The sequence below is a fragment of the Halobium salinum genome (assembly GCF_026586625.1).
GTDB lineage: Archaea > Halobacteriota > Halobacteria > Halobacteriales > Haloferacaceae > Halobium > Halobium salinum.
Genome location: NZ_JAODIW010000006.1, coordinates 671,648 through 784,238, shown reverse-complemented (window position 1 = coordinate 784,238; position 112,591 = coordinate 671,648). Strand labels below are relative to the sequence as shown.

The 112,591-nt window shown below is 67.0% G+C and carries 110 protein-coding genes, 2 tRNA genes and 2 pseudogenes (1 of these 114 only partly in view); 52 read left to right on the top strand and 62 right to left on the bottom strand.

Annotated features, from left to right (window positions below):
- Positions 1–4: 4 nt before the first annotated feature.
- Positions 5–937, bottom strand: coding sequence for a mechanosensitive ion channel family protein (locus N5095_RS07320; RefSeq protein WP_267622099.1), 933 nt, complete (start codon positions 935–937; stop codon positions 5–7).
- Between the two features lie 122 nt (positions 938–1,059).
- Entirely contained in the window at positions 1,060–2,178 is a 1,119-nt protein-coding gene (gene cofG / locus N5095_RS07315) for a 7,8-didemethyl-8-hydroxy-5-deazariboflavin synthase subunit CofG (protein WP_267622098.1), read from the bottom strand.
- A gap of 143 nt (positions 2,179–2,321) precedes the next feature.
- On the opposite strand from cofG, the gene N5095_RS07310 reads away from it, so the two are divergent.
- Complete coding sequence (locus tag N5095_RS07310) at positions 2,322–2,951, top strand: hypothetical protein (protein ID WP_267622097.1); 630 nt, start codon at positions 2,322–2,324, stop codon at positions 2,949–2,951.
- A gap of 6 nt (positions 2,952–2,957) precedes the next feature.
- Here the strand turns inward: N5095_RS07310 and cofC are convergent, their stop codons facing one another.
- The 3 genes from cofC to N5095_RS07295 form a co-directional block, all read right to left on the bottom strand.
- Complete coding sequence (gene cofC / locus N5095_RS07305; protein ID WP_267622096.1) at positions 2,958–3,566, bottom strand: 2-phospho-L-lactate guanylyltransferase; 609 nt, start codon at positions 3,564–3,566, stop codon at positions 2,958–2,960.
- Between the two features lie 207 nt (positions 3,567–3,773).
- Positions 3,774–4,952: a tubulin/FtsZ family protein gene (locus tag N5095_RS07300; protein WP_267623016.1), complete on the bottom strand. Its 1,179-nt coding sequence runs from the start codon at positions 4,950–4,952 to the stop codon at positions 3,774–3,776.
- A gap of 205 nt (positions 4,953–5,157) precedes the next feature.
- The gene (locus N5095_RS07295; RefSeq protein WP_267622095.1) at positions 5,158–6,042 is read right to left on the bottom strand and encodes a complex I NDUFA9 subunit family protein; all 885 of its coding nucleotides are present in this window, start codon (positions 6,040–6,042) and stop codon (positions 5,158–5,160) included.
- Positions 6,043–6,197: 155 nt separating this feature from the next.
- Between N5095_RS07295 and tmk the strand changes: the two genes are divergently transcribed.
- A complete protein-coding gene (gene tmk, locus N5095_RS07290; RefSeq protein ID WP_267622094.1) occupies positions 6,198–6,788 on the top strand; it encodes a dTMP kinase in 591 nt (196 codons plus the stop codon).
- 29 nt (positions 6,789–6,817) lie between these two features.
- Here tmk and N5095_RS07285 read toward each other — a convergent pair whose 3' ends face one another.
- Positions 6,818–7,138 carry a DUF7991 family protein gene (locus N5095_RS07285; protein WP_267622093.1) on the bottom strand — a complete coding sequence of 107 codons (321 nt, stop codon included), beginning with the start codon at positions 7,136–7,138 and terminating at the stop codon, positions 6,818–6,820.
- A gap of 113 nt (positions 7,139–7,251) precedes the next feature.
- Here N5095_RS07285 and N5095_RS07280 point away from each other — a divergent pair, with 113 nt between their 5' ends.
- Together N5095_RS07280 and N5095_RS07275 are read left to right on the top strand one after the other, a co-directional pair.
- Positions 7,252–7,482, top strand: a complete 231-nt coding sequence (locus N5095_RS07280) for a hypothetical protein (protein WP_267622092.1) — start codon at positions 7,252–7,254, stop codon at positions 7,480–7,482.
- Between the two features lie 69 nt (positions 7,483–7,551).
- Positions 7,552–8,613, top strand: coding sequence for a thiamine pyrophosphate-dependent dehydrogenase E1 component subunit alpha (locus tag N5095_RS07275; RefSeq protein ID WP_267622091.1), 1,062 nt, complete (start codon positions 7,552–7,554; stop codon positions 8,611–8,613).
- Between the two features lie 91 nt (positions 8,614–8,704).
- Here N5095_RS07275 and N5095_RS07270 read toward each other — a convergent pair whose 3' ends face one another.
- On the bottom strand, positions 8,705–8,935 hold the full coding sequence (locus N5095_RS07270; protein ID WP_267622090.1) for an Lrp/AsnC family transcriptional regulator: 231 nt from the start codon (positions 8,933–8,935) through the stop codon (positions 8,705–8,707).
- 95 nt (positions 8,936–9,030) lie between these two features.
- Here N5095_RS07270 and N5095_RS07265 point away from each other — a divergent pair, with 95 nt between their 5' ends.
- Together N5095_RS07265 and N5095_RS07260 are read left to right on the top strand one after the other, a co-directional pair.
- Positions 9,031–9,723: a potassium channel family protein gene (locus tag N5095_RS07265; RefSeq protein ID WP_267622089.1), complete on the top strand. Its 693-nt coding sequence runs from the start codon at positions 9,031–9,033 to the stop codon at positions 9,721–9,723.
- Position 9,724: 1 nt separating this feature from the next.
- Positions 9,725–9,955, top strand: coding sequence for an Lrp/AsnC family transcriptional regulator (locus N5095_RS07260; protein WP_267622088.1), 231 nt, complete (start codon positions 9,725–9,727; stop codon positions 9,953–9,955).
- 52 nt (positions 9,956–10,007) lie between these two features.
- Here N5095_RS07260 and N5095_RS07255 read toward each other — a convergent pair whose 3' ends face one another.
- The 5 genes from N5095_RS07255 to N5095_RS07235 all read right to left on the bottom strand — a co-directional run bounded on the left by N5095_RS07255 (position 10,008) and on the right by N5095_RS07235 (position 14,302).
- The gene (locus tag N5095_RS07255; RefSeq protein WP_267622087.1) at positions 10,008–10,505 is read right to left on the bottom strand and encodes a DUF5813 family protein; all 498 of its coding nucleotides are present in this window, start codon (positions 10,503–10,505) and stop codon (positions 10,008–10,010) included.
- Between the two features lie 689 nt (positions 10,506–11,194).
- Positions 11,195–11,389 (bottom strand): DUF8015 family protein, encoded by a 195-nt coding sequence (locus N5095_RS07250; protein ID WP_267622086.1) that lies wholly within the window; start codon positions 11,387–11,389, stop codon positions 11,195–11,197.
- A gap of 1,223 nt (positions 11,390–12,612) precedes the next feature.
- Positions 12,613–12,697: transfer RNA gene (locus N5095_RS07245), tRNA-Leu, on the bottom strand.
- Between the two features lie 77 nt (positions 12,698–12,774).
- Positions 12,775–13,113 (bottom strand): ferredoxin, encoded by a 339-nt coding sequence (locus N5095_RS07240; RefSeq protein WP_267622085.1) that lies wholly within the window; start codon positions 13,111–13,113, stop codon positions 12,775–12,777.
- A gap of 199 nt (positions 13,114–13,312) precedes the next feature.
- Entirely contained in the window at positions 13,313–14,302 is a 990-nt protein-coding gene (locus N5095_RS07235) for an LLM class flavin-dependent oxidoreductase (protein WP_267622084.1), read from the bottom strand.
- A 171-nt stretch (positions 14,303–14,473) separates the two neighbouring features.
- Here N5095_RS07235 and N5095_RS07230 point away from each other — a divergent pair, with 171 nt between their 5' ends.
- Positions 14,474–15,496 (top strand): phosphoribosylaminoimidazolesuccinocarboxamide synthase, encoded by a 1,023-nt coding sequence (locus N5095_RS07230; protein WP_267623015.1) that lies wholly within the window; start codon positions 14,474–14,476, stop codon positions 15,494–15,496.
- A 256-nt stretch (positions 15,497–15,752) separates the two neighbouring features.
- Here the strand turns inward: N5095_RS07230 and N5095_RS07225 are convergent, their stop codons facing one another.
- A complete protein-coding gene (locus N5095_RS07225; protein WP_267622083.1) occupies positions 15,753–17,042 on the bottom strand; it encodes a cation:proton antiporter domain-containing protein in 1,290 nt (429 codons plus the stop codon).
- A gap of 75 nt (positions 17,043–17,117) precedes the next feature.
- Between N5095_RS07225 and N5095_RS07220 the strand changes: the two genes are divergently transcribed.
- Entirely contained in the window at positions 17,118–17,699 is a 582-nt protein-coding gene (locus N5095_RS07220) for a DUF8159 domain-containing protein (RefSeq protein WP_267622082.1), read from the top strand.
- 49 nt (positions 17,700–17,748) lie between these two features.
- Here the strand turns inward: N5095_RS07220 and N5095_RS07215 are convergent, their stop codons facing one another.
- A complete protein-coding gene (locus tag N5095_RS07215; protein WP_267622081.1) occupies positions 17,749–18,744 on the bottom strand; it encodes a formyltetrahydrofolate deformylase in 996 nt (331 codons plus the stop codon).
- Positions 18,745–18,970: 226 nt separating this feature from the next.
- On the opposite strand from N5095_RS07215, the gene N5095_RS07210 reads away from it, so the two are divergent.
- The 4 genes from N5095_RS07210 (at position 18,971) to purQ (ending at position 21,166) form a co-directional block, all read left to right on the top strand.
- Entirely contained in the window at positions 18,971–19,198 is a 228-nt protein-coding gene (locus N5095_RS07210; protein WP_267622080.1) for a hypothetical protein, read from the top strand.
- A gap of 69 nt (positions 19,199–19,267) precedes the next feature.
- Positions 19,268–20,137 (top strand): winged helix-turn-helix domain-containing protein, encoded by an 870-nt coding sequence (locus tag N5095_RS07205; protein WP_267622079.1) that lies wholly within the window; start codon positions 19,268–19,270, stop codon positions 20,135–20,137.
- 91 nt (positions 20,138–20,228) lie between these two features.
- Complete coding sequence (gene purS, locus N5095_RS07200) at positions 20,229–20,480, top strand: phosphoribosylformylglycinamidine synthase subunit PurS (RefSeq protein WP_267622078.1); 252 nt, start codon at positions 20,229–20,231, stop codon at positions 20,478–20,480.
- Positions 20,477–21,166, top strand: coding sequence for a phosphoribosylformylglycinamidine synthase I (purQ, locus tag N5095_RS07195; protein ID WP_267622077.1), 690 nt, complete (start codon positions 20,477–20,479; stop codon positions 21,164–21,166). The genes purS and purQ overlap by 4 nt, the downstream gene beginning before the upstream one ends.
- A gap of 97 nt (positions 21,167–21,263) precedes the next feature.
- On the opposite strand, the gene N5095_RS07190 is transcribed toward purQ, so the two are convergent.
- The 4 genes from N5095_RS07190 to N5095_RS07175 form a co-directional block, all read right to left on the bottom strand.
- Entirely contained in the window at positions 21,264–21,389 is a 126-nt protein-coding gene (locus N5095_RS07190) for a hypothetical protein (protein WP_267622076.1), read from the bottom strand.
- A 272-nt stretch (positions 21,390–21,661) separates the two neighbouring features.
- A complete protein-coding gene (locus N5095_RS07185) occupies positions 21,662–22,744 on the bottom strand; it encodes an archaeosine biosynthesis radical SAM protein RaSEA (RefSeq protein WP_267622075.1) in 1,083 nt (360 codons plus the stop codon).
- Between the two features lie 153 nt (positions 22,745–22,897).
- Positions 22,898–23,368, bottom strand: a complete 471-nt coding sequence (locus N5095_RS07180; protein WP_267622074.1) for a DUF4188 domain-containing protein — start codon at positions 23,366–23,368, stop codon at positions 22,898–22,900.
- A gap of 274 nt (positions 23,369–23,642) precedes the next feature.
- Positions 23,643–24,515 (bottom strand): halocyanin domain-containing protein, encoded by an 873-nt coding sequence (locus N5095_RS07175; RefSeq protein WP_267622073.1) that lies wholly within the window; start codon positions 24,513–24,515, stop codon positions 23,643–23,645.
- A gap of 300 nt (positions 24,516–24,815) precedes the next feature.
- Here N5095_RS07175 and N5095_RS07170 point away from each other — a divergent pair, with 300 nt between their 5' ends.
- Complete coding sequence (locus N5095_RS07170; RefSeq protein ID WP_267622072.1) at positions 24,816–25,172, top strand: winged helix-turn-helix domain-containing protein; 357 nt, start codon at positions 24,816–24,818, stop codon at positions 25,170–25,172.
- Positions 25,169–25,459 (top strand): DUF7521 family protein, encoded by a 291-nt coding sequence (locus tag N5095_RS07165; RefSeq protein WP_267622071.1) that lies wholly within the window; start codon positions 25,169–25,171, stop codon positions 25,457–25,459. Before N5095_RS07170 ends, N5095_RS07165 begins: the two co-directional genes overlap by 4 nt.
- Positions 25,460–25,472: 13 nt before the next feature.
- On the opposite strand, the gene N5095_RS07160 is transcribed toward N5095_RS07165, so the two are convergent.
- The 3 genes from N5095_RS07160 to N5095_RS07150 are packed head-to-tail and all read right to left on the bottom strand — an operon-like array spanning position 25,473 to position 26,665.
- On the bottom strand, positions 25,473–25,862 hold the full coding sequence (locus tag N5095_RS07160) for a DUF7971 family protein (protein WP_267622070.1): 390 nt from the start codon (positions 25,860–25,862) through the stop codon (positions 25,473–25,475).
- A gap of 59 nt (positions 25,863–25,921) precedes the next feature.
- A complete protein-coding gene (locus N5095_RS07155) occupies positions 25,922–26,086 on the bottom strand; it encodes a hypothetical protein (RefSeq protein WP_267622069.1) in 165 nt (54 codons plus the stop codon).
- A 6-nt stretch (positions 26,087–26,092) separates the two neighbouring features.
- Entirely contained in the window at positions 26,093–26,665 is a 573-nt protein-coding gene (locus N5095_RS07150) for a redoxin domain-containing protein (RefSeq protein WP_267622068.1), read from the bottom strand.
- 122 nt (positions 26,666–26,787) lie between these two features.
- Here N5095_RS07150 and N5095_RS07145 point away from each other — a divergent pair, with 122 nt between their 5' ends.
- A complete protein-coding gene (locus N5095_RS07145) occupies positions 26,788–28,086 on the top strand; it encodes an outer membrane protein assembly factor BamB family protein (protein ID WP_267622066.1) in 1,299 nt (432 codons plus the stop codon).
- Between the two features lie 18 nt (positions 28,087–28,104).
- On the opposite strand, the gene N5095_RS07140 is transcribed toward N5095_RS07145, so the two are convergent.
- A complete protein-coding gene (locus N5095_RS07140) occupies positions 28,105–28,566 on the bottom strand; it encodes a hypothetical protein (protein ID WP_267622065.1) in 462 nt (153 codons plus the stop codon).
- Positions 28,567–28,641: 75 nt separating this feature from the next.
- Positions 28,642–30,435: an archaeosine synthase subunit alpha gene (arcS, locus tag N5095_RS07135; RefSeq protein WP_267622064.1), complete on the bottom strand. Its 1,794-nt coding sequence runs from the start codon at positions 30,433–30,435 to the stop codon at positions 28,642–28,644.
- Between the two features lie 129 nt (positions 30,436–30,564).
- Here arcS and N5095_RS07130 point away from each other — a divergent pair, with 129 nt between their 5' ends.
- Positions 30,565–31,008, top strand: coding sequence for a pyridoxamine 5'-phosphate oxidase family protein (locus N5095_RS07130; protein ID WP_267622063.1), 444 nt, complete (start codon positions 30,565–30,567; stop codon positions 31,006–31,008).
- Between the two features lie 24 nt (positions 31,009–31,032).
- On the opposite strand, the gene tgtA is transcribed toward N5095_RS07130, so the two are convergent.
- From tgtA to N5095_RS07110, 4 genes are all read right to left on the bottom strand, one after another.
- A complete protein-coding gene (tgtA, locus tag N5095_RS07125) occupies positions 31,033–32,529 on the bottom strand; it encodes a tRNA guanosine(15) transglycosylase TgtA (RefSeq protein ID WP_267622062.1) in 1,497 nt (498 codons plus the stop codon).
- A 259-nt stretch (positions 32,530–32,788) separates the two neighbouring features.
- Positions 32,789–33,559: a CPBP family intramembrane glutamic endopeptidase gene (locus tag N5095_RS07120; protein WP_267622061.1), complete on the bottom strand. Its 771-nt coding sequence runs from the start codon at positions 33,557–33,559 to the stop codon at positions 32,789–32,791.
- A gap of 191 nt (positions 33,560–33,750) precedes the next feature.
- Positions 33,751–34,395, bottom strand: coding sequence for an NUDIX hydrolase (locus tag N5095_RS07115; RefSeq protein WP_267622059.1), 645 nt, complete (start codon positions 34,393–34,395; stop codon positions 33,751–33,753).
- A gap of 85 nt (positions 34,396–34,480) precedes the next feature.
- Positions 34,481–35,764 carry a hypothetical protein gene (locus N5095_RS07110; RefSeq protein WP_267622058.1) on the bottom strand — a complete coding sequence of 428 codons (1,284 nt, stop codon included), beginning with the start codon at positions 35,762–35,764 and terminating at the stop codon, positions 34,481–34,483.
- A 137-nt stretch (positions 35,765–35,901) separates the two neighbouring features.
- Between N5095_RS07110 and N5095_RS07105 the strand changes: the two genes are divergently transcribed.
- The 6 genes and pseudogenes from N5095_RS07105 (at position 35,902) to N5095_RS07080 (ending at position 41,577) form a co-directional block, all read left to right on the top strand.
- Entirely contained in the window at positions 35,902–36,756 is an 855-nt protein-coding gene (locus N5095_RS07105) for a UbiA family prenyltransferase (RefSeq protein WP_308203527.1), read from the top strand.
- Positions 36,757–36,921: 165 nt separating this feature from the next.
- Positions 36,922–39,267 carry a COG1470 family protein gene (locus N5095_RS07100; RefSeq protein WP_267622057.1) on the top strand — a complete coding sequence of 782 codons (2,346 nt, stop codon included), beginning with the start codon at positions 36,922–36,924 and terminating at the stop codon, positions 39,265–39,267.
- Between the two features lie 118 nt (positions 39,268–39,385).
- Positions 39,386–40,234: an aldo/keto reductase gene (locus tag N5095_RS07095; RefSeq protein ID WP_267622056.1), complete on the top strand. Its 849-nt coding sequence runs from the start codon at positions 39,386–39,388 to the stop codon at positions 40,232–40,234.
- Positions 40,235–40,238: 4 nt separating this feature from the next.
- Entirely contained in the window at positions 40,239–40,694 is a 456-nt protein-coding gene (locus N5095_RS07090) for a hypothetical protein (RefSeq protein WP_267622054.1), read from the top strand.
- A gap of 67 nt (positions 40,695–40,761) precedes the next feature.
- Positions 40,762–41,055 (top strand): annotated as a pseudogene (locus tag N5095_RS07085) (lycopene cyclase domain-containing protein); the annotation flags it as partial.
- 120 nt (positions 41,056–41,175) lie between these two features.
- Positions 41,176–41,577 (top strand): DUF7979 domain-containing protein, encoded by a 402-nt coding sequence (locus tag N5095_RS07080; protein WP_267622053.1) that lies wholly within the window; start codon positions 41,176–41,178, stop codon positions 41,575–41,577.
- 50 nt (positions 41,578–41,627) lie between these two features.
- On the opposite strand, the gene N5095_RS07075 is transcribed toward N5095_RS07080, so the two are convergent.
- The 4 genes from N5095_RS07075 to N5095_RS07060 form a co-directional block, all read right to left on the bottom strand.
- Positions 41,628–42,443, bottom strand: coding sequence for an ABC transporter permease (locus N5095_RS07075; protein ID WP_267622052.1), 816 nt, complete (start codon positions 42,441–42,443; stop codon positions 41,628–41,630).
- On the bottom strand, positions 42,440–43,519 hold the full coding sequence (locus N5095_RS07070; RefSeq protein ID WP_267622051.1) for an ABC transporter ATP-binding protein: 1,080 nt from the start codon (positions 43,517–43,519) through the stop codon (positions 42,440–42,442). Before N5095_RS07070 ends, N5095_RS07075 begins: the two co-directional genes overlap by 4 nt.
- A gap of 93 nt (positions 43,520–43,612) precedes the next feature.
- The gene (locus N5095_RS07065; RefSeq protein ID WP_267622050.1) at positions 43,613–43,975 is read right to left on the bottom strand and encodes a CHY zinc finger protein; all 363 of its coding nucleotides are present in this window, start codon (positions 43,973–43,975) and stop codon (positions 43,613–43,615) included.
- On the bottom strand, positions 43,972–44,580 hold the full coding sequence (locus N5095_RS07060) for a P-loop nucleotide/nucleoside kinase family protein (protein ID WP_267622049.1): 609 nt from the start codon (positions 44,578–44,580) through the stop codon (positions 43,972–43,974). Before N5095_RS07060 ends, N5095_RS07065 begins: the two co-directional genes overlap by 4 nt.
- A gap of 227 nt (positions 44,581–44,807) precedes the next feature.
- On the opposite strand from N5095_RS07060, the gene N5095_RS07055 reads away from it, so the two are divergent.
- Positions 44,808–45,434 carry a DUF2238 domain-containing protein gene (locus N5095_RS07055; protein ID WP_267622048.1) on the top strand — a complete coding sequence of 209 codons (627 nt, stop codon included), beginning with the start codon at positions 44,808–44,810 and terminating at the stop codon, positions 45,432–45,434.
- 3 nt (positions 45,435–45,437) lie between these two features.
- Positions 45,438–46,421: a metal-dependent hydrolase gene (locus N5095_RS07050; protein ID WP_267622047.1), complete on the top strand. Its 984-nt coding sequence runs from the start codon at positions 45,438–45,440 to the stop codon at positions 46,419–46,421.
- A gap of 34 nt (positions 46,422–46,455) precedes the next feature.
- Here N5095_RS07050 and N5095_RS07045 read toward each other — a convergent pair whose 3' ends face one another.
- The 5 genes from N5095_RS07045 to N5095_RS07025 form a co-directional block, all read right to left on the bottom strand.
- Positions 46,456–47,220: a profilin-fold protein gene (locus N5095_RS07045; protein WP_267622046.1), complete on the bottom strand. Its 765-nt coding sequence runs from the start codon at positions 47,218–47,220 to the stop codon at positions 46,456–46,458.
- Between the two features lie 170 nt (positions 47,221–47,390).
- Positions 47,391–48,782 (bottom strand): carboxylate--amine ligase, encoded by a 1,392-nt coding sequence (locus N5095_RS07040; RefSeq protein WP_267622045.1) that lies wholly within the window; start codon positions 48,780–48,782, stop codon positions 47,391–47,393.
- Positions 48,783–49,369: 587 nt separating this feature from the next.
- Positions 49,370–49,442, bottom strand: a tRNA-Pro gene (locus N5095_RS07035).
- Positions 49,443–49,543: 101 nt separating this feature from the next.
- Positions 49,544–50,140, bottom strand: a complete 597-nt coding sequence (gene trmY, locus N5095_RS07030) for a tRNA (pseudouridine(54)-N(1))-methyltransferase TrmY (RefSeq protein ID WP_267622044.1) — start codon at positions 50,138–50,140, stop codon at positions 49,544–49,546.
- Between the two features lie 236 nt (positions 50,141–50,376).
- Positions 50,377–51,441: a DUF7972 family membrane protein gene (locus N5095_RS07025; protein WP_267622043.1), complete on the bottom strand. Its 1,065-nt coding sequence runs from the start codon at positions 51,439–51,441 to the stop codon at positions 50,377–50,379.
- 266 nt (positions 51,442–51,707) lie between these two features.
- Between N5095_RS07025 and N5095_RS07020 the strand changes: the two genes are divergently transcribed.
- Positions 51,708–53,549: an ABC transporter ATP-binding protein gene (locus N5095_RS07020; protein WP_267623014.1), complete on the top strand. Its 1,842-nt coding sequence runs from the start codon at positions 51,708–51,710 to the stop codon at positions 53,547–53,549.
- A 198-nt stretch (positions 53,550–53,747) separates the two neighbouring features.
- On the opposite strand, the gene N5095_RS07015 is transcribed toward N5095_RS07020, so the two are convergent.
- From N5095_RS07015 to N5095_RS06985, 7 genes are all read right to left on the bottom strand, one after another.
- Positions 53,748–54,638 carry a DUF7351 domain-containing protein gene (locus N5095_RS07015; RefSeq protein ID WP_267622042.1) on the bottom strand — a complete coding sequence of 297 codons (891 nt, stop codon included), beginning with the start codon at positions 54,636–54,638 and terminating at the stop codon, positions 53,748–53,750.
- A 109-nt stretch (positions 54,639–54,747) separates the two neighbouring features.
- Positions 54,748–56,289, bottom strand: coding sequence for a carotenoid oxygenase family protein (locus N5095_RS07010; protein ID WP_267622041.1), 1,542 nt, complete (start codon positions 56,287–56,289; stop codon positions 54,748–54,750).
- 92 nt (positions 56,290–56,381) lie between these two features.
- Positions 56,382–57,821: a hypothetical protein gene (locus tag N5095_RS07005; RefSeq protein ID WP_267622040.1), complete on the bottom strand. Its 1,440-nt coding sequence runs from the start codon at positions 57,819–57,821 to the stop codon at positions 56,382–56,384.
- A 168-nt stretch (positions 57,822–57,989) separates the two neighbouring features.
- On the bottom strand, positions 57,990–59,387 hold the full coding sequence (locus N5095_RS07000) for an ATP-grasp domain-containing protein (RefSeq protein ID WP_267622039.1): 1,398 nt from the start codon (positions 59,385–59,387) through the stop codon (positions 57,990–57,992).
- A gap of 91 nt (positions 59,388–59,478) precedes the next feature.
- A complete protein-coding gene (locus N5095_RS06995) occupies positions 59,479–60,246 on the bottom strand; it encodes a glucose 1-dehydrogenase (protein ID WP_267622038.1) in 768 nt (255 codons plus the stop codon).
- A gap of 61 nt (positions 60,247–60,307) precedes the next feature.
- Positions 60,308–60,988 (bottom strand): helix-turn-helix domain-containing protein, encoded by a 681-nt coding sequence (locus tag N5095_RS22345; protein WP_267622037.1) that lies wholly within the window; start codon positions 60,986–60,988, stop codon positions 60,308–60,310.
- A 93-nt stretch (positions 60,989–61,081) separates the two neighbouring features.
- Positions 61,082–61,414 (bottom strand): thioredoxin family protein, encoded by a 333-nt coding sequence (locus N5095_RS06985; RefSeq protein ID WP_267622036.1) that lies wholly within the window; start codon positions 61,412–61,414, stop codon positions 61,082–61,084.
- A gap of 157 nt (positions 61,415–61,571) precedes the next feature.
- Between N5095_RS06985 and N5095_RS06980 the strand changes: the two genes are divergently transcribed.
- Entirely contained in the window at positions 61,572–62,678 is a 1,107-nt protein-coding gene (locus tag N5095_RS06980; RefSeq protein WP_267622035.1) for an aminotransferase class V-fold PLP-dependent enzyme, read from the top strand.
- Positions 62,679–62,742: 64 nt separating this feature from the next.
- On the opposite strand, the gene N5095_RS06975 is transcribed toward N5095_RS06980, so the two are convergent.
- The 3 genes from N5095_RS06975 to N5095_RS06965 form a co-directional block, all read right to left on the bottom strand.
- Positions 62,743–62,949, bottom strand: a complete 207-nt coding sequence (locus N5095_RS06975; protein WP_267622034.1) for a DUF7511 domain-containing protein — start codon at positions 62,947–62,949, stop codon at positions 62,743–62,745.
- A 58-nt stretch (positions 62,950–63,007) separates the two neighbouring features.
- Positions 63,008–63,463, bottom strand: coding sequence for a universal stress protein (locus tag N5095_RS06970; protein ID WP_267622033.1), 456 nt, complete (start codon positions 63,461–63,463; stop codon positions 63,008–63,010).
- A 126-nt stretch (positions 63,464–63,589) separates the two neighbouring features.
- On the bottom strand, positions 63,590–64,027 hold the full coding sequence (locus N5095_RS06965; protein WP_267622032.1) for a pyridoxamine 5'-phosphate oxidase family protein: 438 nt from the start codon (positions 64,025–64,027) through the stop codon (positions 63,590–63,592).
- A 190-nt stretch (positions 64,028–64,217) separates the two neighbouring features.
- Here N5095_RS06965 and N5095_RS06960 point away from each other — a divergent pair, with 190 nt between their 5' ends.
- From N5095_RS06960 to N5095_RS06930, 7 genes are all read left to right on the top strand, one after another.
- Complete coding sequence (locus N5095_RS06960) at positions 64,218–64,853, top strand: DUF7344 domain-containing protein (protein ID WP_267622031.1); 636 nt, start codon at positions 64,218–64,220, stop codon at positions 64,851–64,853.
- Between the two features lie 319 nt (positions 64,854–65,172).
- Entirely contained in the window at positions 65,173–65,874 is a 702-nt protein-coding gene (locus tag N5095_RS06955; RefSeq protein ID WP_267622030.1) for a hypothetical protein, read from the top strand.
- Entirely contained in the window at positions 65,871–66,320 is a 450-nt protein-coding gene (locus tag N5095_RS06950) for a hypothetical protein (protein ID WP_267622028.1), read from the top strand. The genes N5095_RS06955 and N5095_RS06950 overlap by 4 nt, the downstream gene beginning before the upstream one ends.
- 96 nt (positions 66,321–66,416) lie before the next feature.
- On the top strand, positions 66,417–67,559 hold the full coding sequence (locus N5095_RS06945) for an ABC transporter ATP-binding protein (protein ID WP_267622027.1): 1,143 nt from the start codon (positions 66,417–66,419) through the stop codon (positions 67,557–67,559).
- Between the two features lie 37 nt (positions 67,560–67,596).
- The gene (locus N5095_RS06940) at positions 67,597–68,670 is read left to right on the top strand and encodes a TrmB family transcriptional regulator (RefSeq protein WP_267622026.1); all 1,074 of its coding nucleotides are present in this window, start codon (positions 67,597–67,599) and stop codon (positions 68,668–68,670) included.
- A gap of 141 nt (positions 68,671–68,811) precedes the next feature.
- Complete coding sequence (locus N5095_RS06935; protein ID WP_267622025.1) at positions 68,812–69,234, top strand: helix-turn-helix transcriptional regulator; 423 nt, start codon at positions 68,812–68,814, stop codon at positions 69,232–69,234.
- Between the two features lie 106 nt (positions 69,235–69,340).
- Positions 69,341–69,628 (top strand): GYD domain-containing protein, encoded by a 288-nt coding sequence (locus N5095_RS06930; RefSeq protein WP_267622024.1) that lies wholly within the window; start codon positions 69,341–69,343, stop codon positions 69,626–69,628.
- A gap of 156 nt (positions 69,629–69,784) precedes the next feature.
- Here N5095_RS06930 and N5095_RS06925 read toward each other — a convergent pair whose 3' ends face one another.
- The 3 genes from N5095_RS06925 to N5095_RS06915 form a co-directional block, all read right to left on the bottom strand.
- Positions 69,785–70,651: a carbohydrate ABC transporter permease gene (locus tag N5095_RS06925; protein WP_267622023.1), complete on the bottom strand. Its 867-nt coding sequence runs from the start codon at positions 70,649–70,651 to the stop codon at positions 69,785–69,787.
- Between the two features lie 109 nt (positions 70,652–70,760).
- Positions 70,761–71,771 carry a carbohydrate ABC transporter permease gene (locus N5095_RS06920; protein WP_267622022.1) on the bottom strand — a complete coding sequence of 337 codons (1,011 nt, stop codon included), beginning with the start codon at positions 71,769–71,771 and terminating at the stop codon, positions 70,761–70,763.
- A 3-nt stretch (positions 71,772–71,774) separates the two neighbouring features.
- Positions 71,775–73,133, bottom strand: coding sequence for an ABC transporter substrate-binding protein (locus tag N5095_RS06915; RefSeq protein ID WP_267622021.1), 1,359 nt, complete (start codon positions 73,131–73,133; stop codon positions 71,775–71,777).
- Between the two features lie 109 nt (positions 73,134–73,242).
- On the opposite strand from N5095_RS06915, the gene N5095_RS06910 reads away from it, so the two are divergent.
- Complete coding sequence (locus N5095_RS06910; protein WP_267622020.1) at positions 73,243–75,240, top strand: amylo-alpha-1,6-glucosidase; 1,998 nt, start codon at positions 73,243–73,245, stop codon at positions 75,238–75,240.
- Positions 75,241–75,466: 226 nt separating this feature from the next.
- Here N5095_RS06910 and N5095_RS06905 read toward each other — a convergent pair whose 3' ends face one another.
- The 3 genes from N5095_RS06905 to N5095_RS06895 all read right to left on the bottom strand — a co-directional run bounded on the left by N5095_RS06905 (position 75,467) and on the right by N5095_RS06895 (position 80,737).
- Positions 75,467–76,915, bottom strand: coding sequence for a sugar porter family MFS transporter (locus N5095_RS06905; protein WP_267622019.1), 1,449 nt, complete (start codon positions 76,913–76,915; stop codon positions 75,467–75,469).
- A gap of 308 nt (positions 76,916–77,223) precedes the next feature.
- Entirely contained in the window at positions 77,224–78,306 is a 1,083-nt protein-coding gene (locus tag N5095_RS06900) for a phytoene/squalene synthase family protein (protein WP_267622018.1), read from the bottom strand.
- A gap of 328 nt (positions 78,307–78,634) precedes the next feature.
- The gene (locus tag N5095_RS06895) at positions 78,635–80,737 is read right to left on the bottom strand and encodes a bacterio-opsin activator domain-containing protein (protein WP_267622017.1); all 2,103 of its coding nucleotides are present in this window, start codon (positions 80,735–80,737) and stop codon (positions 78,635–78,637) included.
- A gap of 85 nt (positions 80,738–80,822) precedes the next feature.
- On the opposite strand from N5095_RS06895, the gene N5095_RS06890 reads away from it, so the two are divergent.
- The 12 genes from N5095_RS06890 (at position 80,823) to N5095_RS06835 (ending at position 92,841) form a co-directional block, all read left to right on the top strand.
- A complete protein-coding gene (locus N5095_RS06890; RefSeq protein ID WP_303651553.1) occupies positions 80,823–81,485 on the top strand; it encodes a helix-turn-helix domain-containing protein in 663 nt (220 codons plus the stop codon).
- A gap of 360 nt (positions 81,486–81,845) precedes the next feature.
- Positions 81,846–82,208, top strand: a complete 363-nt coding sequence (locus tag N5095_RS06885) for a DUF7344 domain-containing protein (RefSeq protein WP_267622016.1) — start codon at positions 81,846–81,848, stop codon at positions 82,206–82,208.
- A gap of 208 nt (positions 82,209–82,416) precedes the next feature.
- A complete protein-coding gene (locus N5095_RS06880) occupies positions 82,417–83,925 on the top strand; it encodes an alpha,alpha-trehalose-phosphate synthase (UDP-forming) (protein WP_267622015.1) in 1,509 nt (502 codons plus the stop codon).
- Positions 83,925–84,851 (top strand): trehalose-phosphatase, encoded by a 927-nt coding sequence (gene otsB / locus N5095_RS06875; protein ID WP_267622014.1) that lies wholly within the window; start codon positions 83,925–83,927, stop codon positions 84,849–84,851. Before N5095_RS06880 ends, otsB begins: the two co-directional genes overlap by 1 nt.
- A gap of 214 nt (positions 84,852–85,065) precedes the next feature.
- Positions 85,066–86,205 carry a DegT/DnrJ/EryC1/StrS family aminotransferase gene (locus tag N5095_RS06870; protein WP_267622013.1) on the top strand — a complete coding sequence of 380 codons (1,140 nt, stop codon included), beginning with the start codon at positions 85,066–85,068 and terminating at the stop codon, positions 86,203–86,205.
- 138 nt (positions 86,206–86,343) lie between these two features.
- Positions 86,344–87,762 carry an NAD-dependent epimerase/dehydratase family protein gene (locus N5095_RS06865; RefSeq protein ID WP_267622012.1) on the top strand — a complete coding sequence of 473 codons (1,419 nt, stop codon included), beginning with the start codon at positions 86,344–86,346 and terminating at the stop codon, positions 87,760–87,762.
- Positions 87,763–87,811: 49 nt separating this feature from the next.
- Positions 87,812–88,765, top strand: a complete 954-nt coding sequence (locus N5095_RS06860) for a polysaccharide deacetylase family protein (protein WP_267622011.1) — start codon at positions 87,812–87,814, stop codon at positions 88,763–88,765.
- A 58-nt stretch (positions 88,766–88,823) separates the two neighbouring features.
- Positions 88,824–89,594, top strand: a complete 771-nt coding sequence (locus tag N5095_RS06855; protein ID WP_267622010.1) for an oxidoreductase — start codon at positions 88,824–88,826, stop codon at positions 89,592–89,594.
- Positions 89,591–90,364: an acylneuraminate cytidylyltransferase family protein gene (locus tag N5095_RS06850; protein WP_267622009.1), complete on the top strand. Its 774-nt coding sequence runs from the start codon at positions 89,591–89,593 to the stop codon at positions 90,362–90,364. The genes N5095_RS06855 and N5095_RS06850 overlap by 4 nt, the downstream gene beginning before the upstream one ends.
- A 3-nt stretch (positions 90,365–90,367) precedes the next feature.
- On the top strand, positions 90,368–91,123 hold the full coding sequence (locus N5095_RS06845) for an SDR family NAD(P)-dependent oxidoreductase (RefSeq protein ID WP_267622008.1): 756 nt from the start codon (positions 90,368–90,370) through the stop codon (positions 91,121–91,123).
- Positions 91,124–92,050, top strand: a complete 927-nt coding sequence (locus tag N5095_RS06840) for a Gfo/Idh/MocA family protein (RefSeq protein ID WP_267622007.1) — start codon at positions 91,124–91,126, stop codon at positions 92,048–92,050. It abuts the gene before it with no gap.
- On the top strand, positions 92,047–92,841 hold the full coding sequence (locus tag N5095_RS06835) for a methionyl-tRNA formyltransferase (RefSeq protein ID WP_308203525.1): 795 nt from the start codon (positions 92,047–92,049) through the stop codon (positions 92,839–92,841). Before N5095_RS06840 ends, N5095_RS06835 begins: the two co-directional genes overlap by 4 nt.
- A gap of 22 nt (positions 92,842–92,863) precedes the next feature.
- Here the strand turns inward: N5095_RS06835 and N5095_RS06830 are convergent, their stop codons facing one another.
- On the bottom strand, positions 92,864–93,838 hold the full coding sequence (locus N5095_RS06830; protein WP_267622006.1) for a Gfo/Idh/MocA family protein: 975 nt from the start codon (positions 93,836–93,838) through the stop codon (positions 92,864–92,866).
- Positions 93,839–93,850: 12 nt separating this feature from the next.
- Positions 93,851–94,900 (bottom strand): Gfo/Idh/MocA family protein, encoded by a 1,050-nt coding sequence (locus N5095_RS06825; protein ID WP_267622004.1) that lies wholly within the window; start codon positions 94,898–94,900, stop codon positions 93,851–93,853.
- A gap of 93 nt (positions 94,901–94,993) precedes the next feature.
- Between N5095_RS06825 and N5095_RS06820 the strand changes: the two are divergent.
- Positions 94,994–96,372 (top strand): annotated as a pseudogene (locus N5095_RS06820) (RNA-guided endonuclease InsQ/TnpB family protein).
- 124 nt (positions 96,373–96,496) lie between these two features.
- On the opposite strand, the gene N5095_RS06815 reads toward N5095_RS06820, so the two are convergent.
- The 5 genes from N5095_RS06815 to N5095_RS06795 form a co-directional block, all read right to left on the bottom strand.
- A complete protein-coding gene (locus N5095_RS06815) occupies positions 96,497–97,468 on the bottom strand; it encodes a methionyl-tRNA formyltransferase (RefSeq protein WP_267622003.1) in 972 nt (323 codons plus the stop codon).
- Positions 97,469–97,586: 118 nt separating this feature from the next.
- A complete protein-coding gene (neuC, locus tag N5095_RS06810) occupies positions 97,587–98,765 on the bottom strand; it encodes a UDP-N-acetylglucosamine 2-epimerase (protein ID WP_267622002.1) in 1,179 nt (392 codons plus the stop codon).
- Entirely contained in the window at positions 98,762–99,436 is a 675-nt protein-coding gene (locus N5095_RS06805) for a PIG-L deacetylase family protein (RefSeq protein WP_267622001.1), read from the bottom strand. Before N5095_RS06805 ends, neuC begins: the two co-directional genes overlap by 4 nt.
- On the bottom strand, positions 99,433–100,515 hold the full coding sequence (gene neuB, locus N5095_RS06800) for an N-acetylneuraminate synthase (RefSeq protein WP_267622000.1): 1,083 nt from the start codon (positions 100,513–100,515) through the stop codon (positions 99,433–99,435). Before neuB ends, N5095_RS06805 begins: the two co-directional genes overlap by 4 nt.
- Positions 100,516–100,617: 102 nt before the next feature.
- Entirely contained in the window at positions 100,618–101,784 is a 1,167-nt protein-coding gene (locus N5095_RS06795) for a glycosyltransferase family 2 protein (RefSeq protein ID WP_267621999.1), read from the bottom strand.
- Between the two features lie 433 nt (positions 101,785–102,217).
- Between N5095_RS06795 and N5095_RS06790 the strand changes: the two genes are divergently transcribed.
- From N5095_RS06790 to N5095_RS06775, 4 genes are all read left to right on the top strand, one after another.
- On the top strand, positions 102,218–103,357 hold the full coding sequence (locus tag N5095_RS06790; protein ID WP_267621998.1) for a glycosyltransferase family 4 protein: 1,140 nt from the start codon (positions 102,218–102,220) through the stop codon (positions 103,355–103,357).
- Positions 103,358–104,412: 1,055 nt separating this feature from the next.
- Positions 104,413–105,789, top strand: a complete 1,377-nt coding sequence (locus N5095_RS06785; protein WP_267621997.1) for a hypothetical protein — start codon at positions 104,413–104,415, stop codon at positions 105,787–105,789.
- A gap of 31 nt (positions 105,790–105,820) precedes the next feature.
- The gene (locus N5095_RS06780; RefSeq protein WP_267621996.1) at positions 105,821–107,293 is read left to right on the top strand and encodes an oligosaccharide flippase family protein; all 1,473 of its coding nucleotides are present in this window, start codon (positions 105,821–105,823) and stop codon (positions 107,291–107,293) included.
- A 143-nt stretch (positions 107,294–107,436) separates the two neighbouring features.
- Positions 107,437–108,492 (top strand): DUF1616 domain-containing protein, encoded by a 1,056-nt coding sequence (locus N5095_RS06775; protein WP_267621995.1) that lies wholly within the window; start codon positions 107,437–107,439, stop codon positions 108,490–108,492.
- A 38-nt stretch (positions 108,493–108,530) separates the two neighbouring features.
- Here the strand turns inward: N5095_RS06775 and N5095_RS06770 are convergent, their stop codons facing one another.
- Positions 108,531–109,880 carry a hypothetical protein gene (locus N5095_RS06770; protein WP_267621993.1) on the bottom strand — a complete coding sequence of 450 codons (1,350 nt, stop codon included), beginning with the start codon at positions 109,878–109,880 and terminating at the stop codon, positions 108,531–108,533.
- A 335-nt stretch (positions 109,881–110,215) separates the two neighbouring features.
- Between N5095_RS06770 and N5095_RS06765 the strand changes: the two genes are divergently transcribed.
- The gene (locus N5095_RS06765) at positions 110,216–111,370 is read left to right on the top strand and encodes a glycosyltransferase family 4 protein (protein WP_267621992.1); all 1,155 of its coding nucleotides are present in this window, start codon (positions 110,216–110,218) and stop codon (positions 111,368–111,370) included.
- On the opposite strand, the gene N5095_RS06760 is transcribed toward N5095_RS06765, so the two are convergent.
- Both N5095_RS06760 and N5095_RS06755 read right to left on the bottom strand, forming a co-directional pair.
- The gene (locus tag N5095_RS06760) at positions 111,367–112,533 is read right to left on the bottom strand and encodes a glycosyltransferase family 4 protein (RefSeq protein ID WP_267621991.1); all 1,167 of its coding nucleotides are present in this window, start codon (positions 112,531–112,533) and stop codon (positions 111,367–111,369) included. The two genes, N5095_RS06765 and N5095_RS06760, sit on opposite strands and share 4 nt — an antisense overlap.
- A protein-coding gene (locus N5095_RS06755; protein ID WP_267621990.1) for a glycosyltransferase family 39 protein crosses the window boundary here: on the bottom strand, positions 112,530–112,591 show its 3' portion. The gene runs 1,639 nt beyond the window's last position; only the last 62 of its 1,701 coding nucleotides appear in the window; its start codon lies beyond the right edge, outside the window — the gene reads right to left on this strand; its stop codon occupies positions 112,530–112,532. The genes N5095_RS06760 and N5095_RS06755 overlap by 4 nt, the downstream gene beginning before the upstream one ends.

The following is a 112,591-nucleotide window of genomic DNA, read 5'->3' as shown; positions in this document are numbered from 1 at the left end:
GCGCTCAGTCGTCCGCCGTCGCCTGCGTCTCCTTCGTCTGCACCTCGCCGCTGACCTCGAAGGGCGCTCCCTCCAGCGTGCGGTAGGGGTACGGCATCTCGATGTTCTCGGCGTCGAGGCGGTTCTTCACGTTTTCGACGAGGTCAGAGCGCACCTTCATGAAGTCGGCGCGGCTGGGCTGGTCTATCCAGAAGCGCGTCTGGAGGCCGACGTAGGAGTCGGCGAGCTCCGTGACGCGGATGGAGGTCTCGGGGTCGTCGAGGATGCCCTCGGTCTTCGCGGCCTCGTCGAGGATGGCCTCCTTCGCGGCCGCGATGTCGTCGTCGTAGCCGATGCCGAAGACGAACTTCTGGCGGAGCTTGTCGTACGCGACCGGGTTCTTCAGCGCGTTGTTGGCGAGTTCGCCGTTCGGGACGGTGATCATCTCGTTGTCGAACGTCCGGAGCCGCGAGACGCGCAGGTCGATGTCCTCGACGCGGCCGACGATGTCGTTCACCTCGATCCAGTCACCGACCTCGAAGGGTTTGTCCTTCAGGATGAAGATGCCGGCGACGAAGTTGCCGAGGAGGTCCTGTGCGGCGAACCCGACGGCGAGGGCGATGGCGCCGGCGAACACACCGAAGGCGGCGATGACGCTGCCGAAGCCGGCGACCGTGAACGCGATGGCGAACGCGAGCACCCAGACGACGGCGCCCATCACGCTGTCGGCGAGGGTCTTCACCGTCGGGTCGTGGCCCTGACTGTCGAGGACCCGTTTGACGACCGGGACGAGGAGCGCGCGCCCGAGCGCGACGACGACGACCAGCGTCAGGACGAACAGGACCGCCGGGACGAGGTAGTCGTTCAGGAGGACGCTCCACTCGATGATGCTCTGGAACGGCCACCAGTCGGGGCTCGTCGGGTTCTCCGTCTGCAGCAGCACGGTCGCTAACGTCATATGTGTCAGCCCGTTCGGTGGCGACCGTTATAGAAGTCCACCCGATTTTGTTGGGTCTGCGGGCAGTTTGCGGCCAGTGTTGCAGGAAATCCGCCGCCCCGGCCGCCGGTCGCTGTGTTCACCTACGTCCACCCGTCGACCAGCGACCGGTACCGCCGACCCGCGTCGTCGTCGGCCCGCATCGCCTCGCGAACCGGTTCTCCGGTCCACTCCCACTCGGCGGCGGGCGCGTCAGGGTCCTCGGGGAGGAACCGGTCGTAGACGGGAAGCCGCTCACCGAGCGGGACGCCGCCGTCGTCGGCAATCGACTCGAGTTCCCGCAGGGCGGGCCACGCGTAGTCCGGGTTGACGTAGTCGTCGGTGACGGGGGAGACCCCGCCGAGGTCGTCGATGCCACAGTCGAGCAGGTCGCGGGCCGGCGAGAGGTTCGGCGGCACCTGCACGGACACCGCCTCCGGGAGCGCGGCGCGGGCCATCGCGACGACCCGGCGCATCGTCTCCAGGTCGGGCGTCTCGAAGGCCGAGCGCTCGTTGGGGACGACGTTCTGGACGATGACCTCCTGGACGTGCCCGTGACGCTCGTGGAGTTCGCGGACGGCGAGCAGGCTCTCGGCGCGGTCGCGCCAGGACTCGCCGATGCCGACGAGGATGCCGGTGGTGAAGGGTACCTTCGCCCGACCGGCCGCGCGGAGGGTGTTGAGGCGCTGGCCGGGCGTCTTACGGCGCCCACCCGAGTGTGCCTGCACCTCGGCGGTCGTCTCCAGCATCGTCCCCATGCTGGCGTTCACCTCCCGCAGGCGCTCGAAGTCGGCCTCCGTGAGGTCGCCGGGGTTCGAGTGCGGGAGGAGCCCCTCCTCGAGCGCGATTTCACAGACCCGGTACAGGTACTCCAGAATGTCGTCGTACCCCCACTCGTCCAGCTGCGCGTGAATCTCGGTGTAGCGCTCGTCGGGTTCGTCGCCGAAGGTGAACAGCGCCTCGGTACAGCCCGCGTCGGCGCCCATCCGCAGGGTTTCGCGGACGTCCTCGGGAGACATCAGCGTCGCCTGTCCGGGCACGTCGTAGAACGTGCAGTAGGTGCAGGTGTAGCGGCAGGCGGTCGTCAGCGGGAGGAACACGTTCCGCGCGTAGGTGAGGCGAGGGGCGGCGTCCACGTCCGCGGGACCGACGGAGAGCAGGCGCTCGACCTCGGCGTCGTCGACCGCGATGTCGATGTCGTACTCTTCGGCCGCGGGGAACACACGCCGTCGTCGGTGGGGCGTCGGCAAAAGCGTGTCCACCGCGGCACGGCGTGGGGGTTCTGCCGGACCCACCACTCCGAAGGGTGCGGCGGGTCTTCGACCCTCGCGGAGGGTTTTTTCTCGGTTGCCCGTCCAGTGCCGGTGTGCGCCGTCGCCCTCTCCTGACTGCGGTCGCCGTCGGCACCGGCAGCGTCGCCGGCTGCTTCGGAAAGTCGAGTCCGCTCCCTCCCGCCGACGGCAACGATGCTGGAACCGCAGTGCCGACGCCCGACCCGAACGGTCCGCCGCCCGAGAGCCTCGCCTGCCCGCCGTTCGCGGTCGACGCCGGACGAGTCGCCTGCTCGTTCGGCCGAACGGACACCTCCGTCTACCCGACGGTGAACCGGCGGACCGTCCGCGTCTACGGCGACGAGTTGGCCGAGTCGCTCGTCGTGGCGATACACAACGGTTCGGACGGGACGCTCCGGAATTTCAACCCACACAACCCCGACCTGTACGCGTTCGTCGGCGGCGATAGCGGCGAAGCGGACGGCGCGTCCGAGGGTCCGTGGTGGCGGCTCCCGCGACGGGACTCCGGGAACGGGTTCGTGGAGTTGGGTCCCGGCGAGACGGTCGCGTTGAACCTGGGCGGGCCGGTCCAACTGGACGACCGATGGGGTGGCGGCGACCGACCGTGGCCCGGCACCTACGCTCTCGTGCTTGACGTGCCGGACCCGGACTCCGAGGACGGCTGGCTAGCCTGCCTCGCCGCGTTCCGATTGGTGGCGGCGTAGCCAGCCTCAGCGCCGTCGAATCCCGACCCGACCGCCGTCGTCGTCGAGTTCGAAGCCGGCGTCGACGAGCCAGTCGCGGGCCGCACCGTCGCCGTGGACGAGCAGCTCCACCAAGTCGGAGGGTTCGTCGACGTCGGTGGCGAGGCGGAACGAGTCCACCACGCGTATCGCGGCGCCCAGTTCGCGGGCGGCGTCGGCGTGGTCGAGAAAGGAGGCGCCGTGGTAATCGACGCGGAACTCCGGGTGGCGGACGACGATGGCGTTCGTCCCCGCACCTCTGCCGGGGGCGACGACAACGTCGCCCTCGGTGTCGACGAGGCGACGGACGCTCCGCTGGGTCGCGAGCGCGAGGTCCGCCATGACGACGGCGGCCGGGAGCCCGTCGCGCAGGGCGTCGTTGACGGCGAGCGAGAGCCGGCGGTCGTCGACTTCGACCGGCGCGTCCACCTCGACCGGTTCGGTCGCGAGCACCTCGGGGTCGGCGCCGGCATCGCGGACGGTCTCGACCACGTCGCCGAGCATCGCGCGGGCGAAGGCCCGGCGCTCGGTCGGGTCCAGGGTGTCGCTGAGTCGCGTCTTCGGGCGGTCGGCGGAGAACGGGACGACGACGCGCATTGGGGGGCGTTCGGCCACGACGACATAAGGCGTTGGCATCGACGGCGACGCCGACTTCCCCCCGGACCTCGTCCGGCCCGACAACCGTCAGGGTGGGACCTCCGAGAACCAGCGTTTCCGTATCAGATGCACCGAATCCTGCGACGTGAGCGACGCCGTCGCTCACGACAAAAAAGAACGGAGAAGTCCGACGCAGTCGAACCCGGTTCAGAACAGCGATTCGAGTTCGTCTTCGCCGTCGTTGACGAGGCCGTCGAGGTTCTCTTCGGACTCGTCGCGAATCTCGTCGAGGTTGTCCTGCGCCTCGATGGCGACCTGCTGAAGCTCCTTGATGCGCGGGACGTTCGTCACGCCCGAGAGGAGCACACAGGAGGCGACGAAGCCCCGCTGGAGCGGGTAGTCGCCGCCCCGGACCTCCATGCTGCCGGTCTGCTCCTCGAGCCACTTCCGCCCGCGCTCGATGCCTTTCCGGTTGAGATACTCCGTGGGACCGGCCATCACGAGGAGGGCGCGCTCGGTGCCCTGGACCTCACACGGGAGCGTGAGGCGCCCGAGGGCGGCCTTGCGCACGAGGCTCGTGATGCGGTTGGTCGTGTGGGCGCTGTCCAGTTCGTCGGCGCCGCCGCCGCCGGTGAACCGGGAGAGGAGGCCGCCAGAGGAGCCGCCGGTCGCCTCGACCTCCTCCTCGGCGTAGCCGACGGTGGAGACGCCGCCTCCCGAGAGCGTGTTGATGATTTCGGAGGAGTCGACGACGGACTCGGCTATCTCGCCGCCCTCCAACTCGCCGGCGCCGAACAGGATGCCGAAACGCTGGACGATCTCCTCGTTGATCTTGTCGTAGCCGCCCTGCACCGACTCGCCGGAGTTGCGCCAGGAGTCGTTGTCGAACACGAGCAGGTTGTCGACCTGCCGGACGAACGTCTGGAACGAGCGCGCGGCGTTGAGCGTGTAGATGCCACCCTCGTCGCTGCCGGGCAGCACGCCGAGGCCGTACACCGGTTCGGTGTAGATGCGCTTCAGGTGCTTCGCGAGCACCGGCGCGCCGCCGGAGCCCGTTCCGCCGCCGAGGCCGGCGACCACGAGGAACGCGTCGACCTCGTGGACCGGGATGCCGTCGATGGCGCCCTGAATCTCGTCCATGTCCTCCTCTGCGACCTCCGCGCCGAGTTCGTTGTCGGCGCCGACGCCGTGACCCTTCACCCGGGCCTGACCGATGAGCACGCGCTGTTCCTCGGGGATGTGTTCCAACCCCATGAGGTCGGCCTTCGCGGAGTTGACCGCGACGGCGGCGCGCACGATTCCGGAGTTGTGGCGCTCGTCGTACTCGAGGAACTTGTCGACAATCTTCCCCCCGGCCTGTCCGAACCCGATCATCGCCAGCTTCATCGTTTCTTTCCCCTCGTCATTGGTCAATTGCGATGAGAATTCAGCGTATAAGTCTTATGATGGTTGAGAATCATAACGGATGACATGATGGGTCGGAACCGGGGGACGGAGAGGCCCTGAGAGGGCGTGTCAGTGGGCTGTTCTACCGATACCCGGTCGAGGAGCGAGGGTGACAGCGTGGGTTGAGAAATTCGGCGGACGACGACTACCCGTTGAGGTACGAGGAGAGCGTCGTCAGGTCGGACTCGTCCCGGCCGAACGCGCCCACGTCGTTGTCGTCGGTGGTGTTGTCGAACTTCAGCGAGCGGTACTGGTCGGTCCCCATCGGGAAGCCGGGAATCTGTCCGCCGATGCTGAGCCCGACCTTGGTTAGCCCCATCGGGACGGGGACGACGTTCACCGAGCGCCCGGCCGCGCCGTGGGCGAGCTTCGCCACCTCGGCGAGCGAGAGCTTCTCCGGGCCTGCCACCTCATAGGTCTGGCCCACGTGGGCGTCGTCTTCGAGCGCGTCGGCGAGCATCGGCACGAGGTCGCCGACCCAGATGGGTTGGAACCGCGTCTTCCCGCCGCCCGGCAACGGCGTGACGTACGGCGGGGCGAGCTTCTTCGTGAAGGAGACGAACTCCCCGCCGTCGCCGAACACGACGGAGGGACGGAAGATGGTCCAATCGAGCTCGGAGCCCTGTACGGCCTCCTCGGCCTGCCCCTTCGCCTGGATGTACGCCGTCTCCCCGTTCGGGTCGGCGCCGAGGGCGCTCATCTGGACGAAGCGGGAGACGCCGTGTTCCTCGGCGGCGCGGACGGCGTTCTCCGTCCCCTGCAGGTGAATCTTGAAGTGCATCCGGTCGCCGCCGTCGGGCTTGAACAGCGGCGAGAGCGCCGGGAGGAAGTAGACGGCCTCCTGGCCCTCGAAGGCGCCCTCGATGGAGTCGTACTCGGTCACGTCCCCCTCGACCCGTTCGACGCCCGCCGGGAGGTCGGCGTCGTCGGGGTCGCGCGAGAGCACCGTCACCTCGTGGTCGCGCTCGTGCAGTTCCGTGGAGAGCTTCGAGCCGATGAACCCGGTGCCGCCGACGACGAGAACCTTCATGTCCGATATGTAGGCTGGATTCGACGTAAAGCTACTGTGCGATTGCGGCCGAGTGTGCCGGTTTCCGGGCGCGCAGTCGGTCGGGTCGAGATGCTCCCGACCCCGCGCGCCTCGATTCCCCACCGCTTAAGCGCCGTCGCGGCTCACCGTCGGCCATGCTCATCACGCTGGAGGGTCTCGACGGCAGCGGGAAGACCACGGTGTGGGAGGCGCTGCAGGACTCCCACCCGGACGCCGTCTACACCCGCGAGCCGACCGGGTCGTGGTACGGCGAAGCCGTCGACCGCGCCATCGCGGACGACGACGCCGACCCCCTCGCCTCGCTCTTCCTGTTCACGGCCGACCACGCCGACCACCTCTCGCGGGTCGTCCGCCCCGCCCTCGCCGACGGGGAGGTCGTCGTCTCCGACCGCTACTCCGACTCCCGGTTCGCCTACCAAGCCGTCGAGCTTGCGGACACCGACCTGAAACGCCCGATGGACTACGTTCGGGGCATCCACGAGGCGTTCTCCCGGGCGCCCGACGCGACCATCTACCTCGACGTGGACCCGCAGACGGCCGCCGCCCGGAGCGGCGCGACCAACAAGTTCGAACAGGCCGGCTACCTCGCCGAGGTCCGCGCGAACTACGAACAGCTACTTGAGTACGAGCCCGAGCGGTTCGTGCGCGTCGACGCGACGCAGCCGCCGGAGGACGTGCTCGCCGAGGTGGAGGACGCGATGGACCGGATTCTGGAGCCGCGCTGACGTTCCGAAGGCCGAAAGAGAGGGAAAACTCAGTTCGTCGTGTCCGGGACGTCGTACTCGTCGGGCGTCGGCATGTAGAGTACGTCGATGGTGAACCCCAGCGCGAGGGGGAGGCCGATCATCACGCCCACCGCCGTCGCCGAGTTGCCGAGGTTCACGCCGATGCCCAGCACGCCCGTGAACAGGAGCGTCGAGACGAGCAACAGGAGTGGCGTGACGAGGAGGGCGTACAGCACCGACCCCCACTGGGTCCCCATGCGAATGCGGAAGAAGCGGGTCGAGACGGCCGCGACGAGCGTGTGGAGGACCAGCACCCCCCCGAACAGGACGAGGTTGAGGACCGTGGCCATACCCGAGGTTGGGACCGCGTCGACTTCACCCCGTCGGATGGCGACGGGCACGTCGCCCCACATCTCCGCAGCGGCCGACCGACACACACACTCTCCGAGTCCCGAGCGTCCACATGGACCTCGACCTCACGCGGACCGAGTCGTGGCTCGGGCGGCTGTTCCTCCTCGGAAACGGGCTCGTCCACCTCCTCGCACCCGGCCTCCTGCTGTGGCTCGCGAGCGTCGGCTACGACCGCGCCCTCGACGTGCGCTTCGAGGCGGGAGACGACTCGAAGCGCCGGGTCCGACTCGTCGGCGCCGGCTTCCTCGCCGCCGCGGCGCTGGTGCGTCGGCGCCGGGACTGACCCGGAGCGTCGACGTCGTCGGCCGACGAACCCCGCCCAATTATGCCGGCTCCCGGTGTCGCCCCCGACATGCACCGAGTCATCGACGAGGGGTCGCTCGGCGACACGCTCATCCCCCCGGAGCAGGCCCGCGACATCTACCGGGATATGGTCCGGACACGTCGCTTCGACGAGCGCGCGCTGGCGCTCCAGCGCCGCGGCTGGATGAGTGGCTACCCGCCCTACCGCGGGCAGGAGGCCTCCCAGGTCGGCGCCGCACACGCCATGGATGAGGACGACTGGCTGTTCCCGACCTACCGCTCGAACGCCTTCCAGGTCGCCCGCGGCGTCCCGCCCGCGGACCTCCTCCGGTTCCGCCGCGGCGGCCCCGAGTTCGACTCCGAGCACGGCCACGAGGTGTTCCCGCAGGCCGTCCCCATCGCGACGCAGATTCCCCACGCGACGGGCGCGGGGATGGCACGCAACTACGCCGGCGGCGACGAGGCGATGGTGGTCTGTTTCGGCGACGGCGCCACGAGCGAGGGCGACTTCCACGAGGGGCTCAACTTCGCCGGCGTGTTCGACGCTCCAGTGGTCTTCTTCTGTGAGAACAACGAGTGGGCCATCTCCCTGCCCCGCGACCGCCAGACGATGAGCGAGACCATCGCCGAGAAGGCGAACGCCTACGGATTCGAGGGGGTACGCGTCGACGGCAACGACCCGCTCGCCGTCTACGAGACGGTCTCCGACGCACTCGCCTCGGCCCGCGCGGGCGACCCCGTGCTCGTCGAGTCGCTCACCTACCGACGGGGCGCTCACACCACCGCAGACGACCCGAGTCGCTACCGCGACGAGGAGCCCGACCTCCCGGAGTGGCGCACCCGCGACCCGCTCGACCGCTACGAGGCGTTCCTCCGCGAGGAGGGCGTCCTCGACGACGCGTTCGTCGAGAGCGTCCGCGAGGAGGCCGACGAGGAGCTCTCGGCCGCGGTAAGGGCTGTCGAGGACGAACCGCCGAGCGACCCCGACGACGTGTTCGAGTACGTGTTCGCCGACCTCCCCGACGAGCTTCGGGGACAGCGCGAGGAGCTCCGGGCGTTCCTCGAGACACACGACCCACAGGGAGTCGAGTGGGAGCGCCGCGAAGACTGAGGCGAGGCCGCGAGACCCGTGCGCGGCGCTCCGACGGCCGGAGCGAGAGCAGGGCGACTCAGTGAGAGAGACGTGAGACGTTCTGCGCCGGTCAGTCCATCGCGATGTACGTCTTGGTGTCGTTGACGCCCTGTAACCCCTGCACCTCGCTGGAGGCCACCTTCAGGACGTTGTACACCTCCTCCGCGTCCACCTCGACGATGATGTCCCAGGCGCCGGCGACGATGTGGGCCTCCGCGACCTCCCCCACCTCCCGGATGGCCTCGACCAGTCGCTCGGACTCGCCCGCCGCCGTCTTCACCATGATGAACGCGTGAACCATGTGACGTGATACTGTGGGGCACGGCAAAAGCCTTCCTCCAGGGACGGGTCGGCGCCGGGGCAAGGTTATTCACCTCCGCTGTCGTACGCGTCTCCATGCGATTCGTTATCATCGGTGCGGGACGGGTCGGCCTCCGGACCGCCCGGGTACTCCGCGAGGAGGGACACGAGGTGACGCTCGTCGAACGCGACCGCGACATCGCAGAGCGGGCGCGAACCGCCGATTTCGAGGTCGTTGAGGGCGACGGCTCCCGCGAGGACGTGCTCGAGGAGGCGGGCGTCGCCGACGCCGACGCGCTGGGGGCGCTCACCAGCGACCTCAACGTCAACTTCGCGGCCTGCATGATCGGGAAGCACAACGGCTGTCGGACCGTGATGCGTATCGACGAGGACTACCGCGAGGAGATATACCAGAAGTACGCCGACGAGGTCGACGAGATCGTCTACCCCGAGCGCCTCGGCGCCATCGGTGCGAAGAACGCCCTCCTCGGCGGCTCCATCCGCGCCATCGCCGACATCGCCCAGCACCTCCAAGTGATTCTGTTCACCATCACCGACGAGTCGCCGATGAAGGGGTACACCATCAGCGAGGTCGCCCTGCCCGCGCAGGCGCGCATCCTCGCCTTCGGCAAGAAGGAGGCGTCGATGGGCATTCCGCTCCCGGACGACTCGTTGGAGGCGGGCGACCGCATCGCCGTCCTCGCGGACTTCGACGTGCTCGGCGAGGTGCGCCAGCTGCTCGTCGGCGTGGAGACGCCGGCCGCCGCCGCGGAGATGGGGGGTGCCTGAGATGGTCACCGCCTACGTCATGGTGAAAGCGAACACCGGCGAGGCCGACCGCCTCAAGTCCGAGATGGTCGGCCTCGACGGGGTGGAGAGCGTCAACATCGTCGCCGGTGACGTCGACTTCATCGTGAAGGTGAGCGTCGACCAGCCGGCGCAGGTCAAGGAGATCGTCGCCGACCACATCCAGGCCATCGACGGCGTCGAGGATACCCAGACGTACATCTCGATGGACTGAGGCGGTCGCGTTCCGGACTTCACATTCACCTACCCTTCTTGCGTCGCTCCCGCTACGCCGACTTCCCCGTCCCCTGTGCCCGCTCCAACAGCGACGCCGCCGGGTCGACGTAGTCGTAGCCGGGAATCATCCCCTGCACGAACGTCCCCTCGACGTAGTCGACGACCGCGGCCGCGTCGTCGACCCCGCGGCGCTCGTTCAGGTCGGTGAACCCGACGGTGACGACCGCCTCGCTGTCTACGGTCTCGACCGCCGGGTCGAGGTTGTGTTCGGCGGCCGTGACGCCACCCAGGTCCTCCATCCGGCGTTCGAACGTCTCGTACCACCCCTCCTCGACGACCGGCGCGACTTCGTCGGCGGCGACCGCGTCGAGCATGGGGACGCGTACCTCGACGTCGAAACCGATCTCCCCGTCGCCGGCGTCGAACACGACGACCGTGCCGTCGAACGGCGTCGTCACTGCCTCGTAGCGTCCGTCGTCCAAGGCCTCGAACGAGCCGTGGTCGGCGAACGCCCGCTCCGCGCGGCTCGGAACCGCTTCGTCGCTCATACTCCGACGCAGGGAGCGACGGCAGAAAAGCCCGTCGTGGTGCGGGCGCGGAGAGTCGACCCGGTCGAACGGCCTCGTCAGCCCGATAGGACCGGGCGGCCGTCGACGACGGTCCGGTCCGGCCGTCTCGGTCCCGAAGATTCGCCGAGTACTCCGGTGAGCCGAAGACAGTGTTCCGTGGCGAGTACCGGAGGACGGCCCAGTGAGGTCGGGACGAGCCTGCTCGGGGCGGCCGTCTGGTTCGGACCCGTGTTCGCCTGCCGGCTACGCCAGTTTTAAGTACTCGGGAGGGCTTGTCGCAAGTGACGCTTCGCTTTGGAGGGCCGAAGCGTCAGCGGGGACCAATTCAGGGCGGCAAGCGTCGTGCGCCGGGATTTTCCCGCGCACGAGCGCTTACCCTTTTGCGATACTCGACCGACGAGCGACCGCGCTCGGTGTGCGCTCAGGAATACACGAGTCATACGCCCGGCTTCGCATCGCACGACGAGGCGGTCAGCGTCGCGTATCGTTCGACGAAGCCGCGTCCGGAGCGGTCGGGTCGTCGACGGCGAAGAACGCGAACGGTGGGAGGGGAGCGACGGGAGTCAGAAACGAGGAACGACGAGAGCGGTGGAGCCCGAAGCCGGCGGAGCCCGCAGCGCTCACGAACGCTGGTCGGGCAGTGGGGCGTGGTGCGGTCTGTCGACCGATTACTCCGTCGGCGGGTTGCGGACGGTCCCTTCGTAGACGACCGCGCTCGCCGCGAGCGAGCTCGCGCCGCTGGCCAGGTAGACCGGCACGGCAGAGAGCACCCCGACGAGCCCACCGGTTAGGAGGGAGAGACCGATGAGCACGAGCATCAGGTCGAACCGCGTCGGCGCGGCGGGCGGAATCGGGCTGGTCATGCGTAATTACATGTAATTACTGCTGGCCTTGTGAAAGTTGTGCCCGGCGGTCGAACGCACGAGTTCGGTTGCTGCATCCCGTCTGCTCGGTGATAACGAAGTCCAGCGGTAACGTAAACCGGTGATAAACGACGCCGTACGCGACCGTTTCTGAAGTCGGTCGAAGCAGAGCGGAGCACGGGGACTGCGATGCGGACGCTCGAACCCCCCGGAATCGGTCTCGAGTCGCTCGTCGGCCGGAGGTGCACGGTCCGTCGCATAAAAGCCGCGTGCAGGTGCTCGTCCGACCAATCTGACGATTTGTCCCCGAATCACTCCCTCGCACCGACTGACGGCAACCCCGTCGAACCTGTCACCACACCACTCACACGCGACGGCGACTCGATAACCACGTTTAACACCGTGGACGAGAACCGTTCACGTGTCCATGTTCTGCATGGACATCCGACCCTACCGGAATGCCGAGACCCCTTCAGGGCTCAGTGTTCTGGTGGGGTCTCACTCATACCGGTCACTCACACTTACAGCCCCACGAACCCTGCAGCGACGCGTCCCAGTGTTTACCGCTCCCACCGCTTCGTGGAAGTCCGGAACGTTCCGATTCACACGAGTCGACTGCACTTTCCTCGGGAATCACCGCGAAGGGACGCTTACCCCGACTCGGGAGCAGGGAGCCGAGGACGGCGGCTTACGCCGCGCTCGAACGGCCGGAGCGCCTCACAGTCCTACCGGATTTGCTATTACTACCCTCGCTCGACCGGGGTCGAGGCTGAAGACGCCCACCAACCGTCGAAGGCTCTGTGGGCGGGTGATTCGATGGCTCCGCGAAAAAGCGCCTGCCGAGTGAAGGCAGACAGCCCGAACCCGTCCTCCCACCGCGCGTCGATAGCGACGATGGTGGTGTGTCAGCGCCGCCGGAATGCCACGGCACCCGACGTGTGTCGAGCACCGTACCTAACACTGTTCGTGGATTGCTAAACCGTTATTTCCAACAGAGTTTGGTTCATCTATTTATTTAGATGTATTAAAATTAGATAAGTCCGGACTGTCGTACTGCTGCGAGAACGGCGGTCGTCGTGCGGGTGGATTCGGGGATGGCTTACTCGACAGCGTCGCCGCAGTCGTGCGGTTACGCCGTTCAGTTCGATGGAGATGTTCTACAGACATTCGACTATCATGTCTTTGAGAACCGCGAGAAACGCAAGACGGCCCTGCGGTAGCAGTGCGGGGGACGCGATTCGAACGCGCGAATCCCTACGGAAGCGGGTCTTAAGCCCGCCGCTTTTGGCCAGGCTCAGCCACCCCCGCGCAGAAGACGGTTCAGGTCGGCCCCGCAAGTGGGTTTCGGTCCGGTACCGTATCGTGTTCCCGACCGCTCCGATTGCCTACCAGTCGACGCTCAGCGTCCCGTCGCCGTGTGGGTTCGGCGCGATTTCCTCGTCGGTACGGCGGTCGACGACGTGGATGACACCCTTGTCCTTCTTCGCCGGGCACACCTCGGCGGCCTTGAGGTTCTCCTCGAGTTCGTCCTCGCCGACGAAGTACGACTTCGGTTTGGCGAGCCCCGTCGTCATGTCCATCTCCCAGTTCCTGGCGACTTCGGCACAGCGGCCCGCGCCGATGCACTTGTTCGCCTCGAAGATTATCTTGTAGGGCTTCTCCTCCACCGGCGGGGCGTCGGCGTCGGAGCCGACGTCGCTGGGCCGAAGGACGTCCTCGCTCATGTCTCCGGTTCGGGCGTCGCGGGTCTTTCGTCTGTCGGTCCTGGTTTCCGGGTTGTCACCTGGTAGGTGTTTTTCCGTGCCCCGAAACCTCACGCCCTCCCAACCTGGTGCGACTGGGCCCAAGGCCGGCCGCGGTCCCTCGCGTGAATCTGGCGGCGCACAGAGGCGTCGCCAGCACGCGCCGGCGCGGTTCTGTCCCTCAGAGCTTCTCGGGTGCCAACTCCCGAATCGTCCCCTCCCGGAGTTCGTCGGCGCGCATCGACGGCACGAGGATGGCCTCGTCGACGGCGTCGAGGGCGAGGATTTCGCGGAGACGCTCGCGGGCCGATTCGGGCGTTCCGGCCACGCCGAGCGCGTCGACCATCCCCTCGGAGATGGCCTCGCGGGCACCGTCGCGGTCGCCTCCGCGCCACCGCTCGGCGACGGTGTCCGCGGCGTCCGGGAACGCCGTCGCGACCGCCTTTCGGTACCCCTCGCCGCTCCCGACGTAGTAGGCGAGATGTCCACGAACGGCCTCGTACGCCGCCTCGGCGTCGTCGCCCACGGCGGCGGGAACGTACGGCGCGGTGTCGATGGCACTCGGGTCGCGCCCGGCCTCGCGGGCCGTCTCCGCGACCGTCTCGAAGGACTCGTCGAGGCGTTCGAAGGGGACGTTGTGCGGAATCCAGCCGTCGGCGACGCGGCCGGTCATCCGTCGCGCGGCGGGGCCGAGCGCGGCGGTGTACACCGGCACGTCGGCGTCGAGTGCCGGAAAGTCCGCCGTCTCGAAGAGTTCGCCGTCGTAGTCGACGCGTCCCTCGCCGGCGGTGAACCGGTGGACGAGTTCGGCCGCCTCGTGGGTTCTGCGCACCGGACGGTCGTAGCTGGCGCCGTGGAGGTCCTCGATGGCCTTCGGCGTGCTCGGGCCGACTCCCAGTCGGACGGGCCCGTCGTGGACCGAGTCGAGCGTCGTCGCCGCCGCGGCGAGCGCCGCGGGCGAGCGCGAGTAGACGTTTGCGATGGCGGTGCCGAGCGCCACGTCCGAGACGGCGTCGCCGAGTCGGTGGGCGACGGTCGTCAGTTGGACGAACGCGTCGGCGCCCCACAGTTCACCCGCCCAAATCGCGTCGTACCCCGTCGTCGCCGCCAGTTCGGCGGTGTCGAGCGGGACGTCGGCTGTTCCCTCCGGCAGGAGTACGCCAAGTCGCATGGTCGGTGCTCGGGTCGGGCGGTGAAGTAAACCCCGGCGTCGAAGCCCGAGGTAACGACGGATGCGTGTTGTCATGAGTCACACCACATACGTGGATATTATCGTCTCCAAGCGGTCGAGGTACAGCACGGAAGTGAAAGATTCATGGCCTCCCCGCACGCGCTCTCGGGCATGACGAGCGTCAAGGAGTTCCGAGTCGAACGGGAGCCGACGGCCGACTCGCTCGGGCGGGGCCGGTTCGTCTTCACCGACGACTACTCCGTCTTCGACTGGGGGAAGATGCCCGACGAGATTCCGGGGAAGGGCGCCGCCCTCTGTACGATGGGGTCGTTCAACTTCGAACTGCTGGACGTGAACCACGTGCCGACCCACTACGTCGGTGCCGTCGACGAACCGGGCGGCGAGCCGAAGGAGTTGGGGGAGTGTACGTCCCCACCCGCCGAGATGGCCATCGACCTCGTGCAGGTGCCGAACCTGGCGTACGACACCGAATACGATTACGAGGGGTTCTACGACGAGGTGGGGTCGAACTACCTGATTCCGCTCGAAATCGTCTTCCGCAACACGGTCCCCGTCGGCTCCAGTCTGCGCTCCCGCGGCGAGCCCGCGGATTACGAACTCGACGGCGACGACTGGCCCGACGAACCCGTCTCCCTCCCCGAGCCGGTCGTCGAGTTCTCCACGAAGTTCGAGGAGCAGGACCGCTACCTCACCCGGGAGGAAGCCGGCGCCATCTCGGGCCCGGCCGAAATCGACCGTCTCGAGGAACTCGCACTCGCGGTGAACCACATCCTCACCGACCGCGCCGAGCGCGCGGGACTGACCCACGAGGACGGAAAAATCGAGTGCCTCTACGACGACGGCACCATCAAGGTCGCCGACGTGGCCGGCACCTTCGACGAGAACCGCTTCAGCTACGACGGCCAGCAGGTGTCGAAGGAGGTCGTTCGGCAGTTCTACAGGGGATACGACCCCGACTGGGTCGACGCGGTGAGCGCGGCGAAGACGGAAGCCGAGACACAGGGCGTCGCCGACTGGCGAACGCTCTGTGCGGACGAACCCGAACCGCTCCCCGACGACGTGGTCGACACCGTCTCGGACCTCTACGCCGCTGGCACCAACGCCTACACCGGGAGCGACTGGTTCGACGCGCCGGCGCTGGACGTCGCCGTCGACGCCGTTCGGGACCTGTAGCCGCCTCCCTGCGGGCCGAACGAGGAGAACACGTTTGCTTGAACGACAGCGGGACGCGGTGCTCGCGCTCAACGTGGCAACCGGCGAAGAGCGCTGGGAACGACGCGTCGGCGTCACCGTCGGCCGCCGCCCCGCCGTAGGGAAGCGACGGTCGGCGAACACTCCGAGTACGGCCTGTACCGCAGCTGGTAACGAACTCGAGTCAACTGAGCACCGTGACAGGAACCTCGCCAGCGCTCTGGAACTGTGCGGGCGTTCACCCGGCGTCTGCGGCGCCCTTTCGCTCCATGCGCCGTTCGAGCGCTTCGAGTGCCGGCGTCGCGGTGACCCCGTGGACGACTACCGAGACCAGTACCGTGAACCCGACGAGTGCCCACAGACGTCGCGCGTCCGGGAACGCTGCGACGTTCAGCGCGTAGGCCAGGTAGTAGAACGACCCGAGCCCACGGATTCCGAAGAAGGCGACGACCCCCCTCTCCGCCGCGTCGCGGTCGAACCCGAGGAGGCCGACGAGGCCGGCGGCAGGTCGAACGAGGAACACGACCGCGAGGACGACCGCGGCGTCCGCGAGTGTCAGCGGGTCGAGGAGCCCCGCGGCCAACGCTCCGCCGAACAGGAGCATCACGACGGCCATCATGACGTGCTCGCCCTTCTCCGCCACCTCGTGGAGCGCCTCGTGATACTCGTGCTGGCGTTCGACGTGTCGGACGACCAGCGCGGCGACGAACACGGCGAGGAAACCGTAGCCGCCGACGAGTTCGGTCAGCGGGAACACGACCAGCGTCCCCCCGAGCGCTTCAAGCCCGTGGAGGCTCCGTCCGAGTCCCTCCTCGACCGAGACGGCGAACACGACCCAGGCGAGCAGCCGACCGAGTACGAGACCGACGAGGAGGCCGACCACGAGTTTGTACCCCACGTCGACGAGCAGCCACTCCCCCGCCCAGGCGGCCGGGGCGACCCCCAGCAACGCGACGGCGATGGCGAGGTTGGTGAACGGAAAGGCGAGGCTGTCGTTGAGTCCCGCTTCCGAGGTGAGCGCGAAGCGGACTTCGTCCTCGCCGCCGGCCCGTCCTTCGGTCGACTCGGCCTCGCTCCCCTCCCCTGGCTCCTCCACCTGCATCTCGGCCGCCAACACCGGGTCGGTGGGTGCGAGCACCGCGCCGAGGAGGAGCGCCGACGGAACCACGAGGCCGGCGAGACCCCACCCCAGTACGGCGGCGGCGGCGATGGACAGCGGCATCGTCACCGCGAGCAGCCGCCACGTCGACGCCCAGTCCCGGAGCCCGGGCGTGCGGTCGAGTTTCAGTCCGGCGCCGGTCAGCGCGAGGATTACCCCTAGTTCGGTCAGCTTCTCGACTAGAGAGCCGTGGACAAGCGGGTCCGGCGACGGCAGACCGACCGGGAGAGTGAAGAGGAGGTAGCCGAGCGCGAGGGAGAACAGCGGCAGCGACACCGGCCAGTCGGAGATGAGCCGCGGGAGGACGGCGACGAGGACCAGCGCGACGCCGAGGGTGAGTTGGGCGACGAAGTACGGTTCCAATGCCATCAGTGTCGAGTCGGTGAGACCGCGTAAGAGTCCCCTGCAAAAGGACTTATTCGCTCCCCGCTCGACCCGGTCATCGTGACGCCCTCACCCGGTTCTTCCGCCCCCACCAGGCGTCGAGTCCTCGGCGGGTTAGCGGCGGTAGCTTCGCTCGGTGCCTGCGCCGGCTGTGCCCAGACGGCGGGCGAGAAGCCGACCACCGCGACCCCGTCGAAGGAGCAGACGCCGGTTCAGGACGAACGCCCGTCGCTCCCTGTCGTGGAACGGTGGGACCGCGCGGCGCGTCGGGTCGAGGTGGCCGCCGACGCCGACGTGACGGAGGTCGACTCGCTCGTCGCCGCCGTCGAGCGCGGCGGACCGTCGGTGTCGGGGGCGAAGGCGAAGACGGAGGGAAAACTCCTCGAACTGACCTGCGAGGTGGATCCCGGCGCCGAAGGGGGCGCCGTCGCCGCAGTCGCCCACGTCGCCGGAACGTACGCCGCACTCGTCGAACACGGCACGCCCCTCGTCCGGCTCGACGGCACCATTGTCGACGTCGGCGGCGACGCCTACGGCTCGTTCCAACTCCACGAGGCGTGGGCGAACCGGTATCTGGACGGGGAGTGGAGTGCGTCCGACTACGGGGAGGCGTCACTCGGAACCCTGAAAACGAAGGGGTAGGCGAGACCCCGCCGCCCTCCCGGCACGGCCGCGGGACGCCCCGCTTTCGTCAGTCGTCCGCTCCGGCTTCCGCTTCCTTCTCTTCCTTCCCGCGCAGCACGTCGACCTTCCCGTCGATCGGTCGGTCGGGGTTGATGCGGTCGACTTCGGGGTCCATGCCGAGTTGGTAGGCCTCCTCGTCGGCGTCGTCGCGCAGGCTCGTCCGACCGCGGTGGACCGTCGCGGCGTCGTCGAGGTGGAGCCGCACGGCCTCCAGCAGGGCCTCGGCTTCGAGGGGCTGACCGCGCTCCCTGATGTCGTCGAGGCTGGCGTCGTCCGGGACGTTGAACGCCCGCTGGGTGATGATGGGTCCCTGGTCGAGGTCGGTCGTCACGTAGTGGGCGGTGACGCCGGCGACGCGCACGCCCTCCTCCTTGGCCTGTCGGTACGCGGCCGCGCCGGGGAACGCCGGCAGGAGGCTCGGGTGGACGTTGATGATGCGGTCCTCGTACCGGAACACGACCTCCGGGCCGAGGATGCGCATGTAGCGCCCGAGGACGATGAGGTCCACGTCGTACTCGGCGAGCAGGTCGAGCAGGTCGTCCTCGTCCGGGACGCCCTTCTCGCCGCCGACGTCGTGGAACGGCACGTCGTAGTGGTCGGCGAGCGGTTCGAGGTCGGGTCGGTTGGCGATGACGCAGGCCACGTCCGCGCCGCCCTCCCCGAGGTCGCCGTTGGCCCACGCCTCGAACAGTCGTTCGAGCGGGTGAGACTCCTTCGTCGCGAGCACCGCGATGCGCTGGGTCTCGCGGTCGGCGGGGAAGCGCACGTGAATCTCGACGCCGAGGTCGTCGCCCAGGTCCTCGAGTGCGTCGCGCAGGGTGTCCGCGGTGCACACCATCTCCGTCGTGTCCGCGTGGAGGGTCATCCGGAAGATGCCCTCCTGGACCGCCTGGTCGATGTCCTCGATGTTGACGCCCCGCTCGAACAGCAGCGAGGTGACGCCCGCGACGATTCCGGTCTTGTCGTCTCCGATGACGGTGATCTCGGTCAGTTCGCGGGTCACGCGTCCGTCACCTCCGGTGTCGGCTGTTCGAGACCGAACATGCCCTCTCCTGTGCCGTCGACGCCTAAACCGCTTCCGTTCCTCGCAGGATTGGCCCGCCCAGTGGGGAATCACCGACCAGAATTATCAAATAAACGACCGAATCGCCGTTCGGCCGGCTCTCCGACAGAAATAACGTCCTGCTGATACTTATCCCCTGGCGCGCCGATGGAACGGACGAGAACAGATGAACGCCCGACTCCCCACCCGTTCGGTCCTGCGACTCCCGACCCTCGAACTCGTCGTCCTGACCGCCCTCCTCGCGGCGCTCGCCGTCGGCGTCGGCACGGCCGGCACCGCCGTCGTCGCCGTGCGCATCGTCCTCACGGTCGCCGTCTGGCTGGTTGGCGTCACGGCCGCCGTAGCGGTCGCGTTCACGTTCGTCCGGGCCGTTGGTGGGGGTCTCGGCCGGTGAGCGACTCGCCCTCGGGCTGTCACGTGGACTCTCGCTTCGGTTAAGCCCTCGACAGGTGTATCGCTCCACATGTCTTCCGACACGCTCACCCCCGACGCGGCGTTCGCCCTCCTCGGCGACGAGACCCGCATCGCCATCCTCCGCGCGCTGTTCGAGAACCCCTACGAGCCGCTGAGCTTCTCCGAGCTCCGCGAGCGGGTCGGCACCCGCGACTCGGGCCGCTTCAACTACCATCTCGGGAAACTCGTCGGCCAGTTCGTCCGGAAAACGGACGACGGCTACGAGCTCACCCTCGCCGGTTGGGCCGTCCTCGGTGGCGTCCTCTCCGGAACGTACACCGATAGTGGCTATACAGAACCGGTCCCCTACGAGGAACCCTGCCCCGCCTGCGGCGGGCACGTGCTCGCGACTTACGCCGACGAGCGGATGCGCGTGGTCTGTACGGACTGCGACGAGCAGTTCTCGTCCGCAGGAGTGCCGCCGGGCGCACTGGAGGGGTACGACCGCGACGAACTCCCCCTCGCGTTCGAACGCTACATGAACTCCCTCGTCGCACAAGCCCGGAACGGCGTCTGTATCTCCTGTGCGGGCCGTCTGGAGCCGACGCTTCGACTCGACCTGCACGACCTCCCGGTCGACGACGACGAGGCGCCCCTCGTCGTCTACGAGTGCCATCGCTGTCCCGAACTCGTCACCGTCTCCGTGGGGAACGCGTTGCTCGACCACCCCGTCGTCGTCGCCTTCCACCACGAGCGCGGCGTCGACCTCCGACGGGTGCCGTCGTGGACGCTGGGCTGGACCCGGCGGGAGCCGGTCGTCGAGTCCGACGACCCGGTCCGCGTGCGTGTGGCGGTCGATGTGAACGGTGACAGCGACACGCTCGAACTCGTCGTCGACGAGCACTTGCGCGTGGTAGAGACGGTGGCGGTCGGCGCCTGAACTCGTCGACCGGACGCACTGGATGTGCACGTACGTGCCTAACACGTACTATCCAAAACCTCTTTACTGCACGACCGCGCACCACCGACCGATGACGGCCTACACCGCGACGGTGACCGTCCGCCTGAAGCGCGGGGTGCTCGACCCCGAGGCGGAGACGACCCGCCGAGCCCTCGAACGCCTCGGATTCGAACTCGACGGGCTTCGCTCGATGGACCGTTTCGAGGTCGACCTCGAGGCCGCCGACCCCGCGGCGGCCGAGGAACGCGCCGACGAGATGGCCGAACGCCTCCTCGCGAACCCGACCATCCACGATTACGAGGTCGAGGTCCGGGAGCGATGACGGTTACAGTAGTACAGTTCGGCGGCAGCAACTGCGACCGCGACGCGGTCGGGGCCCTGTCACATCTCGGCATCGACGCAGAGCGCGTCTGGCACGAGGACGGCCTCCCGGAGGATACTACTGGTATCGTCCTGCCCGGCGGGTTCTCCTACGGCGATTACTTGCGTGCGGGCGCGATGGCCGCCCGCTCGCCCGTGATGGCCGAGGTCCGGGCCGCCGCCGAGGACGGTGTCCCCGTCCTCGGCGTCTGCAACGGCGCCCAAATCGGCTGCGAGACCGGCCTCACCGACGGGGCGTTCACCACGAACGCCTCCGCGCGCTTCCAGTGTGAGAACGCGTATCTCCGCGTCGAGAACGCAGACACCCCGTGGACTCGAGCCTACGACGAGGGCGACGTACTCTCGGTCCCCATCGCGCACGGTGAGGGGCGCTTCGAGATCGGCGAGGAGCGGTACGAACGCCTCGACTCGGAGGGGCGCGTACTCTTTCGCTACTGCGACGCGGACGGGAACGTCACCGACGACGCGAACCCCAACGGCTCCCGCGGGAACGTCGCGGGCGTGCTCGGCGAACGCGACACGGTCGCCGTGCTGATGCCCCATCCGGAGCGGGCGACGCTCCCGGACCTCGGCTCGACCGACGGTCAGGGCGTCCTTCGCGGGTTCGAGGCCGTCTCGAACGCGTAACGAACGACACGAAACCGGCGGAGTCGGCCGAAGAACGGCGCTCGACCGCTCGACAGGACCCGCGGATACCTGCCGGCACAGCGGTCGCGTGTGGATGTCAGTCCTCGATGTCGATGGGCCGGTCGGTGGCCAGCCAGGCGCCGGCCGCCTCGGGCTCTCTAATCTCCAGCCAGCCGTCCTCGTCGTAGTACCCGACCCACCGGGCGTCGTGCGTGTGTGTCATCGTGTTCACCGTCGTGACCGTACGGGCGTTCGTGGCGTCGGCCGTGCACGCCGTGCAGGTCCGGTTCGACGGCGGCGAACGCACCGTATGCTAACTGATAACACGCCAAGAGGGGATAGCCATGTGCTCACTAGCGCGACGACAGGGTGCCCTTACTGATGACCGGTTCCCCAGAAACGCACCGTTTTCCTGGGTGAAACTTCGCTTTCCGACTATCGTCCGCCCTACCCGTCGACCCCGCTGCTGGTCGGTCGACGGCGCCGCGGCGGCGACTACCGAACCAGCGGTGCGGCGTAACTCGACTCTTCCTCGACGACGTGTTCCCAGGTCGCCTCACACTCACACGAGACCTGCTCGAACACCGACGGGTCCTGTCGGAGGTCGAAGTCCTTGATGGCCGTCTGGACGCGGTCGTCACAGTCGCCGCAGTTGTGGGGTCCCCGGTCGGAGCCGTGGCCGACGGGGTCCGAGACGACGATGGCGTCGACGTCGGCCGTCGATTCCAGGACGGCCGCGACCGACCAGAGCCACGGCGGACGGTAGCCGCCCGCGAAGTGGAGTTCGTCGACCATCGTGTAGCGCTGGACGTTACAGGGGTTCATCGACACCGTGTGGCAGTTGTCGACCGCGGCGCATCGGCGGACGGAGGACTTCATATCCTCGAGCGCCTCGGGCTCCGAGAGGAACGGGGGCTTCATCAGGAGGTACGCCTTGATGCCCGCGTCGGCCTCGGCGGCCGACTTGCAGGCGGCCTCGAAGTCCGCGAAGTCGAAGTACTTGTTCACGCAGTCGTGGCGCACGCGGTCGGTTGCAGTCTCCAGACCGACCGCCACGTCCGTCTCGAGGCCGCGCTCGGTGAAGTCCTCGAGTTTGTCGACGTCGACGAAGTCCGGGAGGGACTCGACGACTATGCGCTCGCGGTCCGCGAACGTCTCGGCGATGGCGTCGCGCGTCTCGGCGCCGACCTCGCGTTCGTCGAGAAACGACCCGGAGGTGTAGATTTTGATGAGTTCGGAGGGCTCGTCGGCCTCCTCGGCTTCGTGGTCGAGACACACTCCAATCTGGTCCATCAGCGCCTCGTGGGCGACGGAGCCACCCTCCACCGATTCGGCGACGTAGCCACACATCGTACAGCCACCGGCGCGCGCCCACCGGCAGCCGCCGGTGTTGAGGATGATGGTCAGGGACTGGCGGACGCCGTCGGGCGTGTTGTCCTCGTCGATCCAGACTCGCGTGGGCTCGTGGGGGTCGTACGTCTTCTCCTTCTCCGACCGGATGTCGCGCATCACCTGATTGTGCGCGTCCATCCCGCGGCCCCGTTCGTAGACCTCCGGGCTGGGTTCGCTCTCGCTCATTGGTTCCGTTCGGGCGGTGGCGCGTAAGTCGGCTTCGGTCGTCGTGCGGCCGCTGTCGTCGGCGAACGAACTGCGAACTCCCCTACTCCGACCCGGGCCCTGTCTCCTCGAGGACTACGCCGCCGGAGTCCGCAACTACGTCCTCACCGTCGGTCAGCCCCGGTCGACCCGCCGCACTCCGTCTCCCTTCCGAAGCCGGGACAGCTTCCCGACCTCACCGAGTCCGTACTCCGGCGCGTTGTTGTAGGCCGTCTCGTACTCGCCGGCACGAACGACGTACGTCTCGTGCGAGATGCCGACCGCGCCGCTCTCGGCCGCCTCGTGGTCGAACCGCATCCACGCCGGGAAGTACTCGGCGTCGTGGTCACGGGTGTACGTGCGAAGGTCCTCGAAGGAGCGCCAGTACTGGACCATCGTGAAGTTCCGGAGGCCGAACGCACTTCGGGAGTCGAGCAGCCCCCGCGTCGGCTGTTCGCGCAGCTCCCGGAGCATCCGCGGCATCACCCGTGCGACCGGCAGCCACTCCCGAACCGCCCGCAAGCGGTTGATTCGCACCCCGATGATGAAGACGACGAAGTCGTCCTCGACCGCCGCGTGTAGCCGTTCCTCGTTGATTCGTGGCACCGGGCACTCCGTTCGTCGACGCTCGAGCGAACGCGTCGACGACGTAGTGGTGGTCGGTTGTGTAGATGGTCAACGGTACGGAGGGCACGGCCGCCATCGAGTGGCGGTCGGGGCGTTCCGAGTGAACGGCACCGGCGGCGGAGCCGATTCAGTATCGTCGTTAGAGGTTTATCAAGTGGTCGGCTGCCGATGGCCGCCGACGCGGTCGAAGAGGGTGTTGCGGGAGGAGCGGCCGAAACGGCAGTCGCTTCGTCAGCGGGGAGGTCGCGGGGTACTACTCGACGACGACGGCGCCTTTCATGCCGATGCTCCGGTGTGGGGCGCAGAAGTACTGGTAGACACCGGTCGCGTCGAACGTGTGCTCGTAGTGAACGCCGGGTTCGTTGTGCACTTCGGTTCCGGGAATCGACCCGTCTCGGAAGGTAACCGTGTGTGGCCCGTCGCCCGACCACTTCCAGGAGACGGTCGTCCCCCGCGAGATCTTCAGGACGGAGGGCCCGAAGGCAAACGTCGGGCCGTCACCCCGGGTGCCCACCGTCACGGTCGCAGCGTCGCGCCCGGTCTCGTCGACGACGTGTCCCTGCCAATGGGCCGTGTTTTTCAGCCATTCGTCGACGGCTGGGTACCCGGTCTCGGGTGGCTCGCGGACCAGCACGGCCCCTCGCATCCCGTCTTCGCCGTGAGGCTCGGAGGCGTACTGATACGTGCCGACCGACTCGAAGGTGTGCTCGAAGGTCGCCCCGTGTCGGTCCACCGGATCGCCGCTGTCGAACGAACCGCCGGTTGCGACCACGTTGTTCGATCCACCGTGGCCGGTCCACACCCACGTGACGGTCGTCCCCGGAGCGACTCGGATTCCGGGGTACTGGAACTGGAGCGGGTCGTCCTCGTTCGCGCTGGAGCCGACGCGAACACGAGGCGAGCCATCGGCGGGGACGCGTCGCACGTAGCCGGCGTAGCCGTTCGCGTTCGCGAGCCACGTCTCGAGCGATTCGTCGAGCGCGTCGGGGTCGGCAGCGTCTCCCGACCCGTTGCCGGGATCGGCGCTCGGTGGGGTGACCCCGGAGCCGATACAGCCGGCGACGGCTGCGGTAGCGCTCAGAGCGGCGGTGCGGAGGGCCGTTCGTCTCGTGAGGGACCGTCTCATCGCGTGCGAACCTTTCGCTCGCTCGACAATAATCACCACCGGGTCGTTCCAGATTCTGGAACCGCCCACCGGACCCTTTGCTTCCGGCCGACGTCTCGCGGCCGACCGAGCGTGTCATGTCCGAGCACCGACAGACACAGTACGGTTCGACGAGGAGGCCTCCCCGGGATGACCTCGCAGGCCCATCCGACCACCCGGTCCGGACCCTCTCATGCCCCGCAGAACGCTTCACCCCTCCAGCGACGACCGACCCGCATCGCCGCACCGAGTCGCGAACGCAGCGTCAGCGACCGATGGCGCATGACCGGCACCGACGCCGACACCGTGCTCGAACCGCTCTCGGACGCCGACTGTCGCGCGATTCTCTGTCTTTTGGACGAGCCACACACCGCAAAGGAGGTGACGGCGTCGTGTGACCTCCCGCGGACGAGCGCGTACCGAAAGCTGACCGCCCTCAGCGAGGCGGGGTTGGTCGAGGAACGAACCCGGGTCCGAACGGACGGGAACCACGTCACCGCCTACGTCCGGGACTGCGCCGGTGTGTTCGTCTCGGTCGACGAAGGGTCGGAGTCGGTGTCGGTAGACGTCGTTCGAGAGCCCGAGAGTCCGGACGAGCGGCTGGAACGACTCTGGGCGCGCATCGGGGAGGAACTATGAGCGCCGTTGTCCCGCCACTGGTGCTCGTGTTCAAGACTATCACGCTCGCGTTCGGTGGGTTCATCACCTACAACGCGGCGAAGGCGGCGCGCCGGAGCGGGTCGGAGCCGATGGCGCTGCTCGCCGTCGGCTTCGGCATCGTCACCTTCGGCTCTATCCTCGCCGGGGTCGCGGACCAACTACTCGCCGTCTCCGGCGGCAGCGCGCTGCTGGTCGAGAACGCGCTCACGAGCGTCGGCTTCGGCATCATCGGCTACTCGCTGTGGGCCACCCGGCGAGGCCGCTGAACGGGGCGAGCCCTCAGTCGCGCTTTCCGAACCGAATCCCGTCCTCAACGAGCCGCGAGTTACGCTCGCGGTCCAAATGTTCGGCCAGCCAGTCGACCTCCATAATCTGTCCGACGAGGTCCAACTGCAGGTTTCGCCACGCGATAGCGTAGATGGGCGACTGCCCCCACGCCCGCATCTCGGGGACGAACTCGTCGTAGCGTTCGGCCTGCGACTCCAATCGCTCGAGCACGTCAGCCACCCGTTCGGCGACGGCCGTCTCGTCGCCCGTCTCACGAATCACGCGGTTGACCGACTCCTCGATGCCAGCGACGGCGCGCTGCATGTCCTGTCCGGCCACGTCGTCGTCGGCCGGGAGCGAGTCGAGGATGGGTCGCGGTACGCCGAGTGATATCTCGTCCATGGTCGGGCATGGGGTCGGCGGCCGAAAAAGCCCGGCGCCGTCCGACGGTCGTGGGCGTCTCACGAATCGCCGTCCACGAACTCCCGGAGCGCCCGCCCGCAGTCGGGACAGAGCAGGGCCCGGAGCTCGCCGTCGGCGTCGAGCACGTCGACGGCCGCGAAGGTGTCGTCCGGCTCGATACGGCACCCACAGCGCCGACAGTCGTGGGGACGGCGGAGCGTCACACCGAATCAGTCGTCGCGGTCGCCGTGGGCGCTCTCGTCGCCGCGCGCGCTGGCCGCCATCGCCTCCGCGACGGCGTCGAGGTCGGGGAAGGTGAGCGACTCTTCGGTCAGCCACGCGTACGCGACGGTCCGGTCCGGCGCGACGACGTACACCGCGCGCTTCGCGATGCCGCGGAGGATGCCGTCCTCGCGGCGCACGCCGTAGTCGGCGACGAGGTCGGAGTTGAATCCCGAGAGGAGCGGGTAGTCGAGGTCGTACTCGTCGACGAACCGGAGCTGTGACCACGGGGTGTCGACGCTGACGCCGTACACCCGGGCGGCCGTGTCGTCAGCACCGCCCGCGCTCCCGCCCAACTCGGCCATCTCGCCGTGCCAGTCGCGCATCTCACACAGCTCCTGCGTGCAGGTGCGCGAGAACACCCCCGGGAAGAACGCGAGGGCGACCGGGCCGTCTTCGAGCGCCTCGCCGAGGTCGAAGCGTTCGACGTGGTCGCTGGTGTACGCCCCGGCGTCCCCCGCGTGTTCGGGGGTCGCCATCGGTACGGTGAACTCCGGTGCGGTGTCGCCGACGTCGAGCATACCCGTCGATTGGGTGGTCGGCGAAAAAGCGTTGTGTCGGTCGCGGTGGGTTCTTCCCTCCGGCCGTCTCGAGTCTTCCCTCTCCGAAACTGACTTGTTCCTGCCACCGAGAGCCGCCACCGATGCCCTCCAGACGCCAGTATCTCGCCGCACTCGGCGGGTTCGGTGTCGCCGGCGGCGCGGTCGTCGCCGGCACCGACACCACCGCGCTCGACCCCGAGCCGATTCCGGAGCCACCGTCCGGTCCGGCGGCGTGGCCACAGCGCGGCCACGACGCCCGGAACACGTACTACAACCCCGGCGCGTCGCCACCGCGGTCGACCCCCGAGCGGGAGTGGGCGACCGAACCGGGCGTCGGCGGGACCCCGGTCGTCACCGGGGACCGGGTGGTCGCCGTCGGCGACGACGTGCTCCGGGCGTGGGCTCCGGACGGGACCGAAGCGTGGAGCGTCGACGTCGAAACCCTGGGACACCGGTCGCCGGTCGCCGGCGGCGACACGGCGTACCTCCTCGGCGGCGACCTGTTCGCCGGCTACGCGCTCACCGACGGGGCGGAGACGTGGCGTGCCGAGAACCAGCGACTCGTCAACACGGGGACATCGACGGTCGCGGCCGGACGACTCGTCCTCCCGTACTACGGCGTGTCGGCGCTCGACGCGACCGGCCGGGTCGCGTGGCACACCTGGTACGGCGACGTGAAGGGGCACCCCGCCGTCGACGACGGGACGGTGTACGTCTCCGCGTACCCGGAGGTGGCCGCCCTCGACCTCGGCAGCGTCGCCATCGAGTGGCCGTGGGAGGACCGCGACGAGGACTGGCCGCCGTCGATACCGAAGGAGCGGTCGACCCGTTGGGAGTTCACCCCGCCGGGATGGACGCTCGGCGACCCTGCGCCCACCTTCAGTCCGGCACTGACCGACGACCTCGCCGTCGTCGGCTACCACCGGGACCGCGCCGGAACCGTCCGAGCGTTCGACCGGGAGACGGGCGAACTTCGGTGGTCGGTCGACGACGTGGCCACGACCGACACCGAAGCCGACGGAGGCGCCGAGACCGGCGGTCGCCTCCACGCCCCGCCCGTCGTCACCGACGACGCAGTCCTCCTCGCGGCCGCCGACGGGACGCTCCGCTGTCTCGGCCACGACGGTCGCCGTCGCTGGCGGACCGACCTCGACGGCGTCCCCGGCTTCTGGGCACGACCCGCGGCCGGAGGCGACACGGTGGTCGTCCCGACGGTCGAACCGCGGGAGGACGGACCGGAGCCCTCGACGGTCGAAGCGTTCGACGTCGACACCGGCGACCGGCTCTGGGGCCTGTCGTTCGCCGCGTCGGTCCGGGGCCTCTCCGTCGCCGAGAGTCGGCTGTACGCGACCGTCCCGACGGACGGGGGGATGCCGACGCGGCTCGTCGCCTTCGAGTGACCGGTGCCGACTCGGACGTTACGGGGCCATCGCCGAACGGCCGCCTCCGGTCCGAAGCGCCGCCCACGCCGCTCCGGCGAACCCGGCGATACCGAACGGCACGCCGGTGAGGAGCGACCGTAAGAGGAGGTCCGCGGCCGTCGCGACCAGTCCGGTGGGGGGCGTCAGCGACACCGCCTCGAAGACGTACGCGCCGGCGACTGCGCTCCCGACGGCGACCCCCGCGACCCCAGTGGCGACGAACCCACCGAGGAGGGTCGTCGTCTCGCCGGCGACGCCGTACTCGCAGCCGACTCGGCGACCGAGTAGGAAGACGGCGCCGGGGTTCAACAGGAGACCGAGGAGGCCGACGAGGTGGAGGAGTGACACGCCGCCCGTGGGGGACGTGTCGGTCAGCATCGGGAGGAACGGCCGGACGACGGTGATGGCGCCGACGACGGCGGCGAGGAGCGCGACGGGGAGGGCGGTTCGGGGACGCATGCGTCGACCCACCCGGCCGGTCCGCGAAAACGTTTCGCTCGGGTTACGTCTCTCGTCCCCCTCGCGTTCGCCCGACTACGTCTCCTCGCAGTGGCGGACCTCGCTCGCGATGCCCCGCGTCGACTCGACCATCTCCGGGCCGGACATGACGGCGCGGCCGACGGCGAACGCCTTCGGCCCCTCGATGACCACCTCGTCGCCGACGCGGATGTCGTCGTCCGCGTCGACGACGCCGGGGGCGAGCACGGAACCGCGGGGAACGAAGTTGTCTATCTCGACGCGCTTCGTCGGGGCGTCGCTCTCGGCCCACACCCTCGCCCCTTCGAGGGTGAAGGAGAGCACGCCGTACTGGGGCACCATCGTCGCGAGTTGGGCGTTCTCGCCGCCGTGACCCTCGATTTCGGCGTTCGCGTTCCGAATCTGGAGTTTGGGGTAGCGACTCGTCATCGTAATCTCCACGTCGGCGAACAGGTCGTCACCGGCGCCCGGCCCCATCATGTAGTCGGCGATGGCCTTCACCGTGTTGTGCTCGCGCTCGCGCTTCGGGAACTTCAGTTCGCCCGAGAGCGTCGAGGAGAGGTTCGCCAGCGACTCGTCGGTCGTCGGGTGGTCCGGGACGGTGTACTCGACGTCCAAGTCGAGTTCGGCCTCGACGCGTTCGACGATGTCCGTGTAACCGCCCGGCGGGACGTGGGCGACGATGCGGGGGTACTCGTTGCGTTCGAGGTACCGCTGCAGGACGTTGGCGACGAACGCCTTCTCCCCCTCGGTCCAGTTGCCCGTCACCACGGAGTCGTAGTGCTGGGCCGGGTAGGTGAGCTCCAGTTCCATCGGCACGACGCCGATGGGGGAGGTCATCGAGACGGTGTGCGCGCGGAACTGGGTCGCGCGGTGGAACTGGGAGTGCGACTGGGACTCGCTGTAGGGTTTCGTCGCCGAGCAGGGGACGAGCACGAGCGGGTTGTCGAAGCGGTTCCGGTACCGGGAGGTGACCCGGTCGGCGAAGCGCTGTATCTCCACGCGCCTGAGGGTGTCCTCGCTCGCCGCCAGGAGTTCGGCGTCCCGCAGAACCGGCGTGTGCTGTTCGAGGTAGCCGTACTGGTCGTCGAACTCCCGGAAGGTCGCGGTGAGCCACGCCTCGTGGCGGGCTTGCCCCTCGACGTAGTCCCGGAGGCGACCGTCCCGGATGCGGCGGCGGACGACCGCGAGTTCGGCCGCGAGGGCGTTCGCGTTGTGGTCGGCGCAGTCGGCGCGGGTGAACTCCTCGCGGGGCTTGCGGCAGGCCTCACAGGCACACGGGAGTTCGTCGAGGTCCTCGAGGAAGTGCTCGCCCTCGCTCGTCAGGTAGAACCCCTCCAGTCCCCGCGCTCGGGCGCGCTTCGCGTCGAACAGGTCGAAGCCGGCGTAGGCGAGGACGGCGACGTTTCGCGGCGTGGCGACGCCGGCGAGGTAGCGCCCGGCGTCGGCCGGGACGGCGTCCGTGAACGCGAGGACGGCGTCGCGAAACGCCGAGGCGTGGCCGACGAAGCCGTTCGCGTCCGAGAGCACGTAGGCGTCGGCGTCCGCGTCCGTGGCCGATTCGGCCGCGTCGGACTTCACGACCGCGGCGCTCGGGAAGTCCACGTCCGGATAGTCGACCGCGAAGGAGTCGACGACTTCCTCGCGGGTGCCGGCCGGGAACGCCCGGTGGGGGAGGACGGTCAGCGTCGACTCGTCGCCCTCGGGGGTCTCGCGCTCCTCGTTCCACAGCGAGCCGGCGTCGTGGACGCGGTCGTCGACGAGAGCGGGCGTCGTCAGCGACGGGTCGAGGCGCAACTCGCCGAGACGGGCCGGCCCGTCCCGCGCGTGGACCTCGAAGTAGTCGGTCATGGCGTGAGGTGTGCGGTGGAGGGTTTACTGTGCTTCGTTTCGGTCGTCGTAGCGGCTCCCGAACTCGCCGGACGTGCCAGTCCGTCCCGTCGGCCGAACCGCTTTGACTCCCCCGCACCAACGTCGACCATGGTCGACCGCCGCGGCCCGTGGTCCCCCGAGCAGGTCGAGCAGTTCCTCACCGAGACGGTCGTGCCGCTTCGTCTCTCCTGTCACGCCCCCTCGGGATACCCGTGGATTCTCTCGCTCTGGTATCGCTTCGAGGACGGCGCCTTCCACTGCGCGACCAAGGCCGACGCCGATATAGTAGGGATGCTCGAATCCGACGACCGGGTGGCCTTCGAGGTGTCGACGAACGACACCCCGTACCGGGGGGTCCGCGGCCGGGGTGTCGCCTCGGTGACGCCCGACGAGGAGAAACAACTGCTGCGGGGGATGCTCGAACGCTACCTCGGCGGGACGGACTCCCCGCTCGCGACCCACCTTCTCGACCCCGAACGCGAGGAGGTCCACATCCGAATCGACCCCGACAGGCTGGTCAGTTGGGACTACTCGGGGCGAATGACGGACTGACCGGGTCGATAGGTCGAGGGCGGACTACTCCTCGCGCTCGCGTGCCTTCGGCAGCGTCTCGACCGTCACCGACTCGGGGACGGCCTCGAGGACGTGCGCCGGCCAGCCGTCGTGAGAGAGCGTCAGCGACGCCTCGGGATGCGCCTCGGCCAGTTCCGCAACCCCCTCGGCGGCGGCCCGCTGGGCCGCGGTGTCGACGCGCTCCGGAACCTCCGCCGTGAGCGGGTAGGTGTCCGACAGCGACTTCGGAAACGGCCCGAACGGGGGGACGACCCGCCACACCGCGTCGTAGTCGTGGTCGTTGGGTTCGCCGTCCTCGGTGAGGAGGACCCGGTCGGGGACGTCGAGACGGGCGAGCCGTTCGCGGTGGCGCAGCACCTCGGGGCGTCGGGCGGACTCGTGGGAGGTGTAGAAGAACGCCCCTTTCGAGACGGGGTCCTCCCGTTCGAGGTCGCTCGCGCCGTCGAGCAGGGCGCGGTAGCCGTCCAGCATCGCCGGGTGGCCGCGGGCGCGCACTTCGACCAGTTCGAGGAGGTTCCCTGAACGGATGGCCTGTTTCACCCGGCGAATCTCAGCGAAGGAGACGTGCAGGTTGTGTTCGGCGAGCAGGTCCTCGCGGGCGCGGTGGTCCATCCCCCGGAGGTCGTCGGGGGTGTGCTCGGTGCAGACCGCACACGAACAGGGGAAGTAGTCGAGGTCCTCGAACTGCTCGGTCCCCCGGACGGTGAGGTAGCGACCGTCGCGGGCCATCAGCGCGTAGGCGGCGGAGTCGAACAGGTCACAGCCGCAGGCCGCGGCAAGTGCGAACATCATCGGGTGGCCGGCGCCGAACAGGTGGACCGGCGCCGCGGGGCCGAGCCCGCGCTTCGCCGCGAGGACGGCTTCCACCATGTCGTCGTAGCGGTAGGCGTTCATCAGCGGGACGACCGCGCCGACGGGGAACACGTCGAGGTCGGTCTCGGCGGCCTGCCGCCCGGCGCGCTCACGGAGGTCGGGGTACGTCGACCCCTGCACCGGCGCGTTGAGCAGCATTTCGGAGTCGCCGGCGTCGAACGCCTCGGCGTCGGCGAGCGCCTCGGCGGTGACGCCCAGTTCCTCCTCGGCCTGCTCTCTGCTCACGTCCGGCGGCGTCGGGATGTCGACCGGCGTCGCGATGTCCGACCCGATGTCGCGCTGGAAGGCGAGAATCTCCTCGGTCGTCACGTCGATCTCGCCGTACTCCGCGAGCTGGAAGGAGCCGGAGTCGGTCATGATGGCTCCGTCGAAGCCGAGCATCTCGTGGAGCCCCTCCGTCAGCGCTCGTTCGTTGAGTTCCTCGGTCTTGCGGATGATGTAGGAGTTGGTGATGAGAATGTCCGCGCCGAACTCCTCGCTCAGTCGAGCCGGTTCGATGGTCTGGATGTTCGGGTTGACGACCGGGAGGAGCGCGGGCGTCTCGACCGTGACGCCCGCCCGGGGCACCGAGAGCGAGCCGATGCGGCCCATGGCGTCGGCGTCGCGGAGTTCGAAGTGGTCGCGCATTTGGCGGGGATTCCGGAGCGCGGGCGGTAAGCGTGTCGTTTCGGCCGCCCGCGGGCTGGCGGCCGAATCGGATATCGGTTCAGCCTCTTGTTCCGGGCGAATCGGTGTCGGGTCGGTCGCCGACGACGCCGCTGGGGGCGAGAGGACCGGACGACACATCTGCGTTTCGCGCGTGAGCGATGACTAACCGGCCGTCGTGGGTAAGGCCCCGGAGACTCCGGCTTCCGAGGGTCGACGAGTCGGGTCGAACAGCGGACACTTAGACCACGACACCGACGACCGAGGACGGCTGGATACCCGCGAACTTCACGGCGACGTACAACAGCGCGAACAGCGTCGCGTTGTAGGCGCCGTGGATGAACGCCGGGACGAGCACGTTGCCCGTGTACTCGTAGGCCGCCCCGAACACCAGACTCGGGAAGAAGAGGATGGCGATGGTCGTGAGGCGGGCCTCCGCGCCACCCGTCAGCGCCATGAAGTGGATGGCGGCGAACAGCGCCGCGCCGAGGACGACTGCGGCCGCCGAGGGGAACGCCTCGCGGAAGCGCCGCTGGACGATGCCACGGAACAGCAGTTCCTCGCAGGGGCCGATGACGAGAAAGGAGGCGGGTACGAGCACGAGCAACAACGAGGGGAAGTTCGCCCCGAGTTGGGCGGTCTGGTTGTTGGCGGGGGTCGCCCCCGTCGCCTGGATGAGGGTCCCGGCGGTGATGACGACGCCGAGCGCGCCGAGCCAGCCGCCGACGGCGACGGCGAGGTCCCGGAGCGACGGCGACCGCACGCCGACGTAGTCGCGGTCGAGTCCCCGAAGTCGGAGGTACAAGAGCGCGATGCCGCCGAAGGCGGCGTACTGCCCGAGAAAGAGCGTGACGACGAGTAGCGTCGTCACCGAGAGTTCGACGCCGAGCCCCGCCAACACGGCGGCGAACGTCTGCATGAGCACGACGGAGGCCGCGACGCCGGTGATGCCGACGAACACCCCGACGAACAGTGTCCACGGGGCCCACAGCCGGCTGTCGCGCTCGATCATCACCGGATGGGACGGGGCGGGGGACCAAAGCGGTTCGGCCCGCTTGGTTCGAACACCGTCGTTCTGATGTAGCCGATACGGTGGTTGGTCCAGTAGCCCCCGGAAGCCCTCGGGCTCTCGGCTCCTCTGACTCGCTGCGCCCTTCGCTCGGCGAGTCGTCCGGATGGCGCCCGGACTACCGCCGTCGAACCCTACTGTCGCGTCAGTTCGTACTGCATCACCGCCAGCGCGGTCCGGCCGTCGCGACAGTCGCCGTCGACGACGCTCGCGAGCAGGTCGTCGTACGTCGTCGTCTCGACGCGGATGCTCTCGTTGAAGTCGAGTTCCTGCTCGCCGGTCGGCTCACAGCCGTGAGCGACGAACGCGTGGTGGACGCTGTTGGCGATGCCGTTGACCGGCTCGACGGTCGTGAGATGCTCGACCGTGCCGGCTTCGTACCCCGTCTCCTCGCGGAGTTCGCGCCGCGCCGCGACGGCGAGGTCGTCGTCGTCCGGTTCGAGCGTGCCGGCCGGGAGCCCCCGGCTGACGCGGGAGACCGCCTGTCGCCACTCGGCGATAGTGACGACCTCGCTGTCGCCGGTCGTGGGCGGCGAGCCGACGAAGGGGAGGACGACGACCGCCGCGCGCTCGTCGACGTAGTGGTAGTCCGTCTCGGTGCCGTCGGGGAGGCGAACGTCGTCGCGCCGAACGTCGAAGCCCGGACAGGAGTAGTCGATTCCGGTGTCGGTCGTCTCCCACGCGAGGGGGTCGGCGGCATCGTCAGAACTCCCCGGGTCCGCCGAGTCCTTCGACCCCGTCGGGCCGTCGAGCGAATCGTCGTCTGCGGCGTCGGTCATGGTCGACCGGTCGGTAGGGGCCATGAAGAGGCGTGTGGTTCCGAACGAGCCACGCGGCCCGAGCGGGCCGGTGGGAGCGCAGGCGCTACCGACGTCGACCGCGGAGCCGGCCGACGACGACGGCGCCGACGCCGCCGAACACCATCCCGAGCGAGAGGAGAGTCAGTCCGAGTTGGGGCTCGTTCAGCCAGTGAGGGAGCGGGTAGCTCGCCCGAACCGCCGAGAGCAGCGGGGTGAGCACCGGTACGGCGCCGGGGCCGGCGTCACCCGCCGTGGCGTACTGCTGGCCGGTGGGGCGTTCGCCCTCGGGTAACCGCTCGGCCTCGTAGGGGACGTACTCCGTCTTGTAGCTCCACACCGTCGCACCGGACTCGTTCACCTCGACGATGCGCCCGTTCAGCGAGTCGGTGATGAGCGTGTTGCCGTTCTCCAGCCGGTCGGCGTCGCGGGGCCAGCGGAAGTTGACCCCCTCGGCGCTCGCGAGCGTCCACGCCTCCTCCCACTCGCCGGTCTGCTCGTCGCGGTGGAGTTCGACCACCCGGTTGTTGTGGGAGTCGGCGACCAGCACCGCGCCGTCGCCGAGCCACTGCGGGTTGTGCTGGCTGTAGAGGATGTCCCGGTCGGCGATGCCCACGCCGTCCTCGTCGCTCTCGTCTTCGACGGCGTTCACGACCTCGACGACCTCGCTCCCCTGGCCCTGCCGTTCGACGACGAGCAGTTGGTTCGCGTTGCGAACCGAGACGAGGAAGCGGTCCTCGCCGATGTAGTCCACGTCGTTGATGTGGAGCCAGTCCTCGCGGGTCGGGTCCGCGGGCGCCTCGTAGACGCTGCTGGCGTTCCACTGCCACTCGACGGAGCCGTTGCGCACGACCATGATGCGCTCGTACTCCATGTCGGAGACGACGTAGCCGCCCTCGGGCAGCGGCTCGACGTCGTGGACCTCGCTGTTGCCCTGCGACCTGACGGGGAAGCTGAACTCGCTCACGACTTCCGGTTCGGGTTCGGCAGTCGGGTCGATGATGCGAAAGCCGGTGCGGGTGCAGGGGCTGTCGTAGCGCCCACACTGCTGGTAGCCGCCGTGCATGAAGCCGGCGGCGACGGTGCCGTTGTCGAGCATCGTCACGTCGAAGTAGCTGTTCGCGCTCGACTCGCGCCACGTCACCGAGTCGTTCTCGACGAGGTAGACGCTCCCGTGCTCGTGGAGCCCCGCACCGCCGCCCTGCGAGCCGACGAGCGTGGGACGGGCGACGCCGTCGTCGCCGGTCGCGCCGATCGCGGGTGCGAGCGCGGCGCTGAGGGCGAGCGTCGCGACGAGCAGGACGACGCCGCCGACGGCGAGCGCACCCCCCACCGCGTCTCTGGAGACCATCTTCCGTGGGTCTCCGAGCGGCCCGGGGGAGTAGTTTTCGACTCCGGCGCCGGTGGAGCTCCGCTCGGCGACGCCCCGCGGTCCTCCCCTTCGAACCGGCGACCGGCTACTTACGGATGGGCGTCCAACGACCGTCCATGAACGTCGCCCGTCACGGCGGAGGCGTCGGCGCGGCGGTCCGCGCGCTCGCCTCGCAGGTCCACCCGGTGTTCATGCTCCCCCCGCTCGCGGCGAGCGCGTTCGGCGCGGTGCTGGCCCGGGAGTTCGACCCCGGACTCGCCGGACTCCACGTCGCCGTCGCGTTCTGTGCGCTGTACACGGCCCACGTGAAGGACGGGTACGTCGACTTCTACGTCCGCGGCGAGGACGACGACCACCCGCTCACCGCCGACGGCTGTCGGCTCGCGCTCGTGCTCTCCTCGACGCTGTTCTTCCTCGGCCTCCTCGTCATCGGCGTCCTCGTCGGCCCCGTCGCCACCTTGCTCACGCTCCCGGGGTGGGTCATCGGATTCCTGCACGCCCCACAGATGGACACGAACCCGGTGACGACGACAACGGGCTACCCGCTCGGCATCGCCTTCGCGCTCCTCGGCGGGTTCTACGTCCAGACCGGGACGCTGACGCCGGTCGTGCTCGCCTTCGCGGCCGTGTTCGTCCTCATCCTCTCGGGCATCATCGTCATCGACGACGCGAAGGACTACGAGTACGACCGGTCTATCGCCAAGCGCACCGTGGCCGTCGTCCTCGGACGCGAACGGGCCCGGACGGCCGCGTTCCTCCTCATGGTAACCGGTCTGTTCGTGGTACTCGCGCTCGCGGTGGCGGCCGTCTTCCCGCCCAGTTCGGTGCTGGCCGTGCTCGTCTTCGGGGTCGTCGCCGTCGTCGCCGCCCGGGCGGAGGAGTCCGAACTGGCGACGATGCTGTTGATTCGGGGGTCCTACCTCTTTCTCGCCGCCCTCGTCGCGGCGGTGTGGTTCAGACCCCTCTCCTGAGCGGCGTGCTGGTGGGGCGCGGCCGCCAAAATCGCGGAGTAGTCGGTGCCTACAGCGTCTTCTGGCCGACCGTATCAGTTCGTAGACGGGGCGTTCCTCCGTTTCGTCTAACGGAAGCAGGCGGTTAACAAAGCCCCGAAGGGCCGACCGTCCGCTCGGAGACCGATGACAACCAGAAACCGAAAGCTCCTCAATCTCAGCCTGACGGCGCTGATGCTCGTGTCCGTCGTCGCGTTCACGGGCGCGACACCGGCCGGCGCGACGCCGCCCGGGACGGACCGGTCGCAGTTCACCGTCAAGCAGGGTGGGCAATGCTTCGTGGTGGAAGCATACCAGCCCGGAGACCACGTGAAGACGTACGAGGAGTCCCGAAACCTGACCGACTACACGCTCAGACCGCACGCACAGTGGGTCGACGAGAACACTGACCCGCTGAACTACGACGGGGTCTGGGGCGAGAAGGTGCCACGCGAACGCGAGCTCGGGCCGTACACTAACCCCGACTGGGAACCCTCGCCGACCATCGAGTCGGTGATGGACTACCGGTTCTTCACGCAGAAGAACGGGAGCCACAAGTGGGTCTCGGCGAGCGACAGGAGCTCCTGGTACGACCCCGAGAACAACGTCCGCTACAAGCCGAACGACTACGCCAACGGCCAGCCGTACGGGCAGACCGCGACCGACGCTCCGTACCTGTACGAGCAGTACCGCTGGGAACGGTGGACGGCGGGCACGTACGGCGTCCACCCGTGGCAGGAGAACGGCGGGAGTAACATGTGGTTCTACGACGGTCCGGAGGGGACCAGCCTCGTCCTCCAGCACGACCGTCTGGCGACGCAGTCCGACCAGTGGTCCCACCGGACCTACTGGGACGACCGCTGGCTGGGTACGCACACCCGACAGTCCGAGGGCGGCGGGACGGGCGGCGGTGCCGTCTCGTTCCAGTTCACGAACCTCCCGGAGGGTGAGTGGGCGTACATGGACGACTACTCCCCACTCCGAGGCGAGGACACCCTGCGAAGCGGCGACGAAGTCTACTACCACCCGCACACCGACGAGACGTGGCGCTCGGAGACCGACGACGGGTTCTACGGCTCGCGCTACGACGACGCCAACCACGTCGAGGGCGAGGACATGCAGCAGCACCACCTCGACGAGTTCACCGGCGGCGACTTCCAGGTCGACTGGCAGTGGAGCAACGGCGAGACCGACGGCGGCGCCTACCGCGGGATGGAGAACCTCGCCGACGGCGAGGCAGTCACCATCCAGAACCAGTGGAACCGTGACGCCGCCGGATTCAACTACCGGATGGACGACGAAGACACGGTCGACACGTGGACGGTTCGTGACGCGGACGGCCAGCAGCGCTCCCTGACGATGGGCGAGCCCATCACCATCGAGAAGGGCAACACCTGCGGCGAGGGCGGCGAGACGCCCCCGCAGGAGCCCTCGAACTTCGGCGTCTCCGACGTGAGCGTCGAACCCGCCTCGGTGACGCAGGGCGAGACCGCGACCGTCTCCGCGACGGTCGAGAACACCGGCGACGTGGAGGGAGTCCGCACGGTCTCCGTCTCCGTCGGCGGCACCATGATGGAGGGACAGCGGGTGACGCTCGCCGGCGGCGACAGCAGGACGGTCGAGTTCGAGGTACCCACGAGCGACCTCCCGGCAGGTGACCACGACGTAGTGGTCGACGCCGAGGACGCCAGCGCGGACGGGAGCGTGACCGTCCAAGCACAGGAGACGACTACGGACGACGGTACGACCGACACGACGACTACGACCGAGGAGACGACGACCACAACCACGACCGAGGAGACGACGACCACGACTACGGCCGAGGACACGACGACCGAGGACACGACGGCCGAACCCGAGCCCGAGCCCGAACCCGAGCCCGAGCCCGAACCCGAGCCCGAACCCGAGCCGGCACCGAAGAAGTCCGGTAGCGGCGGTGGCGGCGGTGGCGGCGGCTCCGCCGGTCCCGGCGTCAGCAGTGACGGCGGACTCGGCATCCGCGACATCGCCGTCGACTCGACGACGGTGACCGAGGGCGACGAGGTCACCGTCACCATCGACGTGTCGAACACGGACGTCATCAAGCACGACCGGAAGTTCGCGCTGAAAGACGACGGCGAGGTGCTCGCCGAGAAGCGCGTCTTCGCCGACAGCGGCGAGAAGAAGAGCGTGACGTTCACCGCGGCCCTCTCGGGTGCGGGCGAACACGAACTGACGGTCGGCGCGAAGTCGGTGACGGTCACGGTCGAGGCGGCCGAGACCGCGACCGCGACGCCCGAGCCGACGACCGAGGCGTCGACGACCGAGTCGACGACGCAGACGACCACGGACGACAGCTCCGAGGCCGCTCAGCAGGGCGAGACGGAGACCGAGTCCGACGCCGGCGGCGAGGTCGAAGCGAACACGACCTCGGGCTCGGTGCCAGGCTTCGGTGTCGTCGTCTCGCTCGTCGCGCTGCTGGCCGCCGCACTGCTGGCGGTCCGACGCGACTAACCGACCGGCGCTAAGGCGACTCTCTCCCTTTCCCGCTTCTTTCTCTCCCCGCCTCGACAGCGACCGCACCGGTCGCCACGGCCCGAAGGCGTTACCCGCTGCTCGTCCATGTTCGGGTATGACAGTCGAGAACCGGAGCGACACGTTCGACATCGGCGGCGAACTGACCGTCCACCGGCTCGGATACGGGGCGATGCGGCTCACCGGCGAGGGCATCATCGGTCCGCCGGACGACGAGGCGGAGGCGAAAGACCTGCTCGAGGAGGTTGTCGACTGCGGCATCGACTTCGTCGACACGGCTGACTCCTACGGTCCCTGTGTCAGCGAGCGGCTCATCGGCGAGGCGCTGGCGCCGTACCCCGACGACCTCGTCGTCGCGACGAAGGGTGGGCTCTGGCGAACCAGCGACGGCTCGTGGCCACCCTGCGGGGAGCCGGAGTACCTCCAGAACGCCATCTACGGCAGCCTCGACAGGCTCCAGGTCGACACCATCGACCTCTACCAGCACCACCGCCCCGACCCGGACGTGGACTACGAGGACACGGTCCACGCGCTCGCCGAACTGAAAGACGAGGGGAAAATCGCCCACGTCGGCGTCAGCAACGTCTCCGTCGACCAGCTGGAGACCGCCCGCGACATCGTCGAGGTCGCGACGGTGCAGAACGAGTACAACGTCGGCAACCGCGACAGCGAGGACGTCCTGGAGGCCTGTGAGGAGTACGACATCGGGTTCATCCCCTGGTACCCGCTGGGCGCCGGCGACCTCGGCGACCGCGAGGACGCCGTCGAGTCGGTCGCGGACGACCACGACGCCTCGGCGGAGCAGATTGCCCTCGCGTGGCTGCTGCACCACTCCGACGTGACCCTGCCCATCCCCGGCACGTCGAGCGTCGACCACCTGCACGACAACGTCGAAGCCACCCACATCGACCTGAGTGACGACCAGCTGAGCCGGCTGGACGGCTGAGCGCATGAGCGACGAACGGGGCGGTGGCCCCCGGGATGGACGCCGAGAACGTGGAGGCCCGGTCGCCGGGCCGACGCCGGAGCAGGTCGCCCACGAACTCACCGGGCGGGTGCTCGGCGGGTTCGCGGTGTCTCCGGACCTCGACGCCGGCGCGGTCGCGTGCGGAGCGTGTGGCTCGTCGGCCCCGGACCTGCTCCGTGCCGGCGACGACGTGGTCGTCGCGTACAGTCACTACGAGGGGCGGACGTGGGAGCCCGTGGCCGTCCGCTGTGCGGCCCACGCCGTCTCCAGACTCACCGACCTGGACGACGTACGCGCGGAGGACCAGGCGCTGATTCGGGCCGTCCTCGAACCGACCGGCTATCGGGACCCGCTCGGTGGGGAACACCCCGACGCACTCACCCTCGGCGGGGTGGCAGTGCTCGACTGCAGTCCGGCGGCCGAGGGGTACCCCGACTGAGCCGACGTTCGACTTCGACCGCGCCACGGACACCAACGCTATTTCGCCGGCGGCCGCAGTTCCGGTCATGCTCTCGGTCCCCGACATCGGGGTGCTCGGCCCGTACACCTACCTCGCCACGGAGGTCATGTGGGGAGCGGTCGCACTCGCCCTGCTCTGGTACGCGGACGCCTTCCGGACGGCCGCGCGGACCGTCCTCGTCCTCTACCCGTTCGCGTACGTCTGGGACTGGTACACCCTCGAAGTGGGGGTGTTCGAGATTCCGCTCCGCACTGGGGTCGAACTGCTCGGCATCCCCATCGAGGAGCACATCTTCATGCTCGTCGTCCCCGCGATGGTCGTCGGCACCCACGAGACGCTGCGGAAGGTGCTGGACGGCGAATCGACCACGCCCGACGCCCCCAGCGACGACGGCCCCCGGGGGGACTCGGACCGCGGCCGACGAAAACACTCATGACAGATGGCGTAGAATTTCGGAGTCATGGCCGGTTGGAAAACCTTCGCCCTCCTCACCCTCGGCATCCTCGTCGGGATGGCCGGGGTGGCCTCCTGGATAGCCGTCGCAGACGACGACTACAAGTTCGACATCAAGAACGAGCGCGACGAGCCGCCGATGCAGGTCACGTCCATCGAGCCCTACGCGAGTCTCAGCCCCGAGCAGCAGCAGGTGTTCGACCGCGCCAAGGCGGGTGAGACGGTCCGCTTCGAGACGAGAGCCGAGTATCAGATGCCGCGCGTGGTCGAGCAGGAAAGCACCTACTACGTCTCCGCGGCCCCGCGGTACTTCGACTGGACCGACCCGCGGACGTTCGGCCCCGTGCTGGTCGCCCTCGGCGGACTGGCGCTGTGTATTCACGCGGTTCGGCTGGACATCCGGCGGTGAGTCCGGAGTCGATTCGACCGGAGGGCGGTACGACCCCGCGAACCACCCGCTCAGTCGGTCAGCCCGTACCCCTTCCTGAAGAGGTACGCGTCGAGCACCAGGACGGCGACCGTCAACCCTGACAGCACGAGCAGGGAGGTGAACGGGTCGACCTCGGAGACGCCGAGGAAGCCGTGACGGACACCGTTTACCATGTACACCATCGGATTCAGGAGGGAGAGTTCGTAGTACGGCGAGGGGAGGTCCGAGATAGCGTAGAAGATGCCGCCGAAGAAGACCAGCGGCCGGACGATGAACTGGTTCATCATGGTGAGGTTGTCCCAGTCGTCGGCCCACAGCCCGCCGACGACACCGAAGGCGGAGAACAGCAGCGTGATGACGAGCGCGAACGCGACCAGATAGAGGAGGTTCGCGACGCCGACCGGCGTGAAGAACGCGCCGATGACGGCGATGAGCGCCCCGACCGTCAGCCCCCGAACCACGCCGGCGGTGACGTAGGCCGCGACCATCCGACCGTAGGACATCGGCGAGGTGAGCGTCTCCTCGATGTAGTGGTTCCACCGGCCGTGGAAGATGGAGAAAGAGGCGTTCTCGAAGGCGTTGGCGATGGCGCCGAGGACGACGAGTCCTGGCAGGATAAACACGATGTAGGGTACGGTCTGTCCGTCGACGGCGACACCCCCCACGCGGTCGCCGAGGATGACCCCGAAGACGGAGAAGTAGAGCACGTTCGTGACGAACGGTGGGACGAACGTGTTCTTCGGCCGCCGGAGGAAGCGCAGAATCTCCCGACGCGCGAGCGTCCGGAAGCCGACAAGGGCGGCGGCGAGGCCGCTGCGGCCCGAGGTGGAGGACTCGGCGCTCATCGGCCGGCCCCCCCGTCGGCGGTGCCAGCGTCCGAATCGGTGCCGGCGCTGGAGTCGGTGCCGTTGGTCGCCGCGACCGCGGCCTGTCGGTCGCGAGCGGTGTCGGCCTCGTCGGCGTCGCCGGACCCGCCGTCGGCACCGTCGCTCACGCTCTCGTTCTGTCGGGTGAGCTCGACGAACACCTCCTCCAGTGAGGTGCGCGACACGTCGAAGTCGACGATGTCGTTGCCGGTACGGTCCAGCGCGCGGACGAGGTTCGGGGCGACGAGCCCACCCTCTCGGGCGGTGACGACGAGGCGGTCCCCCTCCAAGTCGACCGACTCCACGCGGCCGTCGTCGAGGCCGAGGTCGGGGAGCGCGTCGGGCGCCTCGCGGAGCGTGACGGTGATGGTGTCGGGGCCGCGCTCCATCAACTCCTCCGGGCTGGCGACGGTGACGACCGAGCCGGAGTCGAGGATGGCGACCTCGTCACAGAGGCGTTCGGCCTCCTCGATGTAGTGGGTCGTCAGCAGGACCGTCGTGCCGGACTCGTTGAGGTCAGTGATGAGCTCCCAGAGGTCGTGGCGGAGTTGGACGTCGACGCCCGCAGTCGGTTCGTCCAGAATCAGGAGGTCGGGGTCGGTGATGAGCGCCCGGGCGAGCACGAACCGACGCTTCATCCCGCCGGAGAGCCAGTCGAAGCGGGTGTCGCGCTTGTCCAGGATGCCGACGCGCTCGAGCACCTCGTCGGCGCGCTCCCGGGCCTCCGAGCGCGGGATGCCGTGGTAGCCGGCCTTGTGTTCGAGCACCTCGTGGATGGGGAAGAAGCGGTCGACGTTGAACTCCTGCGGCGCGAGGCCGATGGCGTCGCGGGCGGCGCGGTAGTCGTCCTCCACGTCGTGACCGAACACCTCGGCGGTGCCGCCCGAGCGCCGGACGAGCCCGACGAGGATGTTGATGAACGTGGTCTTTCCCGCGCCGTTCGGTCCGAGCAGCCCGAAGAAGCTCCCCTCCGGAACCGTGAGGTCGACGCCTTCGAGGGCCTGCACGTCGTCGTACTGCTTTCGCAGGTCCTCGACGCGTATCGCGTCAGTCATTCGGCCGTTGGTTCGGTCGGGACGTGGTTAAGGCGCTCGAAGCCGGGTGGCGTGGCCGGTGTGAGTGTAGTGGGCACGCCTCGCTCCCGCGGCTCAGTGACCCGCCTCGCCCGCGAAGTACCGGTCGTAGTGGGCCGCACAGCCGGGGTTGAACGCGGTACCACAGCGCGGACAGGTGAATCCACAGTCGAGGTACTCGGAGACGGTCAGCGTCGACCCGCAGACGCCACAGAGCACCCCCGCCTCGTCGAACGCCGCCCGGGGAATCGGCTCGGGCGGGTGGTCCGCCACGGCGGCGTGGCAGTCGAAGCACGGGTAGTAGGCGTCACAGCAGGCGAACCGAATCGCGACGACGTCGCGCTCGCCGGCGTAGTGGGCACAGCGCGTCTCGGGGTCGACCCCGACGCCGTGGATGGCGGTGTCGCCGACTTCGCGACTCTCGGCGTCCGTGGTCACGGCGTCGGGAACAGCCCGTCGACGCGGGCGGTCGTCTCCTCGGGCGCGCCGGAGTTGTCGACGGTCGCGTGGCCGACGGCGACGGGGTCGAACTCCTCGCGCAGGAGCCGGTGGACCTCGAAGTCGGCGTCGCTCTCGTCGTCCGTCCGGTTCGCGATGCGCTCGCGGACGACGGCCTCGTCACACTCGACCTTCAGGAGCCTGAACTCGGCGTCGGCGTCGGCCGCGATTCGCTTCGCGTCCTCGCGGCGACGCTCCCGCCTGAACGTGCCGTCGAGGACGACGGTATCGCCGGCTTCGAGAAGCGACTCCGCCCGGTCGAGCAGGTCGGCGTAGACGGCGTCAGTCTCCTCGCTCGTGTAGTCGGGGTCCGGGTAGCGCTCCTTTCGCACCACGTCGGTGCGCAGGAGCGTCCCCTCGGCGCGGGTCGCGACGCGCTCGGCGACGCTGGTCTTTCCGACGCCCGGGAGCCCGCAGACGACGATCAGCACCGAGCCGTCCCTCCGGCCACGGGCCGGCACGGCCGACCGTCGCCCGTGTCGACGCTCGTGTTCCCGTTCGTCCCCCTGTCGTCCCGCTCGGGTGTTGCGGCCATCGCTTGACATGGGAGCCAACCCGACGGTCGGGTATCAATGTGTGGATGTCCGTTCGTGAGTGTACGGGGATAAGAGTGTGCGGGGGAGAATCGACTCGGGCGGCTCGTCGTGCACCGCTCCGTGACGGAAAACATATACCGGTTCGGTCGGCTCGGGACGAACGACATGGTTCACGCGACACCGGTGCCTCTCCAGGGCCTCTCGGCGCGGCCCGTCTCGACGGGGCGGTGGATTGGATGAGCGACGGGAGGACGAGTGGTGGCCCGGAGGAGACGAGCGGGAGTGGTCGAGCGAGACGGGCCATGGGCTGGCCGTGGCGGACGCTCGCCCGGTTCTTCGGCCAGCTTCGGGCGGACCTCGGGCGGCGGCGGACGGCGCTCGCGTGGGCCGTGATAATCGGCTGGGGACTGCTGGTCTGTGTCTTTCACTTCGGCGGGCTGGCGTACGGCGTCTACGTCGCCGTCCCGTGGTGGGACTTACTGACCCACTCCATGGGTGGCGCAGGCGTCGCCGCCATCCTCTACGCCGGGTTCTGCCGCCCGGTTCGCTCGGTCCGGGCGCCGCTGTGGCTCGTACCCGCCCTCTTCGCCATCGGCGCCGGGTTCGAGGTGTACGAGTACCTCTTCAAGGACTTCTGGTGGCACTGGTCGGTCGAGTTCTACGTCGAGGACACGGTGGTCGACCTCGTCCTCGACACCGCCGGCGCCGCCGTCGTGCTCCTCGGCCACGTGGTACTCCGGCGCTTCGTCGGGGGGACTGCGGACGACGCCGTCGACGCGGGACCGGCGACCGAGTCGACCCCGAGTCCGGCCCCGGAGCCGGCCTCGGACGGCGGCGTCTCCCGGTCGTCTCGGGAGCGCTGACGGATGTTCGTCGGACACGAGTTTCTCGCCTTCGCGCTGGCCGGAGCGCTCGCTCGTGTCCGCGGTCACGACCCGACGACGGCCCACGGGCTCGGCCTCGTCGCCGCCGTCGCCGCCCTCCTCCCCGACCTCGACGTCGTCTACGGGCTGGTGAGCTACGTTGCCGCCGTTCTCGACGGCGCCCCGCTCGGCTGGGACGCGTTCTGGGTCGTCACCAACGACCTCCACCGAGTCGTCACCCACCCGCTTCCGGTCCTCTGCTGTGTCGCCGTCGTCTTCGCGGGCGGTGCCGGTATCGGGCGGACGCTCCGCGTCGACGGGCGTCCGACCCTCGTCGCGGCCGCCGTCGGGACCGTCGGCGTCGGCGGCCTCGCCGCGGTCGCTCGGTTCAGCCGTCCCGTGCTCGACTGGGTCGGCGTCGACGGCGCCCTCGTGCTCGCCGGGTTCGCCGCGAGCGTCCTCCTGGTCGGCGTCGTCGTCGGTCGTCGCACCGACTTGCCGCTTCCGGCGCTCGTCGGCGCCGGGACGCTCGGTCTCCTCGAGCACCCCTTCGGCGACGTGTTCATGGCCGCGCCGCCGCCGTTGCTCGCGCCGGTCGGCCCCGACCTCCTCACAGGCCGGGTCGTCTTCGCCGCCGACGAGGCGGTGAACCTGCTCGCGGTTCTGTTCGTCGAGGTGGCCACCGTCTGGGCCGGCCTCCTCGTCGCCCTTCGGCTCGACGGCCGCCGTCTCGAGGACGTGATCGACTGGCGAGTCGGCCTCGGTGTCGGCTACGCGCCCGTCGCGCTGGCGCTCCCTCGGCCGACGATGGCGGACGCACACGTCCTCGGGTTCACCGTCGTCCCGCTCGCCGCCCTCGTGGGACTGTCGGCGCTCTTCGGCGCGACAGGACCGCCGAAGGAGCGTGCGCTCCGGGCCGTCGTCACCGGACTCGCGACGCTGACGGTCGCGGCGGCGGCGTCCCTGGTCGTGTACGTCCTCGCGTGAGAGACGCGGAGCACGCGAGCCCGACTCGTCGGACTCAGTCGTCGCCGAAGGCGACGCCGTCGAGGTCCGACTCCAACTCCTCGACGTACTCGTTGAACGAATCGACGAACGCCGGCACGTCCCCGGCGAGTTCGCGGACGTCGGCCGCGGCGGGCGCCTCGTACTGCGAGAGGAGGTAGACGCCCCCCGACCCGCCGACGCGGAGGTAGGACGACCGTCCGTCCTCCCACTTCAGCTCCCAGCGCGTGCCGGAGACGCGGGCGGTGTAGGTGCCGTAGTCGCCGCCTTCGAAGCGGTAGAGGCGGTCGGCTATCTGGTCGCACACGTCGCGGACGGCGTCGAGGACGCGGTCGCGCTGGGCGACGACCTCGTCCGTCGAGGCGGCCTCGGGGAAGTCGGTGTCGACGCCGTCGAGCACGCCGTCCAGCGAGGCGACGTGCTCGTTGTAGGCGGCGACGAAGGCGTCGTAGTCTTCCATCGCCGCGGCGAGGGCGTCCGGTTCGGGCGGCTGTTTCGTCGAGACGACGTACGTCTCGCTCCCGCGTTTGGGGTCGAAACGGAGGTACTGGAGGTCGCCGCCCTCGTACTTCAGCGTCCACTCGCCGTCGTCGGTGTCGAAGTCGGCGCTCCCGTAGTCGCCGCCCTGGAGAAGCGCGAGTTCGCGGGCGATGCGCCCGGCGTGGTCGCGGACGCGGGCGACCACGTCGTCGCGGGCGGCCGCGAGTTCGTCGGTGTCGGCGGGGTCGGCGTCGAAGTCGGCGCCGCCGTCGACGTCGTCGGGGTCTGCGAGGTCGGTCACGGTACCCGAGCTATCCGACGGAGGGGGATAACCCCTTCCCCGGTGGCGTCCGGGCCTGGTCGACGGTCTCGGCGACGGCCCCGCTTCGAGGCTCGGTCGCCATGGGTCACCGCCCGAAGGTGCAGTCGTCGGAGGGCGGCTCAGTGGTCGTGGGGGCTCCGCTCTGCGGCTCAGTCGTCGGAGGTCACCGACTCGGTCGGTGACTCGTCGGACTGCCCCGGCACCGTCCCGTCGACGGCGGCGTCCGAGTCGGCTTCGACGGTCACCGTCGCGGACGCGCCCTCGCTCCCGTCACCGAGTTCCGGTCCGTCGTCGTCTCCGGGTCGACGCCGTCCGCCTAGAAAGGGGAGCTTCCCCCGGAGGTCCTCACCGTCCGGGAGCATGTGAGCGACACCGCGGAGGAACGGGGCGGGGTCGTCGAACCGGAGGATGTCGAACTTCGGCTCGTCGTAACAGGAGGCGGCGATCTCCCACGCCCGACGGACGAAGGAGGGGCGCTCGACGAGGTCGGAGTCGTCGGTGAGGACGGAGAGGAGGTGGCCGACCTCCCCGTAGAGGAGGTGACTGCCGACACCCAGCTCGTAGCCGGGTTCGATGCGGTCCTTCTGGCCGGTCGCGAGCTGCCAGTAGTAGTGCGGGAAGTCCGCGCCCGCGCGGACCGTCGAGGGGAGCGACTGCCACATCCGCGGGTTGATCTCGGTCAGGACGTACTCGCCGGTTTCGGCGTGTTTCATGTACTCGATGCAGGCGATCCCGTGGTAGTCGAGGTGGGAGAGGAGCTTTCGGGCCACGTCCTCCATCTCCTGGTCGTACATCGACTTCCGGTAGACGCCGCCGCCGCCGGTGTAGGAGTTGCCTCGAATCTGCTTGTGCTGGAACGTCGCGACCGGTTCGCCGTGGTCGTACAACCCGGCGAACATGTACTCGTCCTCGATGGGGATGAACTCCTGGACGATGGGCTCGTGACCCATCCGCTCGACCAGCTCGTCGGTGTCGGGCGTGTCGCCCTGGCGGACGTGCGTCACGTCCTTGACCACCCGGTTCTCGCCCGGTTCGTACTCGGGCATGTACTCGTCGACGAGGATGTTGTACCGCGACTTGATGATGTGCTGGCCGCTCCAGTCGTCCATCTCGCCGAGTCGACGGGTCCGCGGGACGGGGACGCCCGCCTCCTCGCAGGCCGCGGCGAGTCGGACCCGGTCGTGGACCGTCCGCATGGTCTCCATCTCGGGGACGACGAGCGTCACGTATCGCTCGAACTCCTCTCGGAACTTCGAGAGCACGTAGGTGTCCGCCGGTCGAATCGGGACGACAGTCCGTACGTCCGGCCGTGCCGCGAGGCCGACGAGCGCATCCTTGTAGGCGAGGAGGTCGTCGCCGGGCGCGGGAACGCGTGTCACCTCGTCACAGAAACGCGAAGCCGACGCCGGTACGTCGTCGAATTCGGACGCGAGGAGCGTGCGAACGCCCCTGCTTCCGAGCGACCGTACACACGGATAGCTGGCGGGGTCGTAGCCAGTCGGGATGAGGACTGTGTCTTCGCTCCCGGGTTCTCCGTCCATAGAGGCCGATAGAGCCGGACCGGTATTAGTATGGAGAAACATACCGTTTCGAAACCGCAGTGATATCCATCCGTCGCCCGATATGGCGAGCCTACAGCCGGCAAAGAGCGTTCGCCGACGGCTCGATCGGTCGATTCAGCGGCGTACTGCGGTGCCGGTACCCGGGTCGGTTCCGACCCGCGACTCGTCCTTCCTTCAGCCGCCGGTTCGGTCGTTGGCTCGCGGCCGTCGGCGGCGCCAGTGAGTTTAGAGTATCACCCCGCTCGTGGGGGCGCTGTCGCTCACGCTCACGGCGTTCGCTGCGCTCCCAGACCCACGGTCGATTGGCGAGTGATTTCACACCCAGTGCTGACGGTTCACTGCGCTCGCCGGACGAGGTGTGGGAGAAGTGGACCGGCGCGAATTTGAATCACGCGCGGCCGGCGGTCTCGCTGGCTCTCGCTCACTTCGCTCGCGGGAACGCGGTCACTTGCGCTCGCGGTGTTCGCTTTGCTCCTCGGTTCAGATTTCCACGTAGGCTCTGCATCCGCACTCGGTAAGCGCGAGCACACGCTACGCGGCGCTCGCCGGACGAGGTGCGGGAGAAGTGGGCCGGCGCGAATTTGAATCGCGGTTACGGCCACCCGAAGGCCGAAGGATACCAAGCTACCCCACCGGCCCGCACTCGAACGTGGGCAGGTGTTCGTTTAACGCTTCCGGAAGCCGTCCACCCCGGCCGGACGTTCACCACCCGCACGGAGCCTCACGGGGCGGCAGTCGACTCAGTACCGCGTGTACCCGGCCGTGTCGAGGTAGTTGTGTGCGACCGTAATCGTGTGGTCGGCGTGGAGGCGCTCCGGTCCGATACGGACCCGCTCCTCCGCCACGTCGGCGAGCAGGTCCGCCTCCGCCCCGGTGAAATCGTGGTGGTCGGAGAGGACGAACAGAGGGTCCTCGGGTGGCTCGACCTCGACGACCGGGTCGCCGTCCTCGTGGAGTTCGACGACCGTCGCGTCCTCGGCGACCCGTTCGAGCGTCTCCTCGAACCCCATCCGGTATGTCGAGACGCCCGGACTCGCGTCGGCGGGCATGTGCCCGATGGCTCCGTCGCGAGCCTCCAGTGCGCCGCGAATCAGCGCCGCCGTACTGCGTTCGTCGGGGTTCAACCGCCGGAGTTCGGACCCCTCGAAGCGAACCGTGAACTCGTCCCCGAGCACGAGGTGGACTCGCACGTCCTCCCGGAGCGCGTGCGAGAGAAAGAACGCGGAGTTGACACACCGACAGAGCACGTCGAGGCGGCCGGCGCCGCCGGCGATGTCGTCGAGCGAGAAGTCGGGCGTCGTCGGCGCGTCGTGGCCGGTGACGAGGAACTGGCGCATGTGGCGTGTCGGCCGCGCGGGGTCTTGTGCCTGTTCACTCCGGTGTCGGGCGGTCGGCGACGCGACGTCGGGCCACTCAGCGCTCACGGTCGGCGCTCGAAGACACCCGCCGCTCGCTCCGGTAGGCACTGCCCACAGCCAGTAGTGGGTTCCTTCCCCGAAACCGGAGGGCCCCTCACGCAACGTGTGTCGCTGCCACGACCACGAGCGTCCCGCGACGAATCGTGCTCGGTCGGTCAGTCACCGTCCGACCGCTCCCGCCGGTCCGCCGCGCCCGCGGCGAACGGCCCGACGAACAGCGTCGACTGCGAGAGGGTGGCCAGTCTGGCGACGAACGAGACAAGCACCGCGAGTGGGAGCAGGGAGACGGTGAACGCGGCCGTCACGAACCAGAGGCCGTCGTCGACGCCGAGCGTCGTCCCGGCGAAGGCTCCCGGGTCGTAGATCAGCATCGCGTACAGCGCGACGAGCAGCGACGGGACGGAGACGAACAGCAGCCCCCGGGAGAAGGCGATGTACTCCGAGCCGATGAACGTCGTCTTGAAGAACTCCCTCGCGACCGCGAACAGTTCGAGGCGTTCGACCAGCCCGTCGAGCCGGCCGTCGGTCTCGGCGTCGATAGCGTCGGCGTGGGTCCGGCGGAGCAGGCGCGCCTGCTGGACCTTCCGCGAGACGTCGAAGCGGATGGCGGCCGGAATCGCCTCGAACCCCCCGAACTCGGCGTCGGCGAGTTCGTCGCGAATTGACTCGGCGTCGTCGCGCACGTCCGCCGCGTACGACGTGAGGTCCCGGCGGAGCGCGTCCCGGTCCGGCTCGTTCACCGCGTCGACGGGCGGGTCGGTCAGTTCGTCGGCCCGCTCGGCGACCGCGTCGAGGGCGTCGTGGAGGAACGCCGCCGGCGACAGCGCCGAGACCCGGGCGTCGATGACGCGCTCGGCGCGCTCGCGGAGCTGCATCGAGTCCTGCAGCGCGTCACGCTGGTCGCCGACGGAGCCGAACTTCGGGGAGAGCACGAGCTGGTTGATGGAGAGGATGATGGTGACGATGGAGACGATGGACTTCAGCAGCTCGATGAGCGCGGCCGACGGGGAGACCCCCCGACCCACGAACCGGGAGACGGAGACCGGGCCATAGAGTCCGACGCCCATCGTGAGGAGGAAGAACCCGCCCGCGAGGGCGAGCGCGACGTACCAGCGGTTCCCCGAGAGGAGGAGCCACTTGAACAGCCCCGAGAGTGGAGTGCCGGCGAACACCGGCCGTTTCCGGGTGTCGGTGAGTTCGAACCGCGTATCGTCGCCCATCCTTCGTCGGACGTTCGGACCAGCGAGCGTTGAAACTGGTGGCCCCTGAGAACGACTCACGGGGTGATGGCGACGACGCCTCCGAAACCTGTCAGCCGCACTGACGCGCAGTTCATAGCCGAGCGTCCCCTAACCCGAAGTGAATCCGACGGGTCGAGGAGCGGCCGTCACTCCGCGCTCGACCGCCCGGAGGTGACCGCTTGCGATACGGCCCAGCACCCGACGACAACCCGTTCGACGACTACCGCGACTCGACTGCGGACCCGATGGTCCGCCTGTTCCGCCGGTACGGCAGCGCCGACCTCCCGCTGTTTCTCGTCGGACTCGTCGCCAGCGTGTTCGGCCGGCTGGTGGGACTGGTCCCGCCGGTCGTGCTCGGCGTCGCCATCGACGGCGTGTTCAACGACCGACCGTACCGGCTCCCGCTCGTCCCCGACGCGTGGCTCCCCACCGCGGCGGTCGACCTGCTGTGGCTCTCGGTCGGACTCATCGTGGCGGCGTTCGTCCTCGGTGTCGTCTTCACCTGGATACAGGGCGTCGGTCTCTCGCTGTTCTCGAACCGGGTCCAGCACCGACTACGCGTCGACACCTACGGCGCGATGCAGGACCTCGACATGGCCTTCTTCGACGACAAGCAGACCGGGCAGGTCATGTCCGTCCTGAACAACGACGTGCGGAACCTCCGGGACTTCCTCGGCAGCACGCTGTCGGGCACGCTCCAACTCGTCGTCACGGTCGTCGGCATCGCGGGCGTGCTGTTCTGGCTCAACGCCCAACTGGCGCTCGTGACGCTCGTCGCCGTCCCTCTGCTCGGCGTCTTCACCGTCTCGTTCATGCGGACGATTCGTCCGCGATACCGCGCCCTGCGGGCGGCCGTCGGCGACCTGAACTCCCGGCTGGAGAACAACCTCTCGGGCATCGAGGTTATCAAGACCGCGAACACGGAGGGGTTCGAGACCGACCGCGTGAGCGACGCCTCCTGGGAGTACTACCTCCGGACGTGGGCGGTCAACCGCCTAGAGTACTTCTACCAGCCGACGATGGAGCTGCTCGCCGGGGTGTCCTTCGCCGCGACGTTCGTCCTCGGCGGGCTCTGGATCGTCACGGGCGAGGGGCCGGGCCCGTTCACCGGGACGCTCTCCGTGGGGGAGTTCGTCACGTTCCTGTTCATGACCCAGCGCTTTATCGACCCCCTCGCGGGCGCGGGCCGCATCGTCAACTCCTACGAGAACGCCCGCGCCTCCGGCGAGCGCATCTTCGGGCTCTCGGACCTCCCCGTCGCCGTCGGCGACGACCCGGACGCCGAACCCCTCGACTCGGTCGAGGGCCGCGTCGAGTTCGACGCCGTCGACTTCGCCTACGGGAACGGCCGGACCGTGCTCCACGACGTCTCCTTCACCGCCGAGCCGGGCGAGACGGTCGCCTTCGTCGGCCCGACGGGTGCGGGGAAGACGACGCTCGCGAAGCTCGTGCTCCGGCTGTACGACCCCAGTGCGGGGTCGATTCGGGTCGACGGACACGACCTCCGCGAGGTGCGCCTCACCGACCTCCGGCGGGCCGTCGGCTACGTCTCACAGGACGTCTACCTCTTCGACGGCACCGTCCGCGAGAACCTCACGTACGGCGCGTTCGACGTCTCCGAAGACGAGATGGTCGCCGCCGCCGCGGCCGCCGAGGCGACCTCGTTCGTCGACCGGCTCCCGGACGGCTACGACACCCGCATCGGCGAGCGCGGCGTCAAGCTCTCGGGTGGCCAGCGCCAGCGCCTCTCCATCGCCCGGGCGATGCTTCAGGATCCCGAGATTCTCGTCCTCGACGAGGCCACCTCCGCGGTCGACACGGAGACCGAACTCCTCATCCAGGGGGCACTCGCCCGCCTCACCGCGGACCGGACGACGTTCGTCATCGCTCACCGACTCTCGACGGTGAAAGAGGCCGACCAGATTCTCGTCGTCGACGAGGGGCGAATCGTCGAGCGCGGCACGCACGACGACCTCGTCGACGCCGGCGGACTGTACGCGACGCTGTGGAACGTACAGGTCGGCGACCTGGAGAAGGCCGACCCCGAACTGTTGGCGCTCATCGCCGAGCGCGCGCGGGCGGGGTGAATCGGGAGGTCCCCCGAGCCGGGACGCTCCGACCCCCCGTGCGGGTGGGACGTTCCTCACCGTCCGCGATTCCGCCGACGGTCCGTGTGGGTCGGCGGAGCGCGTCCGTCCGCCCCTCGGGGACCGTCGGAGTGCCGCGCCGGCGCCGACCGCCTCGCCGCCGAGCGACGGTGTCGCTCCCGCCCGAACCCGTCCGCCTTACGGCGCCCCTTCGACGGACACCACGTCGAGCCCGCCGTCGACGACGAGCGACAGTTCGTCGCCGTCACAGCGGGCGGTGACGGCGGCGCGAACGGGGTCGGTCGAGCGAAGCGTCGTCCGTGACTCGTCGTGAACGAAGGGGAGGGTCCAGAGGCGCCGGTCGGAGAGGTCGACGCCACGCCGGTAGAAGAAGGAGACGAGGGCGGGGTGGGCAACGAGCGCGCCGCCCACGGTCGACTCCAGATGCGAGCCACAGAGCGTGCAGTCATAACTGGCCGCGACGTCCAACACGTCGTTGGCGTCGAAGACGCACCCGACCTCCGGCCCCACGGCCAGCTCGACTGCCCCGGAACAGGACGGGCAGACCCCCGACACGACGGCAGCGAGGTCGCGCCGGAGCGCCGTGTCGAGGGTGTCGAGCAGCTCCGCGACCGGGCTAGCGGTGACCTGTCCGGGCGGGAGGAAGTACTTGTAGTACTGGCGGTCACAGGAGCCACAGGCGATACGGAACAGGTGGTTCCGGTAGCTCGCCTCCAGCGCCGACCCGCAGCCGAAGCAGGTGGCGTCGAGGTCGAACGGCTCGACCGTCGCGCGCTCGTTGAACGTCCCCGCCTCGAGCGTCTGGTACACCCGGACGCCGGGGTAGGTGAGCCGGTAGCCGTCCTCGGTCCGCCTGACGTACGTCCCGCGGAGCTTCCCGAGGTGGTAGTCGAACTGGCCGCTGTCCTCGGTACCGACCAGCCGGCGGAGTTCCGAGAAGGGGACGGGGTCACGGTTCTCGGGACCCCACGTCTCGCCCAGCGCTCGGACGATTCCGAGCCGTATCTCGCTGCCGAGCAGTTTGAACGAGTCGTCCGCGTCGAACGACTTCGAGCGGTCGACGTCCATCGGTGTAGCCTCCTAGAGAACGGTTCTCAGTGGCCGCCCATGACGGTTTCGTTCGTCAGTCTCGGTGACGTGACGGTCGACAGGGGTCGGCGTGTGGCGAACGGGTGGGTCAGGGCATCGACCGGGTCGGCCGCTCGCCCTCGCGGTAAAACTGTCCGTGGAAGCCGAGCGGCATCGCGGTCGGCACCGTCGCCCGCGCGAGTTCGGTCATCGTCGCCGCGTCGAGAACGAGCAGGAACGTCCGCTCGGCGTCGGCGTCGAGTACCGAGGCGAGGAGGACGCCGTCGTCCTCGGCGGGCGCGGCGTCGTCGGCGGCGGCGGCATCGCTGGCGGCGTCGTCGCTGTCGCCGGCGTCGTCAGGGGCCGGGACGAACACCGCCTCGCTCGGGAACGTCCCCCGCTCCTGCCACACCCGCGTCGTCCCCGAGCGCAGGTCGACCTTCACCAGTCGATTCGGCAGGCTCTCCGGGGGCCGTTCGCGGTTGCCCGCCGCCCAGACGTACCGGTAGGGCCGACCGTTGCACCGCTCGTAGTTGATGGTCGGGAAGGCGACCGGGCCGCGATGGTGCGTCTCCGTGACGACGGTTCCACTCGTGCGCTCGCCGTACTCCGGGTCGAACGGGAGTCGGAGCCGCCGGAGTTCGCCGGTCGGGAGGCTCGGGTCGTCGACCCGGAGGTTGTCGAGATAGAAGTCCGAGACCACGTCGGCGTCGGGGAAGGCAACGAGGTCGACGACGAGTTCGCCGCTCCCGCTCGCCACAGGCCGCTCGAACGCGTTGGCGGCGTGGAAGACGAAGAAGGGGGCCGTCCGGTAGCGCGCTCGCTCGGCGCCGGTCTCGCGGTCGAGCACGACGACTCTCGTCCCCAGTTCGGGCCGCCACCGGAAGTTCTCGATAACGGGCCGGTCGCGAAGGAAGGCGAGCGGCGAGTCGACGACGAACGGCGGCACGGTGAAGACGGCGTAGCGTTCGGTGAGCGAGAAGCTGTGGACGTACCCCGGCGGGTCCATCGATACGCGACCGAGCGGTTCGCGCTCCCGCTCCCCCGGCGAAATCCGGTAGTACACGTACCCCGGGTCGCGCCCGAAGTCGGTGGCGAAGCCGAGGTGCGCGCCCGTCTCGAAGTCGAAGTGGGGGTGGACGGTGTCGGTCGCGCCGAGGTCGTCCGGGTAGCCGACGGTCCGGCGCGTTCGCAGGCTGTCGAGGTCGAACGCGACCGCCCGCGGCGATTCGGTCGTGGCGACGAACTCGCCGCCGAGGTGGTCCACGTCGACGGTCGCGTTGTCGGTGAACCCCGGGTCGCGCAGGCGACGGAGTCGGTCCAGCGCCGAGGTCGGCGGGTCGCTCGCGAACTCCCGGTAGCCGAGTTCGCCGTGCTCGCGTGCGTACCGGTACGCCTCGCTCCGGAGGAACCGGTTCGAGAACTCGACGCGGTCGTTGTCACCGTCCGCGCCGTCGACCCGGTACGCCCGGAGCATGGCGAACCCGTCGAACCAGTGGGCCAGTTCCCGGTCCCCGACGGCGAACGTGCCGGGACCGTTCCTGACGAAGGTCCCCCGGAGCCAGCCGGGAAGCGACCCCTCGACTGGGAGGGCGATGCGGTCGTGTTCGACCCGCGCCGGCCGCAGACCGACGCGGTAGTCGGCGGTCATCGACCGTTCTACGGACGGGGTGGGTACGGAACTATCGGCCGCGGGAGTGCGGTGGACCCGACCGGCGGTGTCCCCGGGTCCCCGACCCCTACTCACTCGTCGTCGCTCGACCGGCCGGCCGCGTATCCGAGCGCGCCCGCACCGACGGCGCCCGCGACCGCCCCGCCGGCCGCCAGCGTCGCCCAGTCGGGGAGCCCCGAGCGGACGCCGGCCCGTTCGAGCGTCGCGTCCGCCTCCCCCTCGGGAACCGTCAGTCGGTACTCGTGGTGTTCGCCGGCGTCGAGCGACCGCGACCGACTCGCGTCGAGCCGCCCGCCCGAGCGGTCGGCCAGGGTGGCGCCGAGGGTGTAGTCGGTCGCGGTACCCGAACTGACCAGGAGTCGGTAGGTACCGGGGTCCGGGCCGTAGCGGCTCCGCATCGCGTGGGTGTCCGTGCGGGAGCGGTCCATGTGCTCGCTCCGGACCCGCGAGACGGGGGCGTCGTCGGGGTCGACGACGTGTAACACCGCTTCCGCGGCGTCGAGCGTGACCGTCAGGACGCCGAGCAGTTGGTCTCTGAGTCGGGACTGACCCCGCTCGCGTGCCGGGTGTTCGTCGGGGCCGTTGCGGGCGGCGATGAGTCGCTCCCAGCGGTTGTAGACGAACGTGTCGTACCCCGAGATGCCCTCCCGCGGGTCGCGCCGGACGCCGGCGGTGTAACGCTCGACCGGCGCGTCGGCGTCCGGGTCGACGCGCAGGGAGAGCCGGCCGCGCCACCAGTCGTCGGCGTAGAACCGGGCGCCGAAGTTGGGGTCGTAGACGGAGAGTCGGGTCGCGCTCCCCTCGCGAGCGTAGTCGTAGACGAGCACCTCGTGGGCGACGTAGGTCGCCGAGTTCATGAGCGAGATGCTCGCCGAGCCGAACGTGTCGACCGCGGCCGTGACCGCGTCGAGGTGGGCGCGGTAGTCGATGCGGTGGGGGTTGAGCAGGTCGCGGCGACCGACCCAAGCGTAGGGGTCGAGTAGTTGGGAGGTCTGGAACACGTCGACGTCCTGCGCCACCGGGTCGCGCTCGGGGTCGCCGGCCGGCGCCTCGGGGTGGCGGAACTCGCTGGCCGACTCGCGGTCGAGTGGGACCTGCTCGGGCCGTTCGAAGTAGCGCTGGGCCGCGTAGGTCATCCCGTAACAGTGGCCGTTGGCCGCCGCGAACTGGTTGGCGCTCACGTACAACTGGCCGGCGATGGCCGAGACCAGCGGCGACGGGAGCGAGGCGAGCGGCAGTCCGAACAGGCGTCGGGTGACGCCCCCCCACGTCCTGCCGAGTGCCCGCCGAATCTCGGTCTCCGAGACCCGCTCGTGGTCGTGCGTCGGGAAGTACGGGTCCGACGACGACCAGTTCCGGAAGCCGAAGCCGTGTCGCTCGGGGTCGAAGCTGTCGGTCTCCGTGACCCCCCGTCGGCCGCGACGACTCGCCCGACTCCGCCCGAGGACGGCCCCGCCGCTCGCCACCCCGACCCCTATCCCCCGAATCATCGCCCGGCGCGACGCCGTCATCGTTCACACTCACCGATAGAGGACAATCAACGTATCGGGAATCAGGTCGATGGCGGTCGACGGCCGCTCGTCGTCGCCGCCACTCCGCCGGCCTGCGGACCACGGGGCGTGCGACGGTCGCGACTACGAACCCGGCGACTACGAACCCGAGGACGGTGAGGACTGCGACTACGACTGCGACGACCGCGACCGCGAGGACCGTGTCGGGACCGGCCGGTCGTCCGGCGGCGAGGCCGACGCCGGAGACGACTCCTCGCGCGCGCCCGTCGAGGTCGTCGCTCGGCGCGACACGTCGAGGTGGTAGTTCCGGAGCACGTCCCGCCCGAGGCTGACGGGGTGGGCGTCGCGCCGGTCCTCGATGGTCGCGGCGACCGTGTGTTGAGCGCCGCCGATGCCGACGACGAGGTCGACGACGGGACGCTCCTCGGCGACGGCCTCCGGGTCCGTCGAGTCCCCGGCGGTGTGAATCGGGCCGGCGCCGATTGCCGCGGCGAGCGGGAGGTCGATGGCGGTCCGTGCGGCGCCGGAGTCCGCCTCGGCGACGACCGTCTCGGTCCCGGTGGTGCCGCTGACGACGACGCGCTCCGTGAGACCGACGACGACCGGGTCCGGCCGTGTCGTCTCCGGGCGCGGGACGCAGGTCGGCGTGGAGTCGTCGAGCGTCGCCGACAGCTCCCGGACGAGGTCGGCGTCGACGTCCCTCCCGACTCGCTCGATGGCCAACTTCGCGATGTACGGCGCCGGGCTACAGCCGGTGGCCCGGTACAGCCCCCTGAACCCGGCCGTCGGGTTCACTTCGAGCACGAACCAGCCGTCCTCGCCCTCGATGAGGTCGACGCCGGCGTAGTCGAGGCCGAGCGCGGCCGTCGCCCGGAGCGCGAAGTCGTGGGCCGCGTCGGGGAGCGTCGCCGTGGCGTCCTCGACGCTCCCGCCGCGGGCGACGTTCGTCCGCCAGTCCCCCGCCGGGGCAGTGCGGTACATGGCGCCCACCACCTCGCCGCCGACGACGTACACCCGGAGGTCCCGCGGCGGCCCGTCGGTGCCGACGAACGCCTGCAGGAAGGCCCGACGGCGGCCGACCGTGGCCGTCAGCGGGTCACTCTCGGCCACGCGCCACGTCCCGCCGCCGTGTGTTCCGATAGCGGTCTTGAACACGGCCTCGGGACCGAACGTCCCCCGCCGGCGGTTCAGTTCGTCCGCGCCGAGTGCGAACACCGTGTGGGGGACGGACACCCCGGCGCCGACGAGCGTCGCGACGGTCGCCACCTTGTGGGCGGCCCGCGAGGTGGCGTCGGGGTGGTTGAGCGTCGGCCGGAGCGCCGCCAGCGTCTGAGCGACGCCGAGGTGTTCGGCCGGCTGGTCGGTGCTGGAGAGGAGGAGTCGGTTGACGAGCACGTCGACGTCGGGGGTGAGCGTCGCGTCCCCGTCTCGGGCCTCGACGACGGTGTTCGCCTCGCGGAGCCACTCGGGCTCGTGACCCAGCGCCTCGACGGCGTTCAGGATGGCCTTCGTCTCCTTGCTGTCGTGGAGGCTCAGGACGCCGACGCGTACGGGGTCACGGTTCATAACTAACGTACGTCAAGGATACTGGAAAGCGTATCGCCGGTTCCAGCCGACGGGGAACCGTCCTAAGCGGCCACAGCGGGTCGGAGGGCTCTCACCGACTGAGGTAACCGCCCTCCACGTCGAGTGCGGCACCCGTCGTGAACGAGGCGCCGTCGGAGCAGAGCCAGCAGACGGCGTCGGCAATCTCCTCGGGCGTCCCGAGGCGGTTCATCGCGTGGAGCCCCTCGATCTGACCCCGCATCTCTTGGTCGGTCGTGAGTCCACCCTGCTCCAGCAGGGGCGTGTCGACGAACCCGGGACACACCGCGTTGACACGGACGTCCGCCCCGGCGTACTCCAGTGCCGCGGTCTTCGTGAGTCCGAGGAGTCCGTGCTTGGCGGCCACGTAGGCGGGGGCGGTCTCGAAGCCGACCTTGCCCAGAATCGAGGCGTTGTTGACGACGACACCCCCGCCGTCTTCGACCATTCGGGGGAGCTGCTCGCGCATGCACCGCCAGACGCCGGTGAGGTTCACGTCGAGGACGCGTTGCCACCCGTCCTCCGAGTAGTCGGCGGTCTTGGCCTGTTCGCCGCCGATGCCGGCGTTGTTGAACGCGAAGTCGAGACCGCCGTACTCGTCGACCGCCGTCTCGACCATCGCGGCGACGGCCGCCGCGTCGGTCACGTCGGCGTGGACCGCCGTGGCTTCGCCGCCGCCCTGGCGGATGGATTCCACCGTCGCCTCCGCCTCCTCGTCGTTCACGTCGCCGATGACGACCGCGGCTCCGGCCTCGGCGAACGCTTCGGCCGTCGCGCGGCCGATACCGGTGCTCCCACCCGTGACGACGGCGACGCGGTCGTGGAACTCGTAGTTCGACATCGAGTGCGAGGTGACACACGAACGGAGATAACATCCACGGCCAGGGGAGGACCCGAGCCGGTCAGCGCTCGTCGGCGGGCCCCTCTTCGCCCGCTGCGGCGTCGGCGACCGCGCCGTCGGCGAGCCGGCCGTGTGCGCGCCGGAGCCGCTCCGAGAGGGCCTGTTGGGAGATGTCGAACGCCGCGGCGAGGTCGCCCGTCGTCGCCCGACGGGGAATGTCGTAGTAGCCCGACTGCAGGGCGTGCCGGACGGCGTCGTACTGAGCCTCGGAGAGACCGAAAGGGGTCCGCTCACCTTCCGCGGTCGTGTGGACTCGCTCGACCTCGAGACCGGCGTCCACGCCGGTGTCCGTCTCGAAGCGGAGCAGATCGGAGACGTCGTCGTCCGCCGGGAACCAGACCCGGAGGGTCCAGCGTCCGCCCGAGAGCGCCGCCAACTCGACGGCGGCGTCCATCCGCTCCGTGAGGTAGGGGACGAGCGGGCCGACCTCGTCCCACTCGACGCGACAGAGCCACCCGTCGCCGAGGTCGGAGACGGAGCCGGCCTCGGCGACGGTCGGGTCGGCGTCGAGCGCGGCAACGGTCTCCTCGGGACCCGTCGGTCCTCGACATCTGAGCAGTTGACTCAGCGGCCCATCGCACGCGGCGAGAGAGACGATTTCGGCCTCCGCCTGCGGGCGGGAGCCGAACGACGGGAGTACGAGAGCGGCAGGGTCGACGCTGAACTCGACGATAGTCGTCACGCGTGTCACCGTCTGGGTCCGCCGCCGGCTAGTGAGGAACCCCTGTTATTACGTGCAGTTTTAGTCTCCTTTCGGATGTCCGCCGGGAGCCGGTCAGTCGCTCTCGACGGCGGCGACCAGCTCCTCCGCCCCGAAGGTGCCGAACAGCTGGTCGACGACCGTGCCGTCGCGGTAGACGAGGAAGGTGGGGACGCCCCGGAATCCGAGTTCCTCGACGAGGTCGAGTGTCTCCCGAGCGTTCACCATGGCGACAGTCGCGTCCGTCTGCCGGGCGACGACTCCGAGCACCGGCTCCATCGACTGACACTTGCCACAGCCGTTCGTGTAGAACTCGACGAGGACGCGCTCGTGGTCGGCGACGAGCGCGTCCAGGTCCGCGCGGGAGTCGAGCGCGACCGGCTTCGGGCGCTGTGAGGTGTCGGTCATCGGCGCGTGGTAGGGCCCGGAGCGGCCTCAATCTCTCGGTCCTCGTGAGAGTCGGAGACGTGGGAGAGTCTGGAAGCCGGAACGAGGGGGGAGAAGAACCAGTTCGGGGCCGCGACGTTCGGGTCAACGATAAGTGGGTTCTGGGCCGAGCACCCACATGGACCCGGCGGAACTCCGCGCCGACGTACCGACGTTCGACGAGACGGTGTACCTGAACACGGGTGCCAGCGGCCCCAGCCCCCGACGCGTGGTCGCAGCCGCGAACGACTGTCTCGAACGCCACGAGTTCGACGCACCCGGCGAGGAGGGGATGTACCCCTTCGCTTGGGACCAGTTCGACCGAACCAGGGAGCGGGTGGCCGAGTTCGTCGGCGCCGACCCCGACGAAATCGCCCTCACACAGAGCACCAGCGACGGCATCAACCGGGTCGCCTGTGCAATCGACTGGGAGCCGGGAGACACCGTCGTCCGGACGGACCTGGAACACTCCGCCGGCATCCTCCCCTGGAAGCGTCTTCGGGACCGCCGCGGCGTCGAAGTCGAGGTCGTGCAGACGGACGCGGGTCGACTCGACCTCGACGACCTCGACGACGCCCTCGCGGACGCGGAGCTACTCTTCCTCTCGGCCATCGACTGGTGTTACGGCACCGAACTCCCCGTCGCCGAGGCCGTCGAACTCGCACACGAGGCGGGCGCCCGAGTGCTGGTCGACGCCGTACAGGTCCCCGGACAGACGACGATGGACGTGCGAGAGTGGGGGGCGGACTACGTCGTCGCCGCGGGTCACAAGTGGCTCCTCGGGCCGTGGGGCGCCGGGTTCGTCTACGTCGACCGGGCGGCCGCCGAGGCGCTCGAACCGTCCTTCGTCGGCTACCGGAGCGTCGAGGAGCCGATGGCGGAGTCGTACGTGTTCAAGCCGGGTGCACCGCGACTGGAGGTCGGAACGACCAGTCCGGGGCCGTACGCGGGGCTCAGGGCCGCGATGGACGCCATCGAGGCGGTCGGACTCGACACGGTGGAACGTCACGTCGAGCGCCTGACCGACCGACTGAAAGCGGGACTCCCGGACGGCGCGCTCCTCAGCCCCCGCGAGTACGAGTCCGGCCTGGTGTCGTGGCGTGTCGACGACGCAGAGGCGACCGTCGAACGGCTCCGGGAGGAGGGGGTCGTGCTCCGCTCGCTCCCCGTCGACGGCGCGGTCCGGGCGTCGTTACACGTGGTCAACACGGAGGAGGACGTGGACCGCCTACTCGGCGCGTTGTAGCGTGTAGCGGTCGAGTCGGGAGACGCCGGCCCCGTGGCGACGCTACCGGCTCCACAGGGCGTCGTCAGCGCATCTCCTCGAGGTCGACGAAGGAACTCTCGGCGGCCGTGATCCACGTCGTGAGCAGTTCGGCTTCGGTCGCGTCGCGAGGGTAGACGGTGCACTCGTCGGGGGCGCCGTCGTAACGGACGACCGTCCCGACGAGTTCGGGCGGGTGGTAGTCTGCGGCCGAGTCATCGGACGGGTCGTGGCGTGGAGTGTTCTCGTACATGGTCTCTCGGGTCGGTGGACTGGACAGTGCCGAACGGTGGTGGTGTCGGACGGCGGGTTCAGTTGCCCGCGAGGGTCACCTCGCGGGTGTCGTCGCTCGACCCGGTGAGCCGGACGGTGAGTACGGGGACGGGAGACTGAGCGAGGACGTGCTGGGAGACGCTGCCGAGCATGTTGTCCTCGTAGTCGGCGTGAGCACCCATCACTACGACGTCGACGCCGGCGGACTCGGCGTAGTCGACGATCTCCGGACCCGGACTTCCCCACCGAAGTTCGGACACTACCGGCAGGCCTGCGGCTTCGAGTCGGCTGCGAACGTCGGCGAGTGTCGTCTCGCCTTCCCGTCGGAGTCGGTCCGCCGCGTCGTCGGCGTCTTCGAGCGTGAGGAACGCTCGGTCGTCGACGACGTAGAGCAGGTGGACGGTGGCGTCGGTCGACCGCGCGAGCGAGGCCGCTCGGACGACGACGTCGTCCGCGTCGGTGCCGTCGATGGGGAGCAGAACGTGTTCGTACATCTACGGTCGAACGTTCACTCGTTCGGAACAAATACGGGAGCCGCGATTCTCAGACCTCGGGAACCGTCCGCCGCCGACTCTGTCCCGGGGAACCCCCGGTCACTCGGCGACGGCCCTACCAAGTGACTATTCAGCGGTCTTCCGTCCGCTCCACTCGGCGACGTCAAGGCGATACAGGCGCGGTTCGAGTTCCTCGATGGGCTCGCCGAACACGCGGAGTGAGACGTACGCGTCGTCGATGTCGACGCGGTCGGGAGCCTCCGCGTCGGGAACGCGCGTCAACGGCCCGCGAACCATGATACTCGTCGATTCCATCTCCGACTCGTAGTCGTAGTGGACGAAACAGGCCTCGTCGGTCGACTCGACGAACTGCATCTTCTCGCTGCCGTCGTGCTCGCCGAGTCGGAAGAACACCGTCCGGTCTGCGTAGTGGTACGCGACTGGAATCGCGTAGGCGTCGCCGTCGGTCGCGAGCGAGAGCACCCCGACCTCGCCCTCCCTGAGTGCGTCCTCGATCTCACGGTCCGACATGGCAAGCGTGTAGGTGTAATCGTCCGACTCCATACTCGTCCTACGCGGGATTCGCTCATGAACCCATCCCTGAATTGTGATACCGAGTACCACGATATTAAATCACGTACCCCGACGCAGTACTGCGATTCGAGGACGTGTAATCGTGGTGTCCCAAACTGTTTGGGAACGACGCTGAATACCGGAGCGCAAGTTCAACCCTGTACGCACAAGGTGTACGAATATGAGTTGGGTGGGCACTGACGTAACCGACGGAGAGTCGACAGGGGAGACGGACGCCGACCGGGCGAGCGAATCGCAGTCGGAAATCGAGGAGTCTGCGGAACTCGGCAAGGACGACCTGTTTCACGTCCTGCAGAACCAGCGCCGCCGACGGGTGTTGAACTTCCTCCGGACCACGGATGGACAGGTCGACATGCGCGACATCGCGGAGCAGGTCGCCGCGTGGGAGAACGGGAAGGAGGTCGCGGAGATCAGCTCGGACGAACGACAGCGAACCTACATCGCGCTGTATCAGAGTCACCTCCCGAAGCTCGACGAGATGGGCATCGTCGAGTACGACCAGAGTCGTGGGGTGGTCGAGCGGACCTCTCTGGCCGACAGTTTCGACCCGTACCTCGACATCGACGTGGCGGTCGGCGAAGACGGCGACACCGAGGAGACGCCGCTGGAGGCGGAGACGGCACCGGCGGCCGACGGGACGGCGTACTACGGCGCCGCGACGGTCGTCGGGCTGGCGCTGACCGGTGCGACGTGGGCAGGGTTCGCGCCCGCCGCCCTGACCGGGTCGCTCGCGATAGTCGTGACCGCGATGTTCGCCGTCGTCACGCTCGGGCTGGTGGCCCGTAACCGACAGTAGCGGACTCGGAGCGTCGGTCCGAACGGTCGGGCCGACGTGTCGTGCGGCTGGCGGACCCGACGGTGGTGTGCCGACGCGGACGCCGGTAGTGGTGTGCCGGCAGCGGACTGATGTGGTCGCCGGCGGTGGTGCGCCGACGACGAGCCGGGACGCTGGTGTGTCGTCCCTCGCCGGTAGTGGTGCGCCGACGTGATGCGAGGCTCGGAGCCCGGTGGCGAGCGTTTTCGACGGCCGCGACCCCGGCGGCCGCGCGACGGCACCTCGTCACCGGGACCGACGTGTTTTTCTCGCTCGGAGCGGGAGAACCGCCAACGCGACGATGGCCGACGAACTCGACTCCCTCCACCCCGTGGCGACGCTCGCGGCCGTCGGCCGGGCCGCCTACGACGAGCTAGTCACGGTGGTCGTTCTCAGCCTCCTCTTCTCGCTGGCCGCGGTCCCCGTCGTGCCGGTGGGCGCGGCGATCATCGCGCTCGTCGGGACCCTGACCGGCGCCGTCGGTGACGAGCTCGACGGACGGAAGGGGTCCGAACGCCAGCGTGGTGCCGCGTTCCTCCGGGAGGTCCGACGACAGCTCCGGCGCGGGCTCCCGTTGACCGGGGTGACGGTCGGTACGGTGGCCGTCACCGCCGTCTACTACCTACTTGGTGTCGGGACGCGGTCGGGCACGTTCCTGCTCGGCGCGACAATCGGGCTGTACGCCGTCGTCCTCGCGACGGTCGTCGCGCTTCGGGCATCGTCACTCATCGCTCGGGCGCCCCCGGACAGACAGCCGAGCGGCGGGCGGGCACTCCGGGACGCCGCCTACCACCTCCTCGACACCCCCTCCTTCTCGGTGCTCGTCGCCGTGTTCGCCGCCATCGTGTCCGGTCTCTGTCTCGCCACGGGCGTCGGCGTCGTGCTCCTGCTGCCGGGCCTGCTCGGGCTGCTCGAGGTGGTCGCCTTCGAGGAGGTGAGCGGCGCCGGCGCGGACCGAGTCGTCGCCGCGTACCGCGGTGAGCTCCGGGGTGACGGCCGATGACCGCACGGGAGCACCACGTCGCGAGCGCCGTGCCGGTTGCGTTTCTCGCCGTCGTACTCGGTCATCACCCGGCCGTCGCGGTGCCGTTGCTCGTCGGCGTGTTGCTGCCCGAACTCGACGCCGTCCGGAGCCGCACCCACCGGTCGTGGGCACTCCACACACTCTTGCTCCCCGCGGTTCTATACGTCGTGTTCGGACGCCTCGGGGTCTTCGAGGCGGCCCCACCGCTGCTCGACGCGCTCAACTTCGTCGCCGTCGGGACGGCGCTTCACCTGCTCGCAGATTACGTCTATCCGCGGACCATGAGCCACGAAGGGGCCGTCTGGCCGGTTCGACCGGTCGGTTTCTCGGCGCCGTGGGGGCTGCTCTGGCTCGGCGTCTCATGGACGATTCAGTGGTTCGGCTACATCGTCCCCGAACTCGTTCCGTGGCTGTTCGGGCTGTGACCAATTGGGACGCGACCCGAGGGGATTCCCCCTGCACCACCCACACTACTCCAGTAGTAACTCCTATGTGGCTGGGGTGGAATGTCGTGATAGACCATGGCGACCGTAGAGTACGACGAGGTGACGAAAGTCTTCGAGGAGGGCGGCGAGCCGGTCGTCGCCGTCGAGGACCTGAACATCGCCGTCGAGGCGGAGGAGTTTCTGGTACTGGTCGGTCCATCCGGCTGCGGGAAGTCGACGACGCTCCGACTGCTCGCGGGACTGGAGACGGTCACCGACGGGGAGGTCCGCATCGGGAGCGAGGTCGTGAACGATCAGAAACCGAAAGACCGGGACATCGCGATGGTGTTCCAGAACTACGCGCTGTACCCCCACAAGACCGTCGAGGAGAACATGTCCTTCGGGCTGGAGATGACGACGAGCCTCTCCGACGAGGAGATTCACGGCCGGGTCCACGACGCGGCCGAGATGCTCGGTATCGAGGAGCTTCTCGACCGCCAGCCGAAGGCGCTTTCCGGGGGCCAGAAACAGCGGGTTGCCCTCGGTCGCGCCATCGTCCGCGAACCCGAGGTGTTCCTGATGGACGAGCCGCTGTCGAACCTCGATGCGAAGCTCCGCACTGACATGCGGACCGAACTGCAGGAGCTCCACGAGCGATTGGGCGTCGCGACCGTCTACGTCACCCACGACCAGACGGAGGCGATGACGATGGGGGACCGCATCGCCGTCCTCAACGACGGCGAGCTCCAGCAGCTCGGCACGCCACTCGAGTGCTACCACCGTCCCGCCAATCGGTTCGTCGCCGGGTTCATCGGCTCGCCCTCGATGAACTTCCTCAGCCTCTCCTTCGACGCGACGGCCGGCGTCGGGAGCACGGGCGGAATCGACTACCACTTCACCGACGAGCAGGCCGAGCGAATCCGAACCTCGGGAGCCGGCGCCGTGACGCTCGGCATCCGCCCGGAGGATATCGAACTCGCCGAGGCCGAGGGGCCGGACACCGTGCGCGCGGCGGTCAGAGTCGTCGAACCAATGGGCAAGGAGAGCTACCTCTACCTCGACGTGTCCGGCACCGAGGTGACGGCGTCGGTCCCCGGCGACTACGGCATCGATGTCGGCGACCAGCTTCGGCTCCGATTCCCACGCGACCGAGTCCACGCCTTCGACGCGGAGACGGGGGAGACGGTGTTCAACCGTTCGCGAGGCGAGTCGTCGCTTCCCGACGGCGTTCAGCTGTAGGAAAACGCTGAAACGCGGCCGACACCCACACACAACTATGGACACGGAGACGCTCCGGGAGACCCTGCAGAACACGGGTCTCACGCAGTACGAGGCCGACGCGTACATCGCCGTCTTGGAACTCGGGAGCGCGTCCGCGACGGAGATCGCCGACGCCTGTGACGTGCCACAGGCGCGGATTTACGACGTGCTCCGGAATCTCGAGGGCGACGAACTCGTCGAGACGTACCAACAGGGGAGCCTCCACGCGCGGGCACACGATCCCGAACGGATGTTGAACCAGCTCACCTCGTACGCGGAGACGGTCACGGAGGCGGCCACGGAGATCAACGAGCGCTGGGAGCGCCCCACCGTCGAGAACCACCGCGTGAGCGTGCTCAAGCCGCTGTCGTCGATATACGACCGCACCCGGGAAGCCATTCGAGAAGCCGAAAACGAGGTCCAACTGGCGGCCACCGCCGACCAGTTCGAACGGCTGCGGGGGGAGCTCGAGGAGGCGTACGAACGCGACGTAGTCGTCAAGTTCACGCTTACACCCGAGGACTCCGACCAATCCCCCCTCGAAGGGGAGGCGCCAACGTTCGACGGTGTGGCGACCGAGGTTCGATACCGGGGAATGCCGACCCCGTACCTGGTGTTGGTGGATAGAACACGCGTCTGTTTCGCCCCCGAGAAGCCCCTTCACCCAAGCCACGAGTACGGCGTACTCGTCAACGACTACTCGTTGTCCCGCATGTTCGACTGGTACTTCGGAACGGCGTTCTGGTGGGGGTGGGAGACGGTGTACTCCGCACGCGACGATTCGCTGCCTCGGACCTACACGTCCATCAGGGAGTGCATTCGAGACATCGACCGCTACGTCGACGAAGCGCGGGTCGTGCTGACCGTGTACGGTCAGGAACGGGAGACCGGGACAGACGTGGAGTTGACAGGGGTCGTCCGGGGAACGACCTTCACGGGAGGTGACCTCGACCGACCGCAACTCGCCACGTTCACCGGCGAGGCGACACTCACCCTCGAGACGGCCGAGGACACCGTCGAAATCGGTGGGTGGGGTGCGCTGTTCGAGGCGGTCGAGGGCAAGCGCTTCGTCGTCGAAGCGGTCGACTGAACCCCCCGACGCCGTTCACCGTGCCGGGGACCCTTGCGAGGGCAAGCAATTTTATGTTGCATCCGGGTGAAGTGAGAGAACTGAAGCCGGAATGCCACACGGAACTCACAGAGAGCGGACGGCGAACGGAGGGAGACGCCCGTGACGCGCCTCAGCCGACTGCTCCGACGGACGGCCGGACTGCTGCAGAGCGTTGGCTACGGTCGGTCCTGTCGGCCGGAGCCGGACGGCGGTGCCGACGGGGAGGCGGATGAAAGGGGGACCCGCTCCGAGGCGGACCTCCTGCTCGAGGAGGAGATGACCCCGCGGTCGTTTCTCCATCACCTCGTCGAGCGTGCCGGTGGGCGCACCCGACAGAAACACCTCGTCGCGGAGAGCCAACTCCCGGAGTCGACGGTCAGTCGACTCCTGACCGACCTCGAGGCGGAGGAGCACCTCGTCCGTCACCGCGTCGGCCGCGAGAACGTCGTGTGTCTCCCCGGCGACGAACCCGTTCACTTCGACCCGGAGACGGCCGCCTCGGCGACAGTCGAACCCCACGAGGCGGGCGAGCGCGCGGAGTAGCGGACCCAGACCTGCTGACCGACGGGACCCGATTCCCGTCCCGTCACCGATTGGTTTCGACAGTTCGGCCCGAACAATTAGTTGGACGGTTCCCCAACGCCGCGACATGGGTACGTACATGGCTCTCGTCGACGCCGACGAAGCCCGCGTCCAGAACGCACAGGAGTTCGCCACCATCTGGGGCGACATCCGGAACGACCTCGAAGAACTCGACGCTCGCCTGCTGGACGCCTACGCCGTTCTCGGCGAGCACGACTTCCTCGTGTTGTTCGAGGCCGAGGGGCGTGAGAGAGCCTTCCAGACGTCGGTCGCCATCGAGCGATACGGACTCGACATGCAGACGATGGAGCTCATCCCGGTCGACCGGCTCGGCGAGCTCGTCGACGACTTCTGAGAGCGTCCACCGGGAGCGTACGACCTGCCCCGACACTACGACCGCTGACACCGCCCGTTACCGACGAGCGGAGAGTGGTCGACGATTCCGAGATATCGCTCGACCGGACACCGACAGCGTGATGCGGGGTTACCCGAAGAGGGAGGCCCGCCTCACCTACCCTTTCATCCCGCTGAGAGACATCCCACGGATGAAGTAGTTCTGCGCCGCGAGAAACGCGATGAGTACGGGTGCGACGATGATGAGCGCCGCGGCCATCATCAGTCCCCACTCCGCGAAGTACTGGTTGCGGACGGCGAACAGTGCGATGGGGAGCGTGTACATGTTCTGTTCGCCCGCGATAATGAGCGGCCACTGGAAGTTGTTCCAGGCGCCCATGAAGGTGAAGATGCCGAGCGTCGCGAGTGCAGGCTTCGCCATCGGCAGGTACACCTTGTAGAACGTCTGGAACTCGTTGCAGCCGTCTATCTTCGCGGCGTCGCCCAGCGCCGAGGGGAGCGACTTGAAGTGCTGTCGCAGCAGGAAGATGCCGAACGGGTTGGCGATGAGCGGCGCGATGAGCCCCTGGTAGGTGTTCACCCACCCGAGTTCGACCAACAGCAGGTAGACGGGGATGAGCGTCACCATCCCGGGAATCATCATCGTCGACATGAACAGCAGGAACAGCTTGTCACGTCCAACGAAGTCGAGCTTGGCGAGGGCGTATCCCGCGAGGCTGTCGAACGCGAGGTTGAACGTCGTCACCGCACCGGCGAAGATCATCGTGTTGAGGAACCACCGGACGAGCATGATGTCCGGGCGCTCCCACAGGGTGACGAAGTGCTGGATCGTCACCGCCTCGGGGATGAACGACACCGACGCGGCGGTCGGGTTCTGCGAGAGGCTCGTCGTGATGGTCCACCAGAACGGCAGCGTCATCCACAGCGCGCCGAGGGTGACGACGGCGTACAGCAGCGTCGTCTTCGTCCAGTAGCTCGCTCCCGACCGCTCGTAGCCGGGGTACTCGTAACTGGAGCGGGCCATCAGGCTGCCCCCCCGTCGGCCGCGTCGGGGCTCGGTCGGTGACCCGACTGCAGACCGGCCGCCGTCCATCGGTGGTTCGTCGTCTCAGTCTGTCGATGAATCGCCGTCATCAGTACTCGATCTCCCCCGACTGGTGGTGTCGGTACTGGTAGTAGCTGAAGGCGAAGATGATGAGGAAGAGGATGAACGCCATCGCGGCGCCGACCCCCATCTTCCCCTCCTCGAACGCGCGCTGGTAGATGAGCAGCACGGTCGTCGTCGTCGCGTAGTACGGACCGCCCTCGCTGAACACGAGCGCGATGCCGAACACCTGGAAGGCGCTGATGACGGCCATGACGATGACGAACAGGTTGGTGTTGCCGAGGTTCGGCCACGTCACGTGGCGGAACCGATGCCAGGCGCTCGCCCCGTCGATGCGTGCGGCCTCGTACAGCTCCTGTGGAATGTTCTGGAGGCCGGCGAGGAAGAATATCATGTTCGAACCGATGCCGCCCCAGATGGCCATGAGCATGACGCCGCCAAGCGCGTAGGAGGGGTTTCCCGCCCAGTTGTGTTCGAGGAACGTCGGGAGCAGGTTGTTCACGACGCCGTCGGCGGAGAGGAACCACCGCCACATGACGGCGCTCGCGGCGCCCGAGAGCATCACCGGCATGAAGTACGCGGCGCGGTAGGCCTTCTTGAACCGGACCCGCGTGTCGAGCATGAGCGCGACCGCCAGCCCACCGTAGATCTGCAGCGGCACCGTCCCGATGGCGTAGACGAGTGTCGTCTTCAGCGACCACCAGAACAGGTTCGCGCTCGGGTCGGTGAACACGACGAGGTTGAGCCCCTCCGCCGTGACGGGGAGGGGAGTCAACACCTCGGCGTAGTTCGAGAGGCCGACCCACGTCCCGCTGTTCTGGAGGATGCTCCACTGCTGGAAGGAGATCCAGAACGCGTACAGCACCGGCCCGAGGAGGAACAGCGAGAAGACGGCGACGTTCGGCAGACAGAACAGATACCCCATGATGGCGTCGCCGTCGCCGCCGCTCCCGAGCCGCTCGCGGGTCCCCCCGAGCAGGTCCCTGGCGGCCGTCGTGAACCGCCGGTCGCCCCGGTCCTCTCCCTCTTCGAGCGCCATGGCTTACGAGAGAACCTCTGTGTTGACCTTCTCCTGGGCCGTCTCGAGCGCCGGCTTCGGGTCCTTCTCGCCGACCATGACGGCCTCCAGCTGGGGGTTGAGCAGGTTGAGGATGGCGGCGCTGTTGACGCCGTAACCGACGACCTTCGACCACTCGCCGGCCTCGTAGTGGGTCTTATAGCGGGGGTTCTCCTTGTAGAACTGCATGTCCCCGTGGGACTTCCGGGCGGAGAGCTCGATCCCCTTGCTCGCCCACTGTTTCATCCCCTCCTTGCCGGTCAGATAGCTGACGAGCGTCTTCGACGCGTCGGGGGCGTCGGTGTTGGACGAAACGCTGTAGGAGACGGTGTACGCCGGGGTGGCCTTCGTACCGCCGCTCGGCGTCGGGATGTGGCTGACGGTCGTGTTCTCGTTCACGTCGGGATGCTCGGCTTTCAGGAAGGGAATCGCCCACGGCCCGGTGATACCGGCGGCGACGGACTTCTGGCCGAGCGCCGCTCCCTGCCAACTGGCGCTGATGTCGGAGGGGATGGCGGCGAGCCCGTCGCGCTTCAGCCCAGCGAGGAACTCCAGGGCTTCGACACCCGCCTTCGAGGCGAACACCGCCTCGTCGCGCTCGTCGTTGAGAATCTGCCCGCCGTTCTGGAAGACGAGGCCGTACCAGGCGCGAGCGTTCGGCTGGAGGATCATCGGCGCCTTCACGTCCGTGCTCGACTTCACCGCTTCGAGGCCGGAGCGGAGGTCGTCCCACGACTTCGGCTCCGACGCGCCGGCTTCCTCCCACAGCGTCGAGTTGGTGTAGAGCTGGAGCGTCGAGAACCCCTTCGGAATGCCGTACAGCGTCCCGTCGTACCGGAACGCGTCGAGAATCGGCTGGAAGAAGTCGTCGGTGTCGAACCCCTCGCCTTCGGCGACGCTCGTAAGCTCGAGCAGCACGTCCTGCGAGGCGAAGGAGCTGAAGTACTCACCTTTCACGTAGAAGGTGTCCGGAGCGTTGCCTGCGCCCAGTTGTGTCTTCAGCTTCTGTTTGTACTTCGACTGAATCGCGTCGTAGTCGACCGTGATGTCCTCGTGGTTCTCGTCGAACTGGCCGACGACCTCCTGAAGAAACGCTGACTCCTCGTTGTTGGCGGCCCACCCGGAGAGCTGCACCGTCGTCGCGCTCCCGGAGTTGCCACTCGACTCGTTGGAGCTTCCGTCCGCGTTCCCACCGGAGCCGTTGGCGCCGCCCTCGCCGGAGCCATTGGCGGACCCGCCGCCGTCCCCGGTACAGCCCGCAAACGCCCCAGCCACGCCTGCCGCACTCAGTGCCTCTACGAACCGCCGCCGCGAGAGTTCGCCGCGATTGCCAGTGCCTGTCATGTGCCTGGTCGATGATGTAATCCCTCACGGATAAACCTAGGGAATTTCAAACTACTCCAGTAGTGTGAGGTGCCAGCCTTTATACGTAACCGTTCACGAGTACGGGGCGATGAAGACCGACAGCACCGTCGTCGACGGGCGGACGTTCCTCGTCACGGCGCTGGACGGAACGCCGGCTCGGGCACACGACGGCTACTACCACCGGGACACCCGACACCTCGACCGGTACGAGGCGGAAATCGACGAACAGTCCCTGGAGACGCTTCACGTCGCGGCCCCTCGACCGGGGGAGCGGACGGTCCACCGCTCGACGCCCCTCGACCGGGGGTCGCGCTCGGTACACCTGTGTCACCGGCAGGTCGTCACGGACGGCCTGTACGATGAGGTGACCGTGAGCAACCTCCGCGGGGAGCCCCAGTCGGTGACGCTGTCGCTCTCCGTCGGGGCCGCCTTCGAGGACCTGTTCGAGGTTCGAGGCCACGAGGCCTCCGTCGAGCGAGACGTACGGGTCGGCGTCGGCGACCGACGGGTGACGTTCGGTTACGACCCGGCGGACCTCGACCGCTCGTGGGCGACGACGGTGTCCGTCTCGCGTGGCTCGGTCACCGAGACGCGAACTGGCGCGGGTCGGGCCGACGCGGTGGTCGAGGTCGACCTCGATCTCGACCCGGGTGAGAGCGTCCCCGTCACGGTAGCGATCGAACCGGAGCGACCGGACGGAACGACGCTCGACCCCGCGACCGCGAGGGGGACGGCCCTCGACCGCGTCGACGAACGCGAACGGGAGTGGGAGGCGGAGACGGGAGCGCTCGCCGGCGGCGATGCGACGAACGGCGGGGTCGACGGCGACGCGGTCGCCGACGAGACCGGTCGGCCCGACGACATCGCGGAAGACGATTGGGCGCCGGTGCTCGACGAGAGCCGAGAGAATCTGCTCGAACTCCGCCTCGACACCGAGCACGGGCCGATGTTCGCCGCCGGCGTCCCGTGGTTCTCGACGGCGTTCGGCCGGGACTCGCTCATCGCCGCGGTCCAGGCGCTCCCGCTCACCGCGGCGCCGGCGAAGGGAACCTGCCGCTTCCTCGCCGCCCACCAGGCCGAGTCGGTCGACGAGTTCCGCGAGGCGGAACCGGGGAAAATCCTCCACGAGCTGCGCGAGGGGGAGCTCGCCGAGCGCGAGCAGGTGCCCCACTCCCCGTACTACGGGACCATCGACGCGACGGCCCTGTTCGTCGTGCTGGTCCACGAGACGTGGCGGTTCACCGGTGACGACGCGTTCGTCGAGTCGCTCTGGGAGGACGTCGAGGCCGCGCTCGGCTGGTGTGCCCGACACGGCGACCGCGACGGCGACGGGTTCCTCGAGTACCCCACCGACGGGGAGGCGCTCACCCACCAGGCCTGGAAGGACAGCGGCGACGGCATCGTCGGACCGGATGGGGGCCACCCGGAGGGACCCCTCGCCGTCGCCGAGGTGCAGGGGTACTACTACGACGCGCTCCGCCGTGCCGCCGACCTCGTGCGCGGAGTGATGAACGACGAGGACCACGCCGCCGCGCTCGACGACCGCGCTGCGACCCTCGCGGACGCCTTCGACGAGGCGTTCTGGCTCCCCGAGGAGTCGTTCTACGCCGTCGCGCTCGACGGGGAGAACGACCCCGTCGAGAGCGTCACGACGAACCCGGGACACTGCCTCTGGAGCGGCATCGTCCCGGACGAGCGGGCCGACGCCGTCGTCGACCGACTCGTCGCCGACGACGTGTTCACCGGCTGGGGACTCCGGACGTTGTCTGCGACCCACGAAGCCTACAACCCGCAGAGCTACCACCGCGGCAGCGTCTGGCCGCACGACTCCTCGCTCGTCGCGCTCGGGATGGCCCGGTATGGTCGCCGGGAGGCCGCCGAGGCGGTCGCGAACGGGCTCGTCGAGGCCGCCGTCGAGCGCGGGAACGACCGGCTTCCCGAACTCTTCGCCGGGTTCGACCGCGACGACACTGGCGTGCCCTTAGAGTACGGCGAGGCATGCGAGCCACAGGCGTGGGCCGCCGCCGCACCGCTCGCCTGCCTCCGAGCGGTCGGGCGGGTCGACGGTCCGCCGCTCGACTTCTGAGGGGCGCCGACAGTACGCGCCGAATCCGCCGTCTTCGGGACGGTCCTGGCAACCACGTCGGTAGGGGGAAATCGACGACAGCGTTGCCACGTCGGTACTCGGACCCCCCTTCCATCCGAGAGTCGGACGGACGAGACTGCCCGGCGCCGGTGTGTCTCCTGCGTGGAGTCGTCTTCACCACCGCGACAGCGAGACGGCCGGAAATGGATTCCGGCCGTCGTGGCGCTCAGTCGTCTCCCGCCGTCCCGTCGCGTACCATCCCCGTCCGCTCGTCGCCGAGGGCGCTGTCGCGGAGGTCCCGCTCGATCTCCTCCAGCGAGCGGCCCTTCGTCTCGGGAACGAGGAAGTAGGTGAACGCGAGCGCCGCGAGCGTGAGGGCGGCGTACAGCCAGAACGTGCCGGATTGGCCGGCCACGTCGATGAGACCGAGGAACGTGAGCGCGACCACGAGGTTCGCGACCCAGTTGATGACCGTCACGACGCCCATCGCGGTCCCGCGCACCTGCAGCGGGTAAATCTCCGAGATGAGCAGCCAAAAGACGGGGCCGAGTCCGATGGCGAAGAACGCCACGTACAGCATCAGGCAGGCGAGCGCGACCCACCCGATAACTCCGGAGAGCCCGGGGAGGGCGAACGCCGTCCCGAGACCGAGGAGGGTGATGATCATCCCGGCGAGCCCCGTCAAGAGGAGCGGGCGTCGGCCCGCGCGGTCCATCAGGAGGACGGCGACGATAGTCATCCCGACGTTGACGACGCCGATGCCGACCGTCGCGAGAATCGAGGCGGTGTTGCCGAACCCGGTCGACTCCAGCACGGTCGGCGCGTAGTAGATGACGGTGTTGATACCCGTCACCTGTTGGAAGGCGGCGAGACCGATGCCGACCACGAGCGCCGGCCGAATCCACGGTTTAAGCAGGTCGCCGACGCCCCCGTCCTGCGTCTCCGCGGTCTCACGGATCTCTTCGAGTTCCGACTCCACCTGCGCGTCGGTCCGGGTGCGCGACAGCACGGCGCGAGCGTCGTCCTCGCGCCCGCGCTCGACGAGCCAACGGGGGCTCTCGGGCATGAACAGCATCGCGCCGACGAGGATCAGGGCGGGCACCATCCCGGCGCCGAGCATCCAGCGCCAGCCGGCGGCGCCGAACAGCGACTGGGCGAGTTCGAGCACGGGCCCCTCCGAGAACGCGTAGTTCACGAAGTACGAGACGAGGATGCCGCTCGTGATGGCGAGCTGGTTGAACGAGACGAGCGACCCTCGAATCTTCGGCGGCGATATCTCCGAGATGTACAGCGGGCCGACGATGGAGGCGAAGCCGATGGCGACGCCGTCGACGAGGCGCCCGACGATGAGCACTTCGACGGTCGGCGCCACGGCCATCAGCAACGACCCGACGAAGAACACGACGCCGCCGACGATAATGAGCCGACGCCGTCCCCAGCGGTCGGCCAGCCGGCCGCCGAGCGCGGCGCCGACTGCGGCACCTGCCAGCGCCCCGCTGACGACGACGCTCTCGACGAGACTGGACATGACGAACGCCTCCCGGATGTAGAGGAACGCACCCGAGATGACGCCGGTGTCGAAGCCGAACAGCAGTCCGTTCAGAGCGGCGAGCGCGGCGGCTACGTACGTGAACCGTCCGCCGCCTGCCGTCGACCCGTGGGTACTCGTTGCCATATAGATTCAGTTATTCGTGGAGATTCGGCATAGAACTACAATAGTTTCGGCTTATACGGGATGAAAGAGTATGAAAAACAATATTGGTTACGTTTTTCAAAGAACATGGCGAGCAGGGTCGTTGAGTGCTAAGCTGACGGGCGAGTCGGTCGATTCGAGTCGGAGGGGGCCGACTGACCCGAGCTCCCGGGGACTGGACCGAGTTCTCGGGGTGAGCACCTAAGACGGTTCGCCGGAGACGATGGAAAGCCCCGACTGCAGCGGTGCCGAAGGTGACACACTGGACAGAGACGGGACGGACGAGCAGGTCAGGAGGAGAGGTGCGAACGCGAACGCTCCGTCTCGGAGCCGCGTCCGGTGCGGGTGTGGTCCACGTCGTCGGTATCGACGACGCGAGCGAACACCCGCTCGGGGTCCTTCGAGCGCGCCCAGTGCAGGCGCGTGCGGGCCGCGAGGGACAGCTTCCGGCGGGTCGACAGCGACGGCGTCGCGGTGAGCGTGTCGTAGCCCCGTTCGCGGATGAGCCGGTGGTGGTCCGCGTACAACACCGCCGCGAGCAACACCGGGAACCGGCAGTCGGCCGGGAGATGCCGGATGCCGGCCACGCCCTCGTGGTACAGCGACTCGGCGCGGGCCATCTCGTCGCGCATCGCCGCGGCGACGCCGTCGTCGAACCGCCGGTCGAGAATCTGCTCGACGCTCACGCCGTGCTTCGAGAGGGTCGTCCGCGGGAGGTACACCCGGTCGCGCTCGACGACGTCCTCGCCCACGTCGCGGAGGAAGTTCGTCAGCTGGAACGCCTCGCCCAGCGCGATGGCGCTCGGGTACGCCCTCTCGGCCGCCTCGCCGTCGAGTCCCATGATTTCGGTCATCATCGTGCCGACCGCCGCCGCCGACCCGCGCATGTACGCCTTCAGTTCGTCGTAGTCGGCGTAGGTGTCCTTCGACACGTCGGTCGCCATCGCGTCGACGAACGTCTCGACCTCGCGGTCGGGGATGCCGTACTCCTCGCGAACCTCGCTGAAGCCTCGTAGGACGGCGTCGTCCGTCTGAGGCGCCGCGTCGCCGACGCCGGAGTCGTCCGTCGGAGGCGCAGTGTTGCCGACGCCGGAGTCGTCCGTCTGAGGCGCAGTGTCGCCGACGCCGGAGTCGTCGGTCTCTCGGCGACCGAGCGCGGCCGCGCGGAACTCGTCCAATCGGCGGCGCTGTTGCTCGGGGGTCAGGCCCCCGTCGGGGTCGTCGACGACCTCGTCGGCGAGGCGGAAGAAGGCGTAGAGGACGTACGTGGGGTGGCGCACGCGCTCGGGGAGAAAGCGCGTCGCGAGGTGGAACGTCTTCCCGGTCCGCTGCTGGATAGACTTGCTGAGTTCGAGTTGTCGGTGGCTGACCATCGATGAATCACGTGTGAGTTCCGCCTCGGGACGCCGCGTCACGCCCGCCTCCTCGAGGTCGTCCGGTGAGAGACACGGGGCGGGTCGGGAGTTCGCATCCGGTCGGAAGGGAGGTGCGGCCGGCAGCGTCGAATCCGATGACGCTACCTCGCCGCCCGCAGTCGGTACTACGGACGGATACGGATTAAGCGAACCACCCTATCAGTAAGGTGTCCGCGCGCGGAAGCGGTAGTGCGGAGCCGGACTGGACGTCGTCGGTTCGCGACCGAGGCGACTGTCGATAGACCGCGGTCGGGACGAGGCAGTCGCGGCGCGGAGACCCCGTATTTCAGCCGCTCTCGTCGAAGAACTCGCCGAGCAGTTTGCGCTGTGCGGCGACCAGATGCTGGTGGAAGGTGGCGCGGGTGACCCCCATCGACGCCGCGAGGTCGTCGCCGGTGACGGGCCGCGGGCGGTCGAAGTAGCCGCCGATGTACGCCTTCTGGAGGGCGGCGTACTGGCGGTCCGTGAGTCGGTCGCGGACGCTGGCGAGGTACTCGGCCTTCGTCTTCGCCGGGCGGGTCCGCTCGCGGTAGGAACGGAACTCGGTCCCCGGGTAGCGTTCGCGGAGCCGGTCGACGACCGCCCCGGTGTCGGCGTCGGCCGGGAGCGTGACGCGGAGGCGGGCCTCGCCGTCCTCGGCGGTGATGGCCTGCGTCCGGGCGCCGTCCTCGGCGAGCAGGCCGACGATGGACTCCTCGTCGAGCGACACCTCGACGGTGCCGGTGCCGTCGCGCTCGGCGAGCACCGAGGCCGAGGCCACGTCGGGCGACGCTTCGAGCAGTGCCACTACCTCCGCGGGCGGCGCCCCCGAGACGGTGAAAAAGAGGCTCGTCGCCCCCTCGACCCCGTAGACGCTCCCGGCGTACTCGAGGCGACAGTCGGTACGCTCCGAAACGTCGACGAAGAACAGCGACGGGTCCCTGAGGGTGAGTTCGAGTTCGCCGACGTTGTCCGCGGTCAGCACCCGTTTCGACTCGAGCGCGTTGAGTGCGGTCGCCACGGCCCGACCGAGGGCCGCGAGGACGGCCGTGTCCCGTTCGTCGAAGGCGCCGTCGGCGTACACCGCGAGCACCCCGTACGTAGTCTTGCGGTACGCGAGCGGCACCGCCGCTACCGTCTCGTAGCCGGCGACGGGCGCCGGCACCTGACCCGGTGGGAGGTCGTCGACCTCGGCGACGACGACCTCCCGACTCTCCAGTGCCTGCCGTAACGGGGAGGCCTCCGTGTCGGGGACGGAGAGTTCGGAGACGACCGCTCCGCCCGTCGACGCCGACGCGTTCTCGGCCGCGGCCGTACCGGCGTCCGGCCGACCGGCCGACGCCCGCGTCCGGAACGTCTCGTCGGCCCGGTCGGGGGCGACGAGCCACGCGAAACCGTAGGGGTCGGTGGCGGCGACTCGGTCACACACCGCCCGCTCGACCTCCTCGCGACTGGCGGCCGCGACCAGCGTGTCGGTCACGTCGCCGAGCAAGCCGTTCATCCGGTCGAGCAGGTGCTCGAGGTGTTCGCGCTCGGCCTCCAGGGCGAACTCGGCCTCCTTTCGCTTGGTGACGTCCGTCTGGAACCCCACGAAGTGCGTGAGGTTCTCGTCTGCGTCGTGGACGGGGGCGATGGTGACCTCGTTCCAGAACGGGGTCCCGTCGCGGTGGTAGTTGACGATTTCCACCTCGACCTCCCGGCCGGCGTTCAACGCGTCCCGCATCTCCTGGATGGCTTCCTCGGAGCTGTCGGGCCCCTGCATGAACTTGCAGTTGCGCCCCAGCGCCTCGCTCGCGGAGTAGCCGGTCATGCGCTCGAAGTTCTCGTTGACGTAGATGAGCGGCCGGTCGGCCGTCGCCTCCGCGATGGTGATACCGACCGGCGCCTCGGCCAGCGCGCGCTCCTTCAGGAAGGCGTCGGCGCCGGCGCCGACGCCGTCGGCAACGGGTCGTGCGCCGCCGGCAACGGGTCGTGTGTTGCTGGGAGCGGTGGTGGGTGGCTCGGTGTCCGGACCGTCGGCCGGCGAGTCGGTGTCCGAACCGTCGGCCGCCGGCCAGTCGGGGAGCGCCGCGACCCGCGAGTCGAGGCGTTCCGCGTCGGCCTCGCTGTCGTCCGACCGCGGGACGTACGCCGTGGCACCGGCGGCGAGGGCGTCGGCCGCGAGGCGTTCTCCGCCCTCGCGGGGGAACAGCACGACCGGAAGCGTCGGCCGCCGCTCGCGCACTGTCCGAAGGACGGCGAGGGCGTCGACGGTCGGCGGGTCGTGGTCGACGACGACACAGTCCGCGGCCCCGAGTTCGTCGGGCGCCGGGTCCCGCTCGACGTGTGCGGTCTCCGCGAACGCGCGCTCGACGACGGCACCCGTCCGTCGGTCGGCGACGACGAGGACGTGGGGGAGACGAGTGGTCATCGGTCTCGGTTCGCCCGGCGGGGCCTTAGCCGCTTGCCCGTTCCGCGGGGCAATGGACTAAAGTGCGAGTGTCGTATGCTAGCTTATGGCAGTCGTGGTCGACATGAGCGTGCCGCCCGACGTGCTCGGACCCGCGCGAGTGCTGGGGGAGGAGGCGCGGGTCGAGTTCGACCGGGTGGTCCCGAACGGCGAGACGGGGGTGGCACCGTACGTCTGGGTCGAATCCGATGACTTCGGGGCGTTGGAGGCGTGTCTCCGGGGGGCGCCGTCGGTCGAACGGTTCGACCGGCTCGAAGGGGGTCGAGGGGAGCGGCTGTACTCCGTGAAGTGGCGGCGGGTCGAGCCGGACGCCCCCGACATCTTCACCTGCCTCGCCCTCGTCGACGCGGCGGCGATGTGGGTCCGCGGAGAGGGCGGGTCGTGGACGTTTCGCGTCCGGTTTCCGGACGAGTCGAGCGTGTCGACGTTCGCCGCTCACTGTGCCGAGCACGGGGTGACGATGGAGCCGCTCCGCATCAGTCGGAACGGCCACCGGAAGCGGGCCGCCGTCGATCTCACCGACGAGCAGCGGGAAGCGCTCGTGGCCGCGGTTCGGCGAGGGTACTTCGAGGTGCCGCGCCGCGCGACCCTCTCCGACCTCGCCGACGAACTCGCCGTGAGCGACCACGCCGTCTCCGAGCGGTTGCGGCGCGGCCTCGGTCGTCTCGTCGCACAGGTGGTTACCGCCGACGGGGTGGGGGGCGACTGAGCGACGAGCGACTGAGTGACGAGCGACCAGGCTGGACGGAACACCCGGGAGGCAGAACCGCCGACCGCCGACTGACAGGTCACCACCCCGACCGCTTAGCACGACCCTAGCAGGCAAAGACGACGGGACGAGGGGAACGACCGGGACGGCGAGACCGACGCCGGAGACGGGTTGAACGGACCGGGAGGGAACAACCGTCCCGACCGATGGACGGCCGGCGGTCGGCCGCTGCCGAGCGGGAGCGGTACCGGCGGTGACGCTCGGGACCGACGCGAAACGCCGCGTAACCGCTCGAAACGAATCGAAACGAATCGAAACGGCCGTGCGGAGTTTTACCACGACGTCGTGTGGGCAGAGGTGATGGCAGTCAACGAACGAACGGTGCCCTCAGGCTCTCGGGAGAGCGACGCGCGCGTCGACCAGGTCGCGAAGGTGCTCACCGACGCTCGCCTCCGCGAGGTGCTCGACGCCCTCTCGTCGATGGACGACCGGGTCCACCTCGACGCGCTGGCGGAGCGCCTCCGCGCCCGCGGACACGACGACTGCGACGACGTGGCCGCGCGTCTCCACCACGTCCACCTCCCGCGGCTCGCCGACATCGGCGTCATCGCCTACGATGCGGCCGAGAACCGCGTCGAACACCAGGAGTGGCGCGTCGCCGACGTGCTCTCGGTCGCCGGCGCGGCCCTCGGCGACGGCGCGGGCGACTCGTCGCGGCTCTGAGACGGCACGAGTCGAGACGCAACGACGCTGAGACGCCGGGTCGCTGCGGGTCCCCCCGACCGAAACAGGTCACTCCCATCGACAGTTCGGTCGTCCGGACCGTCCCCCAACGTCGAGAATCTTCACGATAGACGGGGTCAGACGCCCGCCGGCCCGCACTCATATAACCCCGACGGGCCAAGGATTCACCAGCTACCCCGACCCACTCATGGCCGACGATTCCGACCCCCCGAACGATTCCGACACGCCGGACGTCGAACCGCTGCTCGACGGCGGCCAGCTCATCGTCGTCTCCAACCGCCAGCCGTACAGTCACGGCTACGACGAGGACGGCGAGGTGACCGTCAGTCGTCCCGCCGGCGGGCTCACCGCCGGTCTCGACCCCGTGATGCAGCGCGTCGAGGGGACGTGGATTGCGTGGGGCGACGGCGACGCCGACCGCGAGGTCACCCCCGAAGACGACACCGTCGAGATGCCACCCGAGGACCCCGCCTACCACCTCCGCCGCGTGTGGCTCACGGACGAGGAGGTCGACCAGTACTACTACGGCTACTCCAACCGGGTACTGTGGCCGCTGTGTCACGGCGGCATCTGGAAGACCGACTTCGCCGACGAACACCGCGAGGCGTACGAAGCGGTCAACGAGAAGTTCGCGCGCGCCGTCCGCGAGGAGGCAGACGACGACGCCGTCGTCTGGTTCCAGGACTACCACTTCACCCGAGCGCCGCGGATGGTCCGCGAGGCGATGCCCGACGCCTTCCTGATGCACTTCTGGCACATCACGTGGCCCGGCTGGGACACGTTCCGCTCGCTCCCCCACGGCCAGGAGACCCTCGAAGGGCTGCTCGGCAACGACCTCGTCGGCTTCCACACCGGCCAGTACGTCGAGAACTTCCTCGACTGCATCGAACGGGGGCTCGACGGCGCGACCGTCGACCGCGGCAACAACCGCGTCGAGTACGACGGCCGGACGACCGAAATCGAGTCGTTCCCGCTCTCCGTGGACTTCGAGGGCATCGCGGCGTCCGCCGAGCGCTTCGACGCCGAGGACTGGGACGCCTTCCGCGAGGAGTACGGTATCACCGGCGAGCGCGTCGCCGTCGGCGTCGACCGCCTCGACTACACGAAGGGCGTCCCCGAGCGGCTCAACGCCCTCGAACAGCTCTGGGAGGACCACCCCGAGTGGCGCGGCGAGTTGACCTACGTCCAGAAGGCCAGCGAGTCGCGTTCCATCATCCCCGACTACCGGGACCTCCAAGACCGCGTCACCACCGGCGTCGACCGCATCAACGAGCGCTTCGGCACCGACGACTGGACGCCGGTCGTCTACCTCGACGAGCATCTCGACGGCGACACCCTCAACGGGCTCTACCGCCACAGCGACGTGATGCTCGTCAGCGCGCTCAGAGACGGGATGAACCTCGTCGCCAAGGAGTTCGTCGCCGCACAGGTCGACGAGACGGGCGTGCTCGTCCTGTCGAACCAGACCGGCGCCTTCGAGGAGCTCGGCAAGCACTCGGTCGGAATCAACCCCCACGACACCGACGAGTTCGCGGCGGCCATCGGCGAGGCCCTGCGGATGCCCGAGGACGAGCGCCGGGAGCGCATGCACACGATGCGCGAGTGGGTCGAGACCCACGACCTCTCGCGGTGGATGAAGGACGTGTTCGAGGGTGCCGCGGACGTTCGCATGAAACGGCGCATGGGGATGGACTGATGGGGGACGACTCGGACGCTTCGACCGATGCGGATGCGGACGAACTCCCGCCCGTCCTCTGGGATCGCGAGGACGAGGTAGCCGCCCTGTTCGACGCGGCTCCCGGTCTCCTGTTCTGTTCTGACTTCGACGGCACGCTCACGGCCATCGTCGACGACCCCGACGCCCCCGAGATTCGCCCGGACTGCGCCGACGCGCTCCGACGGCTCGGCAGCCTCGACGGCGTCCGCGTCGCGCTCGTCAGCGGGCGAGAGTTGGCGGACCTCCGCGATCGGGCCGGCATCGAGGGCGTCGGCTACGCGGGCAACCACGGCCTGGAGATGGTGCTCCACGAGGACCACGGGGACGACCTCGGCGAGGTGTGGGCGGACGTCGGCGCCGACACCGACAACGACGAGGCGGACGCTCCCGCGTCGTCGACCGCCGGGAGCGACGACGTGACGGTCCACCCCGTCGCCGCCGCCCGTATGAGCGACATCGAGCGGGTCTGCGAACTCGTGCGCGAACGACTCGAACTCGACGGACTCCACGTCGAGTCGAAAGACGTGACGGCGACGGTCCACTACCGGAACGTCGCGGGCGACCCCGGCGAGGAGGTGCTCGAGACCGTCGAGTCGGTCGTCGAAGAGGTCGCCGAGGGCCGCCTGCATGTCTCCGAGGGGAAGGCCATCGTCGAGGTCGGTCCCGCCATCCCCTGGGACAAGGGGAAGGCCGTCGACGTGTTCGCGGCGGACGTCCCCGACGACTGGCTCGTCGTCTACGTTGGCGACGACACGACCGACGAACACGCCTTCCGCTCGCTCGACCCGACGGGACTCTCGATACACGTCGGCGAGGACCCCGAGACGGACGCCAGGTATCGGCTGCGGGATCCCGAGGACGTCGAGGAGTTCCTGAAGTGGGTTGTCGACCGTCTCGACGTCTGAGTACCCTTCATTCTCCCCCAGTAACGCGGAATCAGCGGCGAATGTCCCGCCGAGGGAGAGTTGGGATTCCTGCTAAAGTATCCTGAAATACTATATTGAGCTGGTATTAGTGGGGGACCGGCTTTGTCATCAGGAACTAGAAGACATCGACTACCCTGACGAAGGAGGACTTGTAGGGTGTTCAACTATATGGACGGCAGACGTACCTAGGATCATGCCGTCCAACATCCCGCTATTCGAGATCCCCTGGGACGAGCGCGAAATCAGCAACGCGACGCGCTCCATCAGCCGCGGCAGTCACTGGACGAAGGGTCCGTTCGTTGATGAGTTCGAGGACCGGCTTGCCGACTACTTCGGCGTGGACCACGCCCTTACCGTCAACTCGGGAACGACGGCGCTCGGCGCTGCCCTCAAGTCACTCGGCGTTGGTCGAGGGGACAAGGTAATCGTCCCCTCGTTCACCTTCGTCGCAACCGTCAATTCTGTTCAGCTTGCCGGAGCAAAGCCGGCGTTCGCTGACATCGAACGCGAGACCCTGGGACTGGACCCCGAATCCGTCGAGGCCGTCATTACTGACGATGTAGTTGGCCTCCTTCCGGTTCATCCCTACGGCGCCGGTTGCCGCATCGAGGAGTTGGTCGACATCGCCGCAGACTACGGGTGTTGGGTCCTTGAGGATGCGGCCGAAACTTTCGGCGCCGAGGTCGACGGTCGGAAGTTGGGGACGTTTGGAGAGGCCGCAGCGCTCAGTTTCTGCCAAAACAAGGTCCTCACGACCGGTGAGGGTGGGGCGATCATCACCGATGACGACGACCTCGCGACGCAAATTCGGCTGTATCGTTCCCACGGACGCGCCAGCTCGAGTTTCTTCGAGTCCGCTCAGACTGGCACCTACGTCTCGCTCGGCACCAACATCAGGATGCCCGACCTGATTGCAAGCATCGGCTGTGCACAGCTAGATAAGATAGACGACCTCATCGGCGGGCGGCAGGCCGCGGCAGGGCGCCTTAACGACGGGTTCTCCGCGGTGAAGGGTGTCGAACCAGTACCATACCACCCCAATGGGACGAACGTCTACCAACTGTACAGCGTTGTTCTCGGCGATGGCGTCGACCGGGACGAACTCATCGCGTCGCTCGCAGCCGACGGGGTTGCCGCGAAGGTATACTGGGAGCCCTCCGCCCACCAGACCGACTACTACCGCGGACAAGAGCGGTACACCAACGTGACGCTCCCGGTCACAGAGGAAATTGCCTCCCGCGTACTTTCGTTGCCTATCCACCCAAAACTGACCGAGGCAGAGACCGACCGAGTCGTAAACGCGGTTCGCAAGGGAGTCGAAAATCAACCGTAAGGTGTCGAAAGGGAGGTGTAACCCATTGTTGCCGTACGTTAACCGGACCCCACTGAACGGTTCTGTGTCCATTGTTCTCAATGGCTATTCCACAACGTTCCTCACTATTCATATCCATAGTCGAACATCATCATAGACATGTCAGCCTGCGGAAGGGGCAGTCGGAAGTTAGTGGTTAAACCCGGAACGACTCAGCAGGATACGATATGGCTCATCGACCAGACCGAACTCGGAATCGCTATGATCGTTGACAACAGCGACCACTTGGTCGGAACGGCCACCGATGGAGACATTCGATGTAGCATTCTCAGCGGCGTCTCGCTCGACGCCTCCGTCGAGGAGGTTGTCAACGAGGGTCCAGTAACTGCCTCGCCCGCGCAGTCTGATGACGAAAAGCACTCGGCCTTCACTGACCTCCTCCAAGGACGCTACCGAGGCCGAGAGTCGTTCTTCCTCCCCGTCGTCGATGACAAGGACCGTCTCATCGATGTTCAGCGCCTCACCGCGGAGGGCACCCGCCTCAACAAGAAGACCACGCGCCAGCCGCTACAGTCCGTCTTGGTAATCGGTGGGGCGGGCTACATCGGCTCCGTCCTCAGTCGGAAGTTGCTCGAGCATGGGTACGAGGTGACCGTCCTCGACAACCTCACCTACGGCGACCAGGGAATCGCGGAAATCGAGAGCGAACGATTCACGCTCGTCGAAGGGGATATGCGTTCCACCGAGATACTGACGGATGCCATCCGGGGCATGGACGCCGTTATTCATCTCGGAGCGATCGTCGGCGAACCAGCGTCGAATCTCGACCCACAAAAAACCCTCGAGATGAACTACCACGCGACGAGGCTGGCGGCCGACATCTGCAAGTCCCATCAGGTGAACCGATTCCTCTTCGCCTCGACCTGTAGCGTCTACGGACGCGCCGTGGACGACCGCGAACGCCTCACAGAGGAGTCGGGGGTCAACCCGGTGTCGCTGTACGCAGAGACGAAGGTGCGCTCCGAGCAGGCGCTGCTCAAGATGGCGACGGAGCACTTCTCGCCCACCGTCTTTCGGATGGCAACCATCTTCGGACACTCACCGCGAATGCGCTTCGACCTCGTCGTGAACATCCTCACCGCGAAGGCAGCCACCGAGGGCACCATCCCCATTTTCGGTGGGAAGCAGTACCGCCCGTTCGTCCACGTCGCCGACGCCGCACAGGCGTACATCGACTGCCTGCAGGCGCCCATCGAGGACGTGTCTGGCCAGGTGTTCAACGTCGGTTCTGACGAAGAGAACTACCGCATTATTGAAATCGGCGATCTGGTCTCCGAGGCGTTCCCGAACGCCGTCGTGGACCACCGCCCGGAAGACACCGACCAGCGCAGCTACTGCGTCGACTTCTCGAAGATACGTGAGGTCCTCGGGTACGAGACCGAATACACTGTTGTCGGCGGCGTCGACGAGATGGCAGAGGCGCTCAACGGTGGGCTCTACGGTGACTACACTGACACCGTCTACCACAATAGCCGCTCACTCGAGAGACAGTTGCAAGCCACGGAGGCAAGCGATTGATCCCGGTCGTCGCGGATCATATCCTGACGAACGGGCCGGGGAGCCACAGATGAAGGCCGCAATGTACCACTACGTACGGCCGGCGTTCGCCGAGACTGCACCACACGGCTACTACCACCTGTCATTCGATGATTTCCGACGCCAGTTAGACCACCTCATGGAGACGTACGGCATCGTCGATCGGGAGGCGTTTGTCGAGTGGCTCCACAGCGAACGCCCTCAGCCTGAAGGTGTCGTCCTCACGTTCGACGACGGCCTGGCGGACCACCACGAGTGGGTCCATCCCGAACTCCGAGCAAGAGGGCTATGGGGCGTCTTCTTCGTCTCGACTGAGCCACTCTCAAGCAGCAAGGCGCTGTCTGTCCACCGTGCCCACGCCCTACTCGGAGCTCACGGCCCCGAGCGTGTCCACCGGACGCTCAGAGACGTGATGGAGGAACAGGCAATCGTCGTGGACGACAGCATCACCGATGGCTACGACCACCGCGTCGGCGACGACGACGCGAGCGCGGTGAAACAGGCGGTGAACTACGAACTGCCCGTCGACTGTGTCAGCGAGGTCCTCGACGCGATCGAGGACCGGCTGGGCAGCAGCATCGACGCTGGCAGCTACTACGCCAACAGGACGGCCCTGCGGGCACTCTCGGAGGCGGGCCACCTTCTCGGTGCCCACACGGTGTCGCATCTGGTGCTCTCGCGACTTAGTGTCGAGCGCCAGCGCACAGAAATAGCGGGGTCGTTGGACGCGGTCCGGGACATCGCCCCCACCCAACCGGTCTCCCTGTTCGCGTACCCCTTCGGCGGGCGCGAGACGTTCAGCTCGGAGACGATACGCGTCCTTGACGCCCTCGGTTGTGACGCTGCGTTCACGACCGAGCCAGGTGACCTGCCGGCCCGAACTGACCGCCGCTGGGCCACGCTCCCGCGATGCGACTGTAACGAGTTCCCCCACGGGAGCGCCACGTTCGGCTTCGGTCGTCTGGAATCACCTGCGGACAACTGAATCAACGATCAATCCAAAGAGTGCGACCGTCACTACTCTCAGCCATCAATACGAGCAAATGAACCAATTGTTCGACTTATCCAACAACACAGTCGTCGTCTCGGGCGGCGCCGGCCTCATCGGCTCGGCGCTGACGCGAGGACTGGCGGACCACGGCGCGGCCATCGTCGTCGCCGACGCCGCCGTCGATCGTGGGGCGACCCTCGCCGACGAGGTCAAGGGCCGGTTCGTCGAGACCGATGTGACCAGCGAGGCATCGATGCGCGACTGCTTCGAGACCGTGGTCTCGGAGTTCGGCACCGTCGACGGGTTCGTCAACTGCTCGTACCCGCGAAACGAGAACTACGGCCAGTCCTACGAGACGATGACCTACGCGGACTGGCGCGAGAACGTTGACCTCCACCTCAACAGCTATTTCCTCGGTGCTTACCTCGCGAGTCAGGTCATGGTCGGTCAACAGGGTGGAGGGAGCATCGTCAACTTCGGCTCCACATACGGGATTCAGGCCCCGAACTTCGCTGTCTACGAGGGGACGGGGATGACCAGCCCCGTCGAGTACTCGGCAATCAAGGGCGGCGTCTTGAACCTCACCCGCTACATGGCTTCGTACCTCGGTCGGGACGGCGTCCGCGTCAATTCACTCTCCCCTGGCGGCGTGTTCGACAATCAGCACCCGGAGTTCGTGGAACGGTATGAGGAGCGGACCGCAGTCGGCCGGATGGCCGAACCCGAAGACTTCATCGGTGCAGTCGTCTACCTCGTCTCGAACGCCTCAACCTACGTGACCGGCCACAACCTGGTCATCGACGGGGGGTGGACCATCCGATGAACGAGGCGCTCGATGTGGACGACGCTACCCAGGCCAGAGACGAGGGTGCCCGCGCTGAGTCTGACGACGGTACGGATGAGCGGGTCGTCGCCGTCGTCCCGGCCCGCGGAGGTAGCAAGTCGGTTCCGGGAAAGAACCTCAAGCACCTCGGCGGGAAGCCACTACTCGCGTGGTCGATCGAGGTCGCCCACGCGGTCGACGCGGTGGACCGCGTCCTCGTCAGCACCGACGACGAGCAGATAGCCGCCGTCGCTCGTGAGTACGGTGCAGAGGTCGTGGAACGCCCCGTCCATCTCGCCGAGGACAACTCTCTCGTCATTGACGCGCTACGGCACGTCAGGGACTGGTTGGTCGAGGACGGCGACGACGCGACCGTCGTAGCGATGTTGGAGCCGACCTGTCCGTTCCGCGCCACCGAGGACGTGGCGCGCTGTCTCGACCACGTCTTCGTGGGTCGTGACTCGGCCGCGACTTTCGTCGAGAGCGAGATAAACCCTCACCGAGCGTGGACGCTCGGTGGCGAGGTCGACCGACCGACGACGTTCGTCGAGGACGCAGACCCGTGGCTGCCACGGCAGTCCCTGCCCGAGACGTACCGGCTGAACGGAGGCGCCTACGTCTTCCGGCTCGACGCCCTCCCGGACGAAGGACGCTCGCTGCTGTTCGGGGAGTACGGGGCGGTCGTCATGCCTCCAGAGCGGTCCGTCGACATCGATACGGAACTGGACTTCGCGCTGGCCGAGACAGTACTGGCGTCGCAGACGGAGTAATTCATGAGAGGAACCACCAAACTGAAGACGATCGTCGTAACGGGTGCAAGCAGCGGAATCGGCCGCTCGCTCGTAGAACATCTCGCTGTGGACGAAGGGTATCACGTCCTCGCGCTTGCCCGCCGCATCGACCGAATGGAAGAAGAGTTCGCCGAGGTCGATTCGGTAACGCCCCGCAAACTCGACCTCTCGGACCTCGAAGGAACCCGAGAGACGATTCGCGGCCTGATCGACGAGTTCGGCCCTATCCCCTACCTCGTTAACAACGCGGGCGTGAACGTGGGCGGACCACTCACCGAACTCGACCCCGAGGACGTGCTGTACTCAATGCGCGTCAACGCTCTCGCGCCGTTCGTGCTGATGCAGGAACTCGTCCCACGGATGGCCGATACCGGCTTTGGACGGGTCGTCAACGTCACTTCCGGGGCGCCAATCGACTGCCCGTCGGGGACCGTCCCGTACACCTCGTCGAAGGCCGCGCTCAACGCGATGACGGTCATTACGGCTAAGGAATACGCCAGCACGAACGTGAAGATCAACTTGATGAGCCCCGGGCCGTGTGAGACGGAAATGGCGCCAAACGGACCGCTCGACCCCGCAGAATGCCACCCGACCGCAGACTACCTCCTCACGCTCCCTGAGGGCGGGCCGACGGGCGGGTTCTTCTGGCTCGGCTACGAGATCCCGCTCTTCCCCGACTTGGGCGACATTCGGTGGGAGCAGGGCCAGGGCTCGGACGCACTACAGGAGGTGCTCTGAGTGGCCGACCAACTCGATCTCGGCGTGGTCGGACTCACGCCCGGCAACGGCCACCCGTACTCGTTCGCCTCTATCGTCAACGGCTACTCCGACGACGGCTTCCGCGCCTCTGATTGGGGCGTTATCTACGACTACCTCGCCGCGAAGGACCCCTCGGAGTTCGGCTTCCCCGGTGTTAGCGTCACCCACGCCTGGACCCAAGACCCCGCGGAGACGGAGCGCCTCTGTGCCGCCGCGCGAGTGCCAGAGGCCGTCGACAGTTTCGAGGACCTCCGGAGCACCGTCGATGCGCTCCTGCTCCTCAGGGACGACTCGGAGCGCCACGCAGAGATGGCGCTCCCCTTCCTCGAGGACGGCACGCCCGTCTTCGTCGACAAACCCCTCGCGCTCGACGCGGAGGATCTCGACGCGTTCCGTCCGCACCTCGAAGCCGGTCGCCTGTTGTCTTGCTCGGGGATGCGCTTTGCCTGCGAGCTCGACGCTCCGCGGGCGAACCTCACGAACTACGGCGAACTGAAGGTCGCCCGCGGGACGGTCATCAACGACTGGGTCCACTACGGCGTCCACATGCTCGACGCGATTCTCGGCGTCGTCGACGCCCGCCCGGAAATCGTTCGTGCGCTCGATGCCCCACACGATGCTTTCGGCGTCACTCTCGACGATGGAACGCTCGTTCAGGTAGACGCCCTCGGCGACGCCCCGTTCGTCTTCGATGTGTCCTTCCTCGGGAGCGAGAAAGCCAGCGATCATCCGATTCGGGATAACTTCGCCGCCTTTCGGCGCACTCTTTGGCACTTCGTCCGGATGGTGAAAACCGGCGACCCCCCACTCGACCCGCAGGCGACGCTGGACGTGATGGCGACGCTAGTGGCTGGTAAACGGGCGAGGGAAACGGGTAACTCCGTCGATGTGGACGACTTCCGATGACGGGGGCAGACACAGACCCCGTCCGGTCGCCCACCTCGGAGAATCCGCTCACCGTCGTATTTCTCGGTATCAACAACATCGGCCAGCGGGTATATGACTGGCTCTGTGACCGTAAAGACGTGCGTGTCCTTGCCATGCTCACCGAACGGGACCAGTTGCCGCTCGTCGAGCGCCTCGCCCCCGACATGGTCGTCGCCGTCGGGTTCCGCCATATCCTCCCACCGGAGATCCTGTCAGTCCCCGAGCGCGGTTGTCTGAACCTTCACCCCGGCCTCCTGCCGGAGACCCGTGGGTTCAACCCGAACGTCTGGAGCATCGTCGAGGACCGACCCGCGGGGGCAACGTTGCACTTCATGGACGAGGGGGTCGATGCCGGTCCCATCGTCGCCCGTCGCGAGGTTCCGACGCGCTTCGATGACACCGGGAAAGACGTGTACGAGCGTATTGAGGCCGCCGCAATCGACCTGTTCGAGGACACGTGGCCGGCGATAGCGACTGGGGAGATAGACACCGTCCCTCAGCCGGATTTCCCAGACGACGGCGAGGCAGAAGCCGGAGGGACGGAAGTGAGCTACCACGTAAAGGAGGACTTCGTCGACCTCTGTGAACTCGACCCGGACGCGAGCTACAACGTTAAAGAACTGCTCGACCTCCTCCGAGCGCTCACGTTCCCGCCGTTCGACAACGCGAGCGTCACGGTCGACGGCGAACGGTACTACGTCGAAGTCGACATCCACCATGAGGATGAGGCCAACCACGACGCCGCGGTCGGTGCACTCGAATCCTACTAACTCGAACCCGGCTGACGGAACGTCACGGGCCCCGTAACGGGAGGTGGCCGGGGAGGAGCGACTCACAGAGCCGCAAGGCTCGCTCAGCGTCTCGGAGCGTCGCGGTCGGTTCGCTCACCGAGTCGCCTTCGACGACCCGCCTGAACGCACGTGCCTGCCGGTGGAAGCCGGGCTTGTACTCGAAGTCAACCGGTTCCAAGTCCGTCGAATCAACTTCCCTCGGGATATACCGGCGGACGGGTATCTCCGACGTGGGTTCCTCTATTCGGAGGCCTCGATACGTTCGAGCCTGTTCGTACGGTTCGATCCGGAACCGGGTGTCCCCGCAGTCGAGTGAGATCGACACGTTCGACGGTGCGTTCCAGTTGCCGACGACCGTGACCAGGTCCCCCGCACCCGAACGGAGAGTCGCGGTGAACCCACGGAGTTCGTCGTCGACAGTATGTTCACGCGTATCCAGCACCTCTAGGTCGCCGAAGAGGTGTCGAAGCAGGTCGACACCGTGGACGCTCATATCGAGGAAGCTACGGAGATCTGTTGCTGCCGGGAGTTCAACCGTGGCCAGAACCGGGTCGTGATCCGAGAGGAACTGCACCGCTTCCCAGGTGGTCCGATAGTACCGGCGGTTGTAGCCGACGAGAACGCGCTCGTGTGCGTCCCGCCGGAGGGATCCGACCGCCGCCGCAGTCCAGGCTACGGGCTTCTCGACGAGGACCGGGATGTCCAAGTCAAGACAGCGCCGGAGCGCCTCCGGTGTCCCCTCGACGTGGGTCGCGACTACGACCCCGTCCAACTCGCGGCCCTCGAATATGTTTTCCCACCCGTCCCCTCGGTACGTCCGGTCGATTCCGAACATCGCGGCGAGGCCGTCGACGGTGTCCGACTCGGGGTTCATCGAGGCTACCGCGTCTACGGAGAGGCCGACGCTTTCGAGCGCGGGAACGTGGTATCGGGAGATGGGACCGCTGCCGACCAGCGCGATTGAGAGGTCTGACATGGACACGGCGCCTCAGTTGTACGCCCACTTGCGCTGCCAGTACTCGCTCCCCTGCGAGATGGGGAGGCTTACCGACTCCTCCTCCGCAGCGGAGACGAGGCTCCCGATACACGCATGGAGCACCGACAGACCGATCGGCCCGGGTGCCTGTGGACAACCGTCGCCAAGCAGGTCCTCGTGTGCACGGGCGAACAGCACGTCGTGACCGGCAGCGTAGAGGTGTTCGTCGCCGAAGGGATTCTGTGTGCTGTATAGTTCTTCCGACGCACCACCGTATCGGGTGATGGCCGGAAACTCCTTGAGATCCTCCGGCGACCGATGTCGAATCGAGACGTGGAACGTGTCGTCTATCGTGATGACTGCGTCACGGTAGTCGATTCGCGTGTCCGGACCCACACTAGAGCGGTTGGAGTAAGAGAGTACAGCCTCACGCGCGTCCGGGAAACTGAGGATGCTTGTTCCCCCGAAGTATTTGAGGTCGTCGGATCGCGGGTTTATCGGGTCGCTTCGGGCCGTGCTGACGACCGACGACGGTGTTGAGTCGAAGAGGCTGTACGCTAGGTCCGCGAAGTGAACGCCGTTGTTGACGAGTCCGACAGCGCCGCCGGTCGACGCGAATCGGACGGGGTCGCCGAGGTCGTACTCGCTCGCCCACGACTCGATATCATCGACTAACGTGGAGTACCGGAAGAGGTGGCCGGCGAGGAGCCTGACCCCCTCGTTGTCGGCGCGTTCGCACATCGCGTGTGCGTTTGCGAGCGAGTTCGCGAGAGGCTTTTCGCAGAGAACGCGCCGGACGCCGCGGTCAACCAGTTCGTGGAAGTACTCGTGGTGTGTTGGCGCCCACGTCGCGACGATAGCCGCGATCTTCTCCCACGCCGACACCAACCCGTCGAGGTCGGAGAGTGTCGACACGATGGTCGCATCGGGATACTCCCTCCGCGCTCGATCGCGTGCGTTCGGACTCGCGTCGATGATGAACAGGTCGTGCCTTCGCTCGGCCGCGACCGCCGCATGCGTCCGGCCGACCGACCCATAGCCGACGAGAACGAGGTCTGCCATGGACCGTCATCGACGCCGTCGACTGTAAACGTACTGTCGGATAATGGACCGTTAGAGAAGCTTGAGGAGAAAGCCCCAGACTTCAGTCAGGGGATGAATCCGACAAGGTTCGAACCAGACACTCGGCGACACTCCCGCCGGATATTCCACGCCTCCTCACCGGTACTCGCAAGTAATACCGGCTACACAGTTTCGTATGGCGAACAAGGCCGTCAACCACATCCTAAAGCGAGTATTCGAAACCGCTCGCAATTCGGTGACGACCTTGACGCCCTTGGATTCTCTTGGTCAAAACTCTGGAACGTCGGTCTCTGGACCATCCACCGCGTCTGGGACGAACCCAGCTACATTCCAGAGCACGACGAGCTCATATCGTACCTGAAAACCCACGAACGCTATGATGACCTGTACTCGCAGTCAAGTCAGCGACTTCTGCAAGAACTCACTGAAGCGTTCCACAGCTGGTACGGCAAACGCTTGAGCGAAGACACCCGAGCCAATCCACCCGGCTACCAAAAACACACAAACAAACACCCACGCAGTACGACTACATTCAAAGACGCCGGGTTCAAACCCGATACTGCGCATAACTGTGTCCGGCTCTCGCAAGGCCAGAACACCAAAGACTACTGGAGTGAATTCATCCTCTGTGAGTGCCAGATTCGCCCGGGGCTGAACCTCTCGACGGTCGAACACGTTTAACAAGTTCGCGCGGTGTGGACTGGCGATAAATGGGAACTGCACTTCGTCTGCCGAGTCAAACTCGAAGTGTCTGAATCGCCCGACGAGTCTACAGTCGGTATCGACCTGGGGGTGTGTACGTTCGCTACGTTCGCCTACGAGGACGAACACGCAGAACTGTACCCACTTGGCTGTCTGAAAGAGGACGGGTACTACTTCGGCAAGCACATCGCACAGTGCGATGAGTCGTCTTCAGATCGGGCAACTCAGTTGCATGAAACGTGGTCGAACCGTCGAACACACTACTTCCACGCACTCTCGAAACACCTCGTCGAGCGGTGCGTCCAAGAAGGCGTGGGAAAAATCGCAATTGGGAATCTCCCGGGGATTCGTGAAGACGAGGATGGCGAGGTGAAGAACTGGGCAAACACGGGAATCTCGACCTGCACGGGTGGGCGTTCGACCGATTCACCGGCCTGCTCACGTACAAGGCAGAGATGGCGGGCATCGAGGTCGAGAAGAAGGATGAGCGAGGAACGTCGAAATCGTGTTCATGCTGTGAGCAAGAGCGGGGCGCGAACCAGGTGGAGCGCGGGTTGTACGTCTGTGAGTCGTGTGGAACTGTGGCGAACGCAGACGTAAACGGGGCGGAGAACATCGGCCGGAAGTTAAAACAAGTACCTCCGAATCCTGCGAACGATAGGAGTAACGGCTGGTTGGCGCAGCCCTCGGTCTCCCAGTTCGACCGCGAGAGCGGATCGTTCACCACGAAAGGACTGACCTTATCGTAGACCGTAACATCCCAACGCGCGGTGTGGTCGGGAATCTCCCGACCTTCAGTCGAGGGAGGACGTCAAGAGAGTCGTGCGATCCACTCTTTCCCTCGGGCCCGTCGGCAGGACTGAACGGAGCGAGTTAGTTGATCTGGTCCCGTGCGTTTACGAAGCGAACGCCGAGTCCCACGTCGTATCGCTCGACTAACTCGCCCGCCGGTATCGGTTCGTCGTTTCCGACCTGCAGTTCGGTGAGTTCAAGAGCCCCTTCGAAGCAGTACACGCCGAGGCGTCCCCCATCACGGTACGCGATCTCCCCGGGGTGACCGAACGCTCGTTCCCCCGACGGCGGCGAGGTACTCCAGAACGTCACTAGTGTCCCCGCCCCGTCCGCGTCGTGATTGAGTGCCGGGAGATGCGAGAACGCGCCGGGATACGGTCGACTCTGTCCCCGAATCCAGTCGTGAATCTTCCCTGGCGACTGGTTCCAGTCCACCAACCCGTGCTGTGGGGAGCGCTTCGGCCACCACGTGGCTTCGTCGTCGTTCTGTGGGGTCCGTGGGACCTCGCCCGACTCGAACCGAGGGAAGTGTTCGCGGACGAGTGCCCGACCAGCGTCGACGACCTTCGCGTACAGCGAGGCAGCGTCGTCTGTTGGGAAGATAGGGATGCGATGCTGCCCGACGAGGTCGCCGGCGTCGGCCTCCTCGACGAGGTGGAAGAACGACAGCGCAGTCTCGTCGAGCCCCTTGATGAGATTCCATGCGATGGGTGCGCGGCCGCGGCCGCGAGGGAGCGGAGCGGGGTGCATTCCAAGCGTCGCGACGGAGGCGGTCTCGATGACCTCACGGTCGACCAATCGTGACCAGCCAACGACGAACAGCAATTCCGGGTCGTAGCTCGCGAGGCGAGCGCACTCCTCCTCTGTGTTTAGCTCCTCCGTCTCGTGATAACCCACGCCGTGGCGCTCCGCGAACGAGGAAAGGTCCGTCTGGTCGGAGATGTTCGCTCGTTCTGGGCGGGTGAACACCGCTCGCACGTCGGCGCCGAGGTCGACGAGTTCCTCCAGACAGGCCAGCCCGAGGTCGTTGCGGGTGACGAAGACGACTCGCATGGGAGTGATACGACGGGACGGGGAATCAAAGAAGTGGCCCTTTCAGCGGCGGGGACGCACCACAGCGAAAGCGTAGGGTGCACCAACGGTGACCCAGCCGACCGGCGAGCCGCGGAACTCAGAACGTGAGGCGCTTGCGCAACAGTCTCTCGCCCAGTTCGACCGTGCGAAGCCGCTCGGCGATACGGTTACCTGCGCCACCGTAGTCGTAGGGGTTGGAGGCGGCAGCGACCGTCTCACGGTGGGGCGCGTCGTGAAGACAGCGTTCCAGCGCCGACTCGATCGCCTCCCGGTCGTGGGGGACCGAGAGGGTGTGGTCCGCTCGTTCGCGACCCGCTTGGCGAGGCCCTACGTCGACGACCGGAAGGTCGAGAGAGGGCGCCTCGATGATCGCGCTGCTCGAGTTGCCGACCATGACTTCCGCAGCGGCCATCAGCCCGAGGTAGTCTCGCCGGGGGAGGCTGCGGAAAGCGACGAGGCCCTCACTCTCGTCGAATGCCCGCCGTTCCTCGATGACCGCGACGATACGCTCCGATCCGGCATCGCTATTGGGGTGGACCACGACGGGCCGTACGTCGAACGAGTCGACGGCGGCGAGCGTCTCGCGCATCTGTGCGCCCGCCTCGTCGGGCCGGGTCGTCACCGGGTGTTGGACGACGAGCGCGAGTGGACGTACTGGGTCGAGGTTGAGGCTGGCGCGGACCTCGCTGGGGTCGCTGAACTCCCCGGCCAGAACGGCGTCGAGTCCAGGTGCACCGACGGTAGTGACACGCCACGGCTCCTCGCCGAGCTTCAGGATGCGTTCGTGTGAGCGTTCGGAGGCGGGGAAGTGGAGGTGGGCGAACTTCGTCAGCGCATGGCGGATGGAGTCGTCGATGATAGCACCGCCCATTGAGTCGCCGCCGTGGACGTGCGCGACGGGGACGTTCATGTGGACAGCCGCGAGTCCGGCCGCGAGTGCCTCGTCACGGTCGCCGAGCACGAGGACGAGGTCGGGGTCGAGGTCACCGAGCGCCTCAGCCATCCCGGAGGTACCGACACCAAGGGACTTCGCCATCGACCGCCCGGTGTCGCCCGCGAGTTGCATGTACACCTCACGGTCCACCTCGAAACCGTCGGCGACGAGGTCGTTCACGGTGGTGCCGTGAGCCGGCGAGAGGTGCATCCCGGTGACGACGACCTGCAACTCAATGTCGTTTGCATCCCGGAGCGCGTCCATCCCCGGTTTCAGTAGGCCATACTCTGCACGGGTGCCGGTGACGACGGCGATTCGGCGGGTCCTCTCGGAACCGCTCACGGGGTCAGCCTCCGCTCAACCAGCAGTTCGAACGCTTCAGCGGCCTCGGACCCGGCGGCGCCGCCCCGTGCCGTCGCCCACGCACGAATGGCTCGCTCAGAGCGAGGGTGCGGGAACTCGCGGGTTTCGGTTTCGTAGGCCGCAAACGCTTCGATCTTCGTATCGATGCGATCGGTCACGTCGACGTACGTCGTCGGATCGAAATAGCCCGCTCCCGGGGCCCAGTCGGTCGAGGAAGGGACCTCGTAGGCGAGCACACGCTCCACGCCCGACCCGGGTCGGGTGGCGACCAGCGTCGACTCGTGGACCGCAGTATGGTCGAGGTTCACGTCGGTCGCAGCGTGGGTGTAGACCACGTCGGGCGAGAGGTCGTCGACAGCGTCCTCAATCACCTGGTTGACCTCCACGTGGGGCACGTCGTCGAGCATCATGTCCGGCAGGTCGCCGAACCGGACGGAGCGGGCGCCGAGACGGTCGGCGCAGGCCCGCGTCTCCTTACGCTTCCGCTCGACGATTGACCGGTCGTCGTACTGCTGGGTAGCCCCCTCCGTGACGACGAGGAGGTGGACGTCGTCGCCAACGGCGGCGTGTTTCGCCAGGGTCGCCCCCGGTCCGAGCACCTCGTCGTCCGGGTGTGCACCAACGGCGAGCACGGTGCGCTCGTCGGTCATCGGTCGTCCCCGGCGCCGTTTCCGCCCCCACCGTCCGTCTCCGCCGACAGCGACTCGGCCGTGAGGGGATCGCCGGGTGCGAGGTCGCTCGTCACCGTCCGGCCGAGCACCGACTCGTACGCCGTGGGGGCGAGACCGTCGGCCGGTCGCGTCACCGAGACGTCCGCCGCCGAGAGCGTCTCACCGACCCCTATCGCACGGGCGGCATGGAGGCTCTTGCGGATGACCTTTCGGTTCTCGATTTCAGCCGGAGTGGGCACCTTTTCGGGGCTTCCGAGAGCCGTCGAGGCCTGTCGGACGAGGGAGACGGACTCCGAGAGCTCGTCGGGTTCGAGCGACGCGCGGTGATCCGGGCCGGGGAGCGTCCGGTCGAGCGTGAAGTGCTTCTCAACGATGCTTGCCCCAGCGGCGACGGCGAAGGCGGGGGTAGTCACCTCCGTAGTGTGGTCGGAGTAGCCGACCGGCTCCGGTAGCTCGGTGGCCATCCTCCCCATCGCGCGGACGTTGGCGTCGGCGAGGTCGGTCGGATATTCCGAGGTACAGTGAAGGAAGGTGAGGTGGAGGTCAGGATCGACAGCTCGGATGCGTTCCCGGGCGGCACGGACCTCATCCATCGTTCCCATCCCGGTGCTGAGAATTATCGGTCGGCCGAGCTCGGCGACGTGTTCGAGTAGCGGCGCGTGGTTGAGTTCACCAGAGCCGAGTTTAATGAGTGGCACGTCGAGTTCGTCGAGCAGGGTGGCGCTCGCCACGTCGAAGGGCGTCGAGAGGAAGGTGATGTTCCGCTCACGGCAGTACTCCTGGAGGCGTATGTGTGCCTCGCTAGGCAGTTCGAGTTCGCGAAGCATCTCGTGCTGGGATTTCTCACCAACAGCCTCGTTCTGGTATTCGGCCTTCGGTGCGGCCTCGGTGGCGAGGCGGTCGGCGGTGAACGTCTGGAATTTGACGGCGTCGGCACCGGCTTCGGACGCGGCGTCTATGAGCCGCTCGGCCAGTTCTACGTCGCCGTTGTGGTTCACACCGGCCTCAGCGATGAACAAGGCGGCGTCGGGGTCGACGAGGGAACGTGCCGAATTCACTCGTCCACCATTAGCCCGAACGAGATATAATTGTTGTGCACAATCGGCCGGTGATACGTTGGTGACTGCGGCTGCCCGCCGTTCCTGGCGCGCCGACCAGGATCAGTCCTCCGAGGACACGTAGGGAGTCTCGGCCCGATCCCGCAGGAACGTCGGTTCGGTCAGTCGGTTCTGTTCCCCTCGCAGCATGCTCAGGAAGAACGAACTGAACACCGTCTGCCCCCCCAGCACGACTGCGGTGGCAGCGAGCAGGACTGCCGCAGCCGGCTCCGGTGCGCTGGTACGGGTCAACGGCCAGTTGATTAGCTCAAGGGAGAGATAGCTCGCCCCGAGGATGTACAGGACCAGTCCGGCGGCAGTTCCTCGTTCCAGACTGAAGTTGGCCCGAATGTACATCGAGACCGGGTCTCTCGGTTCGCGAATCGGGGCGAGCGCGACCGAACTGAATAGTGCGAGCGAGCCGGTCTGGAAGCCGAGGATTGTCAACATACTCCCAGCGACAGCCGTGTAGGTACTCAGCGTTCCACCATCACCGCCGAAGCTGAGCAGGGAGCCGAACATCATCATGAGCCCCAGCGCCGAGAATCCAAGAGCAGGAACTGCGAACAGGTAGTTCGGCGCGTTTGTGAGCATGAACTTCACGTGTCGCCACCCGTCGTGAAAGCTCTCGAGCTTTGCCTCTCCTTTCCGGGGGTGGTAGGTAATCGGGACCTCCTCAATCTTCAGTCCCATCGCCCCCGCCGCCATCACCATTTCGCTCGCGAACTCCATCCCGCTCGAACGGAGGTTCAGTCGGTCGTACGCTCTCTTCGTGAACACACGGAAGCCGCTATGAGCGTCGGATACGCCCGCCTTATAGAAGAAGTTGAGGAACCACGTGAGAAAGGGGTTTCCGATGCGCTTGTGCAGCCATGGCATCGCCCCCGGCTCAATGCGGCCAGCGAACCTGCTGCCGAGCACGATGTCTGCTTCGCCAGTGGCTACTGGAGCGAACAGCTTCGGTAGTTCGGTGAAGTCGTACGTCGTATCCGCATCAGCCATCGCGATGAACTTCCCTCTCGCCCGTTCGATGCCGTATTCGTATGCGTATCCGTATCCTCTTCTGTCGGGCTTGACGACGATGGCGCCCTCCGCGCGGCCGATTTCTGGTGTCCGATCCGACGAGCTATCGCTAAGGATGATCTCCCCGTAGACCTCCATCTCAGCGAGTGCCTCCTTGGCTTTCGTGATGCACTCTCCGACGCCCTGTTCCTCGTTCAACGTCGGCATTACGATGCTGAGTACGGGAGTTTGCTCGCTATCTGCGGAGAGCAAGTAGGTGTTACTGGCCTCCTTCGGGCGCGGTTCGACTGGTTCCGCCGTCCGTTCGGTCTGACTCTGATTGTGCAATTTTATCATCCCTCCTTCGTTGCTCCACGGGCTATCGACGCAGATCACGGCCCCTCTCGTGGATGGTCATATTCCGACGGGAATCATCTCTCTCCCACTTGTCCCCTTTCGGCCGTCGACCTGTTGACTAACTTCTGTGCTGTCGCAGTAACAGACACGGAAGACTTCGATAAATAACTTAGTTCATCGAATTGTGACAATACACCAATTGTTATTGCGAACTTAGTATGAGAAAATAAACCAGGAATACAGCTTGAACCCGAACTGTTGGCTGCACAACTTACAAATACGCTCCTTCTGACGACGTAGTCGAATGAACATCGCGTACGTCTCGAACGTCGTATACCCGTTCGTGAAAGGGGGAGCGGAGAAGCGAATTTACGAGGAGGGCACCCGACTCGTCAAGCGGGGGCACTCTGTTACGGTGTACGGTCGTCACTTCTGGGATGGACCGAAAGAGCAAGAGTTCGATGGTCTGACACTACGGGCAGTCAGTCCGGAGCGCGAGTTGTACGCGGGAGACAGGCGATCGATCGGCGAGGCAGTCGAGTTCTCCAAGGACCTTCTTCGGCCACTACAGCGGCATCGTCGCGAACACGATGTCGTCGTTGCGTCGGTCTTCCCGTATCTCCCAGTACTCACCGCGGGTCTCGTCACGGGTATCGCACGGACGCCGCTGGTGACGATATGGCACGAGGTGTGGGGACCGTACTGGAACGAGTATCTCGGAGCGATGGGGCCTGCAGGACGAGCGGTTGAGTTGTGCGTGACTCGTGTCCCGCAGTATCCGGTCGCCGTGTCCGGCGTGACAGCCGACAGGCTTGCGGGCATCGGCCCGGCTCGAGAAAGCATAGCGGTGGTCCCAAATGGGATAGACGCGGATCGAATCGGTGCGGTCGAACCCGTGTCGACCGGGTTCGACGTGCTCTTCGTGGGACGTCTCATCGAGGAGAAGAACGTGGATGCGCTTCTGCAGGCGTTCGACGTGGTGGCAGCCGAATTCGACTGCAGGCTCGGAATCGTCGGTGATGGGCCCGCTCGCGAGACCCTAGAGCGCACTGCAGAGGACCTACATCACCGGGACCGAGTGTCATTTCTGGGGTTCCTCGATGACTACGACGAAGTGCTCGCCCAGATGCGCGCAGCGACGGTGTTCGCGTCGCCCTCCCGACGAGAGGGGTTCGGAATCACGCTTGTGGAGGCGATGGCTGCGGATTGTACGGTCGTCGCCGTACGGCACCCTCAATCGGCAGCCGAGGAAGTGGTAGGTGACGCCGGATTCCTCACTGAGCCGACTGTCACTGCTTTGGTCGGGGGCCTGCGCAGCGCGTTACAGGGCGAACGCCCCCAGACTCAACCAACGGTTGCAGCGAAACGGTACGATTGGGACCGTATCGCGGAGCAGTCCGAGCGGGTGTACGCGCATGCTGTCGCGTCCTACGGGTCTACCTGAATCCGTCGCCGAACGATTCGCCGGGTTGCCGTTCGCTCGATTGCCCTGGTGTGATTCTGTTCGTTGGACCCCTGCCGTCGACTCTCACACCGTACTCTGTGGGTTGATTGCTCCTCCACCGTCGGCGCTCACATCCTACAGGCGGCGCTTTGGCAATAACGCCTGGTTTAATGAACAGCAATCAATACTCGTTGTTTTTCCAACCGAAAATTTCACTATCGAATGATATGCTCGGCTGAGATTTCTGAACAGAAAAATGATAGCTTTACACACCTATGGCTGTAAATATCAGTGCATCTCATGAACAAAATATGATATCTTTCGGAGATTTCCACTCAGTGGACTAATCGAGCAGACCGCTCCGTGGCGGATGATTCCAATCGAGGTGAGAATATATGAGACGTAGAGGAGATAAATGTGATATTTCCCACACTTTCTCCGGGGGCGAGCCGTTAGTTAGGGACCGAGAACGGTTAAATCTCGACCGAGTTCCTCGGGTCGTGTTTAGTTAAGCGACCCACCGAGCAGAGATGGGCAACAACCGGCCGAACAGCCGGTGTTGGGAGGGATTTCGGAAGGGGCCGCACTCGCGGCGAAGGCCGGCGACGAAGCACCGCAGGCGAGCGAACGCAGTGAGCGAGCCGCTCGAGTCGCGAGCGCGGGGGCTTCCGTGAACTACCGACACAGCACTTCTACCGACTCAACCCCTCTTAACTACACATCGCCGTTCCTCGAAAGACAGGCGCCTTGACCCCGTCTCGCGAAAGGAAGGTCCCAATGGGTGTATCCACTCCTCCGAGTCCCGCTTCACGTAGTATCGATGTCGAGGTCTACTTGAGATATTCGCTCCGAGAACTCCAATCGCGGTGAATATCACGCGGTGCCAGGGATTCTGTTTGCCGGTTCGCTACCGAGATTAACCACAGGCGACTTCACGAACTCCGCACTACGTATCGGTAATCCGAGCACTTAAACCGCATCCAGTAGTTACTGTAATGATGATGTCTGCGCGTGAGTCGACCAATTTCGAAAACTATCACGGGCAGTTCCTCCGCATGGAGACTGAACTCGACACGTTCGGCTTGACTATCGACGACGTGCCGGTCTGGGAACGTGCACGCGTGGATGTATGGTGGGGACTGCTCACCGAACTCGGGTATTGGGGGCAGGCGTACACGGAACTCGACTACTCCATTGGAAGCTATCTAAAAGGAGGGTACCATCTCTTCAAGTCCCTTGGCCGCCGGAACCCGTTTTTCTCGTCAACTCCTGAATTTCTCTGTTGGGGGTTACCGAGACGAAAACGACTGCCTGACGGAACCTGGTGGGATATCTACTTCGATCCGATCTATCAAGAGACGCAGCTCGATCGGATACACGTTGAGGAGCCGTATCAGAACGACCACCTGAAACCCGCACGGACGAAGGACCTCAAATATCTTGATGTCATCGAGTACGTCGGCTTCGCGAAACGGAAGCTTGGGATAGCGGACCCGAGCCTCTCGTCGGAAGAACGGGGCAAGCTTGGCCGAATCGAATCCACAATTCAGGAGACGTTCGGGGTCGAGTTGGACGTCACGAGCATCATCCGCTACCATCTCGAAGAGCGTCGCTCCACACTCTCTCTGTACCAGCGCCTGCTCCGGCGCCTCGACCCGGATGTAGCCGTAATCACGGCGGGAACCACCAAAGAGACGTTCATAGAGGTCTGCAAGAACAATGATGTTCCCGTGGTGGAACTCCAGTTAGGGATGACACACGAGTACTCTCTGGAATACTCGTACCCGGGATTCCGAACGAAGGAAACCGCTCCGGATTACTACCTCACGTTCGGCCCACACTGGAACACCGTCGCGGATTATCCCATCGATCATGAGAAGGTCATCGACGTGGGGTATCCGTTTCTGGAGCGGTCGGTCGAGAAGTACGAAGACGTCCCACGGCGAAATCAAGTGGTGTTTGTCTCACAGGGTGTCATCGGAGAGCGACTCTCGAAGGTGGCGACAGAGGCAAGTGAACGGCTCGGGGCCGAGGTGAACGTCGTCTTCAAACCCCATCCGGGTGAGAGCGACCGATGGTCTGAGGCTTATCCGTGGCTTCTTGACTCCGACGTCGAGGTCGTAACTGACGACGACCAACCACTACATCGGGTGTTTGCAGAGTCGTGGGCGCAGGTCGGAAGCCACTCGATGGCACTCTGTGAGGGCATCGCGTTCGGACTCGACACGTACCTCCTCCAGTCGCCCGGAATCGAGTGGATGTCGTCGTTCATTGAACGTGGCGAAATGGTAGTGGTCGACGGTACTGAAGAGCTCGTGTCCAATCTGAAGGACAGGTCCTCGGTGCCGGTCAGAGTGGACAGATATTTCAGTCCAGACGCCATCGAAAATATCTCGCGCGTCCTCAAAGGGATTCGTGAGGGCCGCATTTAGGTCATAGATCCGGAGTCAGGTCACATATATCATGGGTTTCAGTGTGAAACGGGGAATCGCATCGGTGCTCGGCACGAGCGTTCTCCAGTTACTGATTGGATTAATCTTGGGACCACTTCTCGTTCGGTTCCTCGGTGCCGAGCGCTTCGGAGACTACGTGTTCGTGATGTCTCTCTGTGGAATCCTGATGGTGTTCGTCAATGCAGGAATCTTCGACAGCGTTCGCAAGTTCCTCGCCGAAGACCGTGCAGAACCGGGGTGGGAGGATTGGGTCTTCGCGTTCCACGTCCGTCTATCGGTTCTCCTGCTTCTCATCGTCCTACTGCCACTACTTCTCTCGATGCACTTCGGTCTGGTCTCGGCGCTCGTCGGCGGCAAAAACACGCGATACCTGTACTTGGTTCCGCTGTATTTGATTGCCGAACAGTTCTTCCTCTTGAACCGAGGGACGCTACTCGGTCTGGGGATGGACGTCTGGTCCGAGCCACTCCTCGTTCTTCGGAAAATTTGTATGGGTGCCGTTGCGCTCTCGCTCATCTGGTCCGGATTCGGTGCCGTTGGGGCGATTGTCGGCGAGATCGTTGCCGCAACTATAGGGTTCGTAATCGGCGGCGTGCTCGTGTCCCGTCGACTACGCACCCGGACTGTGCTGCGACAATCCCCCTCGTGGTTCCCCGCAAGTTCCGTGCACACGTACAACAACCTCTCGACGGTTACCGGCTTCATGGTCGTCCTACTGTATGAAGCCGACGTGATTCTGGTTCAAACGTTCCTCGGGAGTGAACAGACAGGGTACTACAAAGCGGCTCTTCTCGTCGCCGAGTTCCTGTGGTTCGTACCGAAAGCCGTGGAGATAGTCTTCCTTCAGTCGACATCCGAGATGTGGTCACAGGGTCGTCACGAGGAGATTTCGGAGCTCATCTCTTCAACAACCCGATACACGATCCTCTTTACTGGGCTCGTGGGTATCGGACTTGTAGCACTTGCAGACCCATTTCTCGGGTGGTACTTCGGTCCGGAGTTCGTCGCCGCTGTGCCGGCGCTCGTCGTGCTCGTTCCCGGTGCACTTGGCTTTGCTGTCGCGAGGCCCATCATGGCCGTCGGTCAGGCGAGCGGCGAACTCAGACCCATCATGTACGCAACCGGTGCTGCGGCGGCTCTCAACCTCGTCCTCGATGCGCTGCTCATCCCTCGATTAGGTATCGGGGGTGCAGCAATCGGGACGACGGTTGGATACGGATCAATGCTCCTTTTCAATGGTGTCGCAGCAAGGTCGATTGGGTTCGATCCGCTTACCAACCTCCGAATCACCCGTATTGGAGTGACTTTTGCGGTTTCCGCAATGGTAATCCTGCCGCTGGAGGCGATCATCGCGTCGGATTCCCTCTCCTTGGTGGTGGTCCCTCCCGTCGGAGCTGTCGTCTTCTCCATCGCAGCGGTGTCGACACGAGCCGTAGATCCGACCGAAGCAAGGTCCGGACTGAAGAGTTTTATCCCTTCGTGACAGGTCCGCAGTCCGTACTGACGTTCGGTAACCGGTTTCGGCGTTCGACTCCACTCATGGGACAGGACAGCCCTCACCATTTCGAAGCGGCTCCGATCTGACGGTGGCGAAATGGTTTTGCGGCGTCCCATCAATGCCAGGGTATGAGTGAGTCGGAGCACAACGCCGATTTGGGGTTCTCTGCGGATACCGTCCCGCTAGACCTGGTCGGCACTAGTGTCCTGGCTTTGAGTGGGTGTTTCACCGTTCTCCTCCCCGTCTTCGAGGGAACTATCGTGCGGGCGCTGCTCGGGTCACTTCTGGTCCTGTTCCTCCCCGGATACGCCATTGTAGCCGCAGCCTTCCCTCGAAAGATGTTCGACCCGCAACCGGCAGAGTACGAGGAATCCTGGGTCTTTGGGTTTCTCCCCTCAACAGTATCCGATAGAACGTTCGGTGTGCTCGGTCGGGTTATCGTCGCAATCGTCCTGTCAATAACGACGGCAATTCTCACAGGCGTCGTACTGAGTTTCCTTGGAGTCGGTGTCCGCGTCGCCCCACTGGCGGAGGCAATTACGGCCCTGGTGCTCGTTGCGTCGCTCGTCGCGGTTGGCCGTCGCCTCCAGTACCCACCCGAGGAGCGGTTTACACTCACGACAGACCGTGTCGTTCCTGTCGTGTCAGATTTCATGCACCCGGGCTCACGACGCGAACTCGCGGTGAACGTGGTCGTCGTCGTTTGCCTCCTCACGAGTGTCGCCTCCGTTGGCTACGCTATAGAGAACGTCCGAGAACCGGAGCCGTTTACTGACTTTTATCTGTTGAGTCCTAATGGAAGCGGGGAGTTCACGATGGACGAGTACCCCACGGAGTTTGTCGAAGGTGAGCCGACACGACTCGCCGTCGCCATCGGAAATCACGAGGGGGGACGAACGACGTACACCGTGGTCGGCGAACTCCAGCAAGTGAACGGCGAGGAGAGGGTGGTCGCTGAAGAGGAGTTTTGGCGGACTGAGGCGGTCGTTCCTGCCAATGGAACGTGGCAGGGAACACACAATATCGTTCCCACCTCAACCGGGGACGACGTGCGAGTAGTCTACCTGCTCTACCGGGGTGAAGCACCGGAGAACCCGACACGCCAGAACGCGTATCGCACGCTCGATCTCCACGTCTCGGTCACCGCTTCAAACGAGACAGCGTTGTTGGACACCGTACGGTGAGCTGTCGGATGCAATCCCGTGCTTCGGCAGACTACCGCTCATCGAGGGGTACAACTGATGGTTGCGACAACGTCACCTGTTTCGGGAGTCGATCCGTCGCTCCAGACGAACTGGACAGAGACACGGTTGACATCGCCCTCTTGGTCGCGTCCCGTCTCTACCTGCGGATAGCCGAGACTCGCGTTCGAGGGGACGTTCTCGGTGCTGACTACGGCCACATCGACGACCGGGGTGTGAGAGTAAACGCCGTCAAGTTCGAAACCGACGCGCCCCTCATCGTTACACTCTGCCTCAGTAACTTGGTTATACGAGAGCCCGTTCGGTGGGTGACCTGCAAAGCTCACATCCCGTCCGGCGACGTCGTAGAACGCATCGGGGTTCCCGAACACCGAGATGCCGCCGAAGTGGACCGTCGCCTTGTTCCGGAGGTAGATCGCGTTTCTGTGATCTCTGAGTTCGATAGTGCCGAAGACATTGAGGTCGTTCGCATCGGCGATGGTGAGTTCGAACGCACCTTCGCCGGCTTGATTGTTCTCGATGAGGTCAACCGTCATCGTCCCGGAGACGGTGCTGTCACCGATGACCCCACTTCCTCGGTTTCGTTCGCACCAGAGGTTGAAATGGCCGTTTGCTGCACCGACGTACGCTCCGCCCCCGCTGTTCCCGTCACCGTTTGAATCACAACGGAGCGACACGTCAAGCGAAGCACCGGCTCCCATCTCCGCGCCCCACCCTCGATTGTTTACGAACTGTCCGACAACGTAGAGAACGGAGGCCGACCCGTTAGTCGTAAAGCCGTTGTTTCCGGCACCGTAGCCATAGATTCCATCTAAAATCGAGTTGAAGGCCGCAGTATTGATGTGCCAACAGTCACCACCGAAACCCGAGACGAACACCTCCTCGAAGTGCCATCCCTGAATTTTCCCGTTTCCCGGACTGGTGTTCGATAGCATCATTCCGTGTGTTCCGTTCCCACCAGCATCGGTGAGTTTGAGGTACTTGAGACTGCATCCCATCACTCCACGCTCAAGACCAGAAATATCAAACGCGTGACTGCCTCCACGATAAGCGTACTCGGTGCCGATTGCGCTCATAACGCTCCCATCCTGATTGTTCGAACCCCATCCCGCGCCACGAATCTGTACACCGGAGTTCTGTGGGACGATTGACGTTCGCCCCCCGTACCGACCTGCGGGGAGAAATATCCAGCCACCGTTCTCGAGATAGGCCCACGCATCGTTGAGCGCTTGACCGAAATCCGAGCCGATTTCGAAGTACCGAACACCTGTAGAGAGGTCGGGCCCCGCTGCGACGATGTATCGTTCGAGAGCCTGCGGAACGAGTCGTGCATTGTTCGGGAAATCGTCGAATCCTCGGTCCGGGTCCACGTCACCCTCCCTCGATTCGTGGTCCCCCCCGAGCCAGGAGCAGCCCGCAAGACTCGTCGATACTACGACACCCCCTGCACAGAGAGCAGTTCTCCGGTCGATGGGCCTCATTGGACGATCGGGGGGGAAGGGGGTCGACCCTGGGTTGTGATACGCCCCGGGAAGGAATGCGTCTGCGGTGACGGTAGGACTTCGTGTAGTGCGGTCATGTGGAAACCATCGTAGGAAGAACACAAATAAGTCGGCTTCGCGCATATGACTGAACTGTCATGCGGGTGGTTCATGTATACGACGGTCACGAGTGCGTCGGTCCTGGTGAAGGGTCCGTCCCGACGGTGGTTTGGAACATCGCACTCGAGACGGCGAGACAGGGCTGTGAAGTCACTATCGTTGAGCGCCAGTGGGATGGTCTCCCGCGAGTCGAAAAACGGGATAGCGTGACGTTCCGTAGAGTGTCGCTGGCAACCGGGTCCGACGACCCGTGGGCCGAGGTGCCCTATAGGATGGTATCGACTCCAACAGGCGCAGCGCGTCTCATCGTCGACCGAACGAACTTCGCGCTGAAAGCGTACGGAGTGCTCCGGAACCTCGAATTCGACGTCATACACGTCCATCTCCCGTTCGCGGCGAACGTGTTGGTCACGGTCGCCCCGACGCTCCGGAAACGAATGATCTATACTGCTCATATCGGCGAAACCGAGAAGCGCGTCGACGATCCTCCATTCTCACCAGACGTCTACCTCGCAAAGCGGGTCGCGCTCTCGGCTATCTTAAATGATGACGCGTTGAACTCGTTCAAAAATCGGGGGGTGAACCCTAAGCGGTTGTCATTCGTCCCGAACGGAGTCGACGTCGAACGATTTAGCCAATCCGACGCCAGCCGGCGTGGGGAGGTTGAGCGGAAATACGGGTTGTCAGACCGCACGGTCGTCCTCTTCGTCGGCAGCGTCACACCGCGGAAGGGTGCTGCGGAACTGCTCAATGCATTCATCAACGTTCACACCGAGTTCCCGGACGCGAAACTGGTGTTTGCCGGAACGACGGACCTCAGCCCCGAGTACGTCGCTCGGATACGGTCGGTTGCCGACGAGGCCGGACTCGACGAACGAGTCGTGTTCACGGGGTACACTTCCGAAGAGGAGATTCAGGGACTCTACGAACGAGCCGACCTCTTTGCTCTCCCGTCTCATGACGATGGGTTCCCCCTAGTCGTCACCGAAGCGATGGCGGCGGGGACCCCTATTATCGCGTCGAACGTCGGGGGTATCCCGCGGCAGGTCGAAGATGGGGTGCAGGGATGTCTCGTCGAGCCAAAAAATTCTGCTGAGTTGATAGACGCATTGAAGACTGTTCTTGGCGACGAGGAGCGCCGAGAACGGATGTCGGTAGGCGCACGAAGGCGGGCCGAAGAGTTCGCGTGGGACAGGATCGCGTCCCGGTACATCTCGATTTACGAGACGGTGGCCGAGGCTGTTGAGCGGGCCGGTTAATCGTCATCGGAGGGGAGAAGCGAGTCGTACCCGGAGAGTAACTGTTCCCAATCGTACTGGGTTCCCAGCGCAGCGGCGTTGCTCGAGAGGCGGTCGCGTGTGGCCTCCGAACTGAGGAGTGTCGCGATAGCCTCGCGCATCCCGTCGGCGTCGTCGCGGACGAGTGCCGACTCACCGTCTTCGATTGAGATACCCGCCGCACCCACAGTCGTTGTGACGATGGGGAGACCGGCTGCGAGGTAGTCCATCATCTTGAGCTTCGTTCCAGAGCCTGTGGAGAGCGGACAGAGGGCGATGTCCGACAGCGCTAGTGCGCTCGGAAGGTCGTCGACAAACCCGGGCGACAGTACGTTCTCACGGTCGAGTTGCGGTGGGTCGCGCCCGACGAGCAGGAACGTCACCTCCGGGAAGGCGGGAGCGAGTTCCCGTGCGATGAAATGGGCTGCATCCCGGTTCGGCCCGTAGTCGAACGAACCGACGTAGAGACATACTGGAGTGTCAGATGGGATTCCGAGATCCTCTCGGAGCTGTTTTGGGTCTCCTGCCGAGCGAATCTCGTCTACATCACAGCCGTTTGGGATGACGCGAGCACACATCCAGCTTCCAGCGAAAAGTTCCCGATCGGACTCTGACTGGAACACCACAGCGTCCGCCCGACTGACGGCCTGACGCTCGTACTCGCGAAGGTTTCTGACCGCCCGGTCGGCGATGGGCGCCGGAACCGGGGTCCCAGCGAGGTTCTGACGGAGGTTGTCGAAGTCGGCGTTGTGTTCGGTCAGCAGGAGTTTCGCATCGAATCGCTCGGCGAACTGCTGCGCCGCGCCCCACATCTGCAGCGTCTCGCAGACGACGACATCGACCTTCGGAACTTGTCGGTGGAGGTCGCGGAGGACTGCGCGAGTGAGTAGACGATTGAGAGGGTGATTCCCATCGAAGGCCTGCAGGGCGTTCCACGCGTAGATGCGTAGGGCCTTCCGGCGGAGGAGAACGGTGTCGAGAGGGACCGCGCGAACCCCTCCCGGGAGCTCGAGGTCGTGCTGCCAAGGACACGCCAGCCACACCTCGCCGAACGAGGAGAGATGCTCAGCAGTCTTCCACACACGCGTTTCACCCCCGTTGGTCGGTGGATAGACCGGGTCGATGTGGAGTTGAAGAATGTTCACGTTCCGTACCTCGCGACGTACTCTCCATTGGTGTAGACCGTGCTTCGCCCCGGGGGAG

Bases quoted from the DNA above. Each gene is read 5' to 3' on its own strand.
- N5095_RS07320 (WP_267622099.1), bottom strand. From the start codon at position 937: ATGACGTTAGCGACCGTGCTGCTGCAGACGGAGAACCCGACGAGCCCC.
- cofC (WP_267622096.1), bottom strand. From the start codon at position 3,566: ATGCGCGTCGTCGTCCCGTTCTCCGCCGACCGCCCGAAGACGCGACTC.
- N5095_RS07300 (WP_267623016.1), bottom strand. From the start codon at position 4,952: ATGAAGCTGGCGATGATCGGGTTCGGACAGGCCGGGGGGAAGATTGTC.
- N5095_RS07295 (WP_267622095.1), bottom strand. From the start codon at position 6,042: ATGAAGGTTCTCGTCGTCGGCGGCACCGGGTTCATCGGCTCGAAGCTC.
- tmk (WP_267622094.1), top strand. From the start codon at position 6,198: ATGCTCATCACGCTGGAGGGTCTCGACGGCAGCGGGAAGACCACGGTG.
- N5095_RS07285 (WP_267622093.1), bottom strand. From the start codon at position 7,138: ATGGCCACGGTCCTCAACCTCGTCCTGTTCGGGGGGGTGCTGGTCCTC.
- N5095_RS07280 (WP_267622092.1), top strand. From the start codon at position 7,252: ATGGACCTCGACCTCACGCGGACCGAGTCGTGGCTCGGGCGGCTGTTC.
- N5095_RS07275 (WP_267622091.1), top strand. From the start codon at position 7,552: ATGCACCGAGTCATCGACGAGGGGTCGCTCGGCGACACGCTCATCCCC.
- N5095_RS07270 (WP_267622090.1), bottom strand. From the start codon at position 8,935: ATGGTTCACGCGTTCATCATGGTGAAGACGGCGGCGGGCGAGTCCGAG.
- N5095_RS07265 (WP_267622089.1), top strand. From the start codon at position 9,031: ATGCGATTCGTTATCATCGGTGCGGGACGGGTCGGCCTCCGGACCGCC.
- N5095_RS07260 (WP_267622088.1), top strand. From the start codon at position 9,725: ATGGTCACCGCCTACGTCATGGTGAAAGCGAACACCGGCGAGGCCGAC.
- N5095_RS07255 (WP_267622087.1), bottom strand. From the start codon at position 10,505: ATGAGCGACGAAGCGGTTCCGAGCCGCGCGGAGCGGGCGTTCGCCGAC.
- N5095_RS07250 (WP_267622086.1), bottom strand. From the start codon at position 11,389: ATGACCAGCCCGATTCCGCCCGCCGCGCCGACGCGGTTCGACCTGATG.
- N5095_RS07240 (WP_267622085.1), bottom strand. From the start codon at position 13,113: ATGAGCGAGGACGTCCTTCGGCCCAGCGACGTCGGCTCCGACGCCGAC.
- N5095_RS07235 (WP_267622084.1), bottom strand. From the start codon at position 14,302: ATGCGACTTGGCGTACTCCTGCCGGAGGGAACAGCCGACGTCCCGCTC.
- N5095_RS07230 (WP_267623015.1), top strand. From the start codon at position 14,474: ATGACGAGCGTCAAGGAGTTCCGAGTCGAACGGGAGCCGACGGCCGAC.
- N5095_RS07225 (WP_267622083.1), bottom strand. From the start codon at position 17,042: ATGGCATTGGAACCGTACTTCGTCGCCCAACTCACCCTCGGCGTCGCG.
- N5095_RS07210 (WP_267622080.1), top strand. From the start codon at position 18,971: ATGAACGCCCGACTCCCCACCCGTTCGGTCCTGCGACTCCCGACCCTC.
- N5095_RS07205 (WP_267622079.1), top strand. From the start codon at position 19,268: ATGTCTTCCGACACGCTCACCCCCGACGCGGCGTTCGCCCTCCTCGGC.
- purS (WP_267622078.1), top strand. From the start codon at position 20,229: ATGACGGCCTACACCGCGACGGTGACCGTCCGCCTGAAGCGCGGGGTG.
- purQ (WP_267622077.1), top strand. From the start codon at position 20,477: ATGACGGTTACAGTAGTACAGTTCGGCGGCAGCAACTGCGACCGCGAC.
- N5095_RS07190 (WP_267622076.1), bottom strand. From the start codon at position 21,389: ATGACACACACGCACGACGCCCGGTGGGTCGGGTACTACGACGAGGAC.
- N5095_RS07185 (WP_267622075.1), bottom strand. From the start codon at position 22,744: ATGAGCGAGAGCGAACCCAGCCCGGAGGTCTACGAACGGGGCCGCGGG.
- N5095_RS07175 (WP_267622073.1), bottom strand. From the start codon at position 24,515: ATGAGACGGTCCCTCACGAGACGAACGGCCCTCCGCACCGCCGCTCTG.
- N5095_RS07170 (WP_267622072.1), top strand. From the start codon at position 24,816: ATGACCGGCACCGACGCCGACACCGTGCTCGAACCGCTCTCGGACGCC.
- N5095_RS07165 (WP_267622071.1), top strand. From the start codon at position 25,169: ATGAGCGCCGTTGTCCCGCCACTGGTGCTCGTGTTCAAGACTATCACG.
- N5095_RS07160 (WP_267622070.1), bottom strand. From the start codon at position 25,862: ATGGACGAGATATCACTCGGCGTACCGCGACCCATCCTCGACTCGCTC.
- N5095_RS07150 (WP_267622068.1), bottom strand. From the start codon at position 26,665: ATGCTCGACGTCGGCGACACCGCACCGGAGTTCACCGTACCGATGGCG.
- N5095_RS07145 (WP_267622066.1), top strand. From the start codon at position 26,788: ATGCCCTCCAGACGCCAGTATCTCGCCGCACTCGGCGGGTTCGGTGTC.
- N5095_RS07140 (WP_267622065.1), bottom strand. From the start codon at position 28,566: ATGCGTCCCCGAACCGCCCTCCCCGTCGCGCTCCTCGCCGCCGTCGTC.
- arcS (WP_267622064.1), bottom strand. From the start codon at position 30,435: ATGACCGACTACTTCGAGGTCCACGCGCGGGACGGGCCGGCCCGTCTC.
- N5095_RS07130 (WP_267622063.1), top strand. From the start codon at position 30,565: ATGGTCGACCGCCGCGGCCCGTGGTCCCCCGAGCAGGTCGAGCAGTTC.
- tgtA (WP_267622062.1), bottom strand. From the start codon at position 32,529: ATGCGCGACCACTTCGAACTCCGCGACGCCGACGCCATGGGCCGCATC.
- N5095_RS07120 (WP_267622061.1), bottom strand. From the start codon at position 33,559: ATGATCGAGCGCGACAGCCGGCTGTGGGCCCCGTGGACACTGTTCGTC.
- N5095_RS07115 (WP_267622059.1), bottom strand. From the start codon at position 34,395: ATGACCGACGCCGCAGACGACGATTCGCTCGACGGCCCGACGGGGTCG.
- N5095_RS07110 (WP_267622058.1), bottom strand. From the start codon at position 35,764: ATGGTCTCCAGAGACGCGGTGGGGGGTGCGCTCGCCGTCGGCGGCGTC.
- N5095_RS07105 (WP_308203527.1), top strand. From the start codon at position 35,902: ATGAACGTCGCCCGTCACGGCGGAGGCGTCGGCGCGGCGGTCCGCGCG.
- N5095_RS07100 (WP_267622057.1), top strand. From the start codon at position 36,922: ATGACAACCAGAAACCGAAAGCTCCTCAATCTCAGCCTGACGGCGCTG.
- N5095_RS07095 (WP_267622056.1), top strand. From the start codon at position 39,386: ATGACAGTCGAGAACCGGAGCGACACGTTCGACATCGGCGGCGAACTG.
- N5095_RS07090 (WP_267622054.1), top strand. From the start codon at position 40,239: ATGAGCGACGAACGGGGCGGTGGCCCCCGGGATGGACGCCGAGAACGT.
- N5095_RS07080 (WP_267622053.1), top strand. From the start codon at position 41,176: ATGGCCGGTTGGAAAACCTTCGCCCTCCTCACCCTCGGCATCCTCGTC.
- N5095_RS07075 (WP_267622052.1), bottom strand. From the start codon at position 42,443: ATGAGCGCCGAGTCCTCCACCTCGGGCCGCAGCGGCCTCGCCGCCGCC.
- N5095_RS07070 (WP_267622051.1), bottom strand. From the start codon at position 43,519: ATGACTGACGCGATACGCGTCGAGGACCTGCGAAAGCAGTACGACGAC.
- N5095_RS07060 (WP_267622049.1), bottom strand. From the start codon at position 44,580: ATGTCAAGCGATGGCCGCAACACCCGAGCGGGACGACAGGGGGACGAA.
- N5095_RS07055 (WP_267622048.1), top strand. From the start codon at position 44,808: ATGAGCGACGGGAGGACGAGTGGTGGCCCGGAGGAGACGAGCGGGAGT.
- N5095_RS07050 (WP_267622047.1), top strand. From the start codon at position 45,438: ATGTTCGTCGGACACGAGTTTCTCGCCTTCGCGCTGGCCGGAGCGCTC.
- N5095_RS07040 (WP_267622045.1), bottom strand. From the start codon at position 48,782: ATGGACGGAGAACCCGGGAGCGAAGACACAGTCCTCATCCCGACTGGC.
- trmY (WP_267622044.1), bottom strand. From the start codon at position 50,140: ATGCGCCAGTTCCTCGTCACCGGCCACGACGCGCCGACGACGCCCGAC.
- N5095_RS07025 (WP_267622043.1), bottom strand. From the start codon at position 51,441: ATGGGCGACGATACGCGGTTCGAACTCACCGACACCCGGAAACGGCCG.
- N5095_RS07020 (WP_267623014.1), top strand. From the start codon at position 51,708: ATGGTCCGCCTGTTCCGCCGGTACGGCAGCGCCGACCTCCCGCTGTTT.
- N5095_RS07015 (WP_267622042.1), bottom strand. From the start codon at position 54,638: ATGGACGTCGACCGCTCGAAGTCGTTCGACGCGGACGACTCGTTCAAA.
- N5095_RS07010 (WP_267622041.1), bottom strand. From the start codon at position 56,289: ATGACCGCCGACTACCGCGTCGGTCTGCGGCCGGCGCGGGTCGAACAC.
- N5095_RS07005 (WP_267622040.1), bottom strand. From the start codon at position 57,821: ATGACGGCGTCGCGCCGGGCGATGATTCGGGGGATAGGGGTCGGGGTG.
- N5095_RS07000 (WP_267622039.1), bottom strand. From the start codon at position 59,387: ATGAACCGTGACCCCGTACGCGTCGGCGTCCTGAGCCTCCACGACAGC.
- N5095_RS06995 (WP_267622038.1), bottom strand. From the start codon at position 60,246: ATGTCGAACTACGAGTTCCACGACCGCGTCGCCGTCGTCACGGGTGGG.
- N5095_RS06985 (WP_267622036.1), bottom strand. From the start codon at position 61,414: ATGACCGACACCTCACAGCGCCCGAAGCCGGTCGCGCTCGACTCCCGC.
- N5095_RS06980 (WP_267622035.1), top strand. From the start codon at position 61,572: ATGGACCCGGCGGAACTCCGCGCCGACGTACCGACGTTCGACGAGACG.
- N5095_RS06975 (WP_267622034.1), bottom strand. From the start codon at position 62,949: ATGTACGAGAACACTCCACGCCACGACCCGTCCGATGACTCGGCCGCA.
- N5095_RS06970 (WP_267622033.1), bottom strand. From the start codon at position 63,463: ATGTACGAACACGTTCTGCTCCCCATCGACGGCACCGACGCGGACGAC.
- N5095_RS06965 (WP_267622032.1), bottom strand. From the start codon at position 64,027: ATGGAGTCGGACGATTACACCTACACGCTTGCCATGTCGGACCGTGAG.
- N5095_RS06960 (WP_267622031.1), top strand. From the start codon at position 64,218: ATGAGTTGGGTGGGCACTGACGTAACCGACGGAGAGTCGACAGGGGAG.
- N5095_RS06955 (WP_267622030.1), top strand. From the start codon at position 65,173: ATGGCCGACGAACTCGACTCCCTCCACCCCGTGGCGACGCTCGCGGCC.
- N5095_RS06950 (WP_267622028.1), top strand. From the start codon at position 65,871: ATGACCGCACGGGAGCACCACGTCGCGAGCGCCGTGCCGGTTGCGTTT.
- N5095_RS06945 (WP_267622027.1), top strand. From the start codon at position 66,417: ATGGCGACCGTAGAGTACGACGAGGTGACGAAAGTCTTCGAGGAGGGC.
- N5095_RS06940 (WP_267622026.1), top strand. From the start codon at position 67,597: ATGGACACGGAGACGCTCCGGGAGACCCTGCAGAACACGGGTCTCACG.
- N5095_RS06930 (WP_267622024.1), top strand. From the start codon at position 69,341: ATGGGTACGTACATGGCTCTCGTCGACGCCGACGAAGCCCGCGTCCAG.
- N5095_RS06925 (WP_267622023.1), bottom strand. From the start codon at position 70,651: ATGGCCCGCTCCAGTTACGAGTACCCCGGCTACGAGCGGTCGGGAGCG.
- N5095_RS06920 (WP_267622022.1), bottom strand. From the start codon at position 71,771: ATGGCGCTCGAAGAGGGAGAGGACCGGGGCGACCGGCGGTTCACGACG.
- N5095_RS06915 (WP_267622021.1), bottom strand. From the start codon at position 73,133: ATGACAGGCACTGGCAATCGCGGCGAACTCTCGCGGCGGCGGTTCGTA.
- N5095_RS06910 (WP_267622020.1), top strand. From the start codon at position 73,243: ATGAAGACCGACAGCACCGTCGTCGACGGGCGGACGTTCCTCGTCACG.
- N5095_RS06905 (WP_267622019.1), bottom strand. From the start codon at position 76,915: ATGGCAACGAGTACCCACGGGTCGACGGCAGGCGGCGGACGGTTCACG.
- N5095_RS06900 (WP_267622018.1), bottom strand. From the start codon at position 78,306: ATGGTCAGCCACCGACAACTCGAACTCAGCAAGTCTATCCAGCAGCGG.
- N5095_RS06895 (WP_267622017.1), bottom strand. From the start codon at position 80,737: ATGACCACTCGTCTCCCCCACGTCCTCGTCGTCGCCGACCGACGGACG.
- N5095_RS06890 (WP_303651553.1), top strand. From the start codon at position 80,823: ATGGCAGTCGTGGTCGACATGAGCGTGCCGCCCGACGTGCTCGGACCC.
- N5095_RS06885 (WP_267622016.1), top strand. From the start codon at position 81,846: ATGGCAGTCAACGAACGAACGGTGCCCTCAGGCTCTCGGGAGAGCGAC.
- N5095_RS06880 (WP_267622015.1), top strand. From the start codon at position 82,417: ATGGCCGACGATTCCGACCCCCCGAACGATTCCGACACGCCGGACGTC.
- otsB (WP_267622014.1), top strand. From the start codon at position 83,925: ATGGGGGACGACTCGGACGCTTCGACCGATGCGGATGCGGACGAACTC.
- N5095_RS06870 (WP_267622013.1), top strand. From the start codon at position 85,066: ATGCCGTCCAACATCCCGCTATTCGAGATCCCCTGGGACGAGCGCGAA.
- N5095_RS06865 (WP_267622012.1), top strand. From the start codon at position 86,344: ATGTCAGCCTGCGGAAGGGGCAGTCGGAAGTTAGTGGTTAAACCCGGA.
- N5095_RS06860 (WP_267622011.1), top strand. From the start codon at position 87,812: ATGAAGGCCGCAATGTACCACTACGTACGGCCGGCGTTCGCCGAGACT.
- N5095_RS06855 (WP_267622010.1), top strand. From the start codon at position 88,824: ATGAACCAATTGTTCGACTTATCCAACAACACAGTCGTCGTCTCGGGC.
- N5095_RS06850 (WP_267622009.1), top strand. From the start codon at position 89,591: ATGAACGAGGCGCTCGATGTGGACGACGCTACCCAGGCCAGAGACGAG.
- N5095_RS06845 (WP_267622008.1), top strand. From the start codon at position 90,368: ATGAGAGGAACCACCAAACTGAAGACGATCGTCGTAACGGGTGCAAGC.
- N5095_RS06835 (WP_308203525.1), top strand. From the start codon at position 92,047: ATGACGGGGGCAGACACAGACCCCGTCCGGTCGCCCACCTCGGAGAAT.
- N5095_RS06830 (WP_267622006.1), bottom strand. From the start codon at position 93,838: ATGTCAGACCTCTCAATCGCGCTGGTCGGCAGCGGTCCCATCTCCCGA.
- N5095_RS06825 (WP_267622004.1), bottom strand. From the start codon at position 94,900: ATGGCAGACCTCGTTCTCGTCGGCTATGGGTCGGTCGGCCGGACGCAT.
- N5095_RS06815 (WP_267622003.1), bottom strand. From the start codon at position 97,468: ATGCGAGTCGTCTTCGTCACCCGCAACGACCTCGGGCTGGCCTGTCTG.
- N5095_RS06805 (WP_267622001.1), bottom strand. From the start codon at position 99,436: ATGACCGACGAGCGCACCGTGCTCGCCGTTGGTGCACACCCGGACGAC.
- N5095_RS06795 (WP_267621999.1), bottom strand. From the start codon at position 101,784: ATGCCGACGTTGAACGAGGAACAGGGCGTCGGAGAGTGCATCACGAAA.
- N5095_RS06790 (WP_267621998.1), top strand. From the start codon at position 102,218: ATGAACATCGCGTACGTCTCGAACGTCGTATACCCGTTCGTGAAAGGG.
- N5095_RS06785 (WP_267621997.1), top strand. From the start codon at position 104,413: ATGGAGACTGAACTCGACACGTTCGGCTTGACTATCGACGACGTGCCG.
- N5095_RS06780 (WP_267621996.1), top strand. From the start codon at position 105,821: ATGGGTTTCAGTGTGAAACGGGGAATCGCATCGGTGCTCGGCACGAGC.
- N5095_RS06775 (WP_267621995.1), top strand. From the start codon at position 107,437: ATGAGTGAGTCGGAGCACAACGCCGATTTGGGGTTCTCTGCGGATACC.